The following is a 115,343-nucleotide window of genomic DNA, read 5'->3' on the forward strand; positions in this document are numbered from 1 at the left end:
GGACATGTCGAAGCTGGAGGAGATGGACGAGCTGAGGGGAAAGGCGGAGGGCTAGAAGAGGACGGGGCGGGAGACGACTAAATCAATTTGCGAAAGAATCTTGACGGTACCTTCAGACGGATTGGTTTGTCTTGATCTGTAACAGTTGCGGGTCGATTTACTTGGTAACTGTTACAGATTGAGACGTTTGTGGGCCGTGTTGACCGTTTGTCTCAATCTGTAACACGTAGAGGAAGATTTGCCCTGTAGATGTTACAGATTGAGACAATTGGCCCAGACCCACCCCGTCCGCCTCGTCATCTGTGGTTTACGTGGGGGCATACGGAGTACGGGTATACTAACCGGCGGCGAATCTGCTCCATCGCTTAGAGCTGCTGCGTCTGGACGGCGCGTGATATGGCTGCCAAAGCGATCGCCAGCGTGCTGAGCAACGTCCTCTCTGTGCGCACCCGTTTTTGTATGTACTAGCGCACTACCAAGCACGCCCGCGCGGCCGCATGCCGTGCCCCTTGCGCGTGCAGATAAGGAACAACAACATATGCGTAATTCTGTATCCGACGTCACCGACGCCGAGATCCTGGACGAGACCCGCGAGGCCATGGCCCAGGCTGCCTTCGATGCGGCCGACGAGGCCAGCGCCGCCGAGACCGTCGAGTCCGCTACCGAGAACCTGCCCGCCTTTGACGAGCTGGGTCTTTCGGACGAGATACTTCGTGCCATCGAGAACCTGGGTTACACGGCGCCGACGCCCGTGCAGGCCGGTTCGATCCCCGTGGTGCTCGAGGGCCGCGACCTGCTTGCCGCCGCTCAGACCGGCACCGGCAAGACGGCCGCCTTTTTGCTGCCGACCATGAACAATCTGGAGCACATCGCTCCTCCCAAACCTGTGCGCGAGCGCGGCGGCCGTAACCGTCGTCGCGGTGCTAAAAAGCCCGAGGGAAACGGCCGCGGCCCCGTGATGCTCGTCATCACCCCTACGCGCGAGCTCGCCCAGCAAATCGACGAGGTCGCGAGCAAGGTCGCCGACGTCACCGGCCATGTTGCCGTGACCGTTGTGGGCGGCGTGAGCTACAAGCCGCAGACCGCTGCCCTCAAGTACGGCTGCGACATCCTGGTCGCAACGCCGGGCCGTCTGGTCGATCTGATCGAGCAGGGCGCTTGCCACCTGGACGAGGTCAAGGTGCTGGTGCTCGACGAAGCCGACCGCATGCTCGACATGGGCTTTTTGCCCGCCGTTCGCCGTATTGTGCGCGAGACGCCGGCCGAGCGCCAGACGCTGCTGTTCTCGGCGACCCTCGACGAGGAGGCCGTGGGCGAGATCACCGACCTAGTGAGCGACCCGGCCCGCGTGGAGATCGCGCCCGCCACATCGACCGCCGACACCGTCGACCAGTTTGTGTTTCCGGTGTCCATCGAGGCCAAGAACAACCTGCTGCCCGAGTTCCTCAAGAAGGAAGGCCCGGAGCGCACCATCGTCTTTATGCGCACCAAGCACCGTGCCGACAGCTGCTGCCGTCGTCTGGAGCGCAAGGGCATCAAGGCTGCCGCGATTCATGGCAACCGCAGCCAGGCCCAGCGCGAGCGCGCGCTTTCGGCCTTCCGCGACGGTACCGTCGACGTGCTGGTGGCAACCGACGTGCTCGCCCGCGGCATCGACATCAGCGACGTGCGCTACGTCGTGAACTTTGACGTGCCGGCCGAGCCGACCGACTACATCCACCGTATTGGCCGTACGGGGCGCGCCGGCGAGCTGGGCTGGGCCATCACGTTTGTGACCGAGCAGGACGTGGATGAGTTCTACGAGATCGAGAAGCTCATGGACAAGACTGCCGACATCTACGAGGCCGGCGACCTGCACGTGGGCCCCAATCCGCCTGCGGTTGACCCCGAGCGCGACCCTGCGGCCTTTAAGGTGAAGAAGAAGACCAAGCGCGGTAAGTCCAAGAGCAAGAAGAAGCTTGAGCAAGCGCGTCGCGACGGCAAGCGCAACGGCGACGATTACGGCGATGTGGCCGGTCGTTCCAACCGTGGTCGCGATGAGCGTCGCGGCGACAGCGAGCGCCCGAGCCGTCCCAAGCGCGGCGGCAAGACCCGCGTGCGCGAGGGCGTTCAGGCTCGCGTGGACGAGGCCGTGGAGAGCGTGGCCCGCGAGGTGGCTGCCGAGGAGCGTGCCGGTGCTGGTGCCGTCGAGCCGGCCCCGCGCGGCAACCGTGCCGAGCGCCGTGCCAAGCAGTTCCAGGGCGAGGCACATCGCCGTCGCCGCGAGGACGAGGACCGCGGCGGTCGTCGCCGTGTTGAGCGCGAGGAAGAGGGCCGTGGCTCGCGCGGCGGCAAGCGCGGCGCGGGCGACCGTCGTCGTTCCGGTCGCGATGACGAGCGCGGCGGCCGCGGCGGCGAGTCCCGTGGCGGCAAGCGCTTTGAAGAGCGCGGCGGCCGCGGCGGTGAGCGTCGCGAGGATGCTCGCGGCAATGGCGGCCGCAGTGGCGCCGGCCGTTCTGGCGAGTCGCGCGATCGTCGCGATCCGCGTGCCAGTCGAGATCGTCGCGACCCGCGTGCCAGCCGCGATCGTCGCGATGACTGGCGCAACTACGACGATACCCGCGAAGAGCGTCGCGGCGGCCACCGTGGCGGTCGCGGCGGCAACCAGGCCGGCTCCCGTGGTGGCCGTGCCGGCGGTCGCGATAACCGTGGCAGCTATGGCAACAGCCGTGGCGGCAAGCGCGGCGGCAGCTCCCGTCGCCCCGGTGACGGCGGCGGCAAGCGCAAGTAACATACGCGTCGCGCGGTAAGGCGACACGAGTTTGGGCCTCGAGCAGACTATGCTCGGGGCCCTTTTAGTGGGCTCAGTATTAGGTGGGGCCAGTCTTCTTCGCGGAAACGCGCGGAGACGGTCGCGTCAAGGGATACGGGCTATCGACCTAGTTGGAGATTCGCGTATGCGGGGGCCGACATCGACGTAGGGTATGAGGTTTTCTGCTGACGCGCGGCGGCTGCGGTGCCCGGGCGGACACGCCGGGGATTTCGCCCGCTGCCTGGCGCCCTTGCCGCCATCCGGCTTTCGCGCTCGCATTCTTTTGGATGCAGGCGTGTTTTTCGTGGCGCGCACGGGTCCCCCGGGGCGCGCCGTGCATTTTCGGGAGTTTTCAGCAAGCCGGGGTGACTGCATACGCGCCGGAATCGTCTTTTTGAGCCGGCGGGATCCTTCGGCAGGCGATTTGGGTTGGCTGACGGCGTCCGGCGCGGCGATAACGCGCGTTTCGCGTCGCGCCGTGCCCCAAAACGACGCCAATCGCGCGGCGTCCACGATTCGCGGCACCGCCTGCGGGGGCCGCGATGCTGAAAACTCCGGTTTTTGCACGGTACAAGCGGGGGTACGTTGGGACGAGAAGGGGTGCCCCCGTCTTTTTATGCATGGCATAAGCGAAATTATGCAAGACAATAGGGCGCCATGCGCCGGATACCCAGCCTGGGCGCGCCATACGCCGACGCTTAGGCCCTCGATATCTCGGACATCACCACGCTCTAAATACTAACCCAGCAACAAAATCATCCGTCTTTTCTCCGTCCCCATGGGATCGGGTGTGGTATTCTATCTGCCGGGTATAACTTAGGAATACCAAGTAATACCAACGCCGCAGAAACAAACTCCAGATGCGGGCCAATCGGGTTGCCTTCACAGCCCGTCGCCCAGCCGCGTGGCCCGCATCTATCCGCACTACCGTTGTTTCAAAAAGGAAGCGCCATGGCAGAACACATGACCCCAGTTGTCGCGAAGGTCTTGCCCGAGGAAAAGGCGGCCTTCGCGGCGGCAACCCAGCTCGTGGGCACCACGCCGTCCAACGCCATCCGCATGTTTATCGCCGCGTTCAATCGCTGCGGCACTTTCCCGTTCGACATTTCGCCCAGCGGGGCCTTTGGCACTGCACCCGATTCTCATCAACAATGACTGTCCCAAACTGCCGGTACTTGGGGACGTTCATTTTCTGCCGGCAGTTAAGGAACGTCCCTCAGTGCCGGGTTTTGAGGAGGTTGGCATGCTCAATGCGATAGCGTGGGCGCTTGCCTGTTTTGGCGTCGTCGCTGTCGATATTGCCCTGAGCGTCGTTTTGTTCTCCGCCCTTGGCGTCGCATCGGTGTTCATGGGTTTTTCGATCGATGACCTCGACATTCAATTGCTTCAGGCCGCCGCTCAGACGGCGTCGTTTTTGATGGCGCTGCTGTGGTGGCGTTATCTGTGGCCGCGCTCGTTTATGGCGCGTTCGCAAAGCGAGCATCCGCTCGGCGGGGGAGCGCGTGGGGCGTGGAAACGCATCGCCTGCGTTATCGTGATCGGTCTTGCCCTGCAGGTGGTCGTTAGCTACGTGACCGACGCCGTGCTGTCGCTGTTGCCCGATGCCGCGGCCGACTACAGCGAGCTTGTCGAGGAAACGGGCATGGGCGATACCAGTCCTCTTGCCGTCCTGACCACGGTGCTCGGCGCGCCGTTTTGCGAAGAGCTCCTGGTGCGCGGTGTCATCTTTGAGTTTTCGCTGCGTGCGTTTAATCCCCAGTGCCGTCCGCTCTGGAAGCGCCGGCGTCGTGCGAGTGCGCAAGACGGCGCCATAGTGCCCTGGGCGGCCCCAAGCACGTGGGGTGTCGCCGCGGCGATTGTGCTGCAGGCGGCAATCTTCGGTTTTATGCACATGAATTGGGTGCAGGGTTGCTACGCGGGTGCCGCCGGCCTCATCTTTGGTTGGGTGCTCGTGACGACCGGAAAGCTCCGCTACACGATCTTGCTGCACTTTGCCTTTAACGCCGGGTCGTATCTCATGGGCCTGCTCTGGTTTGTGAACACGCCGGTCGACGTGGCAATTACGGTCGCTATCGCCGGCGTCATCCTCGTTGAGGCAATGCGCTCGCTGCGCCACGCGTGTGGGATGGACGCAGCGAGCGCACTGCTGCCTTAGTTGCGGCGACCGCCTCCGTTGGCACCCTGACGCCCCTGAGCCGCACGGTTGCGCCCGGCGGTGTTCTGCGCGCGCGACATGCCGCCGTGGCCCTTGCCGCCCTTGGGCCCCCTGGCTCCAGCGCCGCCAGCGCCACCGTGGCCCTTGCCGCCCTTCTTGCCGGTGCCATGTCCGCCGCCGGCAGATGTCTCGCCCGGGCGTGGCGGCACGGGGCGGATCAGGCAATGCTTGGTGTAGCCGATCAAATCGCGACGCCCGGCTTTCTCTAGCGCCTCGCGCACGAGCTTGTAGTTCTCGGGCTTGCGATACTGGATGAGCGCGCGCTGCATGGCCTTCTCGTGCGGGTCGCGCGCCACATAGATCGGCTCCATGGTGCGCGGGTCCACGCCGGTGTAGTACATGCACGTCGACATGGTGGACGGCGTGGGGTAGAAGTCCTGCACCTGCTCGGGCATGTAGCCCATGTCTCGCACGGCCTCGGCAAGGTCCACGGCTTCCTTCATCGTCGATCCGGGATGGCTCGAGATCAGATACGGCACCACGTACTGCTTGAGTCCGTACTCGCGGTTCAAGCGTTCAAATTTACGGCAGAATGCGTCGTAGACGGCTCGGCTCGGTTTGCCCATCACGGACAGCACCGCGTCGCTTACGTGCTCGGGTGCTACGCGTAGCTGGCCCGAGACGTGGTGCTCCAGCAGCTCGCGCAAAAACTCGTCCGAGGCATCGGCCATGGTGTAGTCGAAGCGGATGCCGCTGCGGACAAAGACTTTCTTGACGCCCGGCAGCTGGCGCAGGTCGCGCAGCAGCTGGGTGTAGCCGCTCTCGTCGACCACCATGTTCTTGCACACGCTCGGCCACAGGCATCGCTTGTTCTTGCATACGCCGTGCTTGAGCTGCTTGTCGCAGGCGGGACGGCTAAAGTTGGCCGTCGGCCCGCCCACGTCGTTGATATAGCCCTTAAACTCGGGATCGCGCGTGAGCAGCTCGGCCTCGCGCATGATCGAGTCGTGGCTGCGCATCTGCAGCACGCGGCCCTGGTGGAAGGTGAGCGCGCAAAACGAGCACTCGCCAAAACAGCCGCGGTTGGAGCTAATGGAAAACTTGATCTCGGCAAAGGCCGGCACGCCGCCCGCTGCGTCGTAATCGGGATGCCAATCGCGTGCGTAGGGGAGCTCGGCAACCTCGTCCATCTCGTCGGTGGTGAGCGTCGCCGACGGCGGGTTCTGCACCACATAGACGCTGTTGGGGTAGGGCTCTACCAGGCGATGTCCGGTGATGGGGTCCATATTCTGCTGCTGCACGTTAAAGCTGCGCGCGTAGTTGAGCTTGTCGGCGGTAAGGTCGTCCCAACTGGGCAGCAGGTCATAGTCGTAGACCTCGTCGAGCGAACCCGTGCGGTAGACGGTGCCATTGATATAGGTGATCTGATCGACGGGCAGTCCCGCGTCGAGCGCGTCGGCGATCTCGACAATCGCGTGCTCGCCCATGCCGTAGATGAGGATGTCGGCACCCGAGTCGAGCAGTACCGAGCGCTTGAGCTTGTCCTGCCAGTAGTCGTAGTGGGCCAAGCGACGCAGGCTTGCCTCGATGCCGCCGATGATGATGGGGGCGTCCTTGAATGTCTGGCGGATGAGGTTGCCGTAGACCGTGACGGCACGGTTGGGGCGGTGTCCCTCCTCGCCACCGGGGGTATAGGCGTCGGTGTGGCGGCGGTGCTTGGTCACCGAATAGTGGTTGACCATGGAGTCCATGTTGCCGGCGCTGACGAGAAAGCCCAGGCGCGGCTCGCCGAGCACGGTGATGCTGGCGGGGTCGGTCCAGTCGGGTTGGCAGATGATGCCCACCTTGTAGCCGTGCGCGTCGAGGACGCGGCTGATGATGGCCATGCCAAAGCTGGGATGGTCCACGTAGGCGTCGCCGCAGATGTAGACAAAGTCGCACTGGTCCCAGCCGCGCGCATCCATGTCGGCGCGGCTGACGGGGAGGAACTTATCGCGGCCCGGGCGCCAGGGGCGGACAGGCGCTGCCGGGGCATGCGCGGGGCGCGAGCCCTGGGCTTTGCTTCCACGCTTTTGCTGCTGGCCGCGTTGGGCATGCTTGCCGTGCTGGTTGTGCTGAGCGTCCTGGGGCTTTTTTGCCACGATTCCTCCCGGTGTTTGTATACTGCACGTAATTGTAACCAGTCTTTTTGGGACGGGGCTAAAAAGACTGGTGGAGTACACGAGGTGTCGGGTGTCGATGCCGCGCCCGCCCTTTGTTTCCAGACGATGTATCTGCGCGTTGGGGAAGCCGTCTCGCGGGCGCGCCATGTTGTCAATGGGTTACAGTATGAACGGCGGCTATGTTTCCGCCAACGCACGAGAGGGTCGTCAACAAGGAGGGCGCACGACGATGCAGCGTGCCAAACAGATATCGGAGTCTATTGAGCTGGGCATCATCTTGGCGCTCGCCGGTGGCTTTATGGACGTTTATTCGTACATTGGGCGCGACCATGTTTTCGCCAACGCGCAGACGGGCAACATCTTGCTGGTGGGCGTGAGCATCTCGGAGGGCAATTGGGCGCTCGCGGGGCGCTATTTCTTCCCTGTGGTGTCGTTTGCCGTGGGCATTATGCTTGCCGACCTGGTGCACGAACGGTTTGGCAGCGTGATTCACTGGCGCCAGGTGACGGTGTTCTTTGAAGCCGTCATCTTGCTGGGCGTGAGCTTTATCCCCGGTGGCGGCTACAACTTGCTCGCCAACTGCCTCATCTCGTTTGCCTGCGGTATGCAGGTCGAGAGCTTCCGCAAGATCCACGGTCACGGCATTGCCACGACCATGTGCATCGGTAACCTGCGCAACGCGCTGCAAAACGTGGACGACTACATCATCACCCACAAGCGTGGCTTTTTGGAAAACGGCCTGCTGTACTTTGGCGTGATCTTTACCTTTGTGTTTGGCGCTGTGCTGGGAAACTGGTGTATTGAGCGCATGGGGCTGCACGCTATTGCGGTGGCGAGCGTGCTGCTGTTCGTGGCGTTTGCCATCATGTTTATCGACCGCGAGCGCGACCTGCGTTTTCGCTGGAAGCGCGCCTGCGAAGATTGGAAAGAGGCCTGCCAAAAATAGCGGCAGGGTGTGGCAAGGGGCTGACCCCTTGCCACACTGATCAATAATGGGGAGGGGGCGGTCATCTCGGCCGCCCCTTTTTTGTTTAATGGTCAGGCGGTGACGATACCAGTTGTTGAAACGCTTTAAATAATCTGACGTTCTCACGCGTTTTTCGCTTCAAAAGCGTTAGGATGGGAGCCATAGCGTGGGGCGTAATGGGTGCCCCGCACACGATGGGAGGCTATCAATGGCTAATCGTTTCGTTCTCAACACCATTTCTTATCATGGCTCCGGCGCCATCAAGGAGATCCCCGGCGAGCTCCAGCGTCGCGGCTACAAGAAGATTTTCGTCTGCTCCGACCCCGATCTGGTCAAGTTTGGCGTTACCGCTAAGGTGACCGATGAGCTCGATGCCGCCGGCATCGCTTGGAGCCTCTACTCCGAGATCAAGCCCAACCCCACTATCCAGAACGTCAAGGACGGCGTCGAGGCCTTCAAGGCCGCCGAGGCTGATGCTATCGTGACCGTCGGTGGCGGCTCCTCTATGGACACTGCCAAGGCCATCGGCATCATCATCAACAACCCCGAGTTCGCCGATGTCCGCAGCCTCGAGGGCGTTGCTCCCACTAAGAACCACGCCGTGTTCACCATCGCCGTGCCGACGACCGCCGGTACCGCTGCTGAGGTGACCATCAACTACGTCATCACCGACCCCGAGAAGGTCCGCAAGTTCGTGTGCGTCGACACCAACGACGCCCCCGAGGTCGCCGTCGTCGACCCCGACATGATGGCTTCCATGCCCGCCGGCCTGACCGCTTCCACCGGCATGGACGCTCTGACCCACGCCATCGAGGGCTACACCACCAAGGGCGCTTGGGAGCTCTCCGACATGTTCCACTTTGAGGCCATCAAGCTGATCAGCGAGAACCTGCGCGACTCCGTTGCCGAGGCCAAGTCCGGCCAGCCCGGCTCCGGCCGCGAGGGCATGGCTCTTGGTCAGTATGTCGCCGGCATGGGCTTCTCTAACGTTGGCCTGGGCATCGACCACGCCATGGCTCACACCCTGTCCGCTCACTACGACACCCCGCACGGCGTCGCTTGCGCCATGCTGCTGCCGATTGCCATGGAGTTCAACAAGCCGGTTTGCGCCGAGCGCCTGGCCAAGGTCGCCGTCGCCATGGGCGTTGACACCACGGGCATGAGCACCGATGAGGCTGCCGACGCCGCTATCGCCGCCGTTAAGCAGCTCTCCGCTGACGTGAACATCCCGCACGTCTGCGAGGCCATGAAGGCTGACGAGATCGAGGTCCTGGCCAAGGACGCCATGGCCGATGCTTGCTTCCCGGGCAACCCGCGTGAGGCGACGCTCGACGACGTCATCGAGCTCTTCAAGAAGATCTGCCCGGCTGCCTAACATGGTTCGGCGGTCCCCTGCCCGTTAGCCCCACAATCGTCCTCGGACATGTCGGAGGCCCCGCTGCGCACTACGTGCGGCGGGGCCTCCTTCTGTCCTGCGGAAAGATTCTGGGGCTAACGGGCGGGGCCCGCCGGCTCGTTATCGTGGTGGGCGCTGCTCTGAGAAGCCCGATGGGTTGTCTCGCTAGGTAAAAAGATGGTTCGCGGTGGTATTGTTGCTGTGGGTTTAATTCGATATGAAAGGGTGACTTTGGTGTCCAAGATGGATTCTACGCTCTCCTATATTACTGACCAGTTGAAGGCGCTTACCTCGATTGCTTCGCCTACGGGCTATACCCGTGCGGCGACTGATTATCTAATGGAAACGTTGCGCGATATGGGCTTTGGCCCCGAGTGTTCCAATAAGGGCAACGTGCTGGTTGAGCTTGGCGGCGAGGGCGAGCCGCTTGTGTTGGCGAGCCATGTCGATACCCTGGGCGCCATGGTGCGCTCCATTAAGGACAATGGTCGCCTGCGTCCCACGACGCTCGGCGGGCATCAGTGGTCTACGGCCGATGGCGAGAACTGCACCGTCTACACGCGCGATGGCAATGTGTACACGGGTGTGGTCCTCAATACCGAGCCTTCGGCGCACGTGGCCGACGAGCCGGTCAAGACCATCGAGAAGAACATGGAAATCCTGCTCGATGAGAATGTCGACAGCAAGGATGACGTGCTTGAGCTGGGCATTCAGACGGGCGACATCATCGCTATGGATCCGCGCACCACGGTGACGGAGAGCGGCTATATTAAGAGCCGCTTCTTGGACGACAAGCTGTCGGCCTCCATTTTGCTGGGTTTGGCGCGTGCCGTCGCCGCTGGCGAGGTGACGCTTTCGCGCAAGGTTTCACTGCTCTTTACGGTGTACGAGGAGGTCGGCCACGGCGGTGCCTTTGTGCCGGCCGACACGCGCGAGATGATCAGCGTTGACATGGGTTGCGTGGGTGACGATCTGGGCTGCACCGAGCGCATGGTTTCGATTTGCGCCAAGGATTCGGGCGGCCCCTACAACTACGATCTGGTGACCACGCTGTCCAATATCGCGCGCGAGCTGGAGCTCGATTACGCCATCGACGTGTACCCGCATTACGGCTCAGACGTTGAGGCCACGCTTTCCGCCGGCTACGACATCCGTCACGGCCTGATCGGCCCTGGCGTGTACGCGAGCCACAACTACGAGCGCAGCCACATCGACGGCGTGCGCAATACCTACGAGCTGGTTCGCGCCTACGTTCAGCGCTAGGGGATCAGCTTGCGACTCGGCTGACCAATCGCTAAAGCCCGATTTCTCGGGCTTTTTTTCGCTTTGGGTCGTTTAGTATTATGATGTATGTAATCTATTAACTAAACGTGTAAATTACTTAACGAGGTGATGCGGTGTATGGATACGTCTGAGTACTTGTCTATGGGTGATGCTGCCCGCCTGCTGGGCGTTACGAAAGCCCGCATATCTCAACTTGCCGCATCGGGAACGCTCGCGTGCGATATTGTGGGCGGACGGAAGATGGTCGAGTACAATTCCGCGGTCGCTTATCAAAAGGTCCGCAAACGTGGACGCCGTCCTGCGGCCGATGTGGGGCGCAAGTTTACGCTGATGTCGGCCGACCATGAGGTCGCGCATGTCTCATTTGATTCGTCGCGCGAATTTCCCTTCGAAATCGCGGAGGTCCTCGATGCACAACGAATGCCGTTTGGCACGTGCTCGAGCTCTTCTCCTACGGTGAATAAACGGGAACTCAACGTGTGGTGGAGCCATCGGTCGGTGCCCGATGTTCGCCCCGGACTCGTCTCGCGCTATCGTGAACTGGGAATTGCCAGTGGCATCGAGGTCCCGGTTCAGTGCCTGGGCCTCTCGCTTTCGGATTGCTATTGGCTGCGGCCGGCAGAATGCGACGGGCTCAAATGGCGAAACCTCAATTACTTCGAGAATGATTTTGAGCGATCGGCGCCCGAGGGACGTTCGGGTTGGCTGGAGGGCATCGGTCTTAATAATCCGGATAACACGTCCGAGGGCGAGCTCCCTAAATCGTGGATGATTCGCAACGCTGTTCGCGTTCTGGTCAAGGGGTGCGGCATGGACGATCAGCGTCCCTTTAACGAGGCGGTTGCAACGGCTCTACATCGTCGCTTGTTGTCGGAGGGCGAGTTTGTTCCTTATACGGTTGAGCGGATGTTCGATGGCCCTGTGTGTCTGTGCGACGACTTTCTTGACGGCCGCGAGGAATACGTTCCGGCTGTTTACGTTAAGGGCGCACTTGGTAGCCAGCGGGGAAACTCGACATACGACCGGTACTGCCGCTTCCTTGGTAAGCATGGAGCAGACGAGGCTGCCGTGAGAAGGTCTATGTCGCAGATGATTGTCTGCGATGCCCTTTTGGCCAACAGCGATCGCCATTGGCGAAACTTCGGCATCATCCGCAATGTCGACACCCTGGAGATAAGGCCTGCTCCGCTGTTCGATAGCGGCAACTGCCTGTGGTACAACGTACCAACTGCCGTGCTCGCAGCTGGGGAGTTTGGGTTTTCTGCTAAGCCGTTTGGGCCCGACCCTTCCGTCCAGCTGGCGCTTGCGGACTCACTCGATTGGTTCGATTCATCGCGGCTCAACGGATTTGTTGATGAGGCGATCGAGATTCTTTCGCAGAGCGAATGGGCCACAGCGGAGGGCCGGCTCGAGTCCATTTGCCGCGGCCTCGAGCGTCGCGTTATCGAGGTGAATGCTGCTGTTGAAGTGCTTCGACACGTGCGGCGATAATCCTGCGGCTACCTGATGGCGGCGGTTACGGTGCCGCCGCCCAGGACGACGTCGCCGCGATAGATAACGACGGCCTGGCCGGGGGCGACGGCGCGCTGCGGCTCGTCAAAGGTCAGAAGCATCTGTCCGTCGGCGCCACGTGTAAGGATCGCTGCCTGGTCCTTTTGACGGTAACGGTACTTGGTGCCCACGCGAATGTCGCCGGACGTGAGCTCTGCCTCCATGCGGTCGGCAGGGGCGCTCCAGATCCAGTCGTTGGCCGTGAGTGCTGTCGCCGTCAGGTCCTCAGCCTCGCCTAGATGCACAATGTTGTTGGCGGCATCGACGCCCGTTACATACACGGGGCGCGCCATCGCGACGCCCAAGCCCTTGCGCTGGCCGACGGTATAGCGCAGTGCGCCGTTGTGGCGTCCGACCACGCTGCCGTCGCGCCATACAATATCGCCCGGCTCGGCGGCATGCCCGCAGCGGCGCTCGATATAGCCCGCGTAGTCGCCGTCCGCGATAAAACAGATATCCTCGCTCTCGGCCTTCTTGGCGTTGATGAAGCCCTGCTCGGCGGCAATGCGGCGCACGTCGCGCTCTTTGTCCAACCCTGCCAGCGGAAAGATTGTGCGTGCCAGGCGCTCTTGCGTGAGCGAATACAAAAAGTAACTCTGGTCCTTCTTGGAGTCTTCGCCGCGGTGCAGCTGCCAGGTGCCATCGGGCGCTTGGCTCGTTTTGGCGTAGTGACCCGTGGCAATGTAGTCACAGCCCATATCGAGCGCCGCGTCGAGCAGCGCGCCAAACTTAATATGGCGGTTGCAGATGATGCACGGGTTGGGCGTCAGCCCCTTCTGATAGGCGGTCACGAAGCGCTCGATAACGTTGCGGTCGAAGGCCTGCTGCAGGTCGAGCACATGGTGAGGTATCCCCAGGCGATCGGCGACGGCCTTTGCATCGGCGATGTCACGGTCGACCTTGCTCATGCCCGTGACGGGATCGGGCGCAGGGCAGGTGAGGCGCATAGTGGCACCGACGCATTCGTAGCCTTGGCACTTGAGCAGATAGGCAGTCACGCTGGAATCGACGCCGCCGCTCATGGCGACGAGCACGCGCTTGTTGTGCATGGGGAGGTTCTCCTTGGTGGCATGTGGCCAAAAAAGAAAAGCGGCGCGGGAGGCTGGTTCCGCGCCGCAGACATTGTAGCAAGTTCGGACGTCTCGTGGGACACCCTGACGGGATGGGCTCAGACCGCCGGGAGAGAGAGGAGGCAGGTTCGTCCCTGAGCTCAACCTATGGGAAAAAAGGCTCTAGTCCTGGAACAGTGCCGTGGACAGGTAGCGCTCACCGGTATCGGCGAGCAGTGCCACGATGGTCTTGCCCTCGTTCTCGGGGCGCTTGGCCAGCTGCAGCGCGGCCCACACGGCGGCACCGGACGAAATGCCCACGAGCACGCCCTCCTTGTGGCCCACGGCGCGGCCGGTGGCAAAGGCGTCGTCGTTCTCGACGGGGATGATCTCGTCATAGACCTGGGTGTCGAGGACGTCGGGCACAAAGCCGGCACCGATGCCCTGGATCTTGTGCGGACCGGCCTGGCCCTTGGAGAGTACCGGGGAGGTGGCGGGCTCGACGGCGACAACCTGAATCTCGGGGTTCTGCTCCTTGAGGAACTCGCCCACACCGGTCACGGTGCCGCCGGTGCCAACGCCGGCGACGAAGATGTCGACCTTGCCGTCGGTGTCGTCCCAGATCTCGGGGCCGGTCGTGGCCTTATGGATGGCGGGGTTGGCGGGGTTCACGAACTGGCCGGCGATGATGCTGTTGGGGGTCTCCTTCTGCAGCTCCTCGGCCCTGGCGATGGCGCCCTTCATGCCCTTGGAGCCGTCGGTGAGCACGAGCTGTGCGCCGTATGCCTGCATAAGCTTGCGGCGCTCGACGGACATGGTTTCGGGCATGGTGATGATCACCTTGTAGCCGCGAGCCGCCGCCACCGAGGCGATGCCGACGCCGGTGTTGCCGCTCGTGGGCTCGATGATGGTATAGTCGCCGCCGCGCACGAGCTTGCCGGCCTTCTCGGCCTCGTCAATCATGTTCTTGGCGACGCGGTCTTTGACGGACCCGGCGGGGTTGAAGTATTCCAATTTGACGAGCACGCGGGCCTTGAGGTCCTCATCGGCCTCAAAGTGAGTGAGCTCCAAAAGCGGGGTGTGGCCGATAAGCTGATCGATGGACGTATAAACCTTGCTCATGGTGAACCTCCAAAGTGTTCAAATGACTGGATACCGTGTGGTTTTACGGTGGCCTAGTAGCTAAACCTATAAACCTTATAGGTTGTTTGTTTAGCTGTTGGCAAGCATAGTAGACACTAAAGCCTAGTAATGCAATAGGAAATAGGAGATTATTACGAGCTGATTAACCACCTTGACCGGAACGGGTATTTTCAAAGCCAATTTTTCGGCTAGAATTTCAACGGATTAAAAGACCGAAAGGCAGCACTATATATGTTGGTTTCTACTAAGGGCAGGTACGCCCTGCGCGTTATGGTCGACCTGGCCGAGCACCAGGCGGCCGGTCGCATCCCGCTCAAAGAGATCGCGGCGCGACAGGGGATTTCCGAGAAATATCTCGAGAACATCTTGGCTACGCTCGTGCGCGCCAACATGCTTTCGGGCATGCGCGGCAAGGGCGGCGGCTACGTGCTCACGCGCCCGCCCGAGCAGTACACGGTGGGAGAGATCTTGCGCCTGACCGAGGGCAGCCTGGCGCCGGTCGCCTGCCTGGATGGCGACTGCAAGGGCTGCTCGCGATCTGACGAGTGCCCCACGCTCGACGTGTGGAAGAACCTGGACAAGCTCATCAACGACTACCTCGACGGTGTGACGCTCGATGCGCTCGTCGCCCCCAACGGGGGCTACGACTACGTCATCTAGCCCCACCAGCCATTTGGTGACGGGGTAGAAATGGTAGATTCTTTTGTCCTCTGAGGCTTGACAAAGGCGAAGGCCGTCCATCGTTGCGATGGACGGCCTTCGTTTTGGCGTGTTGTGGCGGTCCGTATCCGGTTGCTTTAGTTCCCGGCGATGCTGTCGAAGATGCTTCGAGTGATGGACACCAAAATGCTACCCATAAAGGCCGACCCAAAGCTGGCAATGGAGATGCCCGCGCCCAGCAGATTTACCGATAGGTAGCTGGCAAGCTCGAGCATAAAGCTGTTGACTACAAGCTGAAAAATACCCAGCGTGATAATGGTGAGCGGCAGCGAGATGACCGTCAGGAGCGGCTTGACGAGCGAGTCGACGACGTTGAGGAACAGTCCCACAAAGGCAAAGCAGACCCAGGCGTCGGCCATGCCGAAGGGCTGAATGCCGGGGACGAGGAACGTGGCGATCGCGATAGCGATTGAGGTCAAAAGCCAGTTGAGCAAGAAGCGCATGGTGGGTTCCTTTCCGGTGCGCGTGACGTGTTGGTGGCGCGTAAGCTCGTTTGCCGCGGCGAATCGGATGGTTGCCTTGGCGTGCGCCTCTGCGTTGGGCGCCCATTGTCTCAGATATTCGTGGAGCTTGCGTGCGCATTCGGTTTCAAAACGGCGTTCGTCCTAAAAAACGCGCCGCTGACAGAGAGTCTTGTCACTTTAGTTTGGTGGTGTGCTAAACTGCTACGGGCAAAAGCCACATGCGTTGCCCTATTGCATAGAATGGGCGAACGATGCCCGGTGCCAGTATCAACTTCGATGCCTTTTGGCGGGTTTGGCGGTGATCGATGAATATTGAGAACATGTTTGACAAGCCTGATGTCAAGCAGCTAGTCCACGCATTTAGTCTTTTGGACGACGAGAAAGATATCCAAGCGTTTTTGACCGATATCTGCACACCGCGCGAGATTTGCGATCTATCGCAGCGTCTGCAGGTCGCGCGCTACCTGGATGAGGGCGAGCCCTATGTCGAGGTTCAGGTCCGTACCGGCGCTTCGTCCACCACGGTGAGCCGTGTATCCAAGGCGCTCAACGGCGAGTACGGTGGCTACCGCAAGATCCTCATTAAGCTGGAGGATGGCGAATAGGCCGCGGCAAAACGAATTGTGAAAAACCGCTCCTCCGGGGGCGGTTTTTATATGCCGAATAATTGGTGCAAAGGGGCCAGGTTCGCTTGCACCAATGTGGCGCAAGCGAACCTGTCCCCCTTGCACCGACGGACGAGTCTGCCCCCTTGGCACCAATGTGGTGCAAAGCGACTTGTCTCCAAAGCGCCAAAAGATGAAGCTGCGGTGGCAATGTGTCCGCTTGGGCGGGTAGGATGGATGCATTGATTATTGCGAACAGTTTGAGTGGAGGGCCATGCCTGTTCGAATCTATACCACTAATGCCGGCACGGATTTGAGCGATGCCGAATCGGCGCTGCTTGCCGACCTTATTGCCCGCCACGGGCGTGCCGTGCTGCTGGCGCCAACGTTTGCCGAGCTCGACCTGTGCCGTCATGATGCGGCGGAAGCCGGCGTTTCGCTGGGCATCGATTACAAGACGCCCGCGTCGTGGCTTCGCTCGCTTTGGGAGCTTTTGGGCGACGGGCGCGGTTTCGTCGACAACCTGCAGCGCCAGATGCTGTTTTCGGACATGGTCACGCGTCTCGATGATGTCGACCTGCAGCCGCTTTCGCGCAGCCAGGGCACGGTGCGCATGCTTGCGCGCATGGCCCGCGATGTGCTGCCAGGTGTGGCGGGGACAGCTGCCGAGCGATGCCGTGGCAACAATTGCCGGCCTGAGCCAAAAAGCGATGCCGAGGCTCGTGTGTTCGAGCTTTTGCGTGCCTACGCGGGCGGTTTGGACCGTCGAGATATGGTCGAGCCCTGCGAGGCGGCTGACATTATGGCCAGCGCCCTGGCCGATAATCTGCCGGCGCGCGCCCGTGCCGTCTGTGTACGCGGCGTCACGTCGTTTACGCACGGTCTGCTCGAGCTGCTGTCTGCTGTGGCGAACAGTGGGGGAGAGGTCGTCGTGCTGCTTGCTCGCGAGCAGGCGGCGATGCGCGAGGAACTTGCCGCGGCATTTGATGCCAGCGGTGTGCTGTTTGAGGTCGCGCCGCTGGGGGAGGACGCCGTCGCGTCTGATGCCGCTTGTGGAGCTACCGCTCAGCCTGCCTTTATTGAGGTCGCTGGCCCCCACGCCCGTGCTCATGCTTATGCGGACGCAATTGATGATCTGGTAAAAGCGTGCCAGGGTTTCGGGGCCGACGATACCGCCGGCCTCTCCGCCGACCCCGTACGCGTGCTCGTTGTTTCTGCCCGGGCACCCCAGCTGTTCGGTGAGCTCGCCTCTCGTCTGGCGGCTCGTCATATCGCTGCCGAGACAACTGAATTCACGGCGTTTTCCCAATCCATTGCGGGCAGGCAGTTTGCGGCGCTTGCCAGCTTGATCGAGCGCATGAAGGCGGCCGATAAGGGTGTGGCGTCAAAGACCGAGTGGTGGCCCGCGCCGGAGCTTACCGACTGGATCTACAGCCCGCTTTCGGGCGCTGATGCAGCCAATGCCCGTATCTTCGATAAGAATATGCGTCTCTCGCGTAGCAAGACTACCGCGGGCGCTAAGAGCCTGCTGCAGAGCGTGCAAGGCCAGGTGAGGGGCGCACGCAAGGCGGCGAGCGACGAAAACTGGTTTAAGAACGTACCGTGTGTGGTCTCGGACGTGTTCCAGGCACTGTGGCGCGACAAGCCCGTGACGGCGCTCAAGGCCATGCTTGCCGTTGCCGAGGCGTTGCCCGATCGCTCGCTGGGCAGCCTGGATGGCCAAGCTCGTCGCCAAGCGGAGACGGCCCTGCTGCGCCACGCCATCGACATCCTTATGAATGACGCCCGCGCGCTCGACGTGTCGCAGGCCGCGACCGTGCCCGTGCTCGATGGCATTCGCACCAAGGTGGACAAGCGTAGCACCGCCTACGATTACGAGACCTACGAGGTTGACGGTGCGCCACGTGCCCAGGTTCGCTTTGCCTCGCTTGCCGATGCGGCGGCTCTGCGCCCCGGCAGCTACGATGCCGTGCTGTTTGCCGATGTCGATCTGGACAGCTATCCGCTCTCACACGAGGAAGGACCGCTGGCCACGTTGGCTGCGAGCCTTGGTCGCGAGGGCGTGACGCTTGAGCCTGCGGCCTTGTTGCGCGTGCGCTTTGGCCACGCGATGCGGGCGGCACGTGGCCCAGTTGCGCTTGCGCGCGTGACGCACGATCGCCAGGCGCGCGAGTGCTATCCGGCTGCCGTGTGGACCGAGTTGCGGGCGCATGCCGAGGCCACCGGTGCCGCTCAGGTGACATGCGTGGGCGAGGGCGATATCGTAGGTGATTTTGACCCTGCAGCCGGCAAGGGCCTCAAGCGCGAGCGCGTGGCATGCGAGGCTCCTCAGCATTTGAGCGAGGCGGCCGTGCCATATCTGGTCTTGCGCCGTCGGGACGGCGAGGGCGAGGACGCGCCGCTTGTACCGCGTCTGACGTCTGCCTCGCAGATCGAGGCCTATTCCACCTGCCCGCTGTGCTGGTTCGTTTCGTATCGCGTTAAGCCCCAGTCTATCGACGCGGGTTTTGGCAACATGGAGAAGGGCAACTTTGTCCACGACGTGCTGGAACATCTGCATGCCCGTTTGCCCCAAGAGGGCATGGAGCGTGTGACGCCCGAAAACCTGCCGCGTGCGCAGGAGCTGCTGCACGAGGTCTTTGCCGAGACCTTGGCCGAGCACGCCGGCAAGCGTGGCAACGAGGGCCCGCTGGTGCCGCTCTCGCCGGTGGAGGAGCGCCAGGTGGCCGAGATCTTGCCGCAGCTGGAGGGCGTGCTTGCCTACGAGTCCGAGGCGCTTGCCCCCTTCGCTCCGCGCTACCTGGAGTTTGCGTTCAACGAGCTCCAGGTCGAGTATGCCGGCTGGCCGCTCGGCGGGCGCATCGACCGTGTGGATGTGGATGCCGAGAATCGCGCTGTGGTGATTGACTACAAACATCGCACGGGCGTTGAGGAGTTTAAGCTCGCCGACCCTACGGTGCGCGACGAGGAATCGGGCACGGCGCCCATCGACGATCCGCGCTGGTTGCCGCCACATACCCAAACGCTCATCTACGCCCAGGCCATGCGCCGGGCGCTGGATTTGGATACCCGTGCGGCACTCTATTTTTCGACCAAGGGCGGCAAGCCCGCGTTGCGCGGTGCCGCGAGCGCCGAGCTGCTCGAGGAGGAGCGTGGCGACGGTCGCATCCCGGGCCTTAAGAAAGGTTTCCCCGGCGAGGGTGGCAGCATGGACTTCGACGCCCTGCTCGATCGCGTGGAGGCCGGCATTGCCGAGCGCTTGCGCGAACTCGAGGCGGGCAACGTCACTGCTGTCGACCCGGCGTCGACGCAGGCCGCGCATGCCCGCTGCTCGTATAACCACGAAGGAACGTTTGTAAGGAGGGACGTGTAGACCATGGATCTTTCGACCTTGATGCCGCAACAGCTGCAGATCGTCAAGACGCTCGACCGTCCGCTGTTTGTCTCGGCGGGCGCCGGTTCGGGCAAGACCTTTACCCTCACGCGCCGCATCGTCTACGCGCTCTCGCCCGAATCCGGTCCGTTCGTCGAGCATCTGGACCAGGTGCTCGCCATTACCTTTACCAAGGATGCCGCGGCCGAGATTCGCGATCGCGTGCGCCGTGCGCTTATCGACGAGGGCATGGACGAGGAAGCGCTGACCGTCGACGACGCGTGGATCTCGACCATTCACGGCATGTGCTCGCGTATCCTGCGCGCACACGCGCTGGAGTTGGGCATCGACCCCGAGTTCACGGTGCTCACCGATACCGACGAGCTCATGGACCAGGCTGTTGAGCATGTGCTGGCCCGCGCGACGGCACCCGATGCCGCCCCCGAGCTCGCGGCATCGCTCAAGGCCCTCTACGCCTGGTATCCTATGGCGGGCGAGGGCGGTCCCTTTGGCGCCGGCACGACCATCAAGGGTCTGGTGCGCGACCTGCTGGAGCTCTCGAGCCAGCTGCCGGGCGGTATGGACGACGTGTGCGTGGCGCGCGGCCAGGCCGATACCTCGGCGCTCGCCGATGCCTATCGATCGGCGCTGGGCGCAAGCAAGGCCGCGACCGAGAAGGCGCAGACGGCGCTCGACGCCATCGACGCGTTCGAGGCGAGCGGCAAGACCATGGCCGATGCGGCGCGACTCATGATGTCGTGCACCATGCCGCGCGCGAGCAAGGCCTTCCCCAAGGAGCAGGTCGAGCTGCTCAAGGCCGAGGCCGCCGATGCATTTATCAATATCGTGCTTGCCTGCGGTGCCCCCGCGCTCGATGCACTGGTGGGCTTGGCCCGCTCTGTAGAGGCCGAGTATCGCGCACTGAAGGCTGCCCAGTCCGCCCTCGATAATAACGACCTGCTACGCATGGCCTACGAGGCCCTGCGCGATTACCCTGCCATTCGTGCTGCGTACGAGGGCCGCTTTAAGATGGTCATGATCGACGAGTTCCAGGATACCGATCAGATGCAGGTCGATCTAATCCGCTACCTGACGGGTGCGGGGGAGCGCGCGCTGTGCACCGTGGGCGATGCGCAGCAGTCGATCTATCGCTTCCGCGGCGCCGAGGTCGAGGTGTTCCGTCGCCAGGAGCGCAAAGTGGAATCGACGGCGGCGTCGGAGACGGTTGCCACGTCCGATGCCCCCGCCGGCGAGCTCGTCAAGCTCGTGCGCAACTTCCGCAGCCACGACGAGGTGCTGCGCTATGTGGCCCGCGTCTTCGACGGCGATGACGGCGGCCTGATGCAGGGCTTTTTGGATCTTGAGGCGAGCGACGGCCGCAAGGACACGCTGGTGGCGGATGCCTCGCGCCGCCAGGCCCTCTTTGTTGCCGGCGGCAGTACGCAGGAGCGCACACAGGCCAAGGCCCGCGCGATCGCGGAGCGATTCCGCGCGCTTGCCGATGCCGGTCAGCCCCAGGGCGGCATGGTGCTGCTGCTGGGCCGCATGACCAACGCAGACGTCTACGCACAGGCCTTCCGTGACCAGGGGCTCGACTGCGTCATCGCGGGCGGCTCAGTCTTTGCCCAAGCTGCCGAGGTGCAGACGGTGCGCGCCCTGGTTTGTGCCCTCGCCAATCCGGCCGATACGGCGCAGGGTCTTATGCCACTGCTGGCCTCGCCGATGTTTGCACTCGGCGCCCAGGAGTTCCTGGCGCTGGCGACCAAACTCGACGATCAGACGGGCGAGACGTCGCGCCGCAACATCGATGCGGGCATCATGAGCGATTCCGATGTGCCGGGCTTGCAGGGCTTGCCGCTCGTGACGCGTGCCCGCGAGGTGCTGCGCTACGCACTGCGTCGCGTGGGGCGTGATTCGTTTGCCGCCATCGCGCGCGACGCGGTCAATGCTTCCGGCTGGTTCGTGCGCCTGGCGCAGCGCGGCCCCGAGGGCAAGGCCATCGCCGCCAACGTGCTCAAGGCGCTCGATGCCGTGGCCGAGGCGGAGGCCGAGTTCGGTAACTCGCCGCGCTCCATTGCGCTTGCCTTCGATCGCTTCCTGGCGGGCAAGGAGGCCCCGGGCGCCCTCAACGAGGAGGGCGACGGCGCGGTGCGCATCATGACGGTTCATGCCTCCAAGGGTCTGGAATATCCGGTCGTGGCGGTCGCCGAGTGCTTTGGCGTGCGTAAGTCCTCGGGTGCGGCACAGATGGGTCGCGTCGAGGGCGGAGCGCAGGTCGTGGCGCTGCCGGCACGCTTCGACGGCGTTAAACTCTCGGACGGTACGTTCGTAAAGGGCGATGACGTCAAAAAGCAGTTTGAGCATGCGTTTAAGGGCAAGGGCACGTCGCTGTGGCTACCGCCGGAGCTCATGGAGGACGTCTGTGCGACGGGTTCTCCCGCCGAGGCATTTGCACGCCTGCGCAACGACGACCTGCAGCTTTCGCTCGAGGAGCGGGCCCGTTTGCTCTATGTTGCCATGACCCGTGCGCGCGAGCTGGTGATCTTGGCGATGGATGCGGGCGTGAGCCGTGGCAAGGTGACGGTGCCGACCTTCGATGTCGAGACCGATCTGACCTACGACGTGTTGCGCCGCATTCTGCCGACCGACGCTCTGGACATGCCGCAGCTCGATGCCGACCGCCTGGTATTCGACAACTCCCAGCCGGGCGACTACGAGCTCATTTCGCTTTCGGACTTTACCTTTGGCGAGCAGGCGTTTGAGGCCAACGCTTCGCTGGATGCCGAGGGCAGGCTCGTTCGTGGCGATACCGATGTCGCCGATAATGCTGCGCACTCAACCGTGCCCGGTCCTGCCGACCCCAAGCCCGATTCGTTTGAACTCGTATATCCCCAGGCGGCGGGCGTGCGCATGGGCACGTGTCCGTTCCCGGCGCGTGATTCGTACAGCTATTCGTCGATCGCCGCGGCGCTCCATGCCGAGACGGAAGACCGTGCCGCCGAGGCGCGTGTTCCCATGGATGAGGCGGGCGACGATGCCGAGTCGGATGGCTCGGAGATGGCCGATGCAGACGTGGTTGCTGCCGAGCCCGCCGGCAACCCCATGGCGCTGGGCTCGGCGTTCCATGCCGCCTGCCAGTGGCTCATCGAGATGGGTGCCGATGCGCTGCCCGCTGAGCGTGCCGATGCGCTGACGCGCCTGTGGTGCCTGACGCCGGAGCAGCGCGAGCGTTTTGACGTTGCCCTGAATCGCTGGCTCAGGTCGTCGGTCCGTGCCGAGCTTCTTGCCTGGCCGTGCGTCCGTGCCGAAGTGCCGTTCTTCTCGCTGGGCTGCGAGGACAAGGACATTGCCCGCTACGGTGCATATGCCGAGGGCGCCATCGATGCGCTGGCGACCGACCCGGCCGATCCGTCACGCGCACTGGTCATCGATTACAAGACGGGTGGCACGCCGGATGAGACACCCGACCAGCTGCTCGAGAAGCACGCCCTGCAGGCGCGCGTCTATTCGGATGTTCTGCATAAAGCGGGCTTTAAGACGGTGACCGTCAAGTTCGTCCGCGTGGAGCAGACGGCCCCAGCTGTCTTAGTCGAGCTCGCCGAGCCCCAGGTGGTCACCTACAACCTCTAACCCTCAGATAACTTGCGGTGGAATCCTTTTCGATTCCACTGCAGCTCAGGGGTAGCTAATTTGGGACGGGGCTCTTTTAGCTACCCCCATACATCGGTTGAGATGTATTCCGACCCCGACTCGTTCGCCGTCAGTCAAAGGGTAGCTAAAAAAGCCCCGTCCCAAATTAGCTACCCGTGTGGGTTTGGCTAGGTTCGGGCGCTGTCCGTGCCGTGGGGTAAAATCGTTCAGTCAGAACACGAACCCGCATCGGAGCTCATCACATGGCATTCGTCCATCTGCACAACCACACTGTTTTCTCCATGCTCGACGGCGCAACCCGTATCCAGGATATGGTCAACCGTGCCGTTGAGCTGGGCATGCCCGCCGTGGCCATTACCGACCACGGCTACATGTATGGCGTGCCCGATCTGGCGCTGGCCTGCGACGCCGTCAACCACAATACGCCCGAGTACAAAACGTGGAGCCACGACAAGGCCTTCTTGGAAAAGGACCGCCGCGACGAGCTGGTGGAGCCCGATCCCGAGGCAAACCCGCGCGAGCATGCCCAGTATGTGAAGGACATGGCCATGTGGGACGAGAAGGGCAATATCGACGAGCTCAAGCCGCCTCTGGTCATCAAGCCCATCTTTGGCTGCGAGGTCTACTTTACGCCGGACGAGACGCTCGCCCGCGACCACAAACCCGAGCTCTACCACATGATCCTTCTGGCCAAGGACCAGGAGGGCTACGTCAACCTGATGCAAACGGTCTCCGAGGCCGCCGTGCAGGGCTTTTACTACAAGCCGCGCGTGACGCTCGACAACCTGCGCCGCCACGCCAAGGGCATGATCTGCACCAGCGCCTGCATCGCGGGCATCATCCCCAAATACATCGACCGGGGCGACATGGAGGGCGCCATCAAGTGGGCCGAGACCTTCCGTGATACCTTCGAGCCTGGTGACTTTTACATCGAGATCCAGGAACACGGCATCACCACCGATAACGGCCTGACCGACGAGCAGATGGACCGCACGCTCATTGATATCGCCAAACAGGTGGGCGTCAAGGTCATCGCCACCAACGACTTCCACTACCTGCGCCGCGAGGACGCGCCCGTGCAGGACGTCATCATGTGCATCGGCATGAACGCCAAGGTCGACGACCCCAACCGCATGCGCATGACCGGCTCGGAGTTTTACATGAAGACCGAGGAGGAGATGCGGGCGATGTTCCCGTATTGCCCCGAGGCCTGCGACAACACGCTCGAGATCGCCGACAAGTGCTACGTTGAGCTGGACTGGGACTCCATCATCCTGCCGCGCTTTCCGCTGCTCGATCCCGGCGAGACGCACGAGAGCCAGTTCCGCCGCGAGTGCGAGAAAGGCCTGCGCCAGCACTACGGTGACGACTGGGCCACGCGCGAGATCGGTGGCGTCAACATCAAAGAGCGCTTTGAGTACGAATACAAGGTCATTTGCGACAAGGGCTTTGCCGCCTACTTTTTGATCGTCGCCGAGTACGTGCAATGGGCCAAGGACAACGGCATCGGCGTCGGCCCCGGCCGTGGCTCGGCCGCCGGCGCTATCGTCGCCTACGCCATGAACATCACCGCGTTCGACCCGCTCGAGAACGGTCTGATGTTCGAGAGGTTCCTGTCCCCGCAGCGTACCGAGATGCCCGATATCGATATGGACTTCGACGATGAGCGGCGTCTCGAGGTCGTGGAGCACGTTCGCCAGCTCTACGGTCCCGAGAAGGTCACCCACGTCATCACCTACTCGACCATTAAGGCCAAGCAGGCCATCAACGACGCCGCGCGCGTCCTGGACTACCCGGTCTACATGGGCCAGCGCCTGTCCAAGATGGTCTCGAGCGACCCCAAGGTCAAGCTCAAGCAGGTGCTCGAAAAACAACCCGGCAAAGAGGATCTGTTTAACCCCGACTTTGCCGAGGCCTATAAAAAGGACGACGACGCCCGCCGCATCATCGACACGGCGCTCTCGATTGAAGGCCTCACCCGTGGCGAGGGCGTGCATGCGTGCGCCGTTCTGATCTGCCGCGACCCCGTCAACGAGCACGTGCCCACCAAGCTCGACACCAAGGGCGGCGTCGAGATTACCCAGTACGAGGGCCATACCGTTGCCGACATGGGCCTGCTCAAGATGGACTTCTTGGGCCTGCGTACGCTGACGGTTATCTCCAAGGCCAAGGCAAACATCAAAAAGGACTTCGGCATCGACATCAAAGAGGAAGAGATTCCCTTTGACGATCCCGAGATCTTTAAGCTCATGGGCTCCGGCCACACCGCCGGCGTCTTCCAGGTCGAGTCCGCCGGCATGACGGCCACGATCAAGAACATGAAGCCCACCGAGTACAAGCACGTCGTGGCATTGATCGCCCTGTACCGCCCGGGCCCGCTGGGCGCCGGCATGGTTTCGTCCTACATCAACCGTATGAACGGCAAGGAGCCGGCCGTCTCCTACGACGACCGTCTGGACGACATCCTGGGCGAAACCTACGGCACCATGGTCTACCAGGAGCAGGTTATGCTCATCTCCGTCGAGATGTGCGGCTTCTCCAAGGGCGAATCGGACTCGCGTATCCGTAAACCCGTGGCTAAGAAGAAGATCAAGCTGCTTACGTCGACGGTGCTCCACTGGGAGGATGGCTCGGACGAGACCACCTACGACCACTGGATGAACGGCGCCATCAAGAACAACTACACGCGCGAGGTCGCCCAGAAGATTTGGGACGATGTTCTCGAGTTCGCGTCCTACGCCTTTAACAAGTCGCACTCCGCCGGCTACGCCATCTTGGTTATGCAGACGGCGTGGCTCAAGGCGCACTATCCGCACGAGTACATGGCGGCCGTCCTGACGTCCTATACGGGCAAGACCGACAAGATCGTGCACTACGTCTCGGCATGCCGTCACGACGGCATCCCCGTGCTTTCGCCAGATGTCAACGAGTCCGGTACCGAGTTCACGGCTACCAAGGAAGGTGTGCGCTTTGGTCTGGCCGGCATCCGCGGCGTGGGCACCGGCGTGGCGCAGGCGATTATCGCCGAGCGCGAGGCGGGCGGTCCGTTTAAGACGCTGCATGACTTTGTCGAGCGCGTGGACTCGAGCCAGGCCAACCGTCGCGTGATCGAATCGCTCATCAAGGCAGGTGCCTTCGACTCCACGGGGTATCCGCGTCGTCAGATGATGCACTTTGTGGACAAGAACAACCCCGAGAACATCATCGATGCCGCGGCAAAGCGCCAGAAGGATCGCGCGAGCGGCCAGACGTCGTTCTTCGACATGTTTGGCGACGTTGAGGGCTCGGGCTTTGAGGTGAGCGTACCCGATCCGGATGGCCAGGAATGGGACCGCCACCTTAAGCTGAGCCAGGAGAAGGAGGTTCTGGGCATCTATGTCTCGGACCACCCGCTGCGCCCGTTTGAGTATGCGCTCAGCAAAGCACGCGACTTCTCGTTTTCGCAGATCGACACCGGCTACGAGGTACAAAACCCCACGGGCGGCACCATCAACCAGGAAATTCCCGAGGGCAAGGCGCTGTGGTGGGCCGGTATGGTCTCGAGCGTGTCCAAGCGCGTGACCAAAAACGGCGACCCCATGGGCATCGTGCAGCTCGAGGACATGGAAGGCGAGGCCACGGTCGTGGTGTTCCCCAAGACCTTCAAGGAGGCCGAGGGGTATCTGTACGGCGAGGTCGACCCCGAGACCGGCGCGCAGCTGTCCGATGCGTTTGTGCGCATTAAGGGCAAGCTCGAGCGCTCGGACCGCGGCGACCAGATCATCGCGCAGGAGATTGTGCCGCTTGAGCTCAACGAGGAGAACAACAAGCCCAAGGTGTTTGAGGTCATGGTGCCCAACAGTCGCTTTAGCCAGGGCAACATGGCGCGTCTTGCCACGGTGCTCACCGCCAACCCGGGCGGCGACCGCGTAGAGATCTTTATCGAGCAGGCGGACGGGCGCGTGCTGCGTGCCGAGGTACCTGCTAAGGTCAACGCACGCTCGATTCCGCTGTTGGCCGAGGCCAAGGCCATCGTCGGCAACCAAGGTCGCGTGACGGTGATCTAAGGACGCCGTTGGCGGGGTAGCTAATTTGGGACGGGGCTTTTTTAGCTACCCTTTGGCTGACGGCGAATGAGTCGGGGTCGGAACACATCTCAACCGACATATGGGGGTAGCTAAAATAGCCCCGTCCCAAATTAGCTACCCCGGGTGAGATTGGAGGAAGCGATGGCGCAGGGGACGTTTGTGCAGGCGCTTCGTAAGGAGGCGGCGCTCAGCAGTACCTTTATGAAGGGGCGTTCGCTCATGCTCAACGGCGCCGTGCTGTCGTTTGAGGACTCCGGCTCGCGCTTTTCCAAAAACGTGAATATCGAGGGTACGGTGCGTGGTTCGCGCGGCGACCTGTATAAGACGCACGTGGCGCTCGATATGGACGAGCACGAGGTTGTCGACTACGACTGCGATTGCCCCGCCGCCTTCCGCTATTCCGGCATGTGCAAGCACGCCATCGCCACGGCGTTGGCGTATCTGGATGCCAGCGGCGCCGAGCCCGTCGAGGGTTTGCGCACGCCGGTCCGCACGTTTACGGTGCCGCCCGCACAGTCCAAGCAGCCCACACGTCCCGCGCCCAGCGCATCTGCGGTCAACCCCAACTTTCCCTTCCCGGCGCCCGTGCCCACGAGCCCGAGCCTTGTGGCAGCGCTTTCCGATCTTTCGGACGCGCGCATGGATAAACTCGTGGCCATGCGCCGCAAGCTCGCTGGCACCATTGACCCCGATGCGCCCAAAGCAGTGCTGGAGCCCTCGCTGGTGCCGTACTACAATCCGCTGTTTGCCGATCGCTTTAGCTGGGCGCTTGAGTTTCGCATCCGCTGCGGCTCGGTGTCCTACGTGGTTAAGGATATCGACGGCATGGCCGATGCCTATGTGCGCGGCGGTACGTTCTCCTATGGCAAGAAGCTTACGTTCCTTCATGCGCCCGAGGCTTTCGATGATGTATCGGCAAAGCTGCTCGACTTTGTTGCAATGACGGTCGCCTACCTAGGCGATATTACGAGCTCGCGCTCGGCATCGTACGACTTTACCCGCAGCGGTTTTGTCGCCGAGCGTCAGTTGCCGGTATCCGAGTATTCCATCGTGTCCGTGCTGGACCTGCTGCGTGGCAGGACCATGTCCTTTGAACCTGCTTGGTCGCGGGGGACGACGACGCACCGCGCCTACGAGGTGACAGTCGAGCCGTTGCCGGAAGGGGAGAACGAAGTCCCGGCTAAGCACCCGCCGCTGATTGCTGCCAAGATTGTGCCGGCAGCCGGGGGCAGCTACGACTTGCGCCTTCCGGCCGATACGTACTGCTTTGCCTCGGGCGACGTCGCCTATCTGGTCGATACGCGCCGCGCGCGCCGTACCGACACGGCGTTTGCCCAACATGCCGCGCCGTTCCTATCGCACTTGTTGCCCTGCCGCACACCGGTCCATATCGCCGCCGACCAGGTGGGTGAGTTTTGCCGCATGGCGCTGCCTATCTTGCGCGACTACACCGACCTTACCGCGCCCGCTGTGCTCGATACCGTGGCGCCCGAGCCAAGCTTTGCCATGGCGATCGGCGTCGACGATGGCCTTGTGACCTGCAAAATTACGGTTACCTACGGCGACTGGTCGGCAGATCTCTTTAGCATGGGCGCTCCGGGCAGCCCCTTCGAAGAGCAGCGCCCGGGCGTGCCGCCGCGCGACGAGGTGGCAGAGTTTCGCGTTATGGATACGGCGGCTCTGTATTTCGACTTTTACGAGGGTGGCCTGGCGTTTGAGGAACGCGATGACGAGAGCCTGTTCCACTTGCTGACTGAGGGCCTGTCTGCCCTGTCCGAGCTGGGCGAGGTCATGCTCAGCGACCGTCTGCGCCAGATCTCGGTCCGCCCTGCGCCCAAGCTTTCGGTGCGCGCCACCGTCAAGAGTAACCTGCTCGACGTCGAACTGGGCACGAGCGGCCTTTCGGCGGCAGACCTTGCCATCTACCTCGATTCCTACAAGCGTCACCAGACGTTTGCTCGTCTCACGTCGGGCGACATCATTCGCCTGGACGAGGGAGCGCGCGCCGCGTTTGGCCTTGCCGAGGATCTGGGGGTCGATGCTGTCGACCTGCTCGACGGCGTGTCGCTTCCCGCGTCGAGTACCCTGTTCGTCGACAGCATGCTTGCGCGCGCGTCCGCGCTCGAAGCCGATCGCGACGCTGCATTCCGTCGCACCGTCGAGCGCCTGGACACGCTCGGCAAGATGGACTTTACGGTGCCCGCTGCGCTCAAGGCCACGCTGCGCGGCTACCAGGTCGACGGCTACCAGTGGCTCGGTTCGCTCGAGCATCTGGGCCTTGGCGGCATCTTGGCCGACGACATGGGCCTGGGCAAAACGCTCCAGATGATCGCGCATATCCTGGCGCGCGTGGAGGCGGGGGACGCTAAGCCCACGCTCGTGGTATGTCCCGCATCGCTCGTGTACAACTGGACTGCCGAGCTGGAGCGCTTTGCCCCCTCGATTGATGTGTGCGCCATTGTGGGTGCCAAGGCCCAGCGTCGCGTGCAGATTGCCGGCGTGGCCGAGCATAACGTGGTCGTGACGTCGTACGACCTCATGCGCCGCGATATCGACGAGTACGTCGAGCAGGACTTTGCCCGCGTGGTGCTGGATGAAGCCCAGTACATTAAAAACCCACTCACGCAGGTGGCACGTGCCGCCAAGCGTCTGCCGGCCGGTGTGCGCTTTGCCCTGACGGGTACGCCCATCGAAAACCGCTTGTCCGAGCTCTGGAGCATCTTCGACTTTTTGATGCCGGGCCTGCTCGGCACGCGCGAGTCGTTTGCCAAGCGCTTCGAAAGCCCGGTCGAGCACGCCGAGGGTGACAGCGCCGCTCGCCTGCAGGCTCTCGTGTCGCCGTTTGTGCTGCGCCGCGTCAAGGAAGACGTGGTGGCCGACCTGCCCGAGAAGATCGAGGATACGGTGATGGCGCAGCTCACCGGCGAGCAGCGCAAGCTCTACCTGGCCAACCAGGACCGCATTGCCCAGCAAGTGCAGCACCGCGAGGCCGGGGAGTTCAAAAAAGATAAGCTCAAGGTACTTGCCGAGCTCACCAAGCTGCGCCAGATCTGCTGTGATCCTCATCTGCATTACGCGGACTACAAGGCGGGAAGCGCCAAGCTCGATACGTGTATGGAGCTCGTCCACGGCGCGCTCGACGGCGGTCATCGCATCTTGCTGTTCAGCCAGTTTACGGGCATGCTCGATATCATCGGCAAGCGCCTGGCCAAGGAGGATATCGCCTTCCTTAAGCTTACGGGCGCATCGTCTAAAGAGAGCCGCGCCAAGATGGTTGCGCAGTTCCAAGCGGGCGAGGTGCCGGTGTTCTTGATTTCGCTCAAGGCGGGCGGCGTGGGCCTTAATTTGACGGCTGCCGACGTGGTCATCCACTACGACCCGTGGTGGAACGTGGCGGCGCAGGACCAGGCGACCGACCGCGCCCACCGCATTGGCCAGCAGCACACCGTGACCGTGTACAAGCTCATCGCCAAGGACACGATCGAGGAGCGCATCATGCAGATGCAGGAGTCCAAGCGCGATCTGGTCAACAGTGTGCTCGGCGGCGATGGCATTTCGTCGGCGCTGTTTACCCGCGAGGACGTTCTGGCGCTGCTCGGTGGCGACGGTCGCTAGCTGCGCGCGGGATGGGGCTGCCGGGCTGGGCCGGGTCGCCGGTTCGTCCTGGCCCGACCGCTTGCCTCACCCGTTATGTGTTCATTTGTAATGCCATGGATGGTTCGGCGCTCTTTGGGCATAAGAACCATTGAGAACATTGGCACATCAGCAAAGGAGAACATCATGGCGAAATTCTTTAAAGACTCCGACGGCAAGCTCGTTGCCGCTCTTGGCGACGACGTTGCGACCCCTGCCGGCTGCACGGAGCTGACGGCAAACACCGAGGACGCGGCGCACGAGAAGCACGTGCCTGTTGTCGAGATCGAGCGCGACGGCCACGTCATTCGTGCGCGCGTGGGCTCGACGGAGCACCCCATGCTGCCCGAGCACTACATCGAGTGGATTGCGCTTGAGGCCGAGGGCCGCCTGGAGGTCCATTACCTTGAGCCCGGCATGAAGCCCGCGACGTTTTTCGCTGGCGGCTCCAAGACCGGTACCGTCTATGCCTACTGCAACCTGCATGGGCTGTGGTCCGCGACGTTCTAGGAGCGCGCCCCCGCTCGGGGTATCATAGCTAGCATATGCACATGCAAGCGCCGGCTGCATTATGCGGCCGGCGCTTTTACTACGGTTTCGATGGTTTACGACGGAAAGGGCTGGGCCATGAAGCTCGCACTTGCACAGATCGATATGCGCCTGGGTGATATTGAGGGCATTTGCGGTCGCATCGAGGACCAGGCTCGTCTGGCCCACGAGCGCGGGGCGCGCGTGCTGTGCGTCCCGGCTCCGCTCTTTATGGGTGCTCTGCCCGGCGGCCTGATGGGTACTGCCGACTTTGAGCACGACATGCTGACAGGCCTGACCGGTGTTGCCGAGCGTATCCAAGAGCTCGATATGATCTGCATCGTGCCCGCGGCGGTTTCGTTTGAGGGCCAGCCGCTGCTCGACTACATGATGCTCAAGGACGGTCATGTGGTGCCGGCGCGATCGAGCATTGCCCTGCAGCGTGGCGAGAACAACGACACGCGTTGGGCGCCGCCGGTGTTCGACGTGGACGGCGTGCGCATCGCCGTGATTTTTGACTTGGACCGCGAACTCGAGATGTTGCCGACCGGTGTTGACCTTATTGCGTATTTCCAATTCAACGCGTTTGACATGACCGACCGCGAGACTGCCGCCATCGCCGCCGTTCGCAGCGGTGCCTACCGCAAGATCGCATCTAAGCGCAGCGTGTGGTTTGCCTGCATGGCGCCGGTCGGTGCGTACGACGAGTCGGTATATACCGGCGGTTCGTTTGTGCTCGACGACTGCGGTCGCGTGGTGGCCCAGGCGCCGTGTTTTGAGGAGAGCCTGCTGGTTCAGGAGATTCAGCGCGGCGTGATGCTCGATGCCCTGGAAGATCACGAACTGCCCGAGTTTCGTTCCGAGGAGTGGCTGTGGCAGGCGCTGGTGCTTGCCGTGCGCGACAATGCCCGCGCTCGCGGCGCGTCGCGTGCTGTGGTGGCACTCGAGGGTGACTTGCCGTCGTCCCTGCTGGCGGCACTTGCCGTTGACGCTCTGGGCCCGCGTAATGTGATTGGCCTTGTGCTGGGGCGCAGCCGTATCTTTACGCCGGCTCAGGAAGAGGCCGAGGCTGCCCGCTGTGCCGCCGTCCGCGCGATTGCCGAGCGCCTGCACATTCGCACCGTCGAGCGCGATGCACCGGATGCGGCGCGTGTGCTCGATCGCGACGTGTCGGCGGGCGATGCCGAGCGTCTGCGCTCGCGTGCGCTGGGTCTGATGTTGGAGGACACGGCGCTCGAGCTGGGCGCCATGGCGTTGAGCCCGCTCTCCAAGACCGAGTACGCGCTGGCGGCGCCCGCGCTGTCCGGCGGCTACCAGGGCGACTTTGCGCCCTTTGGCGATGTGTACCTGTCGACGCTTGAGTTTGTGGCGCGCGTGCGCAACCGCACGTCTGCCGTGGTGCCCCAAGAGCTCGTGACGCTCAACGCGGTGGAAGATTGTATGGAGCGAGTGCTGGCGCAGGCGCTCTCGACGCTCGACGGTCCGGTCGATATGCTCGACCGCGCGGCACAGCTGCTCGGCGGGCTTGAGCCGGGTGAGGTCGATGGCGCGCTCGAGGCGCACGTGGACCGCAATCGATCTTTCGACGACATCCCGATGGCCGCTGGCAAGCCTGAGGCCTGCTCGCTGCTGCTGATGCTCGTTCGACAGGGTGAGGCTGCCCGTCGCATGTTGCCGACGGCGCCGATCGTTTCGGCCCGTTCGTTTGCCGAGCGCGCTTGGCCGTACATGCTTGCGTGGTCCGATTTGGGGCTCAACGGCAAGGAGCGCATGACGGTTGATTCACTGGCGCGCGCCGAAGTGCGCCGCTTTGCCGATAGCGATACGGGCGATCGCATGCGCGGTGAGATGATGGGTCTGTTGGGTGAGCTGTTGGGTATTTCGCCCGAGCAGATGGAGGAGCTGCGCTCTGAGGACGGTCAGCGTCGTTTGCACGAGGGAATGAAAAAGTTCGAGGGCGAGGTCCAGGACGCCATCGAAAGGATGATGGGCGGCAAGGGCGGACCGCAGGGCGGGTCCCAGGGCACGCCGATGCCACATCCGCCGGTGGATCCCCGTCAGTTTCCTTTTTTCTCGCAGAACTAAACTGGGGATGGGGCCAAGGTTACGCGGTTTTGCCAAACCGCGTAACGAGTCGACGCTACGCGAGCCCCTGCCGGGCCATCTGCCGCTCAAACCGTCGCTTGCGTACAGAAGTACGCGGCGCTCCTCTTTCGCGACACCTTGCCACGGCAGGGACTCGCTCGCTGACTTATGCTCAACCTATGGTTCGACCTTGCTTGCCAGATACGGTCGCTGTTGTGTTATTCTAGAACAGACGTTCGTGAATAGTGCGTGGGGCCTTGCCTTGCGCTGCGCTTGTGACGAGGGGAGGTTGGCTTGGTTATCTTGGGTATCGACCCTGGTTTGGCCCATACGGGGTGGGGGATTATCGAGGAGCGACGTGGCGAGGTTCGCTGCCGTGCCTATGGCTGCATCGAGACCAGTGCTGGAAGTCCGCTCGCGGTGCGCCTGTCGCATATCGCCCGCGACCTCAAGGGCGTTGTCGAACGCTATCGTCCCGATACCGCTGCTATCGAGAGCATCTACTTTGGCGCTAACGTTCGTTCGGCCATCCCCACGGCGCATGCCCGCGGCGCTGCGCTTGTGGCGCTTTCGGAGTGCGCGCTCGAGATTGGCGAATACACGCCTATGCAGATCAAGCAGGCTGTTGTGGGCACCGGCGCCGCAGATAAGCGACAGGTCGCCTACATGGTGCGTACGCTTACGCAGCTCGATCACGACCCGCACCCCGACCATGCTGCCGATGCCCTGGCCTGCGCCATCTGCCACGTTAACCTCAGCCGCACCCGCGCGCTTACCGGCGGCGAGTTCTATCAACAGAGAGGAACCGGATACTGATGATCTCCCAGCTCCACGGAACGCTTGTCGAGGCCACGATGAGCTCGGCCGTCGTCGATGTGTCGGGCGTTGGCTTTGAGCTCGGCATCTCGGGCAGCACTGCGGCCACGTTGCCGACCCCCGGCGGCGAGGTCCGCCTCTACACGCGTATGCAGGTGCGCGAGGACGCCATGACGCTCTTTGGTTTTGCCTCCAAGGATGAGCGCACGATGTTCGACCGGCTCGTGTCCGTCTCGGGCGTTGGCCCGCGCTTGGCGCTTGCCGTGCTTTCCACCTATACCGTGGGGCAGCTGTATTCGCTGGTGATGGCCGAGGACGACAAGGGCATGGCCAAGGTTCCCGGTGTGGGTAAAAAGACAGCTCAGCGCCTCATTCTGGAGCTCAAGAGTACCTTTGCCAAGGATAAGGGCTTTGTGCCGGTCGACGTGATTCCCGGACAGGTTGCGATGCCCGTGCCCGCTGCCGCTCCCTCGGCCATCGATGATGCCCGTGCGGCACTCCTTTCCATGGGCTTTAGCCCGCATGAGGCCGATGTCGCCCTGAGCGGGTATGATGGGCAGGATATGCGTGTCGAGGATCTGCTCGGCGCGGCGCTTAAGCGACTCGGAATGGATGCGTGATGTGGGAAGCCGATGACTCTCAGGACCTGTGGGCGACGCCCGGCAACTCGCCGGCGGCATCCATGGCGCATGGCGAGCGCATGGTGGGCTCGGAGCTGACGCCCGAGGACCTCGATGTCGACCGTACCCTGCGTCCCCAGCGCCTGGACGACTATTGCGGTCAGGAGCATATCAAGCAGAGCCTTCGCGTGCTGATCGAGGCGGCGCAGAGCCGTGGCGAGACGCTCGACCACGTGATCTTCTCGGGCCCTCCGGGTCTGGGCAAGACCACGCTGGCCACCGTTATCGCCAACGAGCTGGGCGCTCAGATTAAGACGACGAGTGGCCCGGCCATCGCGCGCACCGGCGACCTGGCGGCCATCCTTACCAACTTGCAGCCGGGTGACGTGCTGTTTATCGACGAGATCCACCGCCTCAACCGTTCGGTCGAGGAAGTCCTGTATCCCGCGATGGAGGACTTTGCGCTCGATATCGTGATTGGCAAAGGTCCGGCGGCGCGCTCGATTCGCCTGGATATCCCCAAGTTTACGCTGGTGGCGGCAACGACCCGCTCGGGTATGCTGACCGGCCCGCTGCGCGACCGTTTTGGTATTTCGTATCGCCTGGACTACTACACGGTCGAGGAGCTTGCCCAGATTGTGACGCGCTCGGCAACCATTTTGGGCGTGACAATAGACCATCCGAGCGCGCTCGAGATCGGCTCGCGCTCGCGCGGTACGCCGCGTCTTGCCAACCGCTTGCTCAAGCGCGTGCGCGATTACGCCCAGGTGCGCGGCAACGGTCCTATTGAGCTTGATATCTGCCGTCAGGCGCTCGAGTTCTTCGAGATTGACGAGCTCGGCTTGGACTGGATGGACATTCGCATCTTGGAGACGCTCGCCAAGACGTTCTCCGGCCGTGCCGTGGGCCTGACGACCCTTGCCAGCGCGGTGGGCGAGGACCCGGGTACGCTCGAAGATGTCTACGAACCCTACCTGTTGCAGTGCGGATTGATGATTCGCACACCGCAGGGTCGCCAGGCAACCCTGCGCACATTCGAGCATTTGGGTATCGAGCCGACCCTGTAGGAATGGGCTTGTTTTAGCGCATCTGTAGGCTATCGCTGGGCATTGGATAAACATATCGCCGTTCATCGGTTATGGGCGTTTTACTATTGCGCGCCCGTGCTATGCTGAATTGGTCTTTTTCTCATCCGGTAACGAAAGGACCGCCCATGCCTACTGACATCGAAATCGCACGTTCCGTCACGCCGCTGCCCATTACCGAGGTGGCCAAGAACGCCGGCGTCGACGTAAAGCACCTGATTCCGTACGGCTTCGACAAGGCAAAGGTCGACTATTCACTGCTCAACGAGCCGACCGATCACCAGGCCAAGCTTGTTCTCGTGACCGCTATCAATCCTACGCCTGCGGGCGAGGGCAAGACCACCACGACCATCGGTCTGGCCGACGGTCTGCGTCGTCGCGGCGTCAAGAGCGCCGTTGCCCTGCGCGAACCTTCGCTCGGTCCCGTCTTTGGCGTAAAGGGCGGTGCCGCCGGCGGCGGCTGGGCCCAGGTCATCCCCATGGAGGACATCAACCTGCACTTTACCGGCGACTTCCACGCTATCGGTGCTGCCAACAACCTGCTGGCCGCCATGCTCGACAACCATATTCAGCAGGGCAACCAGCTCGGCATCGATGTTAAGCGCATCACCTGGAAGCGCGTCGTCGACATGAACGACCGTCAACTGCGCCATGTTATCGATGGCATTGGCGGCAAGGCCCAGGGCGTGCCGCGCGAGGACGGCTTCGATATCACCGTTGCCTCCGAGGTCATGGCAATCCTGTGCCTGTCCACGAGCATCAACGATCTTAAGGAGCGCTTGGGCGAAATCGTTGTCGGCTACAGCTATGCCGGCGAGCCCGTCCGCGCCCGCGACCTTAAGGCCCAGGGCGCCATGGCCGCGCTGCTTAAGGATGCGCTTAAGCCCAACCTGGTGCAGACGCTCGAGGGCACGCCCGCGTTTGTCCACGGCGGTCCCTTCGCCAATATCGCCCACGGCTGCAACTCCATCATGGCCACCCGCATGGCCATGCGTTTTGGTGACGTCGCGATTACCGAGGCCGGCTTTGGCGCCGACCTTGGTGCCGAGAAGTTCCTGGACATCAAGTGCCGCATGACGGGCGTTCGTCCCAGCGCCGTCGTGGTTGTCGCCACTGCCCGCGCGCTTAAGTACAACGGCGGCGTTGCCAAGGCCGACCTCAACGACGAGAACCTCGAGGCCCTTAAGGCCGGCATGCCCAACCTGCTGCGCCACGTCGACAACATCCAGAACGTCTATGGTCTTCCCTGCGTGGTCGCCATCAACCGCTTCCCGACGGACACCGAGGCCGAACTTGCGCTCATCGAGTCCGAGTGCCAGAAGCTCGGCGTCAACGTTAAGCTGTCCGAGGTTTGGGCCAAGGGCGGCGAGGGTGCGCTCGACCTGGCCGATGAGGTCATGCGCCTGATTGAGCAGCCGAGCGAGCTCAAGTTTGCCTACGAGGACGGCGCCGATGTGGCCGACGCCCTGGAGGCCGTTGCCACCAAGGTCTACCGCGCCGATGGCGTCGACTTTACGCCGGCTGCCAAGCGCCAGCTCGCCGAGCTGCGCGAGAACGGCTTTGGTAACCTGCCGGTGTGCGTCGCCAAGACCCAGTACAGCTTTAGCGATAACGCCAAGGCTCTGGGCGCGCCCGAGGGCTTCCGCATCACCGTGCGCGAGCTCAAGGTTTCCGCCGGTGCCCACTTTGTGGTCGCGCTGACCGGCAGCGTTCTGACCATGCCGGGTCTACCCAAGGTTCCCGCGGCCGAGAACATCGACGTCGACAACGACGGCAACATCACCGGCCTGTTCTAAGCCTGCTGCTCATAGCCGCTTGCCCGCCCCGCCGTGCCTACCAAGGCCCGGCGGGGCTTTGTGCGTACCTATACCGATAGCTACGTTTCTCCGTATCGTTCGGAACAGGTGACGAGGTCGGCGTACTACAAAATTCGAGCTATTCCAACGGCCAGGATGTGACGCCTGAGTATCCTTGCGCCACGCATGTGCCCAACGAGTAGGGCAAAGCAACAGGGAGTGAACTGAACAGTCCCCGGTGGCGCAAAACGCAGCGCCGCCGGGGACTTTTTGATGCAAATTGGCTCCGAGACAAGCTGTCTGGGCCAGCCGCGCCACGAAAAGCGCCCATCTACTACGTTTGCCAGGGTTGGACCGACCATGGAGCGTTTTTTAACAATGCGGCAAGACGTTTACCTGCGGTTTTGTTAACGCAAATTTGGCTATGGTTGGCACCCTTGGGTTAAACGTAGTAGATGGGCGCATTTTGTGGTGCACAGCCCAAGAAGAGGTCGTTAGCCGCGCTGGAGGCCGAAGAGTTTGGCGTTGCGCTCGGCGACCATCATGTTGATATCGGCGATTTCCATCTCGCCGTCAATGTAGGGTTGGTAGGTACCGTACGGGTCGCCGGCTCCCAAGCTGCAGCTTCCGCAGTTGTCGCAGCTGCCGTTGCCGCAGCCAGCGAGCGCTAGCTTGATGATCTCCTCACGCTCGGCACGCGTCGTGTCCTTGATGAGCTTGCTTTTTGCCATGACATATCCTCGATTCGCTTGTGACCGTCGGCCGCGCATGTCTTGTAGATACCGGCGGGCTTTGTCCATCATAGGCTTTTGCGCGGGTAGAATGCATGGATAACTTGATGCTTACGGGCGACGGAAAGGAAACGTTGCATGGACCAGGACAAGACGACCGTAATGGGTGGCTACGGCTCCCCGCGGACGGGCAATGGCGCCGATGAGACCCGCGTCGTGCCGAATCCCGGCTACGCTGCCCCCGATACGACGCAGGTGTCGGCCGATCCCACGCGCGTTGTGAATTACGGAAATGCGGCGCAGGACCCGCATGGTGTCTCATCGCAGAACCCCTACGGCAACGCGGCGGTAGACCCTTATGATGACCTGCCGCAAAATCCCATTCCGCAGCCCCAGCAGACGACATATATGCCGCGCACGGCACAGCCGCGCTACGAGTCGCACGACCGATACGCGCGCGAGCCGTATCGTGAGTATCCCAAGTCCATCCCCCAGTATGGCGAGGACGAGGAGAAGAAGCCTTCGCGTTCGTCGAGCGTGATCAAGAAGATCCTCATCGTGCTGGCGATCTTCTTTGCCTTGTCGGTTGTGTTTGCCATCGTGTCGGGCATGCTCAACAAGCGGGGCGCCACGACTGATACCACGGCCGAGCAGACCGAGACTGCCCAGTCCGGCACCGTCGACCTGAGCGATATCCCGGGTCAGTACTGGTCAAACGCCAAGAAGCTCCTCAAGTCGCGCGGGGCCGATCTTTCGAATGCCGTGATTCTGACCGACGACGGCTCGACACCTGTTGTCGATGCCAATTGGGTCGTGACGTCTGCCTACTATAACGACAACGGTAACCTCGAGATTCAGCTCACGCGCAAGGACAGCTCGTCGAGCAACGCGTCCGGCGACCAGGGCACCACGGACAGCTCGAGCTCCAACACGCTGGAGGACCTGAGCAACAAGGCGCAGGAGCTTGGGGATAAGGCCCAAGAGCTGGGCGACACAGCCCAGAATCTCGGCGATACTGCTCAGAATCTGGGTGATATGGCAACGAACGCCTGGGATGCCCTGCAAAATGGCATTTCGGGCGCGCAGGGAAACTAGCGGCCGAGCGGCTAGAGCCTTAGCGGTGCAAACAAAAACGGGACGTAGGATCGCGTGACCGGGCGCATGGGCGCGTTGGTCGGCGGTTCTGCGTCCCGTTTTGCTGTCGATTACAGCTGTTCTGCCGGACGGTCGGGCGAGCTAAAGCCCGAGTCAAACGTGACAACGCATGATGAATCGGGCCTGCGCTCGTGCACGATATGCGTTACGCGCTCCAACAGCTCGTCGTCGGAGATGCGAAAGCCGTCGGGACGCACCAGGTCAAATGACACAAAGCCATCGTGCTCGTGCAGGTCATGGATGGAGAGCGCGGGATCGATCTGCATGACGCCATGCTTGACCCAGCCGCGCAGGTCGTCGCCGGTGGTGGCGATGGGGTCGCAGTGCAGCGTAATGTCGATGCCCATCTGGCGTTTAATATCGTGTTCGATGGTGTCCAGGATCTCGTGGTGCTCAAAGGCATCGCCCTCGCCGGGCATTTCCACGTGTGCGCTGGCAAACTGACGGCCGGGGCCGTAGTCGTGCACCATGAGGTCGTGTGTGCCCAAGACCTGGGGGTACGACATGATCCTGTCGCGGATTTCCTGGACGAGCTTGGGGTCGGGCGCTTGTCCCAACAGCGGGCTGATGGCGTCGCGCACCAGGCCCATGCCGCTGATGCAGATGAAGATACCCACACCCAGGCCTGCCCAGCCATCGAGGTCAAAGCCGGTCGTCTGCGAAATAAGCGCCGCCGCCAAGACCGAGCCCGAGGTGATGACGTCGTTTTTGGAGTCCTGTGCCGTGGCGATGAGCGTCTCCGAGTCGATGCGGTCGCCCAGCGCGCGGTTGAATGCGGCCATCCATAATTTGACGAGCATGGACAAGACGAGGGCTGCTAGGGAGACCAGCGTGTAGGCGGTGGGGGAGGGCTTGATGATCTTGGCAATGGACTCGAGCACCAGGTTGATGCCGACGGCACAAACGAGGACGGCGACAAACAAGCCGGCGAGGTATTCGTAACGGCCGTGGCCATAGGGGTGGCCTTCGTCTGCCGGGCGGCTGGCAAGGCGGAACCCGAGCAAGCTCACAATGTTGCTCGAGGCATCGGAGAGGTTGTTGAAGGCGTCGGCGACAAGCGAGACAGAGCCGGCGAGCAGACCCGCGATGCCCTTGGCCAGGCACAGGGTAATGTTGAGGCCAATGCAGATGAGGCTTGCGGCAAAGCCCGCGTTGGTGCGACATGATGCATCGACCGGCTCGCCCTCGCTGCCAGGAACAAGTGTATGTACCAGCCGATTTACAAATAGCATGGCGTACCTCCTCGCATCCTCGTTTAAGGGGATAGTGTAGCTCGCATGGGCGCGCCGTGCGCCGATGCTCAGAAAATGCAGTAATGGTCTGCGGGAGCTAACGAGCGGGGCTTCTTGTCCGACCGCGTGCTCCATTTTGGGCCACATGGGTATGGGCTTGTGCCTGCCTGCTCGACATACTTAATGTCGACAGCCCCTGTGTAAAGGAGGACGTATCCATGGACGAGATGTTTGCCATTAAATGCCAAAACTGCGGCGGCCCCATGTACTCTCACCAGGCTAAACGCAGCTTTGAGTGCGCCTATTGCGGCACGGTCGTTCCGTGGCAGGCCGATGCGGGGGAGCCCAAGAGCGCGCTGGGCATTCGCCATGCGCCGCTGACGGTTGTCGATGGGCTGCTTAAGCTCACCCATGTGTCGCAGCTCGAGCGCCCGGTGGACCCCGACTGGTATTTCTTTCATGCGCACTGGCGCAACCAGTCGGTTCTGGAGCATCTACTGTGGGAGGACCGCGGCACGGCGCAGGAGTTCCAGGAGGCCGCGCACGTGAGCATCCCGTGCCCCTTCTGCGGCGCATCCTTCGAAGGCGAGTCGACCCAGCGCGTGTTTGAGTGCCCGTCCTGCGGCAATAAGATCGGCGTTGCAGACCTACTCAAGCCCGGTACCTTTAGCAAGCGCCTGACCATGGGCGTTGGTGCGGAGTATGTACCCGAGCAGGGTATTCCCTGCGAAATCTCGCCGCAGCAGGCACGTGCCAACGCGCTGCAGCTGGTGCACCAGTATGCGGAAGCCTTTGCCGGGCACGACGTGGAAGATGCGATTCAAAATGACATGATGCTCTTCTACTTTCCCATGGCGCTGGCGGATTTGCGCATGATGGCGTCCTTCCCGGGCAAGGGGCTGAGCAAGGAGACCTTGGTGTACTACGAGGTGCTCGACTGGGCATATCCGCGGGCAAACTACCTGGACGTTCGTCTTATGGGCATTTTGGAGCCGTGGGACTTTGCCAAGGTGGGGCCGTTCGATCCTGCCATGCAGGAAGGCGACTTCCGCGTTGTCTCCGTCGATGCGTCTACCAAGGACCAGGTGGTCATTGATAAGCTGGCGCTCGACATTGCCGGCAACGATGCCGAGGCGGTGCTGGGGCTCAATAAAAAGAGTATCCGTGCGTGGGCGCGCAAGGCCCGCAAACATAAGGACGGCCTGGTGATGGTGCCGGTCTACTTTGTCGATCGTCCGGCGACGGACAGCCGCGATGGCGAGCAGGTGCGCATTGCCGTAAACGGCCAGACGGGTCGTGCGGCCGCGGTGGTGTTTAGCGACAAGCGCGAGACGCATGTGGTGGCACCGCTCAATCCCAACGTGATGCTGTCGAGCGAAAGTACCGTGCACGCCACACCCATCGAGGTCAAATACGTTAAATCGCCGTTTCTGTACCAGATCGTGCGCCATGGAGGCGGCGGGCAACCGCGTCAGGTGGCAGCGGTGGCCGAGGGCTCCTACCGAGAGGAAAAGCCCAAGCGCCGCGGTTTTCTGGGTGCGCTATTTGGGAAGTAGGGGAGTAGTACCGGTTGTTGCTGTAACTTGAAGGTTAGGGCTACGGGGCGGCTCGCAGGGGTGCGGGCCTCCCCGTTTTTGTGCGGCGGCAGGACCCGCAGGCACTCCATTAAACGCTCACGCTCATAGCACGAACGTTGAGCAACATTACGTTTGCCGAGGGCTATTAAAAAATGTCCGTATGCGGTAGTAGTCTAATCGTAAGGCGTTTCCAGCCTCTCGGGTTCTAGGAAGAAGCGGATGGGAGAGTAATGCAAAAGACCATGATGGACTCTATTCCCATAAGCTCACGTGCCCGTGCACTATGGGCAAAAACCGGCAGCGCGGAAGAGCGTAACCTGTGGTCGCCTCTTTATGTTCATATGGTCGATTCTGCGGGTGTTGCGCGCAGGCTTTGGAACGAATGGCTGCCGGAATCTGTCAAGTACCAAATCGTGAACGCATTTGGCTGTGACGACTCTGCAACGGCGGCACTCGTTACCTGGCTTGCTGGTATCCACGACATTGGCAAGGCGACGCCAGGCTTCCAGTACAAGGTCTCGGAGCGGGCAGAACTTGTTGAACAAGCGGGGCTTCAGGTTCCGAGCCCCCGCATGATGAACCACCCTCCATCGCACGCCTTCATGAGTGAGGTGATCCTCGAAGATTGGCTCGATGGACGCGGTTGGGACTGCTCGTGGACATTCGGGTGCATTCTGGGAGCGCATCATGGAACCACGCCTTCGTCCGATAGCGTGCTCGACGGCATAACGAGCGCATCGCGTAATTTTCCCAACGAGAACTTGGGTGATGACGATTGGCGTGCCGTCCAAGAGGAGCTTCTTGACTGGATGTTTGAGGAGTCGGGGATGGCGAAGTTCGAGAGTGTCTTTAGCTCGTCACCTGTTCCTCAACCAGAACAAGCACTCGTCTCTGCGCTGGTTATCGTTGCCGATTGGATTGCCTCAAATTCAGATCTGTTCCCTCTTGACTCTTGCATCGGCTCTTATGACGAATTTATCAAGCGCACCGATGCCGCATGGGCTTCGCTGGCGTTGCCCCCGGCGTGGCAGGCGATGCCGGTAAAGGAAGAGGGACAAGAGCTGTTTCATCACCGCTTTATTGGTCTTCCTGAGGATGCGAGCTTGCGTCCAGCACAGGAGCAGGCGATGCAGGCGGCATCCGACATGGACGGCGCAGGGCTACTCATTATCGAAGCGCCCATGGGCAACGGCAAAACAGAGGCCGCACTGATGTGCTCAGAGATTATGGCTCCGAAAACCGGGGCAGGGGGAATCGCCTATCTTCTACCGACAATGGCAACTTCCAACGCGATGTTCAAGCGCGTTAAAGATTGGCTCGAGTGCGTTCCCGATTCGCGGGGCCGCAGTACGCAGTCGATGCAACTTTTGCATAGCAAGGCGGCTTTGAACCCGGACTACGACAGCCTGCGAAGCTGGGGACGCACTTGGATGGGGGACGACGCGAAAAAGAGCGTTGAGGAAGATGTGACAGCGCACCAGTGGTTTGGCGGAAGGAAGCGTGGTCTTCTGTCGTCATTTGTTGTGGGCACGGTCGACCAGCTGCTTATGGCGGCGCTTAAGGCGCGCCATGTGCAGCTTAGGCACTTGGGCCTTGCCGGCAAGGTTGTCATAATCGATGAGGTTCATGCTTACGATGCCTATATGAATGTCTATCTTGACCGTGTGCTCACGTGGCTTGGCGCTTACGGCGTGCCGACCATACTGCTTTCGGCAACGCTTCCCGCTGAGCGCCGCAACGAGCTCATCCACGCCTATCGGGGTAGGGATAGAAAATCCACTCGTCGCGCATCAAAGCGGAAAGATATTCCGGAAGCTCCTCGTAAAGCATCAGGGTTGCCGTCGTACCCGCTCGTTACAACGGCAACCCGAAATGGAGCGCTGGACGATAGCATGTACCGAGCATGCGATGACCCTTCGATCGGAACAAACGTTATTGTCGAACGATTGGAAGACGACGATGCTGCGCTGGTTGCACAATTGGAGGACTTATTGTCCGATGGTGGTTGCGCATGCGTGTTGCGAGACACGGTTTCCCGTGCCCAAAGCTCCTACGAGCAGTTGAAGACTGCCTTTGGCGATTCGTGCGTAAAGCTCGTCCATTCGCGCTTTATTGCCGTCGACCGAATGGAAAATGATGCGGAACTGCTGCGACTGCTTGGTCCCGACTCTGCCGACAGGCCCAGTAAACTCATCGTAGTGGGTACGCAGGTGATCGAGCAATCCCTTGACATTGATTTCGACGTAATGATCACCGATGTAGCCCCTATCGACCTTTTGCTGCAGCGAATGGGACGCCTACACCGCCATGAACGCGGGGAAAATCAGGGACAGCGTCCGGAGAAGCTCAGGCAAGCACGTTGCTTTATCACGGGCATCGAGGACTGGGCGACTGCTCCGCCTAAGGTGAATGGGGGTATAGAGAAGGTCTATCACCCTGCGATGCTTTTGCGCAGCTTGCTTTCGCTGAGGGCAAAGAGTACCGATGGGGGGACGGCTATGGTCAATCTGCCTCACGATATTGCTGGCCTTGTCGAGCGGACGTATTCACGAAGCATTGCGGCGGAAGAGTTGTGCGATGCGGGCGCAGCACCGGAATGGGTTCATGCTTTGCAAAGCGCAGAAGAAGAGCTGGAGAAGACAAAAGAGAACAAGCAGCTCAAGGCAAATGCCTGGCTTCTGAGCAAGCCACAGAAGGGGACGCAAAGTCTTATTGGCTGGCTGAATGAAACCTTCTCGCTTGCAGACGAGACAAAAGCACGCGCTGCCGTTCGCGATTCTGGTGACACGGTTGAGGTTATTGCGGTCCAAGTAGGCAACGACGGTTTCACGCTGCTTCCCTGGGTCACCGACATAAAGGGGAGCCGTCCGTGTCAGGGCTATTTAGGGGATGGAAGTGAAGCGCCTGACGATGAGGTTGCCCGCCTTGCGGCGAGTTGTACCGTGAGCCTGCCATTCTGGCTATCGTCTGATCAGGTAATTGATGCCCTGGAGACAAAATCTCAGGCGCTCAGATGGCAAGAGTCAAGATGGCTTCAAGGTCAACTGGTCTTGGCGTTTGATTCAAACCTAGATACGGTAATAGAAACGAAAGATGCTATCTATCGCATGCACTATTCGCGTAAGGACGGGCTTGAACTTGTTGAAACAGTGAGGAAGAAAGGAGATGCGCAATGAGCCAGAATGTGAGTTTTAACCTCGTGGACGAACCATGGATCTGCGTTCGCGATTTGGGCGGGGCGACGCGCGAGGTATCACTGCTCGAGCTATTTGAGCAAGCGTCAAGCATCAAGTGCTTGGCTAACGATCTACCTACACAGGATTTTGCGATTCTGCGCGTTTTGCTGGCAGTGCTGCAAAGGGCAATTTCTCCGACGCTCGACGATGACGACGTTCCAGCGGAGGTTTGGGGGCGCCTATGGCGTGCTCACGAACTGCCCATCGACCAGATTCACAAATACCTCGACGAGTGGCACCATCGTTTCGATCTGTTTGACGAGGAACAGCCTTTTATGCAGGTTGTTGGTTTGCGCTGGAAGGATAGCGAGAAAAAAGAGAACAACCTGTACAGGATTATTGGAGATAGTTGGTCTCGAGAGGATAAGCGTCTATTTCTTCAAAGGGCAGGCTCTGGGCTCGCTAGATTGACGTTTGCCGAGGCAGCGAGATGGCTGGTTCATCTGCAAGCTTTTGCTCTTGGAATTCCTGGACAGCCAGTTTTGGGGGAGAAAGCGGAATCTATTAAAGGCGGGAAGGTATATCCTGGCGGTCCAGGCCCAGATGGCCTATTGGGCTGTATGTATCTAGAAGGCGATTCTCTGGCAGATACCCTTCTTTTAAATTTTTTGCCTACTGCCTCTCGTTCTGATGAGGACTGTCTGTTCCTCGAGGATGATAAGCCTTGTTGGGAGGTTAATCCGTTGCTGGTCTCAGACGGCCATGAGGAGTCTTTCCCCCGCGGGCGCGCGGAGCTTTTCACATGGCAATCGAGATGGGTACGGCTGATTCCATGCGAGCGGAATGTGATCGATGCAATCGTAAGTGCCGGGCGAAAGATGGAAAAGAGCAATCAGAGGCTCCGCCAAATTGAAAGCATGACTGCCTGGAAAGAGAGGGTTGGGGCGTCCAGGACTTCCGGAATTGAGTTTTTGCCTCGTAAACATGAGAGAGATCAAGCTATGTGGCGGGGTATCATTTCTATATTCGGAGGGACCGCCGAACAAGAGTCTCGCATTGTTCCTCCTGAGGTTATCTCTTGGGTAAAAAGGATGAGTGGCAGAAGCTCAGGATCGCTGCTTCGTTGGAGCGATTATGTTAACGTCCGCGCCGTAGGATTTGAATATGTTGATGCTAAGTGCGGAGCTGTTACCGTTGTTTTTGATGACAAGGTCGAATTAAGTGCATATCTGCTCTCTGACAAGGGAGAGGACCTGGTAAATCTTGCAAAGGAACTTGTGACTTCGACATCAAAGGCGGTTTTTGCCTTGGGCTGTTTTGCCGCAAACCTCCGCATAGCGTTGGGAGGAAGCGCGGAAAGGGAGTATCAGAAAGCGAAGCCGGACGAAAAACCAAAAGAAACAGCGAAAGAGAAAGCGATTGCTCGGGCTTTCTTTGAGATTGATTCGCCGTTTCGTCAGTGGCTTGCCGCTCTTAACGAGACCAGCAACGCGGAGGTAGAGAGGCGTCGATGGCGCCGTACCGCACGCGTGATTATCAAAGCGCATGCCGATGTCCTCCTTCGCGAAGCTGGTCCGGAGGCAATCGTTGGCGCTCCTGCTCAAAACGAGAAGGGAGAAACCGCAGATTGGATGACGGCCTCGAAAGCAGAGGCTAAGTTGAACGCCGCCCTTAAAAAGTATCTGCCGCTTGAAGAAGACGAGCCAAACGATAAAGAGGTTCAAACATGACGAAAACCAAGGAGCAACGCCCAGAGCAGATGATTGGCGCATTCGTTCACGGGCGCATATGCTCTATCCAAAACGACTATCTGTCTGCCAGCAGAAAACCACGAGGAGCGCGAAAGTTGGCAACATTGCGCCATGTGCTTCTTTTGCCCATGGGCTCAAGCGCAGATGCATGGTCACTTGTGTTCGAGGGCCTGCCTGCCGAGCTTGTGGGGAGAGGCGCCGAACCATCGTGGGCCGAGACGGCGGTTCATGCCGCGCTCACGCTCTATGCGGTTCATCAACAGGGCAAAACCAAGCCAATGTATGTGCCTGGCGATGAACATTCGTTTGGTGCAGCCCTGCGACAGCTCGTGCGGAGTGATAAGGGACGTTACTCGAATCTCGAAGAGGGCGAAATGCCTCGAAGGTTTAGGGCCTTTATAACGGCCGATTCCATGGAAGAGGCACTTCACTATGCAAGGCAGCTTATACAGCAGCTGCGAGCTGCCGAGATTCCCGTTGATTACGCGCGTTTTGCAGCACAGCTATACACACTGCAAAACCCCTATACAGCAGATAAGGTGCGTCTTGCGTGGGGGCGTGAATATAGTCGAATACCAAAGGCCGAGTCCGGCATCGATGCCAGCTCTTCGGAAGAATAGTTGATGGGGAAATCGCCAAGAAAGGACCTACAATGAAAAAGCCCCAGTTTATCGATATCCATATCCTTCAGACTGTCCCTCCGAGCAACATCAATCGAGATGACACGGGTAGTCCAAAAACAGCATATTTCGGCGGAGTCAAGCGCTCGAGGGTCTCAAGCCAGGCTTGGAAGAAGGCCACGCGCGATAGTTTTTCCTATTTGTTGGATGAGTTCGGTCTTGGTTGGCGTACGAAGCACGCAGCAAACTTGATCGCGGAGGCCGTGACCGCCATTTTGCCGGACATTGAAGGCGATCAGGCCGAAGTTGCTGCCGAGAAGGCTTTGGCGGCAACGGGCGTCAAAGTCAAAGATGGCGAAACGGGCTACTTGCTGTTTCTTTCTTCAGGGCAGATCAAAGCCCTTGCATCGTTGGCGGCGCAGGCTTTTGAAGCGGGCGCGGATGTCGACAAGAGGCTTGCTAAGGAAATTCTTGATATCAAGAAGAAACCGACGCTTAACAGCATCGATGTGGCAATGTTCGGTCGTATGGTGGCGGATGCTCCTGATTTGAATGTCGACGCCTCCGTTCAGGTCGCCCATGCCATTGGCATTGGGAGGATGAATCCAGAGTTCGATTACTTCACTGCCCTTGACGATTGCTCGCCCGAAGACAATGCGGGCGCAGCAATGATTGAGACAACGGAGTTCACCTCATCGACGATGTATCGCTATGCAACTATTGATGTGCTGCATCTGTGCGAAAATCTCGGTTCGGCTGCGGTTGCTTGCCGCGGCATCGAGGCGTTTTTGAAGGCATTCATTACTTCCATGCCCACGGGAAAGCAGAATTCGTTTGCAAACCGCACGCTCCCCGGAGCGGTCGTTCTTCAGCTGAGGGATACGCAACCGGTGAGCTTGGTGAATGCCTTTGAAAAACCTGTTGAGGCGTCGCATGGGAAAAGCCAGATTGAAATTGGTTGTGAGCGTTTGGCCAAACAGGAAGAGGCGATTGACAAGGCGTTTGGAACGACCCCGCAAAAGACGTTCGTTATAACTGCATCTCCGGATGCGCAGTCTCTTCCCAGTGCCATGGGTGTCGAAGGGGCATGTGATCTTGACGCCGCAATTGCGCAAATCTCGCAAGCGTGTGCTGCTTATCTGGCCGAAAATGGCCACCAAACCGAAGAGGTGGACTAGCTATGGCGGTCCTGCTGCTCAAATTGGCGGGTCCGCTACAATCTTGGGGGTCGTCGAGCAGGTTCACCGAGCGCGGAACAGAGCACGAGCCGACGAAGAGCGGCGTTGTGGGCCTGCTTGCCGCAGCCTTAGGTCGTTACCGAACAGATCCCGTTGATGATCTTGCGGCGCTACGCTTTGGCGTACGTATCGATCAGCCAGGAACATTTGTAAGCGACTTTCAAACCGAACATAAGCGAAAGTGGGACTCGCAAAGCGCTCGATGGATATTAAGCGAGAAAAAGGACGATACCCTGCCTTTAACGTATCGTCACTATCTTGCTGATGCTGTGTTTGTTGCGGCCCTTGAGGGCGATTTGGGACTCTTGCAAAGGTGCGCCGAGGCGCTTGACGCTCCGGCGTTTCCCCTGTTTCTGGGTCGCCGTTCCTGTCCACCCGCGTGCAGAGTACATATTGGGCTGTTTGAGGATGTGGCGTTGCTCCAAGCTTTGCGCAGTCACCCCTGGGAAGCAAGCGAGAGATATCAGGGCAACTGGAAGTTCCGCGGTAAAGAAAGCGTTGACCTGGAGATTCTCTACGATAAGCAGGGTTCTGACGAAGGCGAGGGCTACGATGTTCCGCTGCGCGACGTGCCCATCAGCTTTTCGCAGGAGCATCGCCAATACAGCTTTCGTACTGTTGCCCATACAACAGCAACGGTTAGGAACCCGAAATATGCTGGCGTGCAGGCCGACCATGACCCTTGGTCTGCTCTAGGAAAGGAGGTATAGCCGATGTTCTTTACCCAGTTTCCCATCAATATGACGCGGAGGGAGTCGCGTGCGATGCTTGCCTCGCCCTATCGCATGCATGCGGCGATTGCAGGCAGCTTCCCCTTTTCTCAGACGAGCGGGGACGGCCGCGTGCTTTGGCGCGTGGATAGAATGCCTGATGGGGGTTCTCGCCTTTATATCGTGAGTCCCGGCAAGCCGAGCTTGGTAGGGCTTGATGAACAAATTGGGTGGCCCGACTGCGAACCGCAGTGGGGCACGCGCGGATACGATCCGTTTTTGGGGCGCATCTCGAACGGACAGACCTATTCGTTTCGCTTGGTAGCGAATCCGTCGCTCAACAGAAGCACGCGTGGCGGCAAAAGCGACCTGCTAAACAGCGAGGGCGAACCTAAGAGAAATAGAATTGGCCACCTGACCATTCTGGAGCAAACTGCCTGGCTCGTTGGAGCTCAAGCATATAAGGGCGCCGACAAGGAAGTGCCAAGCATTTTTGCGCCCGAGCGGGGATCACGTGCCCAAAGGAATGGTTTTGAGGTTTTGAGCGACGATGAGGGCTGCCCGAGCTTGATTGTTAGTAATTCCAACAGAATCTCGTTTACCAAGGGTGTCCAAGGAAACAAAGTCACCTTTACGCGCGCCCAGTACGATGGCGTGTTGCGCGTGACCGATGCTGATGCCTTGCGCCATGCGCTTGTGTGTGGCATCGGGCATGCCAAAGGATTCGGATGCGGCCTTCTCACGCTGGTTCCACTGGATAGGTGAGCGGCATGGGTGATAATCCTGGCATGATCAAGCCTGATTTGCGCGTACTGCCCACGATAAAGGAGCGAATGACGTTTCTTTATGTCGAGCGATGTCTTGTGAGCAGGCAAGATAGCGCAGTGAGCATAACCGATGCGCGCGGAACGGCGTATGTCCCCGCGGCTTCTCTTGGGGTGCTTATGCTGGGGCCTGGGACCAATATCTCTCATCGTGCGGTTGAGTTGCTCGGCGATTCGGGGACAAGCGTGATTTGGGTGGGCGAGCACGGCGTTCGCTACTATGCGCACGGCCGCCCGCTCACCCATTCTTCTCGGTTGGTTGTCGCGCAGGCTGAGCTCGTGTCGAACACTCGAAGGCGTCTTGCCGTGGCACGAGCGATGTACGGCATGCGTTTTCCCGGCGAGGATGTATCGAATTACACGATGCAGCAGCTCCGTGGCCGCGAGGGAGCTCGGATTCGAACACTTTATCGGCGGCTGTCGAAGCAATACGACGTCCCATGGGATGGGAGGGAATACAACCCCGATGATTTTCTTGATGCAAGCCCAATCAATCAGGCGCTGTCGGCTGCCCATGCATGCCTTTACGGAGTCGTTCACAGCGTGATTGTGGCGCTGGGGTGCTCTCCGGCATTGGGATTTGTCCACGTTGGCCATGAGCGCTCGTTTGTGTATGACATTGCCGATTTGTATAAAGCAGAGGTGACGATTCCCATCGCTTTCGAAGTGGCTTCCGATCCTCCAGAGGATATCGGGGTGGAAGCGCGTCGGTGCACTCGTGATGCGTTTCTTGACGGGAAGATAATGGAGCGCTGTGCTCGCGATATCAGGGGTCTGCTGTTGGGCGACTTCGAGACAGAGGACGAGCCTGATATCGATACGATGTTCCTCTGGGATGAGAGGCGCCCTGCCGTTGCTTTTGGAGTGTCCTATGGCAAGGAAAACGACGTCCAGGTGGATGCCACCGAAGAGAATAACGGAGTGCTTGTGGAAGGATAACGGGTGATTGTTGTTGTTTTGGAAAAATGCCCCCTTGCACTTCGCGGCGACCTAACGAAATGGTTGCAGGAGATTAGCCTAGGCGTGTATGTCGGCAGGGTGGGCGCGCGTGTAAGGGATGAGCTTTGGAGTCGTATTTGCAAAGAATGCAAAACAGGGCGTGCCACGATGGTTTTTTCTGCACGCAACGAGCAACACCTCAACTATCGAGTGCACAACACCGCGTGGGAACCTATCGATTTTGATGGTATCAAGCTAATGATGCGGCCTTCGCCTTCGCGCATGAAGGCCCTTGGCACGAAGAGAGTGGGCTGGAGCTACGCGGCGATGCGATCGAAGGCACGTCGCGGGAGCGTGGCAGCCGAAACGGACGAGCCGCGCGAATACGTTGTACTTGATGTTGAGACCACGGGGCTGGACCCAGACAAAGATGCGATTATCGAGATTGCCGCCATCAAAGTTGAGCAGGGTGTTGAGGCAGGCAGGCTCCATGAGCTTATTCGATACGAGAAAGGCATCCCAAAGAAGATAGTCGAGCTAACAGGCATTACCGATGAGATGCTTGCCGAAAAGGGGATCGAGCTTGAGCGAGCGGTGAGCGGCCTGCTTTCCTTTGTCGGGAGCCGCATAGTGGTTGCGCATAACGCTTCGTTCGATACCGGCTTCGTGCAGGCAGCGTGCGAAGAATGCGACCTAGACGATTTTGACAATGAGTGCATCGACACCATTACACTGGCAAAGAAGAAGATGCCCGATGCGCCGAACTATCGCTTGAAGACCCTGCTCGGCCTTTTGAACCTTGACAATCAAATACCTCATCGTGCCGAGTCTGATTGTGAGGCGACCTTGAGCTTGTTTAGAAAACTGATTAAAATGGGGCCCACATCAAAAGGATAGGGTGTTTTGAGCTGGGATTTTTAAGTCTGCTCCCCGCACACGCGGGGATGATCCCGCGCGTATATCGTGAAGTCTGAGCCGTCTGGCCTGCTCCCCGCACACGCGGGGATGATCCCTGACCTCGATGGTCTCGCCAAAGCTGGACATTCTGCTCCCCGCACACGCGGGGATGATCCCGCCAATGGGCGTGTAGCCTTGGCTGACAACGTCTGCTCCCCGCACACGCGGGGATGATCCCTTGGTGTTCTTCTCACGTGCCATGTCTCACTCCTGCTCCCCGCACACGCGGGGATGATCCCGGAGCGTGGTACGCATCGAAGGTTACCGACGAGCTGCTCCCCGCACACGCGGGGATGATCCCGGTTCGCCCTTATCGCCTTTCTCTCCCCGGTCCTGCTCCCCGCACACGCGGGGATGATCCCATGATCGTCGGATTGATTCAGGCACTTCCCCACTGCTCCCCGCACACGCGGGGATGATCCCGTGGTCGAGATCTACGACCACCTCGCCGACGACTGCTCCCCGCACACGCGGGGATGATCCCTGTCCGGCAGTACCGAAGGCACCCGTTCCCCACTGCTCCCCGCACACGCGGGGATGATCCCGCGCCGGACATCGACCAGAAGACTTGGCGTGACTGCTCCCCGCACACGCGGGGATGATCCCGCATACCAAGGCTTCGCCAAACAAAACTACACCTGCTCCCCGCACACGCGGGGATGATCCCCACATCGGCAAGCTCTACCGAGCCATGCGCGACTGCTCCCCGCACACGCGGGGATGATCCCGGAATGACCTCGAAAGAGGGCGGCATCACCGGCTGCTCCCCGCACACGCGGGGATGATCCCAGTTTCTTGATGCCTCCGACGTTCTGCTCCCACTGCTCCCCGCACACGCGGGGATGATCCCTCGTCACCTGCTCCATGTATTGGTTTGCCGACCTGCTCCCCGCACACGCGGGGATGATCCCGATTGCGTTGAGCTGGTCCGAGAACGTGTTGACTGCTCCCCGCACACGCGGGGATGATCCCAACTACGCGCACAGGCTGGTATTTGGACATTGCTGCTCCCCGCACACGCGGGGATGATCCCGACGTAACGAAGCACACCGGCTACCAGCCCGCCTGCTCCCCGCACACGCGGGGATGATCCCGGTGCCGTGTACAGCTCGCGCCCGATTCCCCACTGCTCCCCGCACACGCGGGGATGATCCCGTGTCGTAGCACTTGCCGCCTGTGATGTTGCACTGCTCCCCGCACACGCGGGGATGATCCCATCGTGAACATCTCGGGCAACCTCACGCGCGACTGCTCCCCGCACACGCGGGGATGATCCCACTCAGGAGAAGGCGGTCGTGACGTACATCGACTGCTCCCCGCACACGCGGGGATGATCCCGCGTAAACACGACGCGAGCTAATTTGCTCGGGCTGCTCCCCGCACACGCGGGGATGATCCCGGTACTCTATCGTGTTCCTATTGGTGATATTGCTGCTCCCCGCACACGCGGGGATGATCCCCCGCCAAGACCAGTGGAGCGCCGCCCTTCCTGCTGCTCCCCGCACACGCGGGGATGATCCCGTTACTACCGCCGGCCACGTAACTGCTCCGATCTGCTCCCCGCACACGCGGGGATGATCCCTCGTAGGCGTTCAGCTCTCGACCGCTCTTGAGCTGCTCCCCGCACACGCGGGGATGATCCCAAAGTCAAGGTCAAGCGCGTTAGTATCGCCACCTGCTCCCCGCACACGCGGGGATGATCCCTCCATCACACGCGAGGAGCTGGACGCGATCGACTGCTCCCCGCACACGCGGGGATGATCCCGTGCGCAAAAGTACGCTATTCATCTAATCGAACTGCTCCCCGCACACGCGGGGATGATCCCTCCTCCTGCAAGGTCTGGTCGTCCCATCCCGTCTGCTCCCCGCACACGCGGGGATGATCCCGAGCTGATTCCTGCGCTGAACCACGCAATGCGCTGCTCCCCGCACACGCGGGGATGATCCCTCAGCTGCCGTCCTTCATGGGGAAGATAGGTCCTGCTCCCCGCACACGCGGGGATGATCCCGCTTACGCGCCTTAGAACACAGCTCCCACGTCCTGCTCCCCGCACACGCGGGGATGATCCCGTGACGGTCATTCTAGTTGCGTTGTAAAGCTACTGCTCCCCGCACACGCGGGGATGATCCCAAGCACAGCGGCATTGGAGCAGGTGAACACTTCTGCTCCCCGCACACGCGGGGATGATCCCGCGCTCAGCGTACTCCAGAAACTCACCGACAACTGCTCCCCGCACACGCGGGGATGATCCCGACCCCGCCTGGTAGATTGCGCCTACCTGACGCTGCTCCCCGCACACGCGGGGATGATCCATTTTATCGACGGGAATCTGGTCGATGGTGCGGCTGCTCCCCGCACACGCGGGGATGATCCCATGGTGACGGTACCGTTCGAGCGCAAGGTCTACCTGCTCCCCGCACACGCGGGGATGATCCCGGAATCACGTCGATGAGCTTCAGGGACGGGGCCTGCTCCCCGCACACGCGGGGATGATCCCGACCCGTTCGCCGACCCGTACAAGCTGCAACACTGCTCCCCGCACACGCGGGGATGATCCCGAGACAGATGGAGGACGCGCAGGCCGCAGCGACTGCTCCCCGCACACGCGGGGATGATCCCCAAGACTCGCCGTCCTGGGAGAACCCGTATATCTGCTCCCCGCACACGCGGGGATGATCCCGCGCTAATCAGCGTGAGCGAGTTCGACCGATGCTGCTCCCCGCACACGCGGGGATGATCCCGCAGCTGCCGTCCTTCATGGGGAAGATAGGTCCTGCTCCCCGCACACGCGGGGATGATCCCGCATTTGAGCGCCTTGTTTTTTCCGTAGTCAACTGCTCCCCGCACACGCGGGGATGATCCCGACCAAACTTTTTATGCACAGACGGCCCCAGTCTGCTCCCCGCACACGCGGGGATGATCCTGCACCGGAGAACGACTGCGTGGCCTTCGCCGCCTGCTCCCCGCACACGCGGGGATGATCCCTCGACACTGTACGTTAGGCCGCTCTTCGACTGCTGCTCCCCGCACACGCGGGGATGATCCCGAGGAGGTAACCGCGCTCATCTGGTAAGCCACCTGCTCCCCGCACACGCGGGGATGATCCCCCCACGCCCGACCTAATCAATCCCGCCACAATCTGCTCCCCGCACACGCGGGGATGATCCCGCCTACCAGGGTTTCGCGAAACAAAACTACACCTGCTCCCCGCACACGCGGGGATGATCCCGGTGGCTTCATTGGCCTTGCCAGCAGCAATGTCTGCTCCCCGCACACGCGGGGATGATCCCGTGATTGTCTGTATTAAGGGCAACACGTTGACCTGCTCCCCGCACACGCGGGGATGATCCCAAGGAAGCGCAAATTAAGTATTTGCGTGCGCACTGCTCCCCGCACACGCGGGGATGATCCCTCGATGTGCGGAACGCAGATAAGCGTCGTCGACTGCTCCCCGCACACGCGGGGATGATCCTTGTGTGCAATCGTGTGCAACCGTAGGCAATCGCTGCTCCCCGCACACGCGGGGATGATCCCGACAAAGCCAAGACCAAGCAAAGCAGATCGCACTGCTCCCCGCACACGCGGGGATGATCCCTACCGCACTATGCGCAAGATAAAGAGCCGATCCTGCTCCCCGCACACGCGGGGATGATCCCGTCCGGGGCGGCCGCAGGCACGACTACCTCGTCTGCTCCCCGCACACGCGGGGATGATCCCGAGTGCGCGCTCCACCAGTACAGCTCCAACGGCTGCTCCCCGCACACGCGGGGATGATCCTACTGATTGCACGGATACAACGTTGCTCGTAGGCTGCTCCCCGCACGCGCGGGGATGATCCCGTCAGCGCAACCGAGAAGCACGCCCGCGCCAGCTGCTCCCCGCACGCGCGGGGATGATCCCAAATGTTGTTGTTGACCTTCTTCAACGCCGTCCTGCTCCCCGCACACGCGGGGATGATCCCACAGAGGTGTTATTATCTTCCGTGTGAACAATCTGCTCCCCGCACGCGCGGGGATGATTCCCTCAGACAGTATCCAGAGAGAAATGGTCTGAAATGTTCCCCGCACACGCGGGGATGATCCGGATGCGGAGGGCCGCGAGATTCCGCTGGACACCTGTTCCCCATGCGCGGGGATGATCCCAAAGAGGTAGAGTCGACCGGCGACGAAGCCTCCTCCTCCCCGCACGCGTGGGGATGATCCCGTCAACAACACCAACGCAGCGAACGGCAATTCCTGCTCCCCACACACTCGGGGATGATCCTGAACGCAAGGGTGCTCTCGACCTGAAGCGCGACTGCTCCCCGCACACGCGGGGATGATCCCGTCAACAGCACCAACGCGGCGAACGGCAATTCCTGCTCCCCGCACGCGTGGGGATGATCCCAGCCAGAGCGTGTTCGCGGGCTGCACGGGATACTGCTCCCCGCACACGCGGGGATGACCCCGGCAGCCGTCAAAGCCCCGGAACTTCTTCCACCTGTTCTTCACACATGCGGGGATGATCTCGCGTGGCCGGCGGTGAGCTTGTCCCACTTGGCGCTCTCCACGGGGTCGGCGGCAACCGCGGCGGGTTTCTCGAGGGACATCCCTCGCCTCGTATCGGCATAAAAAGCCGCCCCGAAGGCGGCTTGCGCGGCGGTAGGATTTGCACCTACGTCTCCTCAATCAAGGGCGCTCTTCGTACTGCGCTACTTTTCGTGATTCCTATTTCCCCTTACGCTGGCAACCTTATCAAGCTTTGGATCAATGTCGATCTAGCTGGAAATCAAGCCGATGCATACAAGCGGTTTATCGCGGCAGGCTTTGAATCAGCGTCGATCTAACCGGTAATTAAACTGAATATAGGTCCAAAGAGTGCCGGGAACGATACGATGGGTTTAGCGAATGCATAATCGATTCCGTTGACCCGGTCAATGCTCAGCTTGAGCGTAGCGGGAAGCGCTTCTTCTTCGATACGGCCGATGTCGATCAGGAGATTATCCGAGGCAAGCACTGTTAGGATATGTTCGGCTGGGCAGTCCCGAATGAGCTTGTGCATGAGTTCAAGCCCGCATGGATTGACGACGATGGTGTAGAGCTCGAAAAATACAACTACGTCTGCGCGAGCTGGGAGGACCGCGACGGCCGGCCCTATGCTGCCATCGACGGCAACCTTCCGGAGGAGGCTTATGCATGATTACTCTGCGCTGGGCTTCAGGTGTCTCCTGCCACCATCAAACCAATCCTGCAGAGCTGATAAGATGAAATTGCTTGGCGGTTCCGCCCTGGGCTCGGTCTGGGGTTGGAACCGTCTTCTTTACTTATTTGGTTTCGCTGCGCTGCTGCTCTTTAATGAGAGGGTTATTGATGGTTCTGCCTTTTGTTTTGAGCAGCGTCAATCCAGCTGGTAATCATGTCTCTAGTTTTCCTCGAATTGGGCAAGCATTTGCCCGAAGGTGCTGAGCTCGAACGGCTCATAAATGAGTGAGCCGCCATCTTCGGTCCGGTAGACCCCGCAGGGGAGGTAACGCCCGTCGGGGAGGACGTAAAGGTTTTCTTCCTCCTTCAGCCCTGCTGGAAATAGCGGAATCCCGTTTTCGTCTACTTGGAACTCGTCTATATTCGCGATCTTCCTCTCCATGATGCCACCTGGCTTGTTTCTGTTGCCGCCGCGATCTAAAACAAGCAGCTCTCAATCAGATCCTTCCCTCGTAGAGTATCGATCCACTCCCGTGGAATTGCCTCGATACCGTAGGCCGTGCCGGCGAGGGCGCCTGCGACGGCTGCGGTGGTGTCGGCGTCGTCGCCCAGGTTGACGGCGGCAAGCACGCAGTCTTCGTAGCTGCTGGTGTTGACGAAGCACCAGGTGGCTGCCTTAAGCGTGTCGCGCACGAAGCCGCCGGATCTGATTTCGTGCTCGGGTACATCTTTCAGACAGAGTGCCCATTCGGGGAGCGCGCCGCTCAGCACGTCTCTCATCAGCTCAACAAATATGATGCATGACTCGGTCGACGTTCTGTGAGCGTGCGTGATCGCAGAGACCTCACGGATCTCTTCACCTGTCGCATCGGTGAACGCCAGGGGCGCGATGCGCATGAGCGAACCGTTGCCGTTGTCGCGCTCGCCGGAGCCTCCTTTGCCGGTGCGCAGGGCTCGAGCGGTCGTGCCGCCGTAATCGAAAACACCGTCAATCGTATACTCGCCATGGGCAATCCAGCCTACGAACTTGTCGCGCATGTCCGCGGTGTCGATATGCCCGAGCTCCCTAATCGAGTCACAGGTAGCAAGCGTCATAGATGTGTCGTCGCTCCAGGTGCCGGCGGGCTGCCCGTGCGTGCCGTAGCCGATCATGTTCGTGCATTCGAACGTGCCGCGGGGCCTGAACTCGTAGGGAACGCCCAGCGCGTCGCCGACGGCGAGCCCATAGATGCAGTCGCGCAAAGACGGTTTTGGTGTGCCCATTCGTATCTCCCACTTTCCTCTTGAGGGATGCTGCTTAATGGCTAAGGCTGGCTAATGGCGATTATCATAAAGCCTGGCGGGGACAGAAACTGCGACGTCGTCGGAGGCCTTCGCGAAAGGGTCTCGTGGCTACTAGAATGAAATGCTAGGGACAACAGAGGCACAGTAACAGGCTGCTGACCGCCTGCACCTTCAGCCCCAGCAGCCGCTCCCAGGCGCAGGAATTCGTCAACGTGCTCAATATGGTGATGTGACCGGGCGCTTTCGAACACAAAAAACCGGGATGCAAGGAGTCACACCTTGCATCCCGGCTGAGCTAAAACGGCGCTGCTGCATGCCGTTGGAGCTTTAGCGCTTGATCTCGATATCGTCGAGCTTGACGTCCATGGCCTCGGTCTTGGCCTTGGCGATGTCATCGGCAAACTCCAGGGACTTCATCATGGTCTCGACAGCGTCCTTGTGCTCTTCGACGTTGTCGATGCGCACGTAGACGCTGCCACCGTCAACGTCGGTGAAGTACTCGGTCGTCACACCGCCCGAGTGCGTAAAGTAGGCGCTGCGCCAGGTCTTGCCGTTGTACTTAACGGGGTCGCTCTCGGTCCATCCGGAGTTGGCCTTCCATTTGGCCTCGTAGTCGAACAGCTCGTCGGCGTTCTTGTCAGAGTCGAAGACAGGGATGAAGCGATCGCTGGCGTGCTCGCTCTCGGTGAACTTAAACTGGGCCCTATCGGCGGTGTCGCCTGCGACGTCGGTGATCTCGGCGCCCTCGGGGACCTCGACCTTAAACCAAATGAAGTCGGTCCTCATATCCACGGCTGGCTTTTCTGCGCCGCCGCCACCGCCACTGCCGGTAGCGCCGCCGCTGCCACCGCAGCCCACCAGGGCAACTGCGGCAAAGAGGCTTATGCAGAGGGTGAGAATCGCAAAGCCCTTCTTTTTCATGGTCGTGTCCTCCTCGATCTGTAACCGCCCATGGATTACCTGCCTTTACTGTACGCGCGAGCGGCTCGTTCAGGTGGGCCATGTGTCCCATTCTGAGGGCCGGATTTGCGCCGGCAAGTGGCAATATGTCCGGGCGCAAAAGAGGGGAGGGCCGATGCCGTCGGCCCTCCCCTGGCTGGGCGTCCAATCATTTAATGACTGCGCATGCGATGCTGCGTGCGAGCCCCTAATGCTTGATCTCGATGCTCGAAATCTCAACTTCGCGTGCCTCGGCAACTGCCTTCGCCATGTCATCGGGAAACTCGATGGAGTTGAGGAGCGCCTCGGCTTCTTTCTTATGCAGATCGAAGTTCGAGATGAGGACGTAGACGCTTCCCGGCTCAACGTCGGTAAAGAGGAGGGTTGAGACGCCGCTGTTGTCCTCGTACGTTCCGACGAGCCACGTCCTGCCGTTATACTCGACGGACCCGCCATCCTTCCACTGGAACGTATCACCTTTCTTTTCTGCCTGGTCGGCGTGGGATTCCTCTGTCGTCAGTGCTTTTTTCCAAACGGGGATAAAGCGATCGGCCGAACCGTTCTTGTCTTCGGGGAAGGTGAGCTGGACCCTGTCGGCATTCTTGCCAGCGGAGTCGCTTACGCAAAGCCCTCGGGCATCTCGACCTTAAACCAGATAAAGTCGGTCTTCTTGGCGACGGGAGCTTTTTCCTTGCCCTCGCTCTTGGATGCGCTGCTGCCCCCGCCCGATGCGTTCCCGCCGCAGCCGACAAGGGCGAGTGCGGCAAAGAGGGCGATGCAAAGGGAAAGGATCGATAGGGTCTTTTTCTTCATGGTGGCGTCCTCCTTGTCTGTCGGTGACATCACGGCGCCGCGGGTTGTTGGAGCCGTTGGTGTATGTTGCTATTCGCAAGCGTGGCGGATGTCGTTGTGTGTGGTGCGGCGATACCTCCGTTCTTAGTTTTCGGCCGTTGAGTGGCCGTGCCCCAACGGGTTCCTTACTTATAGATATGCCCCAGTTTGTGCTGCCGGGGAGTCTCGAAAGGTGGGCCATGTGCCCCATGTTTGGGGCAGGCGCATGGGGCGGCACGGCTCGGCATCGGCTTTTTCATGTTGCGCAACAGCGCTCTGGGTGGGGGCGTATAGACTTGGCTGTGACAAAAGCTAAACCACGAAAGGTCGAACGATGTTCTGTCAAAAATGCGGACAGCAAGTGCCTGATGGATCGACGTTTTGTACGCACTGTGGGGCCTCGCTGGCGGGTGGCTCCGCGCCGACGCCTACGGGCGCTGGTCCTTCCTCTGCCCCGGGCCTGACCCAGTCGATGCCGCCGGTCGCGCCCGCGCCTCAAAAGCCTAAGAGCAAGGCGCCGGTCATTATCGCGGTGGCGTGTGCCGCCGTGGTACTCCTCGGGGGCGGCACGGTGTTTGCGCTCACGATGCTTAACGGGTCCAAGAGCTCTGACACGCAGATTTCGGTGATCGATACCGGGTCTTCGGACGAGAAAGATTCTTCTGCCAAGAAGAAGGATGACAAGTCCAAGGCCAAGGAGTCTTCGTCGTCGGATGACGAGGCCGTTCCCGAGGACGAATCGGCATACTACGGCTCGGGCGATTCGGACGATTACCTAACCGACGTGTATACGTACACGAACGACATGCATCCTTATAGCATTTCGATTCCCAATCGCTTTGAGATGGAAGATACTCCCAGCGGCAGTGGCGCCAGGTATGAGGATCCGGAGACGGGTTTTGTGATCAACCTGTTTGGCTACGTCAACATTAACGACGAAACTGCACACGAGATGTTCGTCGATGCGGACACCTCGGGCAAGGCCGACCTCTATACCGCAGAGGGCGACAACTGGTACGTGGTCTCGTGGCGCGAGGGCGACACGATCATTTACGAAAAGACGATCGTCACGGATTCGACGATTGCCACGGCGCATCTGGAGTATTCGACTGCAAACCGCGACATGGGGTCGAAGATTATCGACACGCTGCTGCCGACGTTCCAGGTGGACTAGGCGCCCGTGCCTATAGCCGGCAATCGGAAACACTGATAGCCAGAGCTCCTGACAGCCTTTGTCTTATGGGCTAGACTGGCTTGGACAAGATCGATGAATGGGACAACTGCTTCCTGGCGTCGTTGTCCCATTTTTTATTATGCGTGCGGCCCGTGGTGGCCGGCGCGGTGGGCAGAGGTGTTTCGATGAGCCAAGAGATGATGGATAAAACCTGTCGCGGATTTGCCGAGGCACTTGCCGCGCGCGAGCCGGTTCCCGGCGGCGGTAGCGCGAGCGCCTTTGTGGGCGCGCTGGGCGCCTCGCTGTGCGGGATGGTCGCTCGTTATGGGTCGACCAATCCCGCGCTTGCCGATCGAGCGGACGATTTGGCGCACGCGTTTGCCCGGGCGGATGAGTTGGCGCAGGAACTTGTCGAGTTGGTCGCCGAGGACGTTCGTGCCTATGGGCAGGTGTCCGCGGCGTACGGTATTTCGCGCGAGGATCCGGCTCGACCGGCTGCGATTCAGGATGCGCTGCACGTGGCGGCTATGCCACCGTATCGCATTATGGATGCCTGCGGGCGCGCGCTGGCGCTGCTCGAGGACATGGCGGACAAGGGGTCGCGCCAGCTGCTGTCCGACGTGGCTTGTGGCGCCGTGTTCTGCCGCGCCGCCATGCAGGGCGCGAGTCTGACGCTCTTTGCCAACACTACGTCTATGAAAGACCGGGCGCGCGCCGAGGAGCTCGAGGCGGCGTGCGATGAGCTGCTGGATACGTGGCTGCCGCGTGCCGATGCGCTGGCGCGCCGTGCCGCCGACGCAGCCAGGAAGAGGGGATAGTCATGGCAGAGCTGCTGAAAGGTGCTCCCGTTGCCCGTACTTTGACCGAGGAACTCGCTGCTCGCTGCGCAGTCCTGCGCGAACGCGGCGTTGTGCCGACGCTGGCCATCGTTCGTGTGGGCGAGCGCGAGGACGATCTATCGTACGAGCGCGGCGCCCTCAAGCGCTGTGAAAAGGCTGGCATTGAGGCTCGCCGCGTTTTGCTTCCTGCCGATGCTTCGCAGGATGAGCTGCTGGCGGCTATTAAGGACATCAATGCCGATCCCGCCGTTCATGGCTGCCTAGTGTTTCGCCCGCTGCCCGCTGGGCTTGACGAGGATGCGGTTGCCGCGGCACTCGATCCCGCCAAGGATGTCGACTCCATGACGCCGGCCTCGCTACTTACCACGCTTTCGGGACGAGGCGAGGGCTTTGCTCCTTGCACGGCCGAGGCCGTGTTGGCGTTGCTGGACCATTACGGTGTTGAGCTGGATGGGGCCAAGGTTGCGGTCGTCGGTCGGTCTCTGGTGATTGGCCGTCCCGTTGCCGCCATGCTTACGGCTCGCAATGCCACGGTGACGACGTGCCATACGCACACGCGCGACCTTGCTGCCGAGTGTCGTGCGGCTGATGTTGTGGTTGCGGCAGTTGGACGCGCGCGCACGATTGGCGCGGATGCGGTTCGCGAGGGCCAGACGATCATCGATGTGGGCATTAACTGGGACGAGGCCGCCGGCAAGCTGGTCGGCGACGTCGATTTTGATGCTGCGGAGCCGGTCGTTAGCGCCATCACGCCTGTGCCGGGCGGCGTGGGGGCTGTGACCACCGCGATTCTCGCCAAACACGTGATCGAAGCGGCCGAGCGCGCATCGAAATAGGCTTTTGACCACGGGGGCTGCCGAGGCTGTGGTTTCGCCCTTTTTGCACCGAAGCGATACACTGTTGCCGTTTGATTTTTTCGCTCAAGGAGGATGCGCATGCCGTGCACAACGATTTTGGTCGGTAAGAACGCGAGCTACGACGGGTCGACGCTGGTTGCCCGCAACGAGGACTCGCCCAATGGGGTATTTGAGCCCAAGCGCATGCGCGTAGTGCATCCCGACGAGCAGCCGCGTGTCTACACGAGTGTCCTGAGCCACCTGACCGTTGAGCTGCCCGACAACCCCATGCGTTACACAAGCGTCCCCGACGTTGTCCCGGGTCATGGCATTTGGGCCGAGGCCGGCTTCAATGAGCTCAATGTTGGCATGTCCGCAACCGAGACGCTCACCACCAACGAGCGCGTCCGCGGCGCCGATCCGCTCGTGGACTACGTGCCCGCCAAGGGTAACGAGGGCGAGGACGGCTATGCGCCGGCGCAGCCCGGCGGTCTGGGCGAGGAGGATATGGTGACCCTGGTGCTGCCGTATGCCAAGTCCGCCCGCGACGGTGTGCGCATTCTGGGCGACCTGCTCGAGCGCTACGGTACCTACGAGAACAACGGCATCGCCTTTAGCGACGTTGACGAGATCTGGTGGCTCGAGACCATCGGCGGCCACCACTGGATCGCCAAGCGCGTGCCCGACGACGCCTATGTGACCATGCCCAACCAGCTGGGTATCGACAGCTTTGACTTGGACGACGCCGAGGGCGCGCAGGTCGACCACATGTGCTCGGCTGACCTACGCGCCTGGATGGCCGAGTGGCATCTGGACCTGATGCTGGGCGTTAAGGGCGACGGTCCCGCCGCGGTCTTTAACCCGCGCGAGGCCTTTGGCTCGCACAGCGACAGCGACCACGTCTACAACACGCCGCGCGCCTGGTACATGCAGCGCTGCCTCAACCCCAGCGATGTGTGGGACGGTCCCGACGCCGACTACACGCCCGAGAGTGATGACATTCCCTGGAGCCGCGTGCCCGAGCGCAAGGTGACCCTCGAGGACATCAAGTACGTGCTTTCGAGCCACTACCAGGGCACGGAGTACGACTGCTACGGCAGCAAGGGTACGCCCGCCACGCGCGGCGCCTATCGTCCCATCGGCATCAACCGCAACAGCCAGCTCGCCGTGCTGCAGCTGCGCCCCTATGCGCAGCCGGCGTATCGCGCCGTGCAGTGGATGGCGTTTGGCTCCAACTCGTTTAACGCGCTTGTGCCGCTGTACGCCAATGTCGAGACCATGCCCGAGTACTATGCCGACACGCAGGCTCGCGTGACGTCCGAGAATTTCTATTGGGCAAATCGCCTGATTGGCGCCTTGGCCGATGTCCGCTTCCATGAGTGCGGTCGCGCGGTCGAGGATTATCAGGAGAAGGTTGGCGGCATGGGCCACAAGCAGATTCACGACGTCGACGCCGTTGTAGCCGCACTGCCCGAGGCTGAGGTGCCCGCCGAGCTCGCCCGCGCCAACGAGGCCTTTGCCGAGCTTGTGCGCGTGGAGACCGATGCCCTGTTGGGCAAGGTGCTCTACACCACGAGCTGTGCCATGAAGAATTCCTTCGCGATGAACGATAACATTAGGTAAAAGCCACATTGCAGCGAACGAGCGAGGCAAACGCCGTCAAAGGCTTTGCCTCGCTCGATTTCTATCCCGGTGACAAACGATTTTGTGTCGTTTGCTCAATCTTGGGTACAAGTAGGCCAATGAAGTTGTTCACGATTGGAGCCAACCATGGTTATGAAATTCGATCAGCTTGTTAACGGTGCCATCAACGTGGGCTTCGGCGCCGCCGCCGTTGCCGTCGAGGGCGGCAAGAAGGTCCTCGACGACCTCAATGCCAAGGGCGAGCAGGTGCGCAAGGACGCCGGCACCCCCGATATCGCCCGCAGCGTGTCCGACATGTTCGAGCAGGCCGGCGGCACCATCTCCGACCTTACCGAGCGCCTGGGCATGCAGGGCGAGACTGCGGCCCAGCGCGTGCTCGACGAGCTCATCCTCGCCCGCGTGCGCGTCATGACCGCCCCCGAGCGCACGGCATTTTTGGCCCATGTGCGCGACATCGTCGATTCGGTCGAGGACAACGTGACCTCGGTGCCCGTCGAGTCCGTTGAGCCCGACGACGCAGAGGATGCCGAAGAGGCCGAGTAGCAGCGCAGATGGCAGATTCCACCACCGATTACAACAATCAAGATCCCTTGGGTGACGAGGCGGCGGTTGTCGACGAGGTCGAGGCCGCCGTCTCGGGCGCTCGCAAGAAGCCGCGCGCTGTCGATATGGTCCCTGAGGAGCCCGACGCGATGGCGCCGGACGAGGAATACCAGCTCACGCCGGCAGGTCGTCGTGAGCGCATTGGGCAGATCGTTCGCCTGATCAAAAAGTATCGCGTGTGGGACAACCTTACGCCGGTGCGCCTGCGTCGTCTGCTCGAAGAGCTCGGTCCCATGTTCGTTAAGATGGGGCAGATTCTGGCCAACCGCTCCGAGATTTTGCCGCAGCGGTTTTGCGACGAGCTGCGCCGTCTGCGCTCCGACGTAGAGCCGGTGCCGTATGAGGTAGTGCTCCGCTGTTTGGAAGAGGAATACGGCCAGCGCCTGGGGCAGATATTCGACGCGATTGACCCCAACCCGCTCGGTAGCGCGTCGCTCGCGCAGGTGCACCGCGCCCGTCTGGTGACTGGCGAGGACGTGGCCGTTAAGGTACAGCGCCCCGGTGCGCAGCAGGTGATGGCTCAGGATATCGACATCATCCGCTCGGTGGTACGCATCGTTTCCAAGTTCGTCAACACTGATCAGTTTGTGGACCTGCATGGCGTGGTCGAAGAGCTGTGGACCTCGTTTCGCGAGGAGACCAACTTTTTGGCCGAGGCCAAAAACCTCAACGATTTCTATGACTTCCACAAAAGCGTGCATGGCGTCTCGTGTCCCAAATCCTACTTGGACCTTTGCACCGAACACGTCGTGGTCATGGACTACATTGACGGCATCTCCATTGCCGATCCCAAGCTCCTGGTAGCCGAGGGTTATGACTTGGAAAAGATTGGCGCCGCGATCGTCGAGGACTACTCGACGCAGGTGCTCGATGATGGCTTTTTCCATGCCGATCCGCATGCGGGAAACATCATCCTCAAAGACGGCATCGTCTACTTTATCGACCTGGGTATGGTCGGGCGCATGTCGAGTCACGACCGCGGTATCGTTAAGGACATGATTTTCGCCGTGGCCGAAGGCGACGTTCCCAAGCTCAAGGATTCGCTTATGCGCTTTGCCGTGACGCGCGGCGACTCTGCCGAGCTCGACCATTCGGCCTTTTTGTCCGACTTGGACTTTATCGTCGCCGACTTTGCAGGGCTCGATCTTAAGGACCTGGATATCGGCGAGTTTTTGACCTCGCTGTTAAATCTGGCGCGCAAAAACGACGTTGAGCTGCCGAGCGTGGTGACGATGTTCGCCCGTGGCATGGTGACGCTCGAGGGTCTGCTGACCGAGTATATGCCCGACGTCAACATGATCCAGATCATCCAGACGCACATCAAAAACGAGAAGAGCACCTATGCGCGCGTCCGCGAAATGGGGCACGATCTTGCCGCGAGCAGCTATCGCGCGGCAAAAGGCTCGCTCGAGGCGGCCGAGTATCTGGGCTTGGCGTCGCGCATGCTCACGCGCGGCCAGCTTAAGGTGAACACGCAGATCATGAGCAGCGATAAGGCGCTGCGACAGCTGGGTGGAATTATCGACCGCATGTCGATGGCAATTGTGATCGCCGGCCTGTTTATCGGCTCGTCGGTGGTGTACTACGCGCGCATCGAGCCGGTTGTGTTCGGTATCCCGGTCATTGGCTTTATGGGCTACGTGAGCGCGCTGGTGCTGGCGCTGATGCTGGGCCGCGAGATCTGGCGTAACAGTCACGGCGGCAAGCGTTAATGGCCCCTGGGGGACGGAGGAAAACGGATCATTTTGCCTTGCGTCGCGCCGGCGTGGGCTGGTCCGAACAAAACTATGCCGGTTTACGGGGCTGGAGCGCCGAACCTCGAGCATACCGAAATTCGCGCTTTTAAAACCGCAGGTAGATGAGTCGTTGGTTTTCGAAAATGGCAGATATGGTTGCGAAGTGCTGAATTAGCCCCGTAAACCGGCATAGTTTTGAAACGGGCTGTTCTTGCAAGGTCCGACGACAGTCCTTCCTATCGCAAACCATAGCTTTTACCTTGGGCTTCGCCTGCGTGCGGGGCCCTTTTGCGTGCTACCATATTGACAGTAATAATCGATGGCCTAGATGGTGGTGCGGAGACGCACGAATGCGCGGTTTTCCTGCGCGTTTGGGAGAATCGGGGTGCAAGTCCCCGGCTGTACCAGTAACCGTAATTCCTCTTGGCCCGGGATGGCCGCGCCGCAGATCGGACGGCGTGCCCGGGCCGGTAAGGTTAAGTCGGATCGCCTCCCATCTTGTACGCGGCCGCGACGCATGCCGCCGGTACGCGTTGGGCTCTGGAGGGAAGGGGGGACCCCGATGGGGGTACTCGAGCGCAATATGCGCGATGACGTGGGGCAGCCGCTGGGCAATGCTCCAGGTGCAGACAGTAGGAGACAAATGGATATGTTTGAGGACGAGTGCCAGCGCGCCTCGTGGCGTCGTCATGGAGCGATTGCCCGCGGCATAGCCAAGCGCGGTCTGGTGGCGTTCCTGGCTTTTGCCATGGCTTTTGGTACCACGCCGGCGCAACTTTGGGCCGAGGGCGCCGAGGGCATTGCCGAGTCTGTGGCTCAGGCTGCGACGGCCGGCGAGGGCGCGGCGGCCGAAGGCGCCACTGCCGACGCCGGCGCGAACAGCGCGGCGGCAAGCGCTGCTGCCGATGGCGCCGACGCTGATCAGGGCGCAACTGCGAGTGCCGCGAATGGCGATGACACCGCTGCAGACAACGCGACTGAGTCTGACAGCTCCGCCGCGATGCCCGCTGTCGCTTCGGAGCAGGGCGAGCCGAAGGCCGCTGCCGCTTCTGCCACGACGCTTTCCAGCGTGGCCAGGGTCTGCATCCAGGACACCAAGGATGAGAACTACTCGTATTCCACGAAGTCCGGCGCGCTCAATGCGGGTGATACGCTCTGGGCCAATATGTACGATAAGGATGAGGACGACTACTACAGTTCGGCTTATTCCGTCTCCAATCCTGGCACCTGGACTTACACCTGGCTCGCCGGCACGACCAGGGCCAGCAGCAATGTCGCCGACTACACCGAGGTCGTAGGCCACGAGCAGTCGCTCACCGTCACCGCCGCGATGGAAGGCAAATACTTCATCTGCAAGGTGACCGCGGACGGTAAGGACTACTACGGTCCGTCCGTTTCTGATGGCTCGGGTATCAATGCCAACTTCATCCCCGGTCCCGTGTTGGGTGCCGGGCAGATGGAACTCTACAGCGTCAAGCTGAATAGCGACAGGCCGAGCATAGGCGATACCCTTACGGCGACGCCGTACAAGGATTGGTCGAGCCCCGCAGGCTCCGACGCCAAGGTCACCTACACGTGGTCCGCATCCACCTCGCAGTCCTCGGGCTTCACCAAGATCGAGGGCGAGACGGGCGCTACGCTCGTGGTGGGCGACGACCTCGAGGGCAAGTACATTAAGGTCGAGGCCACTGCCGGCGTCAACACGGTGAGCAAGACCACTTCCAGCAAGGTCAAACAGGCCGGTGCAGTGGACGTCTACGCGGTTTCGCTCATCAATCCCAAGACCAACACCTCCGTGTTCGCGGTTGGCGATACCGCCCAGGCTCGCGCCAAGGAGAAGGGCTCCTCGACGTTTATCGACGCGAGCAAGCTCAACTATCAGTGGCAGTGCTCTGACACCAAGAGTGGCACGTATACCGACATTGCGGGCGCCACGGGTGAGACTCTCGAGCTTACCGACGCTTTGGGTGGCAAGTACCTCAAGTGTAAAGTGTCTTCGAAGATCGGCTCTTCGAGCTTGACCAACTCGACGGGTGCTCTCGTTGCTGCTGCCGGTTCAATTAATGTCACGAGCGTGACTATGAGCCCGACTTCAGGCAAAGTCGAGGTTGGCTCCACGATTACGGCGACCGCCAAGGTGGATTCCACCGACGTTACCTCCGACTCGCATGTCACGTGGCAGTGGTACAAGGGCAAGTCGAATACCGCCAGCTCGTGCAACACGCCTATCGAGGGTGAGACCGGTAACACCCTGACGGTGACCGCCGCCCTTAAGGGCTGGTACGTCGTGGCCAAGGCCAACGGCGGCTATGGCGAGCAGAAGCCGTACTATGCGGCGGGTCCTGTCTCCGTCGCTGGCCAAGTTGAGCTTTACGACGTGCAGTTCGAGGGCTCTCCCGCCACCAATGGCGTGCACGTGGGCGATACGCTCAAGACCAAGGTACGCAAAAAGGACGGCTCGAACTACAGTTATATCGAACGTACCGACAATGTGACCTATCAGTGGCAGTATGCAAATACCAGCTCGAGCTATGACTCCGCTTACACCGATATCCCCGGTGCCACCGAAGCGACCTATACCGTTGACGCCACCTATGCTGGCAAGTACCTGCGCGTGAAGGTGACGAGCGAAAATACCGTTTCCAGCACGCAGAAGAAGAGCTCGTACGGTACGCAGTCCGTTGCTCCGCTCGGTCCCGTAACGCTTAAGGGCCAGTACAAGCTGGCAGGCATTGAGCTTGCCGACAAGAACGTTACGCTCAGCGTGGGCTCAAAGATCACACCGAGCGTGCAGGTTCCGGGTAGCTGGTCGGGCTCGACCAAGGACGTGCCCGACGATGCCGAGCTCACCATGGCGTGGTATGCCAAGGGCGAGGGCGATGCCGATTGGACCGAGCTCACCGACGGCATCGATACGACCGATGGCAGCCTGACCATTTCGGACGCGCTTGTTGGCAAGCGCATCAAAGTTACGGCGAACGCCCTCGACAACACCGTTGAGTGGGTTTCGCCCGATAGCGTTACCGCGGCGGGGGAGTATAACCTGCTGCGCGTGACCACTACGCCGCAGATCAATAGTGATTCGACCCATCTCGTCTCGGGAGATAGCGTTAAGGCGACGGCGCAGGCTAAGCGCGCCGACGGTTCGGCCACCAACGGTATCGACGTCACCGGTCAGGCGACTGTTGCCTGGTATGCGGCCGACGACGCGAAGGCTCCGGCGGCCGACTGGACGCTGCTGCCCGATATGTCGGGCGCCGAGGCGACGGTTTCGGCTTCTGCCGCGGGCAAGTATCTGAAGGCTGTCGCCACGAGCGGCAGCTCGATGGTCGAGCTCGTCTCTGCCAATCCCGTGATCGCCGCAGGCTCTCTTGAGGCCGCAGTTCAAAAGCTCAACGATTCCAATAAGCAGATCTCCGTTGATTACAGCGCTAAGGGCGGCAACGTTAACGACGCGCTGAAGGCGCAGCTTGCCGATCTGGGATTTACCGACGTTGACGTTAAGGTCTCCGAGGGTGGCGTGCTCTTTAAGGCCGAGGATGCTAAGGCCACGGTCGGCATCTCCGACGCCCAGGATAAGACCAACGGCGATGTGACGTTCTTCTACATCGACCCCAACGACTACACCGGTTACAACATCGACGGTCTGCGTAGCGCCGATGTGGTGTTTGAGCTGTCGCGCGATGGCAAGACCGTGTATTACCAGCCCAGCAAGACGGTGCAGGTTGCTTGGGACGAGGCTAAGCTGCAAGACCTTCTTGACAGTGCTGCCGAATCCCTGCAGATTGGCTACGCGGCGGGCGAGTCCGCCGATGGCGTGACCCAAAATGTCACGCTTCCGTACAAGGCGGGTTCCGCAAAGAAATTCTCTGTTGAATGGACAAGCTCCGACACCGATCGCCTGTTTGTTTCTGGTTATAGCTGGGAAGATAAGACAGGTAAGGTTTCGCGCGCATCGAGCGATCGAGACGTGACGCTGACCGCTAAGGTTACGGTTACGAGCGGCGACATCAAGCTTGCCGGCTCGCACGACTTTGTCGTGACGGTTAAGGGTGATCCCGAGAAAGTCAACGCCGACAAGAAGGCGCTCCAGGAGAAGGTCGATGCGGCCTTTACCTACGATAATATCAAGTACTCCGGCACCGACGTGGTCGCCAACAAGGACGGCTTGACCGCCGACCTGCAGATGCCGCGCACGAGCACGCTCAATATCGACGGCAAGTATTACGAGGTCAAGTACTCTGCCAGCACCGATGACATTACGTTCAACGGCTACAAGGGCACGGTCTACCAGCCGCTGCCCGGAGCCAAGGCTGCAAACACCAAGATTACCCTCACGGTGACCGACAAGTCGAACTCCGAGGTCACGGCTAGTAAGACCCTCGATTTAGCGATTGCTCCGCAGGACCAGGGTGAGCTCGATGCCGAGCTTTCTCTTATGGAAAAGGCGAAGGCCGGCTATGCTGACGCCATTCTGAATGGCCAGCACTCCAATGCCGTTTCGGCGGACATGCACGCCTTCCAGAAGGCGTATCTCGATGCCGACGGCAACCTTGCCTGGAGCTACAACAAGGCAACGACCGATTCGACGTCCCCTGGTATTGTTCCGGTCGATCTGCCTGGCTATGACGCGATGTCCGGGCAGGATTGGCGTCTGTTTAAGTCGAGCAACAGCTCTATTGTCTCCGCAGAGAACCTGAAGGTCACGCAGCCGCAGTACAACACGAAGGTTGTCGTTTCCTCGCGCCTGACGAGCGAGAAGTTCGCTCGCTATGCTGAGCGCTATCCCGACAATGCCACGTATGCCAAGCTTGCGAACCAGGATGTCTCGGCAACGTTGACGGTCGTGGGCACGAGCGGTCTAAACGATCCCGAGGTTACGGCGACGTGCACAGTTATCGGCGTCGATGCCAAGGGCAAACAGCAAACGTGGGCTGCCGCGACGCAGTACACGCTCAAGAATGGCTCGACGGCCGCCGATCTTTCCGAAGAGCTCTTTAAGCAGGCCGGTCTCAAGGCCGACTACGACCCCAATGGCTCTTGGGGCTGGGTGCTCAACTCCATTGCGTCGCCTTTCGATGCAGGCCGCACTCTTGCGTACGATTCAGCGACGGGCGCGTATTGGCAGCTGTTCATTAACGGTGTCGCCGCATCGGTGGGCGCTGGCAGCTACTCCCTCGAGGCGGGCGACTCCGTCGTCTGGTGCTACTCGAAGTACGGTGACGCTGCACCCACCGACCAGCTTTCGGTAAGCTGCACCGTTATCGGTCAGGACGCTTCGGGTGCCCAGCAGACGTGGGCGCAGCCTACGACTGCACTGGTGGAAGAGGGCGCAACTGCCGCCGATCTTTCCGAGCAGGTCTTTAAGCAGGCCGGCATTGGCGCCGACGTTCAAACCGGTTCGTATGGTTGGTTCCTCAATTCGCTGACTTCTCCGTTCAATAAGAGCGTGAAGCTTTCGACCGTACAGGTTAACGAAAGCACCTGGAAGTCCTGGCAGTTCTTCGTTAACGGCAAGATGGCCAATGTTGGCGCCGGCAACTACACGCTTAAGGCCGGCGACGAGGTTACCTGGGTCTATGGTTCCGATGGCGCCATGCCCGGTCAGGTCTCCGTCTCGATGGAGATCATCGGCAAGAAGGACGATAAGGCGCAGCGCTGGACCGATCCTTCGACGCAGGTGTTTGTTGAGGGCACGACGATTAAGGACGCCACTGCCGCCTACTTTGATGCTTTGGGCATCAAGTTCGAGATGTACGATCAGCTGGGCTTCTGGGGCGTTCACAGCCTTGTCTCTCCGCTTGACGGCGCTAAGTTGGCCGGCGCTTGGTCGTTCTTTGTTAACGGTGTTCCCGGACCCCAAATCGATAGCGACTACGTTGTCAAATCGGGCGACACGATCGTCTGGGCCTATGCTGCCGGCGACACGGTGCCTAATCCCGACGAGGTCGTAGTCGATCCGAGCGCCCCGCGTCCGACCGATTGGAAGTCCGATTGGGACGGCCAGTCCAATGCGGCGGTCGAGAACGTTTCGACGCCTACGGGTGCGCTAGCGAGCTCCTGGACGTTCGATTGGAAGGCGTATTCCGGTTCGGCGTATCCCAACGCGAGCGAGCCTATTGTCGTGAACGGCAACGTGTATCTTGCCGTCAACAAGCGTTTGCTAAAGATTGACGCCGAGTCGGGCAAGGTCCTTGCCGAGTCGAAACTTAAGGCTGCGGTCGGTTATACCTCGCGCCCGATTTATGCGAACGGTTTGGTTGTCGTCCCGCTCAATGGCGGTGCGGTTCAGGCCCTGACTGCCGATGCTCTTACGACAGTTTGGATTACCGATGCGGTGAGCGACGTTGCCCAGTCGAATTCTCAGATGACGGTTGATGGCAACTATCTCTATGTTGGTACCGTTGATGTCGATTTTGGATCGGGTACGTACAACAACGGCCACCTGACGCGCATTAATATGCTGACAGGTGCTGTTTCCTGGCAGCATGTCAATGCCAATGAGGGCTATTACTGGACAGGCGCTACGGTGGGTGATGACTTTGTCTTGGTTCCCACCAGTGCCGGTACCGTCGAGATGCTCAGCAAGTCTTCGGGCGATGTGCTCGGCAGCGTTTCGGTTGGGGCGATTGTCAACTCCACCTGCGTGCTTTCGGCTGACGGCAGCCATGCCTATCTCATCTCGCGCGACGGCAAGCTGCACGTGTTGGCGATTTCTGATGGCGACTCACGCGATGCGGATTCCGCTTCGCGAATTACCGAGGAGCGCGTAGTTGACCTTGGCCTTACCGGCTGCGCGTGTGCGCCTACGTCGTATGATGGCAACAAGCTGATTGTTGGCGGCGAGGTTGCTGGCGGCTCTGCGCTAGCGATTATTGATCCGGCCGACGACTTTGCCACGACGCTGGTTTCGTCTGCTGATGGCACTGCGCTTCCTGCTGGTGGCATCAAGGGTGCTCCGCTGGTGAGTGCTCAGGCCGATGGGACCTACTACGTGTATTTCACCGTCAACTATGGTGGGACCACTGCCCAAGGCAATTACACCTCGGGCGGTGGCGTATATCGTTACAAGTTGGGTGACACTGAGGCTTCTGGTGTGTTTAGTGCAGCAGGACACAACAACTACTGTGACTCGCCAATCGCTTGTGATGCCCAGGGCAACTTGTACTACATCAACGACTCTGGCGCGCTGTTCAAGCTGAATGCTGGCGTTAAGGTTTCGTTCAATGCCGGCGAGGGGTCCAAGGTCGATTTTCAGACTACGGCCGCCAACGGCTCTGTCGCCAAGCCGGCCGATCCGACGCGTGAGGGCTACACCTTTGGTGGCTGGTATACCGATGAGGCTTGCACCAAGGCGTATGACTTTAGCGCTGCGGTGACGGCCGATATGACGCTCTACGCTAAGTGGACCAAGAATGCCGTTACCCCTGGCGGCAACGGTGACTCTGGCTCCAATAGCGGCAATGGCGGCTCCAATGGCGGCTCGGGTAATGCCGGGGCTGGTTCTGGCTCCGGTAACGGCACAAATGGCCAGCAGACTGGCGGTGCTGTTGCTCCGGGCCAGAAGCCGGTATCCACCACGACCAAGACCGAGACCAAGGACGGCAAGGATTCCAAGAAGGATTCCGACAAGTCCGACAAGAAGGACAGCAAGAAGTCTGACAAGAAGTCCAGCAAGTCCAGCTCCAAGTCCGATACGGGCTCGGCTGCCGCGACTACCGCTAAGAAGTCCGCTGAGGCTCTGGCACAGCAGTCTGGCTTCAACCCGCTCGCCATTGTTGGTGTTGCGGCCGGCATGATCGGGCTTGCGGTCATTGGCGTGTTCGTGTTTACCAAGCGCCGGTAGGTGAGAGCTGTGTCCAATAAACCTCAGGACGCCGACTCCAAGCAACCCGACTCGTCGTTCATTCAGCTCGACGATGCTAAGCAAAAGGGCGCCGCCTCGGCGGCGTCCGCCTCTCGGCGCAAGGCGCTGCTTGGCTCTCTGACGGCCGTCTGCATCGCGCTGATTGTCGTCTCGCTGGGCTTTGTTCACCCTTCCGCCAGCGGTGCCTGGTCCATCGATTGGATCGCTCGGGCCGTGGCGGGGAGGAACGTTGCCGACTCTGGCTCTATCGCCTCTCGCAAGACGGAGACAGCGGGCTCCTCGTCTTCTGACGCTGTGGACTCCGAGTCCAAGGACTCGAATGAATCGGATTCCAAGGACGCTTCCGAGTCTTCGGACGAGAAGTCAGACAAGGATTCGAAAGAGAAGAAGTCCGAAGGCAAGGGCGGCAAGAAGTCCAACAACGCGTCTGCCGGACAGGACTCCGAATCCGCTGGTGGATCGAGTTCTTCTGACGGCTCCTCTTCGGGCGGCGGCTCGGTGTCTGGCGGTGGGTCTGTATCCAACGGCGACAGCGCCTCTGCTGGCAATCAGGGCAGCTCGCAGCAGCCTGGCTACGTTACCGTGACGGTCTCTGTGACGTCGAGTGCCGTGGGTAACCCGGTGTCTTCTGGCGGTACGTTCACCTTCAACGAGGGCGCTACCCCCTACGATGCCCTGTGCGCCCTGGGCCTTTCCGTAAATGCGCACGGCTCATCGTACGGCACGTATGTCGCCGCTATCGGTGGTTTGGCCGAGAAGGAGCACGGTGGTACAAGCGGCTGGATGTACTCTGTCAACGGCGTAACGCCCAACACGGCGTGCAGCAACTACGTTCTCTCCAATGGCGACAGCGTCGTCTGGTATTACGTAACGGGTTAAATGCCTTGACATAACATGCCAAACGGGCGGTTCGGACCAACATCCGAGCCGCCCGTCTTTATGCGAATGGGACGTCGTTTCCCAATCGAGGCTCAACTGGAAATCGCATCCCACTCTGAAGGTGAATTCCGGGACACAGTTTCCGCATCAGCATCCATTGGGAAAGCGCATCTCGTTCTAGACATCGATAACGGGATGCGCTTTCCGTTTCGGCGTCCGCGGGAAACTGCGTCCCATTCTGAGGCTGCAATCTGGGATACACTTTCCGGAACGGCGTTCATGGGGAAACTGCGTCCCATTCATGCACCGTAGCCCGCCTTCCTCGGCAGACTCTGCAAACAAAAAACCGGTTGGAACGAGAATTCCAACCGGCTGCGAAGCGAGATTATGTTTGGCTGACTACGACCGTGCGCCTTCGAGGAAAAAGCGACGGCTAAAGTAGTTGTACCAGGTGACCAGGAACGTGGCGATGGCCTTCATGGCCTGGTAGCCGATGCTCAAAAACGTGACGCCCACAAACATGTACAGGTCGTTGAGGCCCAGACCGATCACCGACAGGATGGTAAAGATCGTGAACTCGCGCTTACGGCTCATGCCCTCGCGATGGTCGAACACGTACTTCATGCTGAGCCAGTAGTTGACCACGACGGACGTGGTAAACGAGACCGTCGTGCTCATCAAAAAGTCGAGGTGGAACAGCTCGACGAGCGCAATAAGCATACCCCAGTCGACGCCAAAGGAGATAAGACCCACGACAGCGAACTTGAGGAACTGCTTGGTATGAGGTTGTGCCAGCGCGTTACGCACGTAATCACATCCAATGCGTTGATGAAACGAGCAACGAGATACTTTAGAGCTTTTGCATGGCAAACGTAAGGTCTTTGGCAAGAACTATACGAACTCGCCAAATATTCAAGAGGTAATCCGCAAACGCTGCAAATCTTCCCGTAAACGAGCAAGGCCCACGAATAAACAACGCTCGACGCGCGTCATCCGCAGGTCCCCGTAGTGCAACGAGGAGGCCGAGCTATTTGGTCTGCTCGCCCTCTAGGAAGATCTTTCGCGTTACAAAGTTGTAGACCATGACGAGTGCGGTAGCGCAAATCTTGGCGATATTGGCCTCGAGGCCCAGGCCGGCGTTGAGGGCAAGCACGATGCCGTCGTTGAGCGCCAGGCCAATAACGGATAGCACGACAAAGATGATGAACTCGCGGCGGCGGCTCATGCCCTCCTTGTGTGCAAACACGTACTTCATGCTCGCGACGTAGTTAAAGATGAGCGAGACGATAAAACCGCTGGTGTTGGCGATCAAGATGTTGAGACCCAGGCCGTAGTGGAGCAGATTCATGATGCCAAAGTCGATGACGGTGGCAACGACGCCGACGACGCCAAACTTTATGATCTGCGCAAGGAGCTTTTGCATGGTACCTGCCTTAGGGTGGCGCCGGGGCGCCGCGGGGATGACAAACCCAGCAAGTTTAACCAATCCCCGCAGACGGGGCTAGGCGCGCTCCTCGATAGCACCGTTTCTATATGCATCGAGGAGCTGGCGCAGGTCTTGGATCTGACTGCGAATCTTGACGCCGGTATCGGTGTCGCTCACCATGCGGCGCCGGTCGGCCTCGTCAAAGCGGTTGGTCTCGCTCTCGATATCGACATTGCGGGTGAGCGCCTCGGCAACAGTGGTAAAGGCCTGGTGCGACTTAAGGCGGCATCCGCGCGAGCTCGAGATGAGCGTGTAACCGGCGATGCCCGTTTTGGGGTGGTAGGCGCGACAGAAACCGCCGTCGATGACCAGCAGCTTTCCGTTGGCGCGGATGGGCTGCTCGCCCTTGGTGGTCTTGACGGGCGTATGGCCGTTGATGATATGGCCCGTCGGCGAGCAGGCCATGGGGGCGACGCCAAACTCGCGCATGATATCGTCGCAAACGGACGAGGACGTGGTGAGCGTGTAGTACGGGTCCATCGGCTCGACCCACGTGCTCTTGTCGGCAATGTAGGCGCGCTCGAAGGTGCGCACCACGCGTCCGCTGGCGGGTGAGTTAAAGCCGATCCACAGGTACCACATCCAGTCGAGGGCATCGCGGTCGCCGGCGCGCCAGGCGCGGCGGGCGATATAGTCGCAAAAATCAAAATAATCGCGGCCGGCGTGCCAGGTACCCAGGCAGTTCATGCTGCTAAAGGTGCCGTCTTCGTTGAGCGGTACGCAGCCGTGGAACAGCAGATTGCCGTTGGCGACCTTATACATGGAGCCGTGGGTATAGAGGAAATCGATGTGGCGATGCAGATGATCGGCGGTGACAAACTCGGACACGAGCTTGTCGATGATGTGCTGTTCCTCGGGCGTGAGCGTGTAGGGGTCCGCTGGATCGACGGTGGGGAAGTCGTTGGTCGTGAGCGGCCACACGCTGCCGTCGGCGAGGGTGACCGTGCCGGTGTCGTGATCGACCTTGTCGAGCAGAAGACGGTCGGCCATGTCGAACTCGGGGTGGCGCTGGATAATCTGGCCCTCGAGCTTAAAGAGCAGAACGTTGATGGCTTTGATGAGCGGGCTGATGGGCTCGCCGGCGGTATAGGTGGCGTTGGCAAAGGCGACAAGCTCGCGCAGCGAGATGCCGTAGTCGTTCTCGAGAATCTCGTAGTTGCCGTAGCGCAGGTTGTTGCGTAGCACCGTGGCGATGCAGGCAGGCTCGCCGGCAGCGGCGCCCATCCACAACAGATCGTGATTGCCCCACTGAATATCGAGCGAATGATAGGTGAGCAGGCGGTCCATAATCTTGGCCGCGCCGCCGCCGCGGTCGAAGATGTCGCCCACCAAGTGCAGGTGGTCGACGGCGAGGCGCTTGATGAGTGAGGCGAGCGACTCGATAAAGTCGTCGGCGCTGGCGGTCTCCAAGATGGATTCGATAATGCGCTCGTGATAACGCACGCGGTAGTTGTTCTCGTCCGGATGCGTGTGCAGCAGCTCGTCGATGATGTAGGCGTAATCGCGCGGGATGGCCTTACGTACCTTGGAGCGGGTGTAGCGGCTCGAAAGCGAGCGGGCAACCACAATGAGCTGGTTGAGCATGGTCTTGTACCAGGTGGGCGAGTCCTCGTGCCGGCTGCGGACCAGATCGATCTTCTCGCGCGGGTAGTAGATGAGCGTGCACAGCTCGCCCTTTTCGTTAAAGGAGAGCGTGTCGCCAAAGATTTCGTCGACATGCTCGCGCACGACGCCCGAGCAGTTGTTGAGGATGTGCATAAAGGCTTCGTACTCGCCATGCACATCGCTCATAAAATGCTCGGTTCCCTTGGGCAGGTTGAGGATGGCCGAGAGGTTGATGATCTCGGTGAATGCGGATTGCTCGGTGGGGAACTGTCTCGACAGCAGGCGCAGATACTTGAAGTCTTGCGGATTGCGATCGAATGCGACCATGAAACACCTTCCGATGTGGTTGGTAAAACTGATAAACAGCGCCAAACGTTTATCAGTATGCGCCGCTTTTGTTTCGATTGGGGTTAGGAGATTGAATTGTTGGCCGAACGGTTTGCTAAATCGATTTAGTCGAGGTAGATGTGGCGGTTGAGTGGAGACGTAGGGTCGTTTTTGCAGGCGCATACCTCCGGGATCGCTAGAGATGATGACGGTAAAGATGTTCACTACCTTTGGTTCAATTTGGTGAATAACGGACATTTGTACCGTATTCACGCATGCTGTGCGATAATTTGCGCAGCAATGAGTAAGGAGCCTCATATGAGTGATTTTGTCCTGACCTGTGAATCCGCCGCCGATCGAACCCGTGAGTTCTTTGCGTCGCGCAATATTCCTGTCGTGTGTTTTCATTACGAGATCGACGATGTTGTCTATACGGACGATCTGTATCAGTCGATTACGCCGGACGAGTTTTTTGCTCAGATTGCCGCGGGCGCCATGCCCAAGACGTCTCAGGTGAGCGTGGGTGAGTACGAGGAGTTTTGGGAGCCGCTTGTTGCCGAGGGTAAAGACGTGCTGCACCTGACGTTGTCGTCGGGTATTTCGGGCACGTATGGATCGGCCTGCGTTGCGGCGCAGATGCTCGCGGATCGCTATCCCCAGGGCGGCAAGGTGCGCGTCATCGATTCGCTGGCGGCGTCTTCGGGCCTTGGCCTGCTGGCGGAATGTGCCGCCGACGTTCGCGATGGCGGCGCTTCGCTCGACGAGACGGCCGCTTGGATTGAGGAGCATAAACTCAACCTGCACCACTGGTTCTTCTCGACCGATCTGTCGAGCTATCTGCGCGGCGGTCGCATTTCGGCCGCGAGCGCGATTATCGGCACGGCGCTCAAGATTTGCCCGCTTATGACGGTCGATTGCGAAGGTGAGCTGGCGCCGCGTGAGAAGATTCGCACCAAGAAGCGTGCGATTTCCGAGATGGCTAAGACCATGATGGCACACGTGCAGGGCGGTGCGGATTATTCGGGTAAGTGCATCATGTCGCACTCGGCGTGTCGCGAGGATGCCGAGGCAGTTGCGGCGCTGATAGAGGAACAGGTTCCGCAGCTTAAAGGCAAGATTGAGATTAATGACATCGGTACTCTGATTGGCTCGCATACCGGACCTGGTACGGTGGCGCTCTTCTTTATGGGCGACAAGCGCGTGGACTAACGTTTGTGGGCTGGCTGACGGTTTTAACGGCTACGCCTGTCCTCCTGACATTTGATAACAGAAAAAGGCCCGTCCCGTTGTTTGCGGGGCGGGCCAAGATGTTTTGCTAGCGTTTCTTTCCGCGGAAGAAGAAACCGTGTAGCGAGGGCTTGAGTCCGCGGTTGGCACGACGCTCCGCGATATGATCGTGGATCGAGGCGACGCGTTCGATGACCTCGTCGGGAATCGGCACGTCGGGATTCATGTTCTCGACCTGGCTGACCTCGGCGGCGGCGACCTGGTCGATAATGGGCACATCGTCGCGCGAGATGACAGGCGTGGCGTCTTCCTTCATCTTGCGGTAGCGCTCCATCATGTCGGTTTGCAGCTGCTGGGCCGAAGGCGGCGTCCAGATGATAGCGTTGGCGCCGGCGGCGATGGTTTCGCGGATGCTCTCGGGCGTCTTGCCACCCGGTGCGATGAGCGGCAGGCTGGGATAGTGCTCTCGCAGCTCGCGTAGGACCTGGGGTGTGTTTTTGCCGGCGGCGATGTTGAGGATCTTGGCCCCGGCGCGCACCTTGGCGTGGGCATCGTCATCGCAGCGAACGACCGTGGCGATGACGGGGATGTCGGCGATGTTGGTGATGTGCTCGACCATCTCGGCGGTAGCGGGGGAGTTGACCACGCAGCCCGCCGCGCCTTGCATCTCGGAGACGGCCGCCATCTGCACGGAGCGCTTACCGGTGGTGGTACCGCCGCCAACGCCCACAAAGACCGGGCACTCGGCAACAGTCAGCAGCGCCTGCGTAATGGCGGGCTGCGGCGTGAAGGGGTAGACGGCAAACACGGCGTCGGCATTGGAGTTGCGGATGACCGCCACGTCGGTGGTATAGATGAGCGATTTGATGCGGCGTCCAAAGAGCGTAAAGCCGCTGGCCTCCTCGATCTCATCGGGCATGCGGAGGGCCGCCTTGCGCAGGCGCCCGTCGATGGGCAGCGGCTCCATGGGCAAAAGGCCGCTGGGGGTTACAGCCACCTGGGGCTCGGTAAATTCGTCCGCAAGCTCAACCTCTGAGAAATCGACCGAGGCGACGATGTCCTCGTGAACCTCGGCGGGAACATCGATGGGGGCTTGGTCGTTCGTCGCGGCGGGCGTGTCGAAGGAGCTGGTGGCGACAAAAGCGTCAACACGCTCGTTCAAATCGTTGAGAGAATCCATTGCGGTCCGTTTCTATAATGTGCGGTCGGCAGCGTGCGACCGGCGCTACGTTGCTAAAACGTTTGACGTGTTGATTTTTCCCCGCCGCGCCATCCGTTAGACTGAAGGGCCGCGAACGTGAAGGAGCTGTGGTGGCGGGAATCGAGGTGCTATCTTGGATGTCCCGTTTATAAGAGAGGTGGCGCGGTATGGAAATCACGACAATATTGAGCTCGATTGGCCTATGCGTGGGCGCAATCGTAGCCGCCGCGGTCATCTACTTTGTGGTTACGGCCATTAAGGGCAAAAAGGCCGAGCGCAAGGAGCGTGAAGCGCTTGCGCGGCATAAGGACCAGCAGGACAGGCGCGCACGGCGATAGTCTGTTGAGTTTGAATCCGTGCGCTAGCTGCGTTTTCGGATCAGAGCGATGTAGAAGCCCTCAAAGTCGCGGCTGGGTGGGATGGTCAGCGTGCCGGGCATGCCGTTGGCGACGGTCGAGACGTGGCCGGTGGCGATGGCCTCGGTGAGGGCGTTGCTCTCGACGCGTGGCTCTTCGCCAGCTTCCTGGGCGCGACGCGCTTCGCTTTCGCTCGGCGTGCCGTCGAGGGGAATGAGCTCGCAGTCCATGTGTTTGTCGAGGGCCTCTTGCAGGGCGTCCTCGTTTTCCTGCGGCAAGATCGAACAAGTCGAATAGACGAGCGTGCCGCCCGGCTTGAGGGCGCCCATGGCGCGGTCCAGAAGCGCGCGCTGCGAGCGGGCACACTTGCAGAGCAGCTGCTCGGTCAGGCCGCGCAGGCTTTTCTCGTTGCCGCTGATGACGGTGCCCGTGCCGGTACAGGGGGCGTCGAGCAGGATGCGGTCAAAGCGGAAGAACTCGTCAAGCTCGCGTGCGTCGATGCGCATGACGGGCACGTTTTTGGCGCCCTGGCGGTCCAAGTTGGCCTCGAGCTTTTCGGCGCGGGGAATGCTCATCTCGCAGGCGGTGAGGTGCGCCTGTCCCTGGGTGAGAGAGGCGATCTGCGTCGTCTTGCCGCCGGGGGCCGCGCACATGTCCAGGATATCCTCGCCGGCCTGAGCGCCCAGCACCAAAGGAGGCATCATGGACGACAGGCTCTGCAGATAGATTTTGCCGTTGCGGTAGATGTCGAGATCCCACAGATCGGATACCTGGGCCTCGGGCAGGATGAAAGCGTCCGGGTACCAGGCAACGGTTTGGTGGGCGATGCCGGCTGCGTCGAGCGCGGCGGCGATGTCCTCGGCGGTCGCCTTGAGCGTGTTGGCGCGCAGCGTGACCGGTCGCGTGGCGGCGGCGCCAAAGCCCTCGATCATGAGCTCGGCATCGGCAGGCGCATAGGCGCCGGCGACCGTGTCGACCATAAAGCGCGGCAGGTCGGCGGCGGAGTGTTGGGCGGCAAGCTGGTCGGAAAGCTCGGTGGCGGCAAACTGCCTAAGCTTGAGCTCGGGCTTAACCTGCTTTTTCTGCTTACGACGACGCGGCTTGGACATCCGTCTTTCCTTCCCATTCCATTAAAAGTAGTCAATTTGGGACGGGGCTATTTTAGCTACCCGTCCGTTTCGGCAGGCGTTGCAGTTAAATTTGGGACGGGGTAGCTAAAATAGCCCCGTCCCAAATTGACTAGTCTGCCTTGGCGTTTGTCTAGTACTGGCTCTCGTGCTTGCTGAAGAAGTCGAAGCGCGGGGGCAGCGGCTTTACGCGGTGCTCGCCGGGCTTCTCGCCCAGGCTCTCCACAAACTCGTCCGTGGAGGCAAAGATGTTGTCCCAGCTAAAGAAGGCGACCGGATCGACGTCGAAGTACTCGCAGATGAGCTCGCAGCCGGCCGGGACGATGCCGTGCATCAGGACGGTCGCCACGCGCAGCTCGGTAAAGGCGTCGACCAGTGCCTGCGTCATTGCGGTGTTTGCCTCGCTACCCTCGAGCTTGTTGGCAGCCTTGGAGGCGTCGCTCCAGCGCTTGTTGGCGGCACGCAGGTAGTCGTCGCACACGGCGAGCGCGCGGTGCGTCTCGAACTTGTACATGGCCTGCTCAAAGGCGAGAGCTGCCTGCTCGGCGGCTTCGACCACGGTGGCGGAGGCGGCACCGGCGGGGATGCAGCCGTTGCGGTAGGGGCTCTCGTCGCCCTCCTTGACGGCGACGCCGTAGAAGCAGCTGCGGGCCAGGCGGTTGAACACGCCGGTCAAAAGCGCGCTCTCCTTAAGGGCCGGGTCGATAACGCGCTTGTCGTCGCAGGCGCGCACCTCGTTGCCGTCCTTGTCCTTGCCGGTCACGCGTGTGTCATATGCCTTGGGGCTAAAGCTCACCGGCTTCTCGGACAGGCCGAGCGACAGCCAATGCGCGCGCATCTGCTCGCAGGTGTAGTGGTTGAGCAGGTCGTCTGCCGGCGGGGGAGGCGTCTGCGAGGACGAGCTGGCTTTTTTGCCCATGTAGAGCAGGTGATAGCAGGCGCTGACGGTGCTCTGCGTGAGGTTCCAACCCAGGGCCTCCCACATGGCGGTCTGCGCGATGCAGTAGAAGTAGATGTTGTCCTGACCGATAAACTGGTAGATCTGTGCGTCATCCGAGCACCACCAGTCGCGCCAGTCGAGCGAGCTGTGCTGGTAGGTGGGCGCGGGGACCTGGGTGGAATCGGCGGCGGGCTCGCCCATGAGGGCGGCATCCTGGGCGGCGACGCCCTCGGTCACGCCGGCGGCGCGGGCATCGCGGGCGAGCACGGTGCGGGTGTAGCTGATGGGCGCCCACAGGCTCTCGGGCCAGCACCAGCAGGTGACGTCGGAGACGCCATCGACCTCGGGCACCGGAACGCCCCAGTCGATGTTGCCGGTGATGCGGAAGGGCACGAGCGCCTTGCCGCTACGGAAGCGCACGCCGCCGTTGGCGAGCACCGCGTGGGCGTCGTCGCGCTCCTTCCAGCTGGGGAAGGTGACGGTAAAACTGCTCTTGTTGCCCTCGGGCTCCAGCACGGTGTGCTCGGGGAGCTGGTCCTCGACGGCATCGAAGGCCTCGCGGAACTTGTTCTGGATGTAGAGTTGTGCCGGCAGCAGCCACTCCTCCATGGTCTTGGAGACCACGGAGCGAACCTGCGGGTTCTGGGCGAGCTTGGCGGTGTAGGTCTTCATAAAGTCGAGGTAGGCGGGCAGGTCGAAGTAGAGGTTGTCGACCGGGCGCAGCTCGGGCACCTCGCCGGTGAGCTGGCTCTTGGGCGCGATGAGCTCCTCGGGCTCAAACTGGTGGCCCAGGTCGCACTCGTCGGCATAAGCCTTCTCGGACTTGCAACCTTGGATGGGGCAGCGGCCGATGACCTGGCGACCGTTGAGGAACGTGCCGGCCTTGGCGTCGTAGAACTGAAGGGTAGAGCGCTTGGAGATGGTGCCCTGCTCGTGCAGGCGCTCGATAATCTCGGCGGTCACCTTGTTGTGAATCTGGGCCGCCGGCTCAAGGCCCGAGCCGCCGTAGATGTCGCAGCTGATGTTGTAGTTGTTGAGGGTCGCGGCCTGACGAGAGTGATTGGACTCGACATACTCGCTAATGGACTTATCGTAGCCCTCGTTCTCCTTGAGCTTGCGGTAGCTCTCCATGATGGGCGAGCCGTAGCAGTCGGTGCCCGAGGTGAAGATGACGTTCTCGCGGCCCAGGCGGTCGCGCAGGAAGCGGGCGAAGAAGTCGGCCGGAACAAAGACGCCGCCAACGTGGCCAAAGTGAAGGCCCTTGTTGCCATAGGGCTCGCCGGCGGTTACGATGGCGCGGCGAGGCCAGCTGGGACGGTCGTTCATGGAGTATTTGGATGCCATGGGACTCCTTCGCATATGGTGAGAGCGTGGCCGGGCGCGGGGCTCGGCGACGCGGTGGTCAATTCGTGCATATCGTTCGACATTATCGCACATGCGGACGGGTACGTGGCAGGGGCGCTATCCTAAGATGCTATGAATGAGATTTCCAACATACATGCGTTTGAAGACGAGGATTTCCTGCACGCTTGCTTTGTGTGGGGGATGGCCGTGCTTGGCGCATTTGCCGTGTGCCTGGTGCCGGTGTTTATGCTGCTGGGTGGGCCCGCGGACTTGGATGCGGCTGACGCGGGTGGCTGGACGGCTGTCTTAGGCTGGATAGTCGGCTTGGCTGCGGTTTCGGCGGCGTCATTTGCCGTGCACGAGTTGGTGCACGGCGTGTTCTTTAAGCTGCTGGCTCCTGCGGGCGCGCAGGTGACCTTTGGGGCGAACCTCGAGACATGCATGATCTATGCCTGCGCCGAGGGCGTTGTGTATTCGCGCCGGCGGTACATGGCAGTTTGTCTGGCGCCGACGGTTGTCGTGACGACAGCGTTTACCCTGGGGTTTGCGTTTTCGGGCTATCCGCTGCTGTGCTACCTGGCGGCCGGCTTGCATTTGTCGGGCTGTGTGGGCGACTGGTATTACGTGCGGACCATTTTGCGCGACCGCCGCATTGTCGCCTGCGAGGACACGTCCTTTGGCGTGCGCTTTTTTGGTCAGTAGTCTTTTTGGGACGGGGCTATTTTGACTACTTTTTGGAGATGGGTATTTTTGACTGCTTGACGTTAAAAGTAGTCAAAATAGCCCCGTCCCAAAAAGACTACCCTGGGCAAAGATTGGGAGGAGATGTCCATGAAGCCGCTGCTGCTGCATGCGTGCTGTGCGCCGTGCTCGCTTGAGCCGGTTCGTCTGCTGCGTGAGGAGGGGTTTGAGCCCACGATTTGCTGGACCAACCCCAATATTCAGCCACGCGATGAATGGCAGCGCCGCTTGGACGAGCTGCGCCGGTGGTGTGCCGATGGCGACATCGAGCTCATCGAGGCGGGGGAGGACCGCGAGCGCTGGGAGGCCGGCGTGGCCCCGCTGGGCGCCGATCGACCCCGTCGCTGTCGTGCGTGCTATGCCCTGCGCCTGGCCGAGGCATGCCGTGTGGCCCAGGAGTGCGGGTTTGAGTTTGTGGGCACGACGCTCGCCGTCTCGCCGTATCAGTTGTTCGACACCTGCAACGATGTGTTGGAGCGCTTGGCGGCGGCACATGGTCTCACCCCGGTGATTCGCGATTTTCGCCCGTATTATCCCGAGGCCACGCGTCGTTCGCGCGAGCTGGGCATGTATCGGCAGAACTATTGCGGCTGCCGATTCTCGGCCGTCGAGGCGGCCATGGACCGCGCCCGCATCCGCGACGAGCGCAAAGCGTCCAAAAAGTAGTCCTTTTGGGCTGGCAGCCTGCTAGGATGTAGAGCGGATTTTAGCTATATAAGGAGTATTCGACGTGTCTATGCGTACCGATGATTTTGACTACAACCTTCCTGAGGAACTGATTGCCCAGGCTCCTGCCGAGCCGCGCGACTCCTGCCGCCTGCTGGTGGTGGACCGCAAGGGCTCCCAGGCGGGGACGCCGCTGGAGCATGGTGGCACCGTCGAGCACCGCATCTTTCGCGACATCATCGACTATATCGAGCCGGGTGACGTGCTCGTCATCAACCAGACGCGTGTGATGCCGGCCCGTCTTATCGGTCGCAAGACAGGCTCGGGCGGCGTGGTCGAAACGCTGCTGCTCAAGCGCCGCGAGGACGTGGATCCGCTGGGTCACGTTTGGGAGTGCTTGGTCAAGCCGGGCAAGCGCTTAAAGCCCGGCGCTCAGATTGAGTATCGCGCCGGTGGTGCCCATGCGCCCGAGGGTGCTCCCGTGGTGCTGACGGCCGAGGTCGTCGACTTTGTCACCGATAGCCGCGGCGGTCGCCTGGTGCGTTTTGAGCCGGCCGGTTGCAATGCCGCCGGCGAGCCGCGCACGCTCGATGAGGCTATCCATGCTGCCGGCCACGTGCCGCTGCCGCCCTACATTACCGATTACGAGGGCGATCCCGAGAAGTACCAGACCGTTTACGCCATGAAGGAGGAGCACTCAGCTGCCGCTCCCACGGCGGGCCTGCACTTTACTCCCGAGCTCATGGCCGCTATCGAGGCCAAGGGTGCGAAGTTTGCCGCTGTCGAGCTCGAGGTGGGCATCGATACCTTCCGTCTGGTGGAGGAGGACGACCCCACGCAGCACGTGATGCACACCGAGCGCTATCACGTGTCGCAGGAGGTTGTCGACGCCGTGCATAAGGCTAAGGCCGAGGGGCATCGCGTGATTGCTGTCGGTACCACCGCAGTCCGCTCGCTCGAGAGTGCGTTTGACGCGGACGCGCCGGTGTCCGATCCGGCTGTGACGGCGCGCTATTTTGAGGGCCGTAAGGACGGGGCCGACACGCTCGGCCGTGGTGACATCGTGGCGCGCGAGAACGCGACGACGCAGCTCTACCTCATGCCCGGCTCGACCTATCACGTGGTCGACGCGCTGATCACTAACTTCCATGTTCCGCGCTCCACACTCATGATGCTCGTGAGCGCACTTGCTAGCCGCGATCAGATCATGGATGCCTACGCCGCCGCTATCGAGCAGCGCTACCGCTTCTTCAGCTTTGGCGACGCCATGCTCATTTGTTAGTTACGCGGTTCTACGAACCGCGTAACTGCTCGACGCTGCGCGGGCCGCATTTGGACAATCTGACGTTCAACTTCAAGGGCGCGACCAGAAGGTCAGCGCCCTTTCGTTTCACGTCACCTTGCCTCAAATGCGACCCGCTCGCTGTCGCTGGCAAAACATCGGCATTTCTTTGGTTGTCAAGAGATTGCCGTTCTGGCGGGTTTTCGCTGACTTCGCCAAAACATTGGCGTTGCCGTGGTTCAACCTGCCAAAAAGGGACAGGTTTATTTTGGCAGGTTTTATCTGGGCAAACGTTGTTGGTGCAATGGGGACTGCTTTATATGCACCAAGTTGGTGCAAAGTAGCCTGGCCCCTTTGCACCAATCAAAACGTTGCGGTGAGTGTTTTTTGGCAGCTGGTTTACTTGCTCGCGAACAGCCAGATTAGGACGATCACGAGGATTACGGTGACAATGCAGACGATTGCGCCGGTGAATTTGACGCGTGAGTCACGGGTGCGCTCGCGCACGTCGTTCTCGGCGGCTTCGAGCTGAGCCACTTCGCGCTCGGTTTCGGCACGCTCGTCCTTATCGCGAGCCAGGGAGCCCGCGAGCGATTCGGTGATCTCGGGATGGTTGTGCACCTCGGTCGCCTGCTCGATGATCGACTGCGCATGCGCGACGTCCGCCTGGGCATTGGCGATAGCCTGCTCTTGCTCTTGACGCGCTTTGTCCTCGGTGACGATCTTCTCGCGTAATTCGCGCTGGCGCGTTGCAGCGGCCGCCTTTGCGGTCTGCAGCTCGTCGCGCGCGGCATCGGCCTCGGCCGTCACGGCCTGATGGGCGCGCTTGGCGTCGGCGATGGGGGCTTGCGCCTGCTCGACGGCGTGCTCGGCGGCTGCGAGCGAGTGCTCAAGATCGGCGGTGATGCGCGGGACATCTTCCTCGGCTTTGCGCAGGGCATCAGCCGTGTCGGAGATCTGCATCGAAAGCTCGCTGGTGCGCACCGTATAGTTGGCGGGATTTGCCGAGGGATTGCGCTGCAGCTCGGCATACTCACGGCGCAACGTTTCGAGTTGAGCACGCGTGGCGTCGACGGTTTGCTGCGCTGCGGCAACGCCGGCGTCGCGCTCGGCCTGTACCTTGTCGCGGATGCGCTTGGAATCCTCGAGACGTCGTACGAGGCGGTTACCGGTCTCGCGCGAACTCGCCTCGCGAGCCTCTACGGCATCGAGTGCGGCTTTGAGACGCCGCTCGGTGGCGTCGTCCTCTTCTTTTATTTGTTCGAGCTGCGCTTTGAGCTCTGTTGTCTTGGCGGCATGGGTATCGCGGCCGATTTCTGCCGCCGCGGCGGCCTTTTGTGCCGTGTCGATAGCGTGGCGCTGGTCGGCGACAATCTGGTCGTAACGCCCTGCGATATCCTGGCGCGTCTCGAGCTCCTCGGTCTGATCGGAAATGCGCTGATCAAGTTCGGCCAGGTGGGCACGAGCGTCCGCGAGCGCCTTCTTTGCGGCGTTCATCTCGCGCATGGCAGAGGCGCCCTGGGCGATAAAAGTGCCTACGGCGTTTGCTGTATTTGAGACGGCGGTTCCCAGATCGCGGCTGGCTGCAGGGGCGTGTGGAGCGGTCGGGTGACCGGCGTCGGCCGTACCCGCATCGGGCGCCTGCGACGTGGCGATATTGCCGGTGCCACCCTCGATCACGGAAAATCCGGCAGTGTGCGGGTCAACTGCATCTGCGCCAATTGTAGGGTGCTCGAGCTGTAAGAACGAAGGTACGGTGCTGCCTTGGTCGGCAACGGGGGTCTCGCCAGGCACGAAGGTCGATGCGGCCTCGGCGGCCTTCTCTTCTTCGGCGTCCACATCGGCGTCGGCCACGGCGTCTTTCATTGCTTTGACGGCATCCATCATGGAGTCCATGACGGCATCGAGCTCTTCTTCCGAAGATACCTCGATGGGGCCTGCCGCCTGTGGCGCGGGGTCCGCGTCGGGCTCGGCGTCGTTCGACTCCGGTTGCTCGCCTTCGTCATGCTCGACAGTATCGCCTGTGTCTGTTGCCTTATCCGCACCGGCGTGCGCATCTTCGGCGGATGCATCGACGGAAGCGGCGACGCAGGTAGGAGTGCTGCAGTCGTCGACGGCGTCTGCGGAATCATCAATATGCTGCTGAGTCTGGGGGTCCAGCTCGTCTGTCATAGGCATGTGCTCCTCATCGTTGATTGTCACCCTATGATAAAGTCTCGCGCCGGCATCCCGCGCGCCGCAGCAAAGTTTCAAAACGTGTTCGATGGCTCGCTTGGATAGCAAAAATTCGGCCGCTCTATTCAGTTTGCGCTTGACATTCCCTTCTCCGAAAGACGTTATGCCGTTCACCTGCCGCGGTCTTTATAATGGTTTGCGTATGAACCGCAACCAAGGAGTTCCAGTTTATGGACCAGAGCCTATTTAAATTCGACCTGATCGCCGAGGATCCGACGACGCATGCGCGTGCCGGCGTGCTGCACACTCCGCACGGCGACATCGAGACGCCGATCTTTATGCCCGTGGGCACCAAGGCAAACGTCAAGGGCATTCCTACCGAGACTGTCAAGCAGCTCGGCGCCCAGATCGTGCTCGCCAATACCTATCACCTGTCCATGCGTCCCGGCGAGGACACCATCGCCGAGTTGGGTGGTCTGCACAAGTTTATGAACTGGCATGGCCCCATCCTCACTGATTCCGGCGGTTTCCAGGTGTTCAGCCACAACGACGCCGTCAAGCTCACCGACGAGGGCGTGCGCTTTATCGTCAACGACTACGACGGCCGCCACGTGTTCTGGACGCCCGAGGACAACATGGAAATCGCCATGAAGCTCGGCTCCGACATCTGCATGCAGCTCGACCAGTGCCCGGGCTATCCCGCCACGCGCGCCTACGTTGAGCGCGCCGTTGAGCTGTCGAGTATGTGGGCCGAGCGCTGCTATAAAGCTCATACCCGCGACGACCAGGCGCTCTTTGGCATCGTTCAGGGTGGCATGCATCTGGACCTGCGCCTGCGTTCGCTGCGCCATCTGGAGGAGTGCGGTGACTTCCCCGGTTACGGCATTGGCGGCTACTCGGTGGGCGAGGACCACGAGACCATGTTTGAGACGCTGGCACCGCTCGCGAGCGAGTACATGCCCAAACATAAGCCGCGCTACCTGATGGGCGTCGGCAACCCGACGACGCTCGTGCGTGGTGTAGGCGTGGGCATCGACATGTTCGACTGCGTGCTGCCGACGCGCACCGGCCGCATGGGGACGGCGTTCTCGAGCGAGGGTCGCCTTAACTTCCGCAATGCCCGCTTTGCGCACGACGACGGCCCCATCGATCCCACCTGCACCTGCCCGGTGTGCACGGGCGGCTACAGCCGTGCGCTCATTCGCCACATGGTCACGCAGAAGGAGATGCTCGGCGGCATTTTGCTTTCGATGCACAACATCTACTACCTGCTCAACCTTATGCAGCGTGCCCGCCAGGCCATTATCGAGGGCCACTACGGTGCGTTCGTGAGCGACTGGATGAACAGCCCCGCGGCAGTGGATTACTAAGAGCTGCGGGTGCGCTTACGGGGGCGCTCGCGCGGTGTCGAGGCTGCGTGCCAATCGACCGTGCGTAACCGGCGCCGGGCATCGCATGCGTCGGCATCGGTTGCACGACCTCTGACCGATGCCTTGCAAGCGTTTGATGCATCTACCATTTTATTATGTATTTCAGATACTAAGATTTATTTTTAGTCGTTGATAGGTCGAGCACTTATTGTGATGTTTAACTAAGCGTTATCCAGTGAATTGATGTTTGTTCAGGTGACAAAAAATGTTTGCCGTTGAAAAATGCCTCTACCCGAAGGCCGACGGGGGAACGATGGACGGCTGGATCATCAACCATCCGGACGCCTACCCCTTCTGGGCCAACAAGTTCCTCCACAAGATGAGCATGGGCTCGCCCCAGACGGCGAGGCAGTACGCCTACAAGCTGTGCAAGTACCTCAACTACCTGCAGGACTGCTGGCACATCGGCTACGCCGACGCGACCGCCAAGCACCTCGCCGGCTTCTTGCGCTTCCTGCAGTTCGGAAACGTCATCCCGTTCGTCGGCGCAGTGGAGGGAAAGAGGTCCGGCTTCACCGTCAGGGGCTACTACACGGTCGTGGCCAGCTTCTACACCTTCCTGCGCTCCCAGGGCAAAGACATCAAGATGGAGGTCGCAGAGGAGCGAAGCGGGGAGAACCCGCACTCCTTCCTCTACGGCCAGTGAATCGTGACCACGTCGCCGCGCTATGTCGCCGAGACGTCCTTCGCCAGCGGAAAGCCTCCTGTGGACTACGAGAAGTGGTACACGGACGAGCAGGTCGACGCAATCCTCAGCAACTTCCGCACCTACCGCGACAAGGCGGTCTTCTCCCTCTCGCTCGACGGCCTTCGCATCGACGAGATCCTCTCCGCCCAGATCGACCTCTACCGCGCAGACGAGGGCACCTTGAAGCTTTTCCGCAGCAAGGGAAGGCGCGAGGGCGAGGGGCGCGTCTGCGTCTTGTCGGAGCGCTCGCGGCGACTGCTGGAGGAGTACCTCTACAACGAGCGCAGCGCCGTCGAGGGGAAGCTGATCGATTCAGGGTCGCTCATACCGACCGAGATCTTCCTCAACCTGCGCGAGCGCGAGGGCAGCTTCGGCAAGCCGATGGCCTACCACAACGCGCTCGAGATCATCAAGCGCGCCGCCAAGCGCGCCGGCCTCGACCCCGCCAAGGTGCGCACCCACTCCGGCAGGAGCACGAAGATGGAGGAGCTCCTCAGGCAGCAGGCCCTCGACCCCGCCTCCCTTACCGACAACCAGATACTCGACATCATGGGCTGGAAGAGCATGGAGTCTGCCGAGCCCTACAAGAACAGGCAGGACAGGGTGACCGCCGTCGAGAACTGGAAGAGGCTCGAAGCAGCCAAGGAACAGAGGCGCGCCGATGATCAGGCAACCTGAGGAGGCGCTCGAGCACATCAGGGACAACTCCGGGGGTGCGAAGCGCAGCAACAACTACACCCATGTCGCAGACACGGCGACGGTGAGCGACTTTGCTGCCTTGGCCGCCTGCGTGGAGTCGCGCACGCCGCTGCCCTCCTGCGAGGGCTTGGAGGAGTCGCTGAAGGGGACATATAGCTATGGGACCCTGTGTCGTCTTGCCCTGACCTCCATGTTCTCGGAGGAGGAGCTGAGCGACTACTTCCTCGACGTGCTCGTCTCCATGCACGAGGACGAGGAAGCCTGGGAAAAGCCCGGCATAAAGAAGCTCTGCAAGGTGATAACCGGGTTGACCTACCAGGTCAGGGACTGCGTTAACCCCCTGATACGTATCTTTGGCGAGACGTACATGGAGCGCTTCTACACCTATCACCGCTTCCCGGTGCAGATCGGGGACCGCGCCGTCGAGGCCGTCAGACGACGTGAACCCCTCGTCGAAATCCGCAGGGAGTTTATCGAGAAGTACTGCAGCCTTTCCCGCAATAACTTCTTGCAGTGGTTTGACAACTGCGTTGTCGAAGAGGTCGGCGAGGAGGAGTTCGCGGCGTATGTGCGCGACATGGCAGAGAAGTATGCCTCGGGGCTGTCCGATCGCAACTACCGACACTTCACCTACCCGCGCCTGACCGCGTACATCTTCGGGTTCTCCTGGCGCCCTGTCGGGAGGTGCCGAAAGCGCAAAGCGAGGGGGCACGGCAAGCGGTGGGACTATCGCAGGCTGCATGAAGTAATCGCTAGGGAGATGTTGCCCTACACGTACGCTGCGTACGCTACGACCTCTAACCGGACCGCCGTATATGAATTCCTAGATCTCAGCGCGGAGGAACGCGCCTATTACGACGAGAAAGCTGTGCGGGTTGACAAGAGCTCCGTCCCTGCTGGACTGCTTGTCGCAGGTGACTCCCAGTTGCCGGCACCGGAACTGCCAGGCGGCGTCAGCTTCGAGGAGCTCCTGGGCGCATACGATGCGTTCTTCGCCGGCAGGTACCTGGCCCCCGACTCTCCGAGGGGGCCGATCTTGCCCCTCCACAGATTCCGTCGCGACTTCAAGGAGCATTTGGAAGACGAGGACGTGAGGAAGTTCGCGGCGTTCAAGAAGGTGCGGCAGACCCCCACCCTCGCAAACGCTTTTGACGAGCACCTGGAGAACAAGATCGCCGGCCTGCGCAGGTTCATGTTCGACGGCAACGCCGACGAGGTGGCCAGCGACAAGTCGGAGGTGTGGTTCTACTTCCCCAAGGGGGAGACGTTCTCAGGCAGGCGGCTCGACTTCTCCGTGCTGGACGGGACGGGTTTGTTCCAGCAGGATGCGAGGGAGTATCTGAGGTTCCTCTACCAGGATGCATGCCAGCGCGCGAGCTCTGACCATCGCGCGTTGGCGCGCATCCCGGCTGCGATGGCCGATCTGCTAACCGTGCTCTCCTTCCTCGTCGGCGAATACGGCATCACCTGCCCAGAGGACGTGGGCGAGCTGCATGTCCTCGCCGCGCTCTCGCATATGAGCAAGGATGGCTATGCACCCGGCACGCTCAAGCATCATCTGACCAGCTGCAGGAGGTTCTTCCGGCACCTCGTCGCTCGCGGGCGCCTTGACACGGACCCGACCGCGAACCTGACGGTCAGGAGCGGCTCTGACTACTCGAGGGCGACCCCGGATATCCCCGAGGACATCCTGGTGTTCCTCGAGGAGCACGTCGACGAGCTTGGGTCGAGCGCCTGCAAGCTGATGCTCAAGCTCGCGATGGAGACCGGGTGGCGCCTCTCCGATATCAAGAGCATCCGCGTCGAGGACATCACGGCCGAGGACCCCGCCAGCGGCATGCCGCAGGTGAGGGCGAGGTCCCCCAAGACCGCGGCATCCAGGATCAAGCGGCGCCTCGGCGACAAGATCTTCGCCGTCATCTCGCCAGAGCTGCACGGCGAGATCGAGGCCTACATCGAGGAGACCTCCGCCCTCAGGGAGATGTACGGGGTCGAGACGCTCTTCTTCTGCATCACCAACGGGGTTAAGACCGAGTTCCCCGCGACGACCTTCAACGGAGCGATCAACAGGCTGCTCGAGCGGTACGGCATGCAGTCGATCGACGAGAGTTACGACACGTTTTGCTCCAGGCAGACGCGCAAGACGGTCGCCGTCGAGCTCATCACGTCGGGTGCCACGCTTACAGACGTGCAAAAGCAGCTCGGCCACGTCGACTACAGAACCACCGAGCGCGTCTACGCCGAGGTGAGGATGAGGAGGCTCGCAGAGCTGAACAGCGAGTTCTTCCAGCAGAAGTTCAACCTCCTGATCGAGAGCGGCAGGCTCGACCTGTACACGGAGGAGGAGCGCCGCTGGCTCTACGTCGACTTCTGCACCAACCGCCGCAACGTGGAGCTGGGCGTGTGCTCCAAACACCCCTCGGAGGGCAGGTGCGCCGACCTCGGCAACATCAGCTGCGCGTCCTGCCCCAAACTGTGCACGGGAAGGGCCTTCCAGGGGCGCTGGGAAGAGCTCTGCGAGGACTCGTCGAGGCTGCTGGCGCAGTTCGAGGCCAAGTACGCGGAGCTGGACATCCCGATGGACGAGTACGAGGGCTACACCGAGTACGCGCAGGAGAGGGCCTTGAACGAGCGCTACAGGGCCGTGCTCGACGCCATTGAGGAGGGAACGCAACATGCCTGACAGCCTGCTCTTCCCCACATCCGGGTCCGCGGCCCTCGAGCCGGTCGTCCTCTCCAACGCCGTGTCCGTCACCGACGAGCAGGCGGCCAAGATGCTCTCAGACTACTGCTCTGCCTCGAGCTTCAGCGACGACGTCTGGCAAGCCGACAAGGTGAAGCCCGACAAGAACGTCAAACCGAGCTCGCGCAACATATATTTCACGGGTATCTCGAACGAACACCTCAAGAAGGAGGCCAAGAGATGGGCGCTGACGAGGCTCGTGAAGGGGCGGGACCCCGCTGCCATCAGCTCAGACATCTGCATGTCCATCAAGCACTGCGCAGACTTCATCCCCGACGATTGCAAGAGCTTCGCAGAAGCCCCGCCGGAGGCGCTCGCCTCCTTCTATGCCTACCTCTTCTCGGGAGAGCGGAAGACCACCCTGAGAAAGCGCCTGCATTACTGGCACGCTCTCGAGGCATTCGCGAGGGAGTCGGGGTTCACCGACATCAGCTCCGCCATGCAGAGGTTCGTGCTGGAGAGGGCCCCCGCCTACGTCAAGAAGGAGGACAAGTACATCCCCGACGAGGTGGCCGGCCAGCTCGACGTCATCTTCATGAAAGACGGCATCCCGCTGGTCTACAGGTGCATCTACTGGATGCTGCGCCTGATCCCCAACCGCGCCACCGAGGTCCTCAGCATGACGGTCAGGTGCCTGAAGCGGCTCGACGCGGACACCTACACCCTGACGATCCCGTCCTTCAAGCAGTCGGGACCCTACGTCCCGAGCGACATCAAGCTGATCGAGGTCAGGTACGAGGGCATGGGGAAGCTCCTCGTCGACCTGGTGGCAGCCCAGAGGGACGAGGTGCTGGCGCACCTCGGCGAGAATGCAAGGTGGCTTTTCACCTCGCGGGCCTACAGGCTCATAAGGGACCCGAAGACGGGGGAGAGATGCTATAGGACTCACGGGTCGGCATTCAAGCCGAAGAACCTTGGAAGCTGCAACCGCTTCTTCTCGCGGCTCTGCAAGTGCAGGGGAATCGTCGACGAGCACGGCGAGCCCTACTCCCCGACGACGCACCAGTTCCGCCACAACGCCGTCAGCGACCGCATGAACTCGGGCCTCTTCCGCGCCATCGACCTGCTGCCGCTCACCGCCCACCACAACACCAAGATGATCGAGCAGAGCTATACCCACACTTCCGTCAAGGACCTGCGCAAGGACGACCCCGTCGTGTTCAGGGGCAGGATCATCAACACAGACGACCCTGCCCGCTTCGACAGGATCCTGTCGAAGCCCTTCGCCAAGAGGGTCCACAGGATCGGCCTGTGCTCGGACGCAAGGGGCTGCAGCGCCGACAGGTCGAGGTGCCTCCGCTGCAGCTACCTCGTCCCCGACGCCGGCGACCTCGACTACTATCAAAGCGAGCTCGACGACTGGCGCAGCAAGCAGGAGAAGGCTCTAAGTTGTGGCAACGATGTCTTCGCGGAGCTCTGCGGTGTTTGGATAGACGCATACAAGACGCTGATCCAGCGCGTGCTGAACGCGATTAGCGGCGAGGACCTGGAGGTCTCTGATGAAGCAGCCCAGTGAGAACATGCAGAGGATGTACGCGGCGAAGAGGGAGAAGACGCTGGCCCTCATCCAGGGAGCCATCGACGAAATCGAAGAGGACCACCGCATCGTCACCAAGAAGGAGCTCATGGCGCTAACGGGGCTGAGCTCGGGGACGTTCAGCCAGCAGCACGTCAAGGAGCTCCTGGCGAAGAACCAGGTCTGCCAGTTCAGGCCGCTCGCAAAGGTAAGCCAGAAAGGGAACCTCGAGCTGAACAAGGACGCCGAGATAACCAGGCTGTCAAGGGAGCTCCAGAGGGCGCAGTCGCGCCTGCAGGACCTCGATATCGCCCTCGACAAGAGCAGGAAGCAATCGAGGAAGCTGAAGGAGGAGAACGCGGAGCTCCAGCGACAGCTCCTGCTGCTCCGAGGCAAGTACCAGCAGCTGCTGGAGTACCTGGAGGTGCTGGGGAGCGACCTCTCGGGCATTCCCCTCGCATGACGCGGCCCCGGCCTCCTAGTCGTCGAGGAGGCCGTCGACAAAACGCTCCGGAGCTTGGCTCACGCGGTCGACGTTGTGGGCATAGACCATCGTGGTCGTCAGGTTCGTGTGCCTTGCGAGCGCCTGGGCCTGCTGCAGGCTGGCGCCCCCCAGCAACGCGAACGTCACCGCGCTGTGCCGGAAGCTGTGGGTCGTGAGCCTCTCGCTGTCGAGCCCCGCCGCGCGCAGGGCCTCCTTCGCAATCTGCCGTATGCTGCGCGTGGACAGCGGCTTCCCATATGTTTTGTTGGAGAGGCTGGCGAACAGCGGCGAGTCCTCCCCGACGACCTCGCGCCCCTCGCACCTGCGCGCTGCCAGGTAGTCGTAAATGGGTCCTAGAGTCGCATCGGTCAGCACCACGAGCGCGTCCTTCTCGACCCTGCCCTTGCCCTGGACGAGCAGAATCGTCTGATCGCCCCTGTTGCGCAAATCACCCAGACGGCCTCGCGTGACCTCCACCGAGCGTAAGCCGACTCTGATGAGCAGGTTCACCAGCGCGAAGTCGCGCTTGGCCTGCAGCGTGTCGCCCTTCAGCACCTGGAGCACACGCTTGGCCTGCGCCGGCGTCAGCGCGTCCTTGCGGTGGATGTTGCCCACTAGCTTGACCGTCTTTATGTCCGCGGCCACGTTCGGGTAGGCTCTCACGGACTCGAGCCATTTGAACAGGCTCTTGACCGCGGTGAGGTAGGTGCTCGCCGTCGAGGGCCGCACCCTCGCCAGCATGTCCTGCTTGTAGGCGAGGATGTCTCCCCTGGCGAGGTCTGTGATCCCTCGCTCCTCCTTCCACGCGAAGAAGCCCCTCAGGGTCCTGCGGTAGGTCTCCTTCGTGGTCTCGGCCAGCTCGGCCTCGACTAAAAAGCGCTCGAGCAGCATCTCGACGTCTGCGCTCAGGGCCACGGGACTCGAGGGCTGCTGCGTCGCTGTTATGAGTTGGTTCTGTGTTTCGTTTCCGTTCCCGGGTATGTTCTGCACATCGTGCACCACCTTCTTAATTATCTTCAATAAAGATAACACGGGAGGGGGCTGCAGTGCCAACCGCCGCCTTCGGCCATGCTCTGGCGGGTTGCGGGAAGGGCAGGCGTTTCTGTGTGATGCTTTCCAGCATCAGGCGCCAGCTAGAGGGAGCAGTGCCACGCAGTCTCTCCGCTCTCAGCACCAATCAGCACTTGGGTGAAGCGACGAGCCAAGGGAAATCACCATGCTATAATCCTAGATATCAATCATCCAGCGGGGCCTTTGGCAAGCGCCGCTTCGAGTTAGGTCAGGTTAGATGAAGAACTAGCGATGCCCGTTTCGGGTACCCCATACGACCATTCTGTACATCCGGTCGCGCTTCAGGGTGCCGCATCGCTTCAGTGCCTTCTCGTTCCGAATCCATACATCGCGTGCCTGGCCCCTGCGCGACCTCCTCTCAAAGGAGCTCGCCATGCAACTGAATCTCACTCACATCAGCTATACCTACCCCGGTACGGCATCGCCAGCCATCGAAGACGTCAGCGCCACGTTCCCGACGGGATGGACGGGCATCATCGGCGACAACGGATGCGGGAAGAGCACGCTCGCCCGTATCGCCGCCCGCGTTATTACACCCGATTCCGGGACGGTGAGCCCGAATCTGTTCGCGTCGTATTGCGAGCAAGACTCGACCCAAGAGCCAGACAAGCTCTTTGATCTCGCATCGGATTGGGGCAAGGAGGCGCAACGGGCAAGGGCGCTGCTCCGCATCGAAGACGACTGGTTCTGGCGCTACGACACGCTCTCGGGCGGTCAGCAGAAGCGGATCCAGATCGCATGCGCCCTCTATGCACAACCGGATGTCCTCATCATGGACGAGCCGACCAACGACCTCGATGCCGCCACGCGCGACATCGTGAAGGAGGCGCTGGCTTCGTTCGGCGGCATCGGCATCCTCATCTCGCACGATAGGGATCTGCTCGACGGCCTTGTGGGCCAGAGCCTCATGTGCGAGGGCGCGCGTTGGACCATGCGCCCCGGCGGGTACTCGAAGGCAAGCGACCAGGCGGCGAGCGAACGCGCCTCTGCGATGAGGGATCGCGAGCAAGCCTCTCGTGAAGCTAAGCGCCTGAAGGCAGAAGCCCAGCGCAGGAGCGAAGAGGCGGCACGTCAGAAGGGCAAGCGAAGCAAGCGCGGCTTGAGCAAAAAAGACAGCGACGCTCGGGAGAAGATCGGACGCGCCATAGTCTCTGGAAAGGACGGCGTTGCAGGGAAGCTCTCGTCCAAAATGAGCGGGCGGCTCGCAAAGGCCGAGGCAGAGCTTTCTGAGAAAACCGTCTCGAAAAGATACGACCATCGTATCGGCGAGTTCGGCGTCGCTGCGCGCTCAAGTTGCGTGGCGCACTTGGAGGCATCGCGACTGTCTGCTGGCGAGTTCTCGATAGATGTGCCGGAGCTCTGGATCTCGCCAACGGATCACGTGGTGTTGACCGGTGCGAACGGAACGGGAAAGAGCCTGGTGGTACGAAGCGTCATCGAATCTGTTCCTGATAATGTCAAAGTTGCGTACGTTCCCCAGGACGTCGGGCCAGAGGAACGCGAGCGAGCACTGAGGCATCTCCGAGACCAGGACCAGGAGACGAAAGGTCGCATCCTCTCCATCGTGGCGCGGTTGAACTCCGACCCTGACAAACTGCTCGATGGCGACGATTTGAGTCCTGGCGAACTCCGCAAACTCATGCTTGCTGAACAGCTTGTTACGAATCCCAACCTCCTCGTACTCGACGAGCCGACGAATCATCTTGATGTGGGTTCTATTGAGGCGCTGCAGGAGATGCTGAGCGGTTTCTCTGGCGCGTTACTGTTGGTTACGCATGATAGACAGCTGTCGGAGGCAGTCACGCAGATTGGCTGGGAAACTATTCAAGGTGAGAGCCTGATGAGATTGCTGGTCGTCTAAACAATGGGTTTTATAAAAGAGCCTTGTCGGGTGGATTTGCAGCTTCAGTTTGCAATTATTGTTTAACTCCGCGTGGGTAGTCGCAAGCGGCTTGCTCGTGACGACAGCGACTATTGCCAAAGGGTGGACGCAAGCGGTTTGCTCGTGATGACAGCGACTATTGTTATCCTGTGGTTGCAAGTGGCTTAAAGGTGATGACAGAGTCGTGGAGTTCGACACCAAGATGAAAGTCCCATCAAAGTCACCGTCAAATATCTAGCACGGACAAACAAATAAGGACTCATAGAAACCCTTGGTCGGTGTGCTAACATGATTACAGTGAGTAAATAAGTCTTCAATAACACTAAGCCATTACATAATAAAACGTGGGTACCATACCGAATGGTTGATGTTCGGGCGGGTGTTTGACGCATGGCGTCGACCCCGCCCGTTTCTATTTTCGATAGGAGTATCCCCCATGATTAAGAATGAGAACGTCGAGGGCGAGCCGGCCTACAACGAGACGTACCGACGCGGCCCCGTGGTTATGCGCGGCCCTATGATTCCTAAGGACAACACCTACGCCAACCTGCTGGCGCCCGAGGACTCGACTGGCTGGTTGCACGCCGACCCGTGGCGTGTGCTGCGCATTCAGGCCGAGTTTGTCGATGGCTTCGGCGCGCTTGCCGAGCTCGGGCCCGCGGTGACCATCTTCGGCAGTGCCCGCACGCCCAAGACCGATCCGCTCTACAAGGCGGCGCGCACGGTCGGCCGCAAGATCGCGCAGCGCGGCGTGGCGGTTATCACCGGCGGTGGTCCTGGCATTATGGAGGCGGCCAACAGGGGAGCGGCGAGCGCCAACGGCAAGTCGGTCGGCTTGGGTATTGAGCTTCCGCACGAGCATGGGCTCAACAAATACGTGAACCTCGGCATGGACTTCCGTTACTTCTTTGTGCGCAAGACCATGTTTGTCAAATACAGCTCGGGCGCCATCGTGTTTCCCGGTGGTTTTGGTACGCTCGACGAGATGTTTGAGGTGCTCACGCTGGTGCAGACGCACAAGGTCAAGCGCATGCCGCTTGTTTTGGTGGGCAGCGAATACTGGCAGGGCCTGTTCGACTGGCTCAACGGCCCGGTGATGGATGCCGGCATGATCAGCCCACTCGATCCAGACCTCGTCCACATCACCGATGACCTCAACGAGGCCGTCGATATTGTCCTGAGCGGGCTGATGTAGGGTAGGTAAAATGGGACGGGGCTAAAAAGACTGGTCTGAAACGTTTGATATCAGTCTTTTTGGCCCCGTCCCAAATGAACTGCTTCCAAGTTGCGGTGGAATAGGGATTGGTTGGCGACGATGCGCTTGGCGCCACGACCCTTTTTGATCGCCTTGATCTCGCCCGATTTCCACTCCGGCGAAACGGCCAGGCGAATATTGAGCATCTGCGTGAGCTGGCCTGCACCTGGTCGAGCAGGTCTTCGCCTTCGATAATCACATGAAGCGGAATCACGTAAATGCCGAGCTCTTGGGCGCGGGCGGGGGAGATGCCCGACGTGGAGTCGGTTATGATGGCAAAAGACATAATTGCACCTTTCGTTGGGGCGTGACGGCGCCGCCTTCTGAGAGCAAAGTGCGACAAGTATAGTAGAGTCGTTCCACATTACTAGGTTCAATTGTTGAATAGTCAACAGTTTGAAGTGTCGGTGTGGAAATCGTCAACTGGGGAAGAGGGATGTCGATGGAGGCTCTGGAGATATGCAAGCGGTCGGTCGTGCTGTTTGATTTTGACGGCACGGTGGCCGATACGGGCCGGGCGGTGATGACCTCGACGCGTAAAACGCTGGCTGCGCGCGGGTTTTCTGAGGCGCAGATGGGTGACCTGCGCCGCATGATCGGGCCTCCGTTGTGGAAGAGCTTCCACGACTTTTACGGCTTCTCGCGCGAGGAGTCGCTTGTGGTGGCCGACGAGTACCGTGCCTTTTTTGATGAGCTGGGACCGGAAGAGTACCCCGTGTTCGATGGAATTCCCGAACTGCTCGATGGCTTGGCCGCCCAGGGGCATCACTTGGCCGTGGCGACGTCGCGCATGGAGGCAAAGTGCATCGACATGGTGGGCGAGCTGGGGCTTTCGCAGTTTGAGGCGGTGGTCGGTATGAATCCGCCGCAGGGGCGCGAGACCAAGGCCGATTCGGTTCGCGATGCCCTGGCGGCGCTCGGCGCGACGGCGGACGATGCCGTGATGATCGGCGACCGCTTTAACGATGTGGAGGGCGCGCACGCAATGGGCGTGCCGTGCATTGGCATCTATTCGGGCGCGGCGGTGCCGGGCGAGCACGAGGCGGCGGGCGCCGATGCAGTGGTGCACTCGGTGGCCGAGCTTGCTAAACTTTTCGCCATCTAATGACGTTATGCGAGGGGCGGGTGTGGCCGTCGCTCATTGGTAAGGAGGTCGTCCATGAATCAGGTGGAACAGAGCGTTACCGAGTATGTCGACGAGATCTGGGAAGATGTCGTTGCCGATATCGAGCAGCTGGTGAGCTATCCGTCCGTGGCCGTTGCTGCCCATGCGGAGCCCGGTGCGCCGTTTGGCCGCCCGGTCCGTGATGCGCTCGATTGTGCGCTCGGCATTGCGCAAAAGCTCGGCTACCAGACGAGCGACGACGAGGGCTATGTGGGCATCGCCGACATTCCCGGCCGCGGCGATAAGCAGCTTGCGACCATCTGCCATGTGGATGTGGTGCCCGCCGGTCCCGGTTGGAACACCGACCCGTTTGCGATGGAGCGCCGCGAGGGCTGGCTGCTCGGTCGTGGCGTGATCGACGACAAAGGCCCGGCCGTGTTGTCGCTCTACGCCGGTGCCTACCTGATCAAGCACGGCATTGTGCCGCGCTATACCTTCCGCGCGCTGCTGGGCTGCGATGAGGAAGTGGGCATGTCCGACGTTCACCATTATCTGGAGAACCACGCAGATCCCGACTTTTTGTTTACGCCCGATGCCGAGTTCCCGGTCTGCAATGCCGAGAAGGGCCAGTTTGGGGCGACGTTTGTGAGCTCCAAGATCGACGGCGGGCGCATCGTATCGTGGAGCGGTGCCGAGGCGAGCAACGCCATTCCGTCGCAGTCTATCTGCGAGCTCGCGATTGCCGCCGATGAGCTGCCGGCGCCCGTTGAGAACGCCGACCGCCTGGAGATCACGGCGCTCGATAACGGGCATGCGCAGATTTTCGCCCACGGTATTGGCGGTCACGCTTCGATGCCCGAGGGAACGATCAATGCCGTCGGCCTCATCGTGGCGTATCTGCGCGAGGCCGAGGACGCGTTTGGTGCACGCGACGAGCGTCTGCTGACGCCCGTCGAGCACGAGTTTGTCAAGTTTCTGACCTTTGTACATGCGGATGCCTATGGCCGCGGCCTGGGTATCGACGCGACGAGCCCGGCGTTTGGCCCGCTCACGTGCAACCCCGGTGTTATCCGTGTGATGGATGGCCATATTGAGCAGGTCATCGACGTACGTTTCCCCGACAGCACGAGCGCCGATACCATCTGCGAGCAGCTCGAGCCGCTCGTGGGCCGCTTTGGCGTGACGTGCCGTGTGGGTCGTGCAAAGGTGCCGTTCTCGGTGTCCGCCGACGATCCGGCCGTGAAGGCGCTTATTGATACCTATAACGAGTTTACGGGCAAGCATGCCGAGCCCTTTGCCATGGGCGGCGGCACGTACGCGCGCAACTTTGCCCGCGCCGTGTCGTTTGGCCCCGAGGAAACCGGCCTGGAGCTGCCCGCATGGGGCGGCCAGATGCACGGCCCCAACGAGTGCGCCAACGAGGAACAGCTCAAGCAGGCGCTCAAGATCTATATTGTTGCGATCCTCCGTTTGAATGAATTAGAGCTTTAAGGTTACGCGGTTTCCTAATCTAAGTTGCGATGGAATAGTTCCTAGAATGGGCCATTTGATGGCCAAGCAGGAACTATTTCACCGCAACTTTGTTTTTATTGGTGTAAAAGGCAGGCCATGCTTGGGGGCGGGTTTGTTATTCGTCTGTAAAGCCGAGTCGCGCTCGCGGTAAGGGTCTATCAAATGCCCGTAAGAATCCGCAGTTGGCGCGGGCACCGCCCGATCGAGGCCGTATCTTTCCAAACAGCAAAGCGGGCAGGGTGCCCGCGAGTCGCATGTATGAAAGGAAGATCATGCTCGATCAGGCTTATTCTCGTCGTCAGTTCCTCGGCCTCGCTGGTGGTCTTGCCAGCTTCGTGGGCCTCGGCCTCGTTGGTTGCGGCGGCGCAGGCGCTTCCAACGCCGCCGACAAGGGCAGCGCCGCTGCCGAGTCCGTCTCCGGCGAGGTGACCTACGACGGCGCCTCCTCGTTCCAAGCTCTCGTCGAGGCCGCTGCCGAGAAGTTCATGGACGCCAACCCGGACGTCTCCGTCTCTGGCTCGGGCAACGGTTCGGGCAAGGGCCTGACCGCCGTTGCCGCCGGTACCGTTACCATCGGTAACTCCGACGTCTTCGCCGAGACCAAGCTCGAGGCCGACCAGGTCAAGAACCTCGTCGACCACGAGGTCGCCGTCGTGGGCATGGGCCCCGTCGTCTCCAAGAACGTGAAGGTCGACGACTTGTCCCTCGAGCAGCTCAAGGGCATCTTCTCCGGCCAGATCACCAACTGGAAGGAGGTCGGCGGCGACGACGCCACCATCGTCGTCCTCAACCGAAAGGCCGGCTCCGGCACCCGCGCCACCTTCGAGGCCGCCGTCTTTGGTGACGAGGCCGTCGACTTTAAGGGCGACGCCGAGCTCGACAAGTCCGGCGACGTCCAGACTCAGATGGCCAGCACCGACAACGCCATCTCCTACCTCGACTTCTCGCACTTCGACGACTCCAAGTTCAACGCCATCAAGGTCGAGGGCGTGGAGCCCAAGAGCGCAAACGTCACTGACGACTCCTTTAAGATCTGGGCGACCGAGCACATGTACTGCGCAAAGGACGCCGACGATGCCACCAAGGCCTTCCTGGAGTTCATGCTTTCCGAAGACGTCCAGGGCAAACTCGTCGAGGAGCAGGGCTTTATCCCTGTCTCTGCCATGAAGGTCGTCAAGGACGCCAGCGGCAAGGTCTCCGCTAAATAAGTAATCGCCCCGGAAAGGTTTGCAATGGCAAAACAGCTGCCAAAGCGCGACCTTGAGAACGTGGGCCTGGGCGTCACGGGCGCGTGCGTAGCGCTCGTGACGCTTGTCGTTGCCGCGCTCATCTTTATGGTCGCCCAAAAGGGCCTCTCGGCTTTTCTCAAGGACGGCGTTTCGGTCGTCGAGTTCTTTACCGGCACCAAGTGGGACCTGGCCAACACGGCCAAAAACGGCCTGCCCTATACCGGCGCCCTGCCCCTGATCGTCACCTCGTTTGCGGTCATGGTGCTCTCCACGCTTATCGCGCTGCCCATCGCCATCGGCTCTGCCATCTTTGCGGTCGAGATTAGCCCTAAGTTTGGCTCCAAGGTGTTTCAGCCGCTTATTGAGCTTTTGACCGGCATTCCCTCGGTCGTCTTTGGCCTGATCGGCTTTCACGTGGTCGTCGGTCTTATGAAGAGCGTTTTCCACGTGAGCACGGGCCTGGGCATCTTGCCCGGCGCCATCGTGCTGGCCGTCATGATCTTGCCGACGATGACCACCCTTTCGGTCGATGGCCTGCGTGCCGTGCCCGATAGCTACCGTCAGGGTTCGCTCGCGCTGGGCTACACCCGCTGGCAGACCATCTGGCACGTGGTACTCAAATCCGCCATGCCGTCGCTCATGACCGCGGTCATCCTCGGCATGACCCGTGCCTTTGGCGAGACGCTCGCCGTGCGCATGGTTATCGGCGGCATCGAGGCCATGCCGACGTCGCTGCTGTCGCCGGCCTCCACCATCACCACCACGCTCACCACGTCCATGGCGGTCTATGCCGAGGGCTCTGCCCAAGACGATGTCCTGTGGGCGCTCGGTCTGCTGCTGATGGGCATGAGCCTCATCTTTATCCTGATCATTCACCTTATCGGCCGCAAGGGGGCGAAGGCTCGTGGCTAGCGCGCGCATTCATATCGACGAGGCGAGACTCGGGCGCGTCCAAAAGCAGGACCGTATCGCCACGGGCGTACTGACGGCAATCGTCGCCATCGTCATGCTCATCGTCGTCTCCATGGTGGCCTATATTCTGTTCGAGGGCATCTCGACGCTGTTCCAGCCGGGCTTTCTCACGCAGCCCGCGCGCGCCAACGGAACCCAGGGCGGCGTGCTCTACCAGCTGTTCGACTCGTTCTATCTGCTGTTGATCACCTTAAGTATCTCGGTGCCCATCAGTCTGGGCGGCGCGGTTTTCCTGGTTGAGTACGCGCCGGACGGCCCCATCCGCGACATCGCCTCCACCGCCATCGAGACGCTGTCCTCGCTGCCTTCCATCGTCGTCGGCATGTTCGGCTTTCTGGTGTTCTCGGTGCAGCTGGGCTGGAAGTACTCCATCATCTCCGGCGCCGTCGCGCTCACCATGTTCAACATCCCCATCCTGGTGCGCGTGATCCAGCAGGCGCTCGAGGACGTGCCGCAGGCCCAGCGCGATGCGTGTTTGGCCATGGGCCTCACCCGCTGGGAGGCCACGCTGCACATCCTGATCCCCGAGGCCATGCCCGCCATCGTGACCGGTATCGTGCTTTCGGCCGGCCGCGTGTTTGGCGAGGCCGCGGCGCTGCTCTTTACCTCGGGCATGAGCTCGCCGGTTCGCCTGAACTTCTTGAGCTTTAACCTGTCGAGTCCCACCTGTGCCTGGAACGTGTTCCGCCCCGGTGAGTCGCTCGCCGTGCACATCTACAAGATCTACGGCGAGGGCAGCCCCGAGGCCCAGCAGATTGTTTGGGGCACCGCGGCACTGCTGATGATCTGCGTGCTGCTGTTTAACGTAGTCGCCCGTATCGTGGGCAAGCAACTGGCAAGGAGGATGACGGCCGAATGAGCGAGATAAATGAAACGCCCGCAACCGAGGCGGCCGCGTCCGAGACCCAGGACTTTTTGTCGAGCGTGGGGGAGAGCGAGAAGCGCGTGCGCGTAAGCGGCAAAGCCGTGAGCGACGAGGTCGTGCTTTCCACCAAGGACGTCAACGTTTACTATGGCGACCACCATGCGCTGCACGATACGTCGCTCGACTTTCACAAGGGTGAGATCACGGCGCTCATCGGGCCTTCGGGCTGCGGTAAGTCGACCTTTTTGCGCAGCCTCAACCTTATGAATCGCGAGATTCGCGGCTGCCGCGTGGAGGGCGAGATCAACTACCGCGGGCGCAACGTGAACACCAAGACCGAGAACACCTACGAGCTGCGTCGCTCCATTGGCATGGTGTTCCAGCAGCCCAACCCCTTTCGCAAGTCCATTCGCGACAACATCACGTTTGCGCCCAAACGCCACGGCATTACTGACCGCGACGAGCTCGATCGCATGGTCGAGGAAAGCCTGCGCGGCGCGGCGCTGTGGGACGAGGTCAAGGACAAGCTCGACAAGAGCGCCTTCGCGCTTTCGGGCGGCCAGCAGCAACGCCTGTGCATTGCGCGCACGCTGGCGCTCAATCCCTATGTGATTCTGTTTGACGAGCCCTGCTCGGCGCTCGACCCCATCTCGACGCTGGCAATCGAGGACCTGATGTCATCGATTGTTGCCGATCGCGCCATCGTCATCGTGACGCACAACATGGAGCAGGCGTCGCGCGTGTCCAACCGCACGGCGTTTTTCTACATGGGCGATATGGTCGAGTACGACGAGACCGACGAGATTTTCCAACGGCCCAAGGATAAGCGGCTGAATGATTACCTCACCGGCATGTTCTCCTAGTCCGGGACATGCTTGAGGCCCGCGGCGGCCATGGTTGCCGCGGGACTGATTGGAGAGGCGGGTCATCTCTTGCGGGAGATGGCCCGCCTTTTTGCTCTGCGACCGAAACGACCATCACAAAGGGGACAGGCACCTTCGTGGTGGTTTGGGGTGGGGCTCGCTGCTATCATGGACAACGTTGAATTTCTACGAAGGAGCAGGGCATATGGCGATTCTTTTGGGATGCGATTCCGTCAGCCTAGAGTTTCCCACCAAGCATATTTTCGATAGCGTGACGCTCGGCGTGGACGAGGGTGACCGCATTGGCATCGTCGGTAAAAACGGCGACGGCAAGTCGACGCTGCTGAGCGTGCTCGCCGGTACGCTGGACCCCGACGACGGCCGCGTGACGCATCGCCGCGACACGACGATTGGTTTGCTCGGCCAAAAGGACAACCTGGTCGATACCGACACCGTGCATCATGCCGTCGTCGGCGACACGCCCGAGTACGAATGGGCCTCGAGCCCGCGTACGCGCCAGATTCTGGCTGGCCTTATTAGCGATGTGCCCTGGGAGGGCACGGTGGGCGAGCTTTCGGGCGGCCAGCGCCGTCGTGTGGACCTCGCGCGCCTGCTGATCGGCGACTACGACGTGCTCATGCTCGACGAGCCCACCAACCACCTGGACATGCGCACCATCAATTGGCTCGCGCGTCACTTAAAGGCCCGCTGGCAGCGCGGTCAGGGCGCGATGCTCGTGGTCACGCACGACCGTTGGTTCTTGGACGAGGTCTGTACCAGCATGTGGGAGGTCCACGACGGCCAGGTCGACCCCTTCGAGGGCGGCTACTCCGCGTATATCCTTCAGCGCGTAGAGCGCGACCGCATGGCCGCCGTTACCGAGGAGCGCCGTCGCAACATGGCGCGCAAGGAGCTCGCGTGGCTGAGCCGCGGCGCACAGGCGCGCTCCACCAAGCCCAAGTTTCGTGTGGAGGCCGCTCGCGAGCTCATCGCCGACGTGCCGCCCGTGCGCGACGAGCTGGAGCTCAAGCGCCTGGCGGTGAGTCGCCTGGGCAAGCAGGTTATCGACGTGGTCGACGTGGACGCCGGCTATGCCGATACCGACGGCGCGCCCAAGCAGGTGCTCTCCGACGTGACCTGGCTCATTGGTGCGGGCGACCGCTATGGTCTTTTGGGCGAGAACGGCGCCGGCAAGTCCACACTGCTCGATGTGATTCAGGGCAAGATCGCGCCCCTGCGCGGCCGCGTGAAGATTGGCCAGACGGTGCGCTTTGGCGTGCTGTCGCAGCAGCTCGAGGAGCTCGAGCCCTACATGGGCGACACGATCCGCGAGGTGCTCAGCAACTACAAGAAGTACTACGTTATCGATGGCAAGGAGACCTCGCCCGAGAAGCTCTGCGAGCGTCTGGGCTTTACGACGCAGCAGCTCTGGAGTCGTATCGGCGATCTTTCGGGCGGACAGCGCCGTCGCCTGTCGCTGCTGCTGACGATCCTGGACGAGCCCAATGTGCTCATCCTGGACGAGCCCGGCAACGACCTGGATACCGACATGCTGGCGATTGTCGAGGACCTGCTCGATGGTTGGCCCGGCACGTTGATTCTGGTAACGCATGACCGCTTTTTGATGGAGCGCGTGACCGACCAGCAGTGGGCGCTGCTCGACGGCCACCTGACGCACATGCCCGGCGGCGTCGACCAGTACCTGCGCCTGTGCAATGCCACCGCCGAGGGCGAGCCCGTGGGTGCGCCGAGCGCCAAGACCGGCACGTTCGACACCGGTGCCGCGGCAGCTGCGGCCGAAAAGCCCAAGGCGAGCGGTCAGCCCAATGGCCTTTCCAATGCCGAGCGCCAGAAGCTCCGCCGCGAGGTGAGCTCGCTCGAGCGCAAGATGGAGACGCAGCGCGCTCGCGTGGAGGAGGTCGAGGCCGCGATGGCTCAGGTCGACCCCACCAACTACACGGCGCTGGGCGAGCAGCAGGCAAAGATCGACGAGGCTCACGCCGCTATGGACGAGCTGGAGATGGCGTGGCTCGAGGCGAGCGAGAAGCTCGAGGGCGAGGAGTAGACGAGGATGATCAAAGCCGCATTTTTCGATATCGACGGCACGCTACTGAGCTTTAAGACGCACCGGATTCCGGCGTCGGCGCAGCAAGTGCTCGACAGCTTTCACGAGCAGGGGATCGCGTGCGTGATCGCCACAGGCCGTCCGACCTACCAGATGCCGGATTGGCTGTTCGATCTTGGTTGGGATGCGTACATTACGCTTTCGGGCCAGCACTGTTTTGATGCCGAGGGCGTCTACCGTAGCTGCCCGATTGACCCGGAGGACGTTGCAGTGATTGTGGACCAGGTGGCCGAGGGGCGCTACGACTCGCTGTGCATGCAGGGCGAGAACTCGTTTGTGAACCGCCTGTCCGAGCGCGTGGTGACGGCCGGTAACAACGCGGGAATCGTCTACCACGAGGAGCCGTTTGAGCACGCCTTCGATGCGCCGGTTTACCAGTTTTGCGCCTTTGTGGATCCTGCCGACGAGCATATCGTGACCGACGCCGTGTCGCATTCGCTCACCACGCGCTGGTGCGACCTGTTCTGCGACATTATTCCGGCCAACGGCGGCAAGGACCTGGGTGTGGCGGCGACGCTGGAGCGCCTGGGCATCGACGCGAGCGAGGCGATCGCCTTTGGCGATGGCGAGAACGACCTGTCGATGTTTGCCGCCGTGGGCACGAGCGTGGCCATGGGCAACGCGCAAGACACGGTAAAGGCTGCGGCGAGCTACGTGACGACTGCCGTGGACGACGACGGAATTTACAACGCCGCAAAGCACTTTGGGCTGCTATAGCTGCGGCTCGGCACTTGGGGACGTTCCTTTTCTGCCGGCAGTTGGGGACGCCCCTTGCGCGTTGTGTGCCGCGTCGCCCGGCCGGACAGCCACGCATGCTACAGGTTCTTGACACCCATCGCGCGCATGGCGTTCAGGATGGCGATGATCGCCACGCCCACGTCGCCAAAGACGGCGAGCCACATGTTGGCGATGCCAAGCGCCGCGAGCACCAGAATCAGCAACTTAATGCCCAGTGCAAAGATGATGTTCTGCCGAACAATCGTCATGGTCTTGCGAGCCACGCGGATTGCACGGGAAATGTTGGACGGCTTGTCGTCCATCAGCACAACGTCCGCTGCCTCGATTGCGGCGTCGGAGCCCATGGCGCCCATGGCAATGCCCACATCGGCACGGGTGAGCACGGGCGCATCGTTGATACCGTCGCCCACAAAGGCGAGCTTGCCCTTGCCCGATTCGGTCGCCAGCAATGCCTCGACGCGCTCGACCTTGTCACCTGGCAGAAGCTGCGCGTGGAACTCATCGACTCCCAGCTGATTGGCCACGGCGGCGGCCACTTCCTCGCGGTCTCCCGTGAGCATGACGGTGCGCTTGACGCCGGCGGCGTGCAGCTCGCGAATCGTTTGCTCGGCATCGGCCTTGACGGTGTCGGCAATTACGATGTGACCGGCATAGACGTCATCGACCAGCACATGGAGGATAGTGCCGACGACCTCGCAATCGGGCGCTTCGATGCCGACCGCGGCGAGCATCTTGGCGTTGCCGACGACGACGTGCTTGCCGTCGATGTTCGCCGTCACGCCATGGCCCGCGTCGTTGGTGGAGTCGCATACACGCTTGGGGTCGAGTTGGCCCTGGAAGGCGGCGCGCACCGACTGCGCGATGGGGTGGTCGGAGAACGACTCGGCGAGGGCTGCGACTTCAAGCAGCGATTGCTCGGTATAGCCGCCCTCGGGGTGCACCGCGACGACCGAGAACGTGCCGTTGGTGAGCGTGCCGGTTTTGTCGAAGACGACGGTATCCACATCGGCGAGCGCCTCGAGGTAGTTGGAGCCCTTGATGAGAACTCCCAGCTTGGACGCGCCGCCGATGCCGCCAAAGAAGCTCAGTGGCACGCTAATTACGAGTGCGCACGGACAGCTGACGACGAGGAAGGTCAGGCCGCGTAGGATCCAATCGGACCAAGCACCGGTCACCAGGCCGCCGCCGAGCGCGAGCACCGCTGCCGCGCCGGTGACGGCGGGCGTGTAGACGCGGGCGAACCGTGTGATGAAGTTTTCGGTGCGCGCTTTCTTCTCGCTGGCGTTTTCCACGAGCTCCAGGACGCGCGCGACGGTGGACTCGCCAAAGGGTTTGGTGGTGCGTACGCGGATAAGACCCGTCATGTTGATGCAGCCGCTGATGATATCGTCGCCGGTCTTGGCGGTACGGGGGACCGACTCGCCGGTGAGGGCGGCGGTGTCGAGCTGGGTTACGCCCTCGACGATAACGCCGTCGATGGGCACGCGCTCGCCGGGCTTGATGACAATGACGGTGCCGACGGCGATGTCATCGGGAAAGACCTGCTCGAGCGTGCCGTCAGCCTGCTCAACGTTGGCGTAATCGGGCGCGATGTCCATCATGGCGCTGATCGATTTGCGGCTCTTGCCCACGGCGTATGTCTGGAACAGCTCGCCGACCTGGTAGAACAGCATAACGGCGGCGCCTTCGGCCATGTGCGGGTCGGTATCGGGGAAGAGCACCGTGGCAAACGCGCCGATGGTCGCGACGGCCATGAGGAAACTCTCGTCGAACGCCTTGCCGCGGCGGATGTTGCTGAATGCCTTTTGGAGCACGTCGTAGCCGGCAATCAAAAACGGCACGAGGAACAGCACAAAGCTGGCGTAGATGTTGCCGGGCTCTCCAAATGCGATAGTGAGGGCGCCGAGCTCATCGAGGGCGTACACCACGACAAAAATACCCAGCGCTACCAGGATGCGGTTGCGTTTATGCTCGAGTGACTCTTTTTTCTTGCGCTTCTTCTTTTTCTTCTTGGGGTCGGCGGTGGCCATGACTCGTATCCTCCCATTTGAATGTATGAACACTCGCTCATGTAATTTCGCGAGCAAAGGCCGCGGCAAGCGCGGCCTTGCGTATCAGCGTATGCGCAGGCTAGAGAATGATCTCGCAGTCCGGCTCGGCGTCGGCGGTGAACTCCACGACGCGATCGAGGACCTCGTCGAACTCAGCGTCGTCGGCTTCGAGCGTCAGCTTCTGAGTCATAAAGTTGACCGAAACGGATTTGACGCCCTCGAGCTTGGCGAGTTCGTCCTGAAGCTCACGCGCGCAGTTGGCGCAGTCGATCTCGTCGAGCTTGAACTGCTTTTTCATGATGGGTTCCTTTCCCTGTATTTGCGGCTTGGGTGCAGGCCGCGCTGGTACCGTGGTTGGTCGCTATTCGCAGATGTGGCTCATGCCTTGGTTGAGCATGGTGTAGACATGATCGTCGGCGAGCGAGTAGAGGATGTTGCGCCCGTCGCGCCGGAATTTAACCAGGTGCGACTGTTTGAGCGTGCGCAGCTGGTGCGACACCGCGGACTGCGAAGTCGCAGTCGCTTCGGCGATGTCTGCCACGCAGAGCTCGCGGCCCATGAGAGCGTAGAGGATCTTGATACGCGTGGTGTCGCTGAAAACCTTGAACAAGTCGGCAAGGTCGTACAGCAGCTCCTCGTCGGGAAGGTCCTCGGGCGAGCAAGTGGTGGGGATGTCGGGCACGATGGCGGTGTCGATGTCGGTCCTTATTTCATCGGCGTGTTCGCTCATTGCAATATCCTTTCATATGAACATGTGCTCATATAACTTACTTCCGAGTATATGAGCGCATGTTCATATGTCAATATAATTTGCGAAATTTTTTGCTGTCGATTGGCCCCAGAGGCGGCTAAGGGCATTGGTTGGTGCTGATAAGGCCGCCGATGCCAACGTGGGTATCCTAGCGACGTGCAAAAACGGGAGTTTTCAGCATCGACGAGGGGTTATTTATTGCATGATACGGCGTCGTTTGCCG

Annotated in this window: 84 protein-coding genes and 1 CRISPR repeat array; of the genes, 61 read left to right on the plus strand and 23 right to left on the minus strand. The window is 60.9% G+C overall.

Annotated features, from left to right (window positions below; genetic code table 11):
• Positions 1 to 538: 538 nt before the first annotated feature.
• The 3 genes from ACTQ05_RS00915 to ACTQ05_RS00925 all read left to right on the plus strand — a co-directional run bounded on the left by ACTQ05_RS00915 (position 539) and on the right by ACTQ05_RS00925 (position 4,946).
• On the plus strand, positions 539 to 2,770 hold the full coding sequence (locus ACTQ05_RS00915; RefSeq protein WP_441537736.1) for a DEAD/DEAH box helicase: 2,232 nt from the start codon (positions 539 to 541) through the stop codon (positions 2,768 to 2,770).
• A gap of 972 nt (positions 2,771 to 3,742) precedes the next feature.
• Complete coding sequence (locus ACTQ05_RS00920; RefSeq protein ID WP_117647680.1) at positions 3,743 to 3,946, plus strand: type II toxin-antitoxin system RelB/DinJ family antitoxin; 204 nt, start codon at positions 3,743 to 3,745, stop codon at positions 3,944 to 3,946.
• A gap of 88 nt (positions 3,947 to 4,034) precedes the next feature.
• Entirely contained in the window at positions 4,035 to 4,946 is a 912-nt protein-coding gene (locus tag ACTQ05_RS00925; RefSeq protein ID WP_441537737.1) for a CPBP family glutamic-type intramembrane protease, read from the plus strand.
• On the opposite strand, the gene ACTQ05_RS00930 is transcribed toward ACTQ05_RS00925, so the two are convergent.
• On the minus strand, positions 4,943 to 7,087 hold the full coding sequence (locus ACTQ05_RS00930) for a YgiQ family radical SAM protein (RefSeq protein WP_441537738.1): 2,145 nt from the start codon (positions 7,085 to 7,087) through the stop codon (positions 4,943 to 4,945). The two genes, ACTQ05_RS00925 and ACTQ05_RS00930, sit on opposite strands and share 4 nt — an antisense overlap.
• A gap of 250 nt (positions 7,088 to 7,337) precedes the next feature.
• Between ACTQ05_RS00930 and ACTQ05_RS00935 the strand changes: the two genes are divergently transcribed.
• The 4 genes from ACTQ05_RS00935 to ACTQ05_RS00950 all read left to right on the plus strand — a co-directional run bounded on the left by ACTQ05_RS00935 (position 7,338) and on the right by ACTQ05_RS00950 (position 12,246).
• Positions 7,338 to 8,054, plus strand: coding sequence for a YoaK family protein (locus ACTQ05_RS00935; protein WP_154515938.1), 717 nt, complete (start codon positions 7,338 to 7,340; stop codon positions 8,052 to 8,054).
• Between the two features lie 229 nt (positions 8,055 to 8,283).
• Positions 8,284 to 9,450 carry a lactaldehyde reductase gene (fucO, locus tag ACTQ05_RS00940; protein ID WP_154515935.1) on the plus strand — a complete coding sequence of 389 codons (1,167 nt, stop codon included), beginning with the start codon at positions 8,284 to 8,286 and terminating at the stop codon, positions 9,448 to 9,450.
• Positions 9,451 to 9,714: 264 nt separating this feature from the next.
• Positions 9,715 to 10,734 carry a M42 family metallopeptidase gene (locus tag ACTQ05_RS00945; protein ID WP_441537811.1) on the plus strand — a complete coding sequence of 340 codons (1,020 nt, stop codon included), beginning with the start codon at positions 9,715 to 9,717 and terminating at the stop codon, positions 10,732 to 10,734.
• 138 nt (positions 10,735 to 10,872) lie between these two features.
• Positions 10,873 to 12,246: a hypothetical protein gene (locus ACTQ05_RS00950; RefSeq protein WP_441537739.1), complete on the plus strand. Its 1,374-nt coding sequence runs from the start codon at positions 10,873 to 10,875 to the stop codon at positions 12,244 to 12,246.
• An 8-nt stretch (positions 12,247 to 12,254) separates the two neighbouring features.
• On the opposite strand, the gene mnmA is transcribed toward ACTQ05_RS00950, so the two are convergent.
• Together mnmA and cysK are read right to left on the minus strand one after the other, a co-directional pair.
• Positions 12,255 to 13,520, minus strand: a complete 1,266-nt coding sequence (mnmA, locus tag ACTQ05_RS00955; protein ID WP_441537740.1) for a tRNA 2-thiouridine(34) synthase MnmA — start codon at positions 13,518 to 13,520, stop codon at positions 12,255 to 12,257.
• An 18-nt stretch (positions 13,521 to 13,538) separates the two neighbouring features.
• The gene (gene cysK, locus ACTQ05_RS00960; RefSeq protein ID WP_154515926.1) at positions 13,539 to 14,477 is read right to left on the minus strand and encodes a cysteine synthase A; all 939 of its coding nucleotides are present in this window, start codon (positions 14,475 to 14,477) and stop codon (positions 13,539 to 13,541) included.
• Positions 14,478 to 14,729: 252 nt separating this feature from the next.
• Here cysK and ACTQ05_RS00965 point away from each other — a divergent pair, with 252 nt between their 5' ends.
• Positions 14,730 to 15,158, plus strand: coding sequence for an RrF2 family transcriptional regulator (locus ACTQ05_RS00965; protein ID WP_154515923.1), 429 nt, complete (start codon positions 14,730 to 14,732; stop codon positions 15,156 to 15,158).
• 137 nt (positions 15,159 to 15,295) lie between these two features.
• Here the strand turns inward: ACTQ05_RS00965 and ACTQ05_RS00970 are convergent, their stop codons facing one another.
• A complete protein-coding gene (locus ACTQ05_RS00970; protein ID WP_441537741.1) occupies positions 15,296 to 15,661 on the minus strand; it encodes a phage holin family protein in 366 nt (121 codons plus the stop codon).
• Positions 15,662 to 15,987: 326 nt separating this feature from the next.
• Here ACTQ05_RS00970 and ACTQ05_RS00975 point away from each other — a divergent pair, with 326 nt between their 5' ends.
• The 11 genes from ACTQ05_RS00975 (at position 15,988) to ACTQ05_RS01025 (ending at position 37,941) form a co-directional block, all read left to right on the plus strand.
• Positions 15,988 to 16,287, plus strand: a complete 300-nt coding sequence (locus ACTQ05_RS00975) for a YerC/YecD family TrpR-related protein (RefSeq protein ID WP_154515917.1) — start codon at positions 15,988 to 15,990, stop codon at positions 16,285 to 16,287.
• A gap of 274 nt (positions 16,288 to 16,561) precedes the next feature.
• Positions 16,562 to 19,660 (plus strand): PD-(D/E)XK nuclease family protein, encoded by a 3,099-nt coding sequence (locus tag ACTQ05_RS00980; protein ID WP_441537742.1) that lies wholly within the window; start codon positions 16,562 to 16,564, stop codon positions 19,658 to 19,660.
• A 3-nt stretch (positions 19,661 to 19,663) separates the two neighbouring features.
• The gene (locus ACTQ05_RS00985; RefSeq protein ID WP_441537743.1) at positions 19,664 to 23,290 is read left to right on the plus strand and encodes a UvrD-helicase domain-containing protein; all 3,627 of its coding nucleotides are present in this window, start codon (positions 19,664 to 19,666) and stop codon (positions 23,288 to 23,290) included.
• A gap of 263 nt (positions 23,291 to 23,553) precedes the next feature.
• Positions 23,554 to 27,357: a DNA polymerase III subunit alpha gene (gene dnaE, locus ACTQ05_RS00990; protein WP_441537744.1), complete on the plus strand. Its 3,804-nt coding sequence runs from the start codon at positions 23,554 to 23,556 to the stop codon at positions 27,355 to 27,357.
• Positions 27,358 to 27,519: 162 nt separating this feature from the next.
• The gene (locus ACTQ05_RS00995; RefSeq protein WP_441537745.1) at positions 27,520 to 30,993 is read left to right on the plus strand and encodes a DEAD/DEAH box helicase; all 3,474 of its coding nucleotides are present in this window, start codon (positions 27,520 to 27,522) and stop codon (positions 30,991 to 30,993) included.
• A gap of 165 nt (positions 30,994 to 31,158) precedes the next feature.
• Positions 31,159 to 31,521 carry a desulfoferrodoxin family protein gene (locus ACTQ05_RS01000; protein WP_154515902.1) on the plus strand — a complete coding sequence of 121 codons (363 nt, stop codon included), beginning with the start codon at positions 31,159 to 31,161 and terminating at the stop codon, positions 31,519 to 31,521.
• A gap of 117 nt (positions 31,522 to 31,638) precedes the next feature.
• Positions 31,639 to 33,624, plus strand: coding sequence for a hypothetical protein (locus tag ACTQ05_RS01005; protein WP_441537746.1), 1,986 nt, complete (start codon positions 31,639 to 31,641; stop codon positions 33,622 to 33,624).
• A gap of 294 nt (positions 33,625 to 33,918) precedes the next feature.
• The gene (ruvC, locus tag ACTQ05_RS01010) at positions 33,919 to 34,440 is read left to right on the plus strand and encodes a crossover junction endodeoxyribonuclease RuvC (protein ID WP_035137351.1); all 522 of its coding nucleotides are present in this window, start codon (positions 33,919 to 33,921) and stop codon (positions 34,438 to 34,440) included.
• Positions 34,440 to 35,060, plus strand: a complete 621-nt coding sequence (gene ruvA, locus ACTQ05_RS01015; RefSeq protein WP_441537747.1) for a Holliday junction branch migration protein RuvA — start codon at positions 34,440 to 34,442, stop codon at positions 35,058 to 35,060. Before ruvC ends, ruvA begins: the two co-directional genes overlap by 1 nt.
• Positions 35,060 to 36,127: a Holliday junction branch migration DNA helicase RuvB gene (gene ruvB, locus ACTQ05_RS01020; protein ID WP_152073622.1), complete on the plus strand. Its 1,068-nt coding sequence runs from the start codon at positions 35,060 to 35,062 to the stop codon at positions 36,125 to 36,127. Before ruvA ends, ruvB begins: the two co-directional genes overlap by 1 nt.
• 146 nt (positions 36,128 to 36,273) lie before the next feature.
• Positions 36,274 to 37,941 (plus strand): formate--tetrahydrofolate ligase, encoded by a 1,668-nt coding sequence (locus tag ACTQ05_RS01025; RefSeq protein ID WP_427794639.1) that lies wholly within the window; start codon positions 36,274 to 36,276, stop codon positions 37,939 to 37,941.
• A gap of 494 nt (positions 37,942 to 38,435) precedes the next feature.
• Here the strand turns inward: ACTQ05_RS01025 and ACTQ05_RS01030 are convergent, their stop codons facing one another.
• Complete coding sequence (locus ACTQ05_RS01030; RefSeq protein WP_035137347.1) at positions 38,436 to 38,672, minus strand: hypothetical protein; 237 nt, start codon at positions 38,670 to 38,672, stop codon at positions 38,436 to 38,438.
• A gap of 138 nt (positions 38,673 to 38,810) precedes the next feature.
• Here ACTQ05_RS01030 and ACTQ05_RS01035 point away from each other — a divergent pair, with 138 nt between their 5' ends.
• A complete protein-coding gene (locus ACTQ05_RS01035; RefSeq protein WP_441537748.1) occupies positions 38,811 to 39,767 on the plus strand; it encodes a hypothetical protein in 957 nt (318 codons plus the stop codon).
• Between the two features lie 110 nt (positions 39,768 to 39,877).
• Here ACTQ05_RS01035 and ACTQ05_RS01040 read toward each other — a convergent pair whose 3' ends face one another.
• Positions 39,878 to 41,059 (minus strand): cation diffusion facilitator family transporter, encoded by a 1,182-nt coding sequence (locus ACTQ05_RS01040; protein WP_441537749.1) that lies wholly within the window; start codon positions 41,057 to 41,059, stop codon positions 39,878 to 39,880.
• A 218-nt stretch (positions 41,060 to 41,277) separates the two neighbouring features.
• Here ACTQ05_RS01040 and ACTQ05_RS01045 point away from each other — a divergent pair, with 218 nt between their 5' ends.
• The 9 genes from ACTQ05_RS01045 to cas2e all read left to right on the plus strand — a co-directional run bounded on the left by ACTQ05_RS01045 (position 41,278) and on the right by cas2e (position 52,791).
• On the plus strand, positions 41,278 to 42,615 hold the full coding sequence (locus ACTQ05_RS01045) for a hypothetical protein (protein ID WP_441537750.1): 1,338 nt from the start codon (positions 41,278 to 41,280) through the stop codon (positions 42,613 to 42,615).
• 251 nt (positions 42,616 to 42,866) lie between these two features.
• Positions 42,867 to 45,812, plus strand: coding sequence for a CRISPR-associated helicase Cas3' (gene cas3 / locus ACTQ05_RS01050; protein ID WP_441537751.1), 2,946 nt, complete (start codon positions 42,867 to 42,869; stop codon positions 45,810 to 45,812).
• On the plus strand, positions 45,809 to 47,542 hold the full coding sequence (gene casA / locus ACTQ05_RS01055; RefSeq protein ID WP_441537752.1) for a type I-E CRISPR-associated protein Cse1/CasA: 1,734 nt from the start codon (positions 45,809 to 45,811) through the stop codon (positions 47,540 to 47,542). Before cas3 ends, casA begins: the two co-directional genes overlap by 4 nt.
• Positions 47,539 to 48,183, plus strand: a complete 645-nt coding sequence (casB, locus tag ACTQ05_RS01060; protein WP_441537753.1) for a type I-E CRISPR-associated protein Cse2/CasB — start codon at positions 47,539 to 47,541, stop codon at positions 48,181 to 48,183. The genes casA and casB overlap by 4 nt, the downstream gene beginning before the upstream one ends.
• Positions 48,184 to 48,215: 32 nt before the next feature.
• Positions 48,216 to 49,361 carry a type I-E CRISPR-associated protein Cas7/Cse4/CasC gene (cas7e, locus tag ACTQ05_RS01065; RefSeq protein ID WP_441032281.1) on the plus strand — a complete coding sequence of 382 codons (1,146 nt, stop codon included), beginning with the start codon at positions 48,216 to 48,218 and terminating at the stop codon, positions 49,359 to 49,361.
• Between the two features lie 2 nt (positions 49,362 to 49,363).
• Positions 49,364 to 50,131, plus strand: coding sequence for a type I-E CRISPR-associated protein Cas5/CasD (gene cas5e / locus ACTQ05_RS01070; protein ID WP_441032284.1), 768 nt, complete (start codon positions 49,364 to 49,366; stop codon positions 50,129 to 50,131).
• A 3-nt stretch (positions 50,132 to 50,134) separates the two neighbouring features.
• Entirely contained in the window at positions 50,135 to 50,896 is a 762-nt protein-coding gene (cas6e, locus tag ACTQ05_RS01075) for a type I-E CRISPR-associated protein Cas6/Cse3/CasE (protein WP_441032287.1), read from the plus strand.
• A 5-nt stretch (positions 50,897 to 50,901) separates the two neighbouring features.
• Positions 50,902 to 51,894 carry a type I-E CRISPR-associated endonuclease Cas1e gene (cas1e, locus tag ACTQ05_RS01080; protein WP_441537754.1) on the plus strand — a complete coding sequence of 331 codons (993 nt, stop codon included), beginning with the start codon at positions 50,902 to 50,904 and terminating at the stop codon, positions 51,892 to 51,894.
• A gap of 3 nt (positions 51,895 to 51,897) precedes the next feature.
• A complete protein-coding gene (gene cas2e / locus ACTQ05_RS01085) occupies positions 51,898 to 52,791 on the plus strand; it encodes a type I-E CRISPR-associated endoribonuclease Cas2e (protein WP_441537755.1) in 894 nt (297 codons plus the stop codon).
• Between the two features lie 26 nt (positions 52,792 to 52,817).
• Positions 52,818 to 56,936: direct repeats of the CRISPR family, unit length 29 nt; unit sequence CTGCTCCCCGCACACGCGGGGATGATCCC.
• A 737-nt stretch (positions 56,937 to 57,673) separates the two neighbouring features.
• On the opposite strand, the gene ACTQ05_RS01090 is transcribed toward cas2e, so the two are convergent.
• The gene (locus ACTQ05_RS01090; RefSeq protein ID WP_441537756.1) at positions 57,674 to 57,892 is read right to left on the minus strand and encodes a hypothetical protein; all 219 of its coding nucleotides are present in this window, start codon (positions 57,890 to 57,892) and stop codon (positions 57,674 to 57,676) included.
• Between ACTQ05_RS01090 and ACTQ05_RS01095 the strand changes: the two genes are divergently transcribed.
• Positions 57,887 to 58,030, plus strand: coding sequence for a hypothetical protein (locus ACTQ05_RS01095; protein WP_441537757.1), 144 nt, complete (start codon positions 57,887 to 57,889; stop codon positions 58,028 to 58,030). The two genes, ACTQ05_RS01090 and ACTQ05_RS01095, sit on opposite strands and share 6 nt — an antisense overlap.
• Positions 58,023 to 58,244, plus strand: a complete 222-nt coding sequence (locus ACTQ05_RS01100; protein ID WP_441537120.1) for a hypothetical protein — start codon at positions 58,023 to 58,025, stop codon at positions 58,242 to 58,244. Before ACTQ05_RS01095 ends, ACTQ05_RS01100 begins: the two co-directional genes overlap by 8 nt.
• Positions 58,245 to 58,252: 8 nt before the next feature.
• Here ACTQ05_RS01100 and ACTQ05_RS01105 read toward each other — a convergent pair whose 3' ends face one another.
• The 3 genes from ACTQ05_RS01105 to ACTQ05_RS01115 all read right to left on the minus strand — a co-directional run bounded on the left by ACTQ05_RS01105 (position 58,253) and on the right by ACTQ05_RS01115 (position 60,237).
• Positions 58,253 to 58,474: a hypothetical protein gene (locus tag ACTQ05_RS01105; RefSeq protein WP_441537758.1), complete on the minus strand. Its 222-nt coding sequence runs from the start codon at positions 58,472 to 58,474 to the stop codon at positions 58,253 to 58,255.
• A 35-nt stretch (positions 58,475 to 58,509) separates the two neighbouring features.
• On the minus strand, positions 58,510 to 59,295 hold the full coding sequence (locus tag ACTQ05_RS01110) for an ADP-ribosylglycohydrolase family protein (protein ID WP_441537759.1): 786 nt from the start codon (positions 59,293 to 59,295) through the stop codon (positions 58,510 to 58,512).
• 348 nt (positions 59,296 to 59,643) lie between these two features.
• Positions 59,644 to 60,237 carry a hypothetical protein gene (locus ACTQ05_RS01115; RefSeq protein WP_441537760.1) on the minus strand — a complete coding sequence of 198 codons (594 nt, stop codon included), beginning with the start codon at positions 60,235 to 60,237 and terminating at the stop codon, positions 59,644 to 59,646.
• A 229-nt stretch (positions 60,238 to 60,466) separates the two neighbouring features.
• Here ACTQ05_RS01115 and ACTQ05_RS01120 point away from each other — a divergent pair, with 229 nt between their 5' ends.
• Complete coding sequence (locus tag ACTQ05_RS01120) at positions 60,467 to 60,643, plus strand: hypothetical protein (RefSeq protein ID WP_441537761.1); 177 nt, start codon at positions 60,467 to 60,469, stop codon at positions 60,641 to 60,643.
• Between the two features lie 230 nt (positions 60,644 to 60,873).
• Here the strand turns inward: ACTQ05_RS01120 and ACTQ05_RS01125 are convergent, their stop codons facing one another.
• Complete coding sequence (locus ACTQ05_RS01125) at positions 60,874 to 61,068, minus strand: hypothetical protein (RefSeq protein ID WP_441537762.1); 195 nt, start codon at positions 61,066 to 61,068, stop codon at positions 60,874 to 60,876.
• Between the two features lie 352 nt (positions 61,069 to 61,420).
• On the opposite strand from ACTQ05_RS01125, the gene ACTQ05_RS01130 reads away from it, so the two are divergent.
• From ACTQ05_RS01130 to ACTQ05_RS01165, 8 genes are all read left to right on the plus strand, one after another.
• On the plus strand, positions 61,421 to 62,260 hold the full coding sequence (locus tag ACTQ05_RS01130) for a zinc-ribbon domain-containing protein (protein ID WP_441537763.1): 840 nt from the start codon (positions 61,421 to 61,423) through the stop codon (positions 62,258 to 62,260).
• A gap of 185 nt (positions 62,261 to 62,445) precedes the next feature.
• A complete protein-coding gene (locus ACTQ05_RS01135) occupies positions 62,446 to 63,078 on the plus strand; it encodes a cyclodeaminase/cyclohydrolase family protein (protein ID WP_441537764.1) in 633 nt (210 codons plus the stop codon).
• Positions 63,079 to 63,080: 2 nt separating this feature from the next.
• Positions 63,081 to 63,935: a bifunctional 5,10-methylenetetrahydrofolate dehydrogenase/5,10-methenyltetrahydrofolate cyclohydrolase gene (locus ACTQ05_RS01140; RefSeq protein ID WP_441537765.1), complete on the plus strand. Its 855-nt coding sequence runs from the start codon at positions 63,081 to 63,083 to the stop codon at positions 63,933 to 63,935.
• A 99-nt stretch (positions 63,936 to 64,034) separates the two neighbouring features.
• Positions 64,035 to 65,558 (plus strand): C69 family dipeptidase, encoded by a 1,524-nt coding sequence (locus tag ACTQ05_RS01145; RefSeq protein WP_441537766.1) that lies wholly within the window; start codon positions 64,035 to 64,037, stop codon positions 65,556 to 65,558.
• 147 nt (positions 65,559 to 65,705) lie between these two features.
• A complete protein-coding gene (locus ACTQ05_RS01150) occupies positions 65,706 to 66,122 on the plus strand; it encodes a hypothetical protein (RefSeq protein WP_154515830.1) in 417 nt (138 codons plus the stop codon).
• 8 nt (positions 66,123 to 66,130) lie between these two features.
• The gene (locus ACTQ05_RS01155) at positions 66,131 to 67,894 is read left to right on the plus strand and encodes an ABC1 kinase family protein (RefSeq protein ID WP_441537767.1); all 1,764 of its coding nucleotides are present in this window, start codon (positions 66,131 to 66,133) and stop codon (positions 67,892 to 67,894) included.
• A 667-nt stretch (positions 67,895 to 68,561) separates the two neighbouring features.
• The gene (locus tag ACTQ05_RS01160; protein WP_441537768.1) at positions 68,562 to 75,764 is read left to right on the plus strand and encodes a DUF4430 domain-containing protein; all 7,203 of its coding nucleotides are present in this window, start codon (positions 68,562 to 68,564) and stop codon (positions 75,762 to 75,764) included.
• A 9-nt stretch (positions 75,765 to 75,773) separates the two neighbouring features.
• Positions 75,774 to 76,664: a DUF4430 domain-containing protein gene (locus ACTQ05_RS01165; RefSeq protein WP_441537769.1), complete on the plus strand. Its 891-nt coding sequence runs from the start codon at positions 75,774 to 75,776 to the stop codon at positions 76,662 to 76,664.
• A 399-nt stretch (positions 76,665 to 77,063) separates the two neighbouring features.
• Here the strand turns inward: ACTQ05_RS01165 and ACTQ05_RS01170 are convergent, their stop codons facing one another.
• From ACTQ05_RS01170 to ACTQ05_RS01180, 3 genes are all read right to left on the minus strand, one after another.
• Positions 77,064 to 77,471 carry a GtrA family protein gene (locus ACTQ05_RS01170; protein WP_370450581.1) on the minus strand — a complete coding sequence of 136 codons (408 nt, stop codon included), beginning with the start codon at positions 77,469 to 77,471 and terminating at the stop codon, positions 77,064 to 77,066.
• A gap of 220 nt (positions 77,472 to 77,691) precedes the next feature.
• Entirely contained in the window at positions 77,692 to 78,087 is a 396-nt protein-coding gene (locus tag ACTQ05_RS01175) for a GtrA family protein (RefSeq protein ID WP_427728966.1), read from the minus strand.
• A gap of 78 nt (positions 78,088 to 78,165) precedes the next feature.
• On the minus strand, positions 78,166 to 80,082 hold the full coding sequence (locus ACTQ05_RS01180) for a fructose-1,6-bisphosphatase (protein WP_441537770.1): 1,917 nt from the start codon (positions 80,080 to 80,082) through the stop codon (positions 78,166 to 78,168).
• Positions 80,083 to 80,400: 318 nt separating this feature from the next.
• Between ACTQ05_RS01180 and ACTQ05_RS01185 the strand changes: the two genes are divergently transcribed.
• On the plus strand, positions 80,401 to 81,291 hold the full coding sequence (locus ACTQ05_RS01185) for a DegV family protein (protein WP_441535688.1): 891 nt from the start codon (positions 80,401 to 80,403) through the stop codon (positions 81,289 to 81,291).
• Between the two features lie 106 nt (positions 81,292 to 81,397).
• Here the strand turns inward: ACTQ05_RS01185 and ACTQ05_RS01190 are convergent, their stop codons facing one another.
• Entirely contained in the window at positions 81,398 to 82,489 is a 1,092-nt protein-coding gene (locus tag ACTQ05_RS01190; protein WP_441537771.1) for a hypothetical protein, read from the minus strand.
• A 188-nt stretch (positions 82,490 to 82,677) separates the two neighbouring features.
• Here ACTQ05_RS01190 and ACTQ05_RS01195 point away from each other — a divergent pair, with 188 nt between their 5' ends.
• Positions 82,678 to 82,848, plus strand: coding sequence for a hypothetical protein (locus ACTQ05_RS01195; protein ID WP_441537772.1), 171 nt, complete (start codon positions 82,678 to 82,680; stop codon positions 82,846 to 82,848).
• Positions 82,849 to 82,871: 23 nt separating this feature from the next.
• Here the strand turns inward: ACTQ05_RS01195 and ACTQ05_RS01200 are convergent, their stop codons facing one another.
• Both ACTQ05_RS01200 and ACTQ05_RS01205 read right to left on the minus strand, forming a co-directional pair.
• Entirely contained in the window at positions 82,872 to 83,975 is a 1,104-nt protein-coding gene (locus ACTQ05_RS01200) for an RsmB/NOP family class I SAM-dependent RNA methyltransferase (protein ID WP_441537773.1), read from the minus strand.
• A 151-nt stretch (positions 83,976 to 84,126) separates the two neighbouring features.
• Entirely contained in the window at positions 84,127 to 86,277 is a 2,151-nt protein-coding gene (locus ACTQ05_RS01205) for a methionine--tRNA ligase (RefSeq protein WP_441537774.1), read from the minus strand.
• 132 nt (positions 86,278 to 86,409) lie between these two features.
• Between ACTQ05_RS01205 and ACTQ05_RS01210 the strand changes: the two genes are divergently transcribed.
• The 3 genes from ACTQ05_RS01210 (at position 86,410) to queA (ending at position 88,966) form a co-directional block, all read left to right on the plus strand.
• On the plus strand, positions 86,410 to 86,979 hold the full coding sequence (locus ACTQ05_RS01210; RefSeq protein ID WP_427719827.1) for a DUF3267 domain-containing protein: 570 nt from the start codon (positions 86,410 to 86,412) through the stop codon (positions 86,977 to 86,979).
• A gap of 129 nt (positions 86,980 to 87,108) precedes the next feature.
• Positions 87,109 to 87,684, plus strand: a complete 576-nt coding sequence (locus ACTQ05_RS01215) for an epoxyqueuosine reductase QueH (RefSeq protein ID WP_441014868.1) — start codon at positions 87,109 to 87,111, stop codon at positions 87,682 to 87,684.
• A 70-nt stretch (positions 87,685 to 87,754) separates the two neighbouring features.
• The gene (queA, locus tag ACTQ05_RS01220) at positions 87,755 to 88,966 is read left to right on the plus strand and encodes a tRNA preQ1(34) S-adenosylmethionine ribosyltransferase-isomerase QueA (RefSeq protein WP_441537812.1); all 1,212 of its coding nucleotides are present in this window, start codon (positions 87,755 to 87,757) and stop codon (positions 88,964 to 88,966) included.
• 399 nt (positions 88,967 to 89,365) lie between these two features.
• Here the strand turns inward: queA and ACTQ05_RS01225 are convergent, their stop codons facing one another.
• Positions 89,366 to 91,138, minus strand: a complete 1,773-nt coding sequence (locus ACTQ05_RS01225) for a hypothetical protein (RefSeq protein ID WP_441537775.1) — start codon at positions 91,136 to 91,138, stop codon at positions 89,366 to 89,368.
• Between the two features lie 233 nt (positions 91,139 to 91,371).
• Here ACTQ05_RS01225 and tgt point away from each other — a divergent pair, with 233 nt between their 5' ends.
• From tgt to ACTQ05_RS01255, 6 genes are all read left to right on the plus strand, one after another.
• Positions 91,372 to 92,511, plus strand: a complete 1,140-nt coding sequence (gene tgt, locus ACTQ05_RS01230) for a tRNA guanosine(34) transglycosylase Tgt (RefSeq protein ID WP_441041950.1) — start codon at positions 91,372 to 91,374, stop codon at positions 92,509 to 92,511.
• A 265-nt stretch (positions 92,512 to 92,776) separates the two neighbouring features.
• Positions 92,777 to 93,217: a hypothetical protein gene (locus ACTQ05_RS01235; protein ID WP_441064235.1), complete on the plus strand. Its 441-nt coding sequence runs from the start codon at positions 92,777 to 92,779 to the stop codon at positions 93,215 to 93,217.
• 60 nt (positions 93,218 to 93,277) lie between these two features.
• The gene (locus tag ACTQ05_RS01240; protein WP_441064233.1) at positions 93,278 to 93,937 is read left to right on the plus strand and encodes a tyrosine-type recombinase/integrase; all 660 of its coding nucleotides are present in this window, start codon (positions 93,278 to 93,280) and stop codon (positions 93,935 to 93,937) included.
• Positions 93,921 to 96,641 (plus strand): tyrosine-type recombinase/integrase, encoded by a 2,721-nt coding sequence (locus ACTQ05_RS01245; protein ID WP_441537776.1) that lies wholly within the window; start codon positions 93,921 to 93,923, stop codon positions 96,639 to 96,641. The genes ACTQ05_RS01240 and ACTQ05_RS01245 overlap by 17 nt, the downstream gene beginning before the upstream one ends.
• Positions 96,634 to 98,217, plus strand: a complete 1,584-nt coding sequence (locus tag ACTQ05_RS01250; protein WP_441032092.1) for a hypothetical protein — start codon at positions 96,634 to 96,636, stop codon at positions 98,215 to 98,217. Before ACTQ05_RS01245 ends, ACTQ05_RS01250 begins: the two co-directional genes overlap by 8 nt.
• A complete protein-coding gene (locus ACTQ05_RS01255) occupies positions 98,201 to 98,680 on the plus strand; it encodes a hypothetical protein (protein WP_441032094.1) in 480 nt (159 codons plus the stop codon). The genes ACTQ05_RS01250 and ACTQ05_RS01255 overlap by 17 nt, the downstream gene beginning before the upstream one ends.
• Positions 98,681 to 98,695: 15 nt before the next feature.
• Here the strand turns inward: ACTQ05_RS01255 and ACTQ05_RS01260 are convergent, their stop codons facing one another.
• Complete coding sequence (locus ACTQ05_RS01260; protein WP_441537777.1) at positions 98,696 to 99,754, minus strand: tyrosine-type recombinase/integrase; 1,059 nt, start codon at positions 99,752 to 99,754, stop codon at positions 98,696 to 98,698.
• A 391-nt stretch (positions 99,755 to 100,145) separates the two neighbouring features.
• On the opposite strand from ACTQ05_RS01260, the gene ACTQ05_RS01265 reads away from it, so the two are divergent.
• Positions 100,146 to 101,633 carry an ATP-binding cassette domain-containing protein gene (locus ACTQ05_RS01265; protein ID WP_441063024.1) on the plus strand — a complete coding sequence of 496 codons (1,488 nt, stop codon included), beginning with the start codon at positions 100,146 to 100,148 and terminating at the stop codon, positions 101,631 to 101,633.
• Between the two features lie 457 nt (positions 101,634 to 102,090).
• A complete protein-coding gene (locus ACTQ05_RS01270; RefSeq protein ID WP_441063025.1) occupies positions 102,091 to 102,849 on the plus strand; it encodes a TIGR00730 family Rossman fold protein in 759 nt (252 codons plus the stop codon).
• Here the strand turns inward: ACTQ05_RS01270 and ACTQ05_RS01275 are convergent.
• Positions 102,809 to 103,195, minus strand: coding sequence for a DegV family protein (locus tag ACTQ05_RS01275; protein WP_441063026.1), 387 nt, complete (start codon positions 103,193 to 103,195; stop codon positions 102,809 to 102,811). The genes ACTQ05_RS01270 and ACTQ05_RS01275 overlap by 41 nt on opposite strands.
• Before the next feature lie 156 nt (positions 103,196 to 103,351).
• Here ACTQ05_RS01275 and ACTQ05_RS01280 point away from each other — a divergent pair, with 156 nt between their 5' ends.
• The 8 genes from ACTQ05_RS01280 to ACTQ05_RS01315 all read left to right on the plus strand — a co-directional run bounded on the left by ACTQ05_RS01280 (position 103,352) and on the right by ACTQ05_RS01315 (position 112,297).
• Positions 103,352 to 104,014 carry an HAD hydrolase-like protein gene (locus tag ACTQ05_RS01280; RefSeq protein WP_441063027.1) on the plus strand — a complete coding sequence of 221 codons (663 nt, stop codon included), beginning with the start codon at positions 103,352 to 103,354 and terminating at the stop codon, positions 104,012 to 104,014.
• A 54-nt stretch (positions 104,015 to 104,068) separates the two neighbouring features.
• Positions 104,069 to 105,505 carry a M20 family metallopeptidase gene (locus ACTQ05_RS01285; protein ID WP_441063028.1) on the plus strand — a complete coding sequence of 479 codons (1,437 nt, stop codon included), beginning with the start codon at positions 104,069 to 104,071 and terminating at the stop codon, positions 105,503 to 105,505.
• A 293-nt stretch (positions 105,506 to 105,798) separates the two neighbouring features.
• Complete coding sequence (locus tag ACTQ05_RS01290; protein ID WP_441014856.1) at positions 105,799 to 106,734, plus strand: phosphate ABC transporter substrate-binding protein; 936 nt, start codon at positions 105,799 to 105,801, stop codon at positions 106,732 to 106,734.
• 24 nt (positions 106,735 to 106,758) lie between these two features.
• Positions 106,759 to 107,667, plus strand: coding sequence for a phosphate ABC transporter permease subunit PstC (gene pstC / locus ACTQ05_RS01295; RefSeq protein ID WP_441537778.1), 909 nt, complete (start codon positions 106,759 to 106,761; stop codon positions 107,665 to 107,667).
• Positions 107,660 to 108,586 carry a phosphate ABC transporter permease PstA gene (pstA, locus tag ACTQ05_RS01300; protein ID WP_441537779.1) on the plus strand — a complete coding sequence of 309 codons (927 nt, stop codon included), beginning with the start codon at positions 107,660 to 107,662 and terminating at the stop codon, positions 108,584 to 108,586. The genes pstC and pstA overlap by 8 nt, the downstream gene beginning before the upstream one ends.
• Positions 108,583 to 109,455, plus strand: a complete 873-nt coding sequence (gene pstB / locus ACTQ05_RS01305; RefSeq protein ID WP_441537780.1) for a phosphate ABC transporter ATP-binding protein PstB — start codon at positions 108,583 to 108,585, stop codon at positions 109,453 to 109,455. The genes pstA and pstB overlap by 4 nt, the downstream gene beginning before the upstream one ends.
• A 205-nt stretch (positions 109,456 to 109,660) precedes the next feature.
• The gene (locus ACTQ05_RS01310) at positions 109,661 to 111,520 is read left to right on the plus strand and encodes an ABC-F family ATP-binding cassette domain-containing protein (protein ID WP_441063029.1); all 1,860 of its coding nucleotides are present in this window, start codon (positions 109,661 to 109,663) and stop codon (positions 111,518 to 111,520) included.
• 6 nt (positions 111,521 to 111,526) lie between these two features.
• Positions 111,527 to 112,297 carry a Cof-type HAD-IIB family hydrolase gene (locus ACTQ05_RS01315; RefSeq protein WP_441063030.1) on the plus strand — a complete coding sequence of 257 codons (771 nt, stop codon included), beginning with the start codon at positions 111,527 to 111,529 and terminating at the stop codon, positions 112,295 to 112,297.
• Positions 112,298 to 112,395: 98 nt separating this feature from the next.
• Here ACTQ05_RS01315 and ACTQ05_RS01320 read toward each other — a convergent pair whose 3' ends face one another.
• From ACTQ05_RS01320 to ACTQ05_RS01330, 3 genes are all read right to left on the minus strand, one after another.
• Positions 112,396 to 114,348 carry a heavy metal translocating P-type ATPase gene (locus ACTQ05_RS01320; protein ID WP_441063031.1) on the minus strand — a complete coding sequence of 651 codons (1,953 nt, stop codon included), beginning with the start codon at positions 114,346 to 114,348 and terminating at the stop codon, positions 112,396 to 112,398.
• A 100-nt stretch (positions 114,349 to 114,448) separates the two neighbouring features.
• Positions 114,449 to 114,667, minus strand: a complete 219-nt coding sequence (locus tag ACTQ05_RS01325; RefSeq protein ID WP_117583778.1) for a cation transporter — start codon at positions 114,665 to 114,667, stop codon at positions 114,449 to 114,451.
• 63 nt (positions 114,668 to 114,730) lie between these two features.
• The gene (locus ACTQ05_RS01330; protein ID WP_427747430.1) at positions 114,731 to 115,099 is read right to left on the minus strand and encodes an ArsR/SmtB family transcription factor; all 369 of its coding nucleotides are present in this window, start codon (positions 115,097 to 115,099) and stop codon (positions 114,731 to 114,733) included.
• Positions 115,100 to 115,343 lie beyond the last annotated feature (244 nt).

The sequence above is a fragment of the Collinsella sp. LCP21S3_A9 genome, from assembly GCF_052118785.1.
GTDB lineage: Bacteria > Actinomycetota > Coriobacteriia > Coriobacteriales > Coriobacteriaceae > Collinsella.

Bases quoted from the DNA above. Each gene is read 5' to 3' on its own strand.
- ACTQ05_RS01185 (WP_441535688.1), top strand. From the start codon at position 80,401: ATGAGTGATTTTGTCCTGACCTGTGAATCCGCCGCCGATCGAACCCGT.
- ACTQ05_RS01280 (WP_441063027.1), top strand. From the start codon at position 103,352: ATGGAGGCTCTGGAGATATGCAAGCGGTCGGTCGTGCTGTTTGATTTT.
- ruvA (WP_441537747.1), top strand. From the start codon at position 34,440: ATGATCTCCCAGCTCCACGGAACGCTTGTCGAGGCCACGATGAGCTCG.
- ACTQ05_RS01135 (WP_441537764.1), top strand. From the start codon at position 62,446: ATGAGCCAAGAGATGATGGATAAAACCTGTCGCGGATTTGCCGAGGCA.
- pstC (WP_441537778.1), top strand. From the start codon at position 106,759: ATGGCAAAACAGCTGCCAAAGCGCGACCTTGAGAACGTGGGCCTGGGC.
- tgt (WP_441041950.1), top strand. From the start codon at position 91,372: ATGGACCAGAGCCTATTTAAATTCGACCTGATCGCCGAGGATCCGACG.
- cas1e (WP_441537754.1), top strand. From the start codon at position 50,902: ATGGGTGATAATCCTGGCATGATCAAGCCTGATTTGCGCGTACTGCCC.
- ACTQ05_RS01205 (WP_441537774.1), bottom strand. From the start codon at position 86,277: ATGGCATCCAAATACTCCATGAACGACCGTCCCAGCTGGCCTCGCCGC.
- ACTQ05_RS01155 (WP_441537767.1), top strand. From the start codon at position 66,131: ATGGCAGATTCCACCACCGATTACAACAATCAAGATCCCTTGGGTGAC.
- ACTQ05_RS00995 (WP_441537745.1), top strand. From the start codon at position 27,520: ATGGCGCAGGGGACGTTTGTGCAGGCGCTTCGTAAGGAGGCGGCGCTC.
- pstB (WP_441537780.1), top strand. From the start codon at position 108,583: ATGAGCGAGATAAATGAAACGCCCGCAACCGAGGCGGCCGCGTCCGAG.
- ACTQ05_RS01115 (WP_441537760.1), bottom strand. From the start codon at position 60,237: ATGAAAAAGAAGGGCTTTGCGATTCTCACCCTCTGCATAAGCCTCTTT.
- ACTQ05_RS01145 (WP_441537766.1), top strand. From the start codon at position 64,035: ATGCCGTGCACAACGATTTTGGTCGGTAAGAACGCGAGCTACGACGGG.
- ACTQ05_RS00965 (WP_154515923.1), top strand. From the start codon at position 14,730: ATGTTGGTTTCTACTAAGGGCAGGTACGCCCTGCGCGTTATGGTCGAC.
- ACTQ05_RS00945 (WP_441537811.1), top strand. From the start codon at position 9,715: ATGGATTCTACGCTCTCCTATATTACTGACCAGTTGAAGGCGCTTACC.
- ACTQ05_RS00970 (WP_441537741.1), bottom strand. From the start codon at position 15,661: ATGCGCTTCTTGCTCAACTGGCTTTTGACCTCAATCGCTATCGCGATC.
- queA (WP_441537812.1), top strand. From the start codon at position 87,755: ATGCGTACCGATGATTTTGACTACAACCTTCCTGAGGAACTGATTGCC.
- ACTQ05_RS01000 (WP_154515902.1), top strand. From the start codon at position 31,159: ATGGCGAAATTCTTTAAAGACTCCGACGGCAAGCTCGTTGCCGCTCTT.
- ruvB (WP_152073622.1), top strand. From the start codon at position 35,060: ATGTGGGAAGCCGATGACTCTCAGGACCTGTGGGCGACGCCCGGCAAC.
- ACTQ05_RS01270 (WP_441063025.1), top strand. From the start codon at position 102,091: ATGATTAAGAATGAGAACGTCGAGGGCGAGCCGGCCTACAACGAGACG.
- ACTQ05_RS01090 (WP_441537756.1), bottom strand. From the start codon at position 57,892: ATGCACAAGCTCATTCGGGACTGCCCAGCCGAACATATCCTAACAGTG.
- ACTQ05_RS01025 (WP_427794639.1), top strand. From the start codon at position 36,274: ATGCCTACTGACATCGAAATCGCACGTTCCGTCACGCCGCTGCCCATT.
- ACTQ05_RS01150 (WP_154515830.1), top strand. From the start codon at position 65,706: ATGGTTATGAAATTCGATCAGCTTGTTAACGGTGCCATCAACGTGGGC.
- casA (WP_441537752.1), top strand. From the start codon at position 45,809: ATGAGCCAGAATGTGAGTTTTAACCTCGTGGACGAACCATGGATCTGC.
- ACTQ05_RS01215 (WP_441014868.1), top strand. From the start codon at position 87,109: ATGAAGCCGCTGCTGCTGCATGCGTGCTGTGCGCCGTGCTCGCTTGAG.
- ACTQ05_RS01275 (WP_441063026.1), bottom strand. From the start codon at position 103,195: ATGTCTTTTGCCATCATAACCGACTCCACGTCGGGCATCTCCCCCGCC.
- cysK (WP_154515926.1), bottom strand. From the start codon at position 14,477: ATGAGCAAGGTTTATACGTCCATCGATCAGCTTATCGGCCACACCCCG.
- ACTQ05_RS01245 (WP_441537776.1), top strand. From the start codon at position 93,921: ATGATCAGGCAACCTGAGGAGGCGCTCGAGCACATCAGGGACAACTCC.
- ACTQ05_RS01290 (WP_441014856.1), top strand. From the start codon at position 105,799: ATGCTCGATCAGGCTTATTCTCGTCGTCAGTTCCTCGGCCTCGCTGGT.
- ACTQ05_RS00925 (WP_441537737.1), top strand. From the start codon at position 4,035: ATGCTCAATGCGATAGCGTGGGCGCTTGCCTGTTTTGGCGTCGTCGCT.
- ACTQ05_RS01195 (WP_441537772.1), top strand. From the start codon at position 82,678: ATGGAAATCACGACAATATTGAGCTCGATTGGCCTATGCGTGGGCGCA.
- ACTQ05_RS01105 (WP_441537758.1), bottom strand. From the start codon at position 58,474: ATGGAGAGGAAGATCGCGAATATAGACGAGTTCCAAGTAGACGAAAAC.
- ACTQ05_RS01100 (WP_441537120.1), top strand. From the start codon at position 58,023: ATGCATGATTACTCTGCGCTGGGCTTCAGGTGTCTCCTGCCACCATCA.
- ACTQ05_RS01285 (WP_441063028.1), top strand. From the start codon at position 104,069: ATGAATCAGGTGGAACAGAGCGTTACCGAGTATGTCGACGAGATCTGG.
- ACTQ05_RS01255 (WP_441032094.1), top strand. From the start codon at position 98,201: ATGAAGCAGCCCAGTGAGAACATGCAGAGGATGTACGCGGCGAAGAGG.
- ACTQ05_RS01200 (WP_441537773.1), bottom strand. From the start codon at position 83,975: ATGTCCAAGCCGCGTCGTCGTAAGCAGAAAAAGCAGGTTAAGCCCGAG.
- ACTQ05_RS01125 (WP_441537762.1), bottom strand. From the start codon at position 61,068: ATGAAGAAAAAGACCCTATCGATCCTTTCCCTTTGCATCGCCCTCTTT.
- ACTQ05_RS01030 (WP_035137347.1), bottom strand. From the start codon at position 38,672: ATGGCAAAAAGCAAGCTCATCAAGGACACGACGCGTGCCGAGCGTGAG.
- ACTQ05_RS01040 (WP_441537749.1), bottom strand. From the start codon at position 41,059: ATGCTATTTGTAAATCGGCTGGTACATACACTTGTTCCTGGCAGCGAG.
- ACTQ05_RS01330 (WP_427747430.1), bottom strand. From the start codon at position 115,099: ATGAGCGAACACGCCGATGAAATAAGGACCGACATCGACACCGCCATC.
- casB (WP_441537753.1), top strand. From the start codon at position 47,539: ATGACGAAAACCAAGGAGCAACGCCCAGAGCAGATGATTGGCGCATTC.
- cas6e (WP_441032287.1), top strand. From the start codon at position 50,135: ATGTTCTTTACCCAGTTTCCCATCAATATGACGCGGAGGGAGTCGCGT.
- ACTQ05_RS01315 (WP_441063030.1), top strand. From the start codon at position 111,527: ATGATCAAAGCCGCATTTTTCGATATCGACGGCACGCTACTGAGCTTT.
- ACTQ05_RS01225 (WP_441537775.1), bottom strand. From the start codon at position 91,138: ATGACAGACGAGCTGGACCCCCAGACTCAGCAGCATATTGATGATTCC.
- ACTQ05_RS01045 (WP_441537750.1), top strand. From the start codon at position 41,278: ATGGACGAGATGTTTGCCATTAAATGCCAAAACTGCGGCGGCCCCATG.
- ACTQ05_RS01325 (WP_117583778.1), bottom strand. From the start codon at position 114,667: ATGAAAAAGCAGTTCAAGCTCGACGAGATCGACTGCGCCAACTGCGCG.
- dnaE (WP_441537744.1), top strand. From the start codon at position 23,554: ATGGCATTCGTCCATCTGCACAACCACACTGTTTTCTCCATGCTCGAC.
- ACTQ05_RS01175 (WP_427728966.1), bottom strand. From the start codon at position 78,087: ATGCAAAAGCTCCTTGCGCAGATCATAAAGTTTGGCGTCGTCGGCGTC.
- ACTQ05_RS01110 (WP_441537759.1), bottom strand. From the start codon at position 59,295: ATGGGCACACCAAAACCGTCTTTGCGCGACTGCATCTATGGGCTCGCC.
- ACTQ05_RS01005 (WP_441537746.1), top strand. From the start codon at position 31,639: ATGAAGCTCGCACTTGCACAGATCGATATGCGCCTGGGTGATATTGAG.
- ACTQ05_RS01190 (WP_441537771.1), bottom strand. From the start codon at position 82,489: ATGGATTCTCTCAACGATTTGAACGAGCGTGTTGACGCTTTTGTCGCC.
- ACTQ05_RS01180 (WP_441537770.1), bottom strand. From the start codon at position 80,082: ATGGTCGCATTCGATCGCAATCCGCAAGACTTCAAGTATCTGCGCCTG.
- ACTQ05_RS00985 (WP_441537743.1), top strand. From the start codon at position 19,664: ATGGATCTTTCGACCTTGATGCCGCAACAGCTGCAGATCGTCAAGACG.
- ACTQ05_RS00920 (WP_117647680.1), top strand. From the start codon at position 3,743: ATGGCAGAACACATGACCCCAGTTGTCGCGAAGGTCTTGCCCGAGGAA.
- ACTQ05_RS00915 (WP_441537736.1), top strand. From the start codon at position 539: ATGCGTAATTCTGTATCCGACGTCACCGACGCCGAGATCCTGGACGAG.
- cas5e (WP_441032284.1), top strand. From the start codon at position 49,364: ATGGCGGTCCTGCTGCTCAAATTGGCGGGTCCGCTACAATCTTGGGGG.
- ACTQ05_RS00935 (WP_154515938.1), top strand. From the start codon at position 7,338: ATGCAGCGTGCCAAACAGATATCGGAGTCTATTGAGCTGGGCATCATC.
- ACTQ05_RS01140 (WP_441537765.1), top strand. From the start codon at position 63,081: ATGGCAGAGCTGCTGAAAGGTGCTCCCGTTGCCCGTACTTTGACCGAG.
- fucO (WP_154515935.1), top strand. From the start codon at position 8,284: ATGGCTAATCGTTTCGTTCTCAACACCATTTCTTATCATGGCTCCGGC.
- ACTQ05_RS01120 (WP_441537761.1), top strand. From the start codon at position 60,467: ATGCTTGATCTCGATGCTCGAAATCTCAACTTCGCGTGCCTCGGCAAC.
- cas7e (WP_441032281.1), top strand. From the start codon at position 48,216: ATGAAAAAGCCCCAGTTTATCGATATCCATATCCTTCAGACTGTCCCT.
- ACTQ05_RS00980 (WP_441537742.1), top strand. From the start codon at position 16,562: ATGCCTGTTCGAATCTATACCACTAATGCCGGCACGGATTTGAGCGAT.
- ACTQ05_RS01250 (WP_441032092.1), top strand. From the start codon at position 96,634: ATGCCTGACAGCCTGCTCTTCCCCACATCCGGGTCCGCGGCCCTCGAG.
- ACTQ05_RS01320 (WP_441063031.1), bottom strand. From the start codon at position 114,348: ATGGCCACCGCCGACCCCAAGAAGAAAAAGAAGAAGCGCAAGAAAAAA.
- ACTQ05_RS00975 (WP_154515917.1), top strand. From the start codon at position 15,988: ATGAATATTGAGAACATGTTTGACAAGCCTGATGTCAAGCAGCTAGTC.
- ACTQ05_RS01235 (WP_441064235.1), top strand. From the start codon at position 92,777: ATGTTTGCCGTTGAAAAATGCCTCTACCCGAAGGCCGACGGGGGAACG.
- ACTQ05_RS00950 (WP_441537739.1), top strand. From the start codon at position 10,873: ATGGATACGTCTGAGTACTTGTCTATGGGTGATGCTGCCCGCCTGCTG.
- ACTQ05_RS01210 (WP_427719827.1), top strand. From the start codon at position 86,410: ATGAATGAGATTTCCAACATACATGCGTTTGAAGACGAGGATTTCCTG.
- ACTQ05_RS01310 (WP_441063029.1), top strand. From the start codon at position 109,661: ATGGCGATTCTTTTGGGATGCGATTCCGTCAGCCTAGAGTTTCCCACC.
- ACTQ05_RS01265 (WP_441063024.1), top strand. From the start codon at position 100,146: ATGCAACTGAATCTCACTCACATCAGCTATACCTACCCCGGTACGGCA.
- cas3 (WP_441537751.1), top strand. From the start codon at position 42,867: ATGCAAAAGACCATGATGGACTCTATTCCCATAAGCTCACGTGCCCGT.
- ACTQ05_RS01160 (WP_441537768.1), top strand. From the start codon at position 68,562: ATGGATATGTTTGAGGACGAGTGCCAGCGCGCCTCGTGGCGTCGTCAT.
- ACTQ05_RS01130 (WP_441537763.1), top strand. From the start codon at position 61,421: ATGTTCTGTCAAAAATGCGGACAGCAAGTGCCTGATGGATCGACGTTT.
- ACTQ05_RS01035 (WP_441537748.1), top strand. From the start codon at position 38,811: ATGGACCAGGACAAGACGACCGTAATGGGTGGCTACGGCTCCCCGCGG.